The following is a 115,343-nucleotide window of genomic DNA, read 5'->3' on the forward strand; positions in this document are numbered from 1 at the left end:
AAAAAACAATTTATGAATATGTTCATAGAGAATATCAAAATTGATAAAAAAGACGGATTTACAGAAGTATTAGATATAGAATTTTATTAGTGTTTATGTTACATTTACACAAACAAAATGCTCTTGTTGTAAAAAACGCATTTCTTCCATCATGTATTTCGCACAATCTTCTGGACTTCGAATACTATATCTATTTTGATATTCTAAACGTACCATTCTTCTGCCTACTTCAAAGGCTGCCATAAGTTGCGATGCCTTTGAAATCCCAATACCATGTATACTAATTAGCTCTTCTAATGTTGCATCTTTCAACATACGTAAGCCATCAAATTGATGTAAAATTTTATCTGACAACTTTAAAACTGTTTCTTCTTTAGAACCTGTTCTGAGTAATACTGCGAGAAGCTCTCGATTTGATAAACTTCCAGCACCTTCTAACAATAAACGCTCCCGTGGCTGTTCTTCTCTTACAACATCACGAATACCGTTCATCTCTCCACCCCTTTATTTGTTCTCTCAAAGAAAACCCCATGCAATTTTACGCATGGGTTACATCAATATCAAATTGTTTTAATTCCCGAACGAGACGTGCAATTGGTAAGCCAACTACACTATAGTAGTCCCCTTGAATATTTTGAACGAAAATAGATCCTTTACCTTGAATCCCATAACTACCGGCTTTATCAAGAGGTTCTTTCGACGCGACGTATGTATCAATTTCCTCTTCTGTTAACTCCCAAAATGTAACTTCTGTACGTTCATAAAAAGTAACCGTTTTTTCTTTTGCTATAATCGCAACACCTGTATACACTTCATGTGTTTTCCCTGATAGTAATTGTAACATTTCTTTCGCCTCATCCTCATTAGAAGGCTTACCAAGAATACGCGACTCATATGTAACAATTGTATCTGCACCTAACACAATGTGATCACTATTATTTTCTGCCACCGCTGATGCTTTTTGCAAGGCAAGCGACATTACAATATCAGAAGGCGATGAATATGCACCAATTGTTTCCTCTACTTCACTTACAACGATTTCAAATGGCACACTAGCTAACTCAAGCAATTCCTTCCTCCGAGGTGACCCTGAAGCTAAAATTATTTTTCTCATATTTTCTCCTTCCTTTCTCACATGAAGCAGAACAATTTATATTAATCGTATCAAAGGAATAGTTTGCCCACAAATGAAAGAAATATTAATTTCTCTAACTAAAATAACACTTCTTTATTGCATACGATTATATTCCTGTCATAGAGAACGCACTTTGCTCTAAATTCAAAAGAAAAGAAAGAAGTACATGTACTTCTTTCTTACTCATTTTATTATCCTATCATTTCACTTTCTACGAAACAATTTTTTCATACGAGAGTAAACCATCAATAATAACTTGATTTAATTTCGCCAAAGATTCCTTATCCATCTTCCCATCTTTTACTGTTTGTACAGCTACCGACGTATACATATACAGTTTCTTTGCTTCTTCTTGTTTCATACTTTCCCCTTCTTTTTCAACCTTTTTCCATTCTTTTTCAATTGCTTCTATATCTTTTGCGCTGCTTTTTCCACCAACTTGTACGCTAGAAGCATATTTTGCTAAATGAGTGTATAATGGCTGCACTTTTGTTAAAAATGTTCCTACTTCTTTATCATCTTTCAGCAATGCTTTATCTGTTATATCCCAGTTCTTTTTTAAAACGGGGACACCATCATTTTTATACTTAGTCATTAATTGATTTATAGACTGTTCATCGCTAGCAATACCAACAACTATTGCATACTTATCACCGCTTGGTCTCAAAGCACCAATGCCCCCATTGCCTTTCCATTCTTCAAGAGCTGCCTGTCCCTTTTCTTCAGAAGAATAAAGCCCCCCTTGAACAAAAAATAATTTCATCGGATCCAATGACGTTCCTGCCTGTGCTTTTTGTTTTTCTTCTTTCGGTGCTGGTGTTTGTTCTGCCGTTCCACCCACCTTTGATTCTCCATTTCCAGTCGGCCTTGAAGCTGTCACTTCACTTCCTCCTGTCGTTCCTTGTCCAGTAAGTAAATGAAGCATCCCCATTCCAAACGCCGTACCGATAATGATTGCAGTTGCAACGATTACAATTAATGTATTACTCCACTTCTTTCGGTATTTTTCCACAGACATTGATTTCGCTTTTTGAAACGGAACAACATTTTTCGGTCGTTCACTTTCTACTACCATCCATTCAAATTCATCTTTCTTTTTTTCCTCATACTTCGCTTCTGTTCCATTCACTTTCACTGAGATCGTTCGTGATTGCTTGTCCATACACTCACACCTCACCTCTTATCGTTGTCCGCATCATATCATATTCATTTCATAAAAAAACGAGATATTTGTCAGAGGAATTCGCCAAATAACCCTATATATTTATCTTATATGTATGCATTTGACTTCATTTGTAGAACAAAAAAACTAGATAGCAAAGACTATCTAGTTTTTCTCGCGAATATATTTTCGTACTTCAGAAATGAAATAAAGAGAACCTGTTATGATAAAAACATCATTTTCTGCTATCATTTCAACTTTTGTATCAATTGCCTCTTTCCAATTTTCAAAAACTAATTTTGATTCTTTCTGTGAATATGATGCAAGCTTATCAGCAGAAATAGCACGATCAAAGGCGAATGTTGTAAAAATAATTTCATCTGCAATGGTTTCTAATTGGCCTACCATGTTATGTAATTGTTTATCACCAAGGGCAGTAAATAACACTATTACATTTTTATCTTTGTAATGCGCTTCTACTGTTTTCACAAGGCTTTCGATACCTTCTGGATTATGAGCACCATCTATAATAATATCTGGATTACTTTGCAGTTTTTCAAAGCGCCCCACCCAATACGCTTCCTGTAATCCAGTTCTTATTTCTTCTTCCTCAATTAAAAATGATAAGTATGTTTTTACATACATGACTGCCATAAGCGCAAGTGCTGCGTTTCCTACTTGGTGGCTGCCTTTCATTGTGATTCGCACATCTTCAAAAGAGGCGAAAGGACAAGTGAAATCGAACTGTTCTCCATCTTCACTAGACTGTTTATGTAATGCTGTAAAATGGTTGCCCATCTCGTATAAGTTTGCATGATTTTCCTTTGCAACATTTTGAATGACTTGCAAAGCTTCTTCATCTTGTACACCAGTAATTACCGGCACGCCAGACTTAATAATCCCCGCCTTTTCATATGCAATTTCTCCTAGTGTATTTCCTAAAATATGCATATGATCGTGACCGATATTCGTAATAATCGTGAGAACAGGGTGTATAACATTGGTAGAATCAAAACGTCCACCAAGCCCTGTTTCAAATAAAACAACATCACAGAAATTGAATTTGCCGAAATAGCAAATCGCCATAACAGTAATAATTTCAAACTCTGTCGCTTCCCCTAAATCCGTTTCATCTAGTTTTTCCACGACTGGTTTTACCAGCTTTACAAGTTCAGTAATCTCTTCGTCTGCAATTGGTGTTCCATTCACACTAATGCGTTCATTAAATGATTCGATGTAAGGAGAGGTAAACGTTCCTACCTTATATTTCGCGCCTTCTAACATGTAACGCATATATGTTAACGTTGAACCTTTTCCATTTGTACCAGCAAGATGAACACATTTTATATGACGCTCTGGATTTCCAAGTTCTTCTAACATCCATCTCATTCTTTCTAATCCTGGCTTAATTCCAAATTTCAATCGGCTATGGATCCACCCTATCGCTTCTTCGTATGTATGTATCACGTATGTTTTTCCCCTTTCAAAAGACAACTTTCATAGTTCTATTATACGCAAAGAAAAGAGACTCACCAATATAGTGAGTCTCTAAAAACATTTTTACTTTTCAAGATCTGCTAGACGTTGACGAACTGCTTCGCGTTTTTCTAGGTAATCTTGCTCTTTCGCACGCTCTCCTTCAATAACCGCTGCAGGAGCTTTCGCTACGAAACCTTGGTTAGAAAGTTTCTTCTGTACACGTTCTACTTCTTTATCGAACTTCTCAAGTTCTTTCTCAAGACGAGCTCTCTCTTCATCAAGATTGATAAGATCAGCTAACGGTAAGAATAACTCTGCACCTGATACGATTGCAGTCATTGCCTTTTCTGGCGCTTGTAAGTCTGTTTGAATTGTTAATTCGCTTGGGTTACAGAAACGCTCAATGTAAGAGCTATTTTTCGTAAGTTGAGCAAGTACAGCCTCATCTTTTGCTTTAATTTGCATTTGAACTTTTTTGCTCATTGGCGTATTTACTTCTGCACGGATGTTACGAACAGAGCGAATGATATCAACTAGAAGGTGCATTTCTGCCGCAGCCTCCGTATCTTGTAAATCTTCGCGAACTGTTGGCCACGCAGCTACTGTAATAGACTCGCCTTCATGCGGTAAATGTTGCCAAATTTTCTCTGTTACGAATGGCATGAATGGGTGTAATAGACGCATTGTTTGATCTAATACGTAAGCTAAAATAGAACGAGTTGTTTTCTTAGCTGCTTCATCTTCACCGTATAGTGGAAGTTTCGCCATTTCAATATACCAATCACAGAAATCGTCCCAAATGAAGTTGTATAATGAACGACCAGCTTCACCGAACTCATATTTATCCATGTTACGTGTTACGCTTTCGATTGTTTCGTTTAAGCGAGTTAAGATCCACTTATCCGCAACTGATTTTTCACCAGTTAAATCGATTTCTTCATACTTCATATCATCCATGTTCATTAATACGAAACGTGATGCGTTCCAAATTTTATTAATGAAGTTCCAAGTAGATTCTACTTTTTCCATGCTGAAACGTAAATCTTGACCTGGTGCACTTCCTGTTGATAAGAAGAAACGCATTGCATCTGCACCGTACTTCTCGATAACATCCATTGGGTCAATACCGTTACCAAGAGATTTACTCATTTTACGACCTTGCTCGTCACGAACTAAACCGTGAATTAATACATCTTTAAATGGACGCTCGCCTGTAAACTCTAAACCTTGGAAAATCATACGAGATACCCAGAAGAAGATGATATCATAACCCGTTACTAGTGCATCTGTTGAATAGTAACGTTTGAAGTCTGCTGAATCTTCATTTGGCCAACCAAGTGTTGAGAATGGCCATAACGCTGAACTGAACCATGTATCAAGTACATCGTTATCTTGATTCCAGTTTTCAATATCTGCTGGTGCTTCTGTACCTACGTATACTTCACCAGTTTCTTTATGGTACCAAGCTGGAATACGGTGTCCCCACCATAATTGACGAGAAATACACCAGTCATGAATATTTTCCATCCAACGTAAATATGTGTTTTCAAAACGCTCTGGTACGAACGTTACTTTTTCTTCTTCTTTTTGTTGAAGCGCTACTGCTTTTTCAGCAAGTGGAGCCATTTTTACGAACCACTGTGTTGATAAATAAGGCTCAACAACTGCACCGCTACGCTCACTATGACCTACTGAATGCATATGTGGCTCGATTTCTACTAATACGCCAGCTTCTTGTAAGTCTTTTACTAATTCTTTACGGCATTCGAAACGATCCATACCGTTATACTTACCAGCTTTTTCGTTCATTGTTCCATCTTCGTTCATTACTAAAATGCGTGGTAAGTCATGACGGTTACCTACTTCAAAGTCATTCGGGTCATGAGCTGGTGTAATTTTTACAACGCCCGTTCCGAAATCTTTTTCTACGTACTCATCAGCAATAATCGGAATCTCACGGCCTACGATTGGAAGTGTAACTGTTTTTCCGATTAAATGTTTGTAACGATCGTCTTCTGGATGAACTGCTACTGCTGTATCACCAAGCATCGTTTCTGGACGAGTTGTCGCAAGACGAATATGACCAGAACCATCTGTTAACGGATAGTTCATATGGTAGAATGCACCTTGAACTTCTTTATGAATTACTTCAATATCAGAAAGAGCTGTACGTGTAGCTGGATCCCAGTTGATGATATATTCACCACGGTAAATTAAGCCTTTTTCGTATAATTGAACGAATACTTTATTAACCGCATCTGATAAACCTTTGTCTAATGTGAAACGTTCACGAGAATAGTCTAGTCCTAAACCAACTTTCCCCCATTGTTGACGAATGTGAGAAGCGTACTCTTCTTTCCACTCCCAAGCTTTTTCAAGGAATTTTTCACGGCCAAGATCGTAACGTGAAATACCTTCTTCACGAAGTTTTCCTTCTACTTTCGCTTGTGTTGCGATACCAGCATGGTCCATTCCTGGAAGCCATAGTACATCGTATCCTTGCATACGCTTCGTACGAGTTAAAATATCTTGAAGAGTTGTATCCCAAGCGTGACCTAAGTGTAACTTACCAGTTACGTTCGGAGGTGGAATTACAATTGTATACGGTTGTTTCTTCTCGTCTCCTGTTGCTTCAAAATATTTGCCTTCAAGCCACCATTGATAAAGGCCTTCTTCAACGGACATATGATCATATTTAGTTGGTAAATTCTTTTCCGTGTTTGACATTATTTTCCCTCCTTAAAATAAAAAATGTCCCTCATCCAAAAAGGACGAGGGACATCGCGGTACCACCTTTATTTACAAACAAATTCATAATTTGCTTATACTCTTAATTTGATAACGGACAAATCCGTCTTTTCCTAATAAGAACTATTCTGTTCAGAAAAGATGCTCCAGGGCTACCTTCTAACATAACTATCTAGAGAATCTCCCAGCTAATGATTCTCCTCTCTGAAGACGTTTCATGTTATACTCTTCCCCTTCAAGGCATTTATATGATTGTTAATTATTATATACAATAGTGTAAAAAACGAAACCTTATTCGTCAAGATAAATTTAAAACTACAGCTTTTCGTGCCAAAAAGAAGATAAGTAGAATCCTCTACTTATCTTCTTTACCACGCTATTTGTGGGCAGTAAGACCTCCACCTCAAAACTCAGCTGAAGCAAAGAAGTTAGATGGGAGCCCTGCTGCCCGTAAACGCCCAATTGGTGAAGGCTAATCATCAGCGGGGAATGTTTACTTTATCCGTTCCCTTGCTGGGCAGCTTGTAATTGTGACAGGAAATATTCTATATTGCTAACGAGCCAATGCGATTGTTGCAAACTCTTTACTCCGCGCAGTTCATTTTCCTCGTTGCGATTATCTCTTCTTTTCTTATAAGACTGGATTTGCCGAATAAATTGTGATGGATACGTCATATACGCAAACATAAGTAGTTGCTCTTCTTTCGTAAAAGGGAAATTTTTTTGATACATTTGAAACCATTCAAACCGATCACTTCTTGCGATTGGATATGTGTTTAAAGACCGTGAATAAAAACCTACTATATCTTGCACAGGCGTTGCAAACTTCGATTTTTCTAAACTAATAAAATAGCCATTCCGCTCATAGTCAAATAAAAAATGATTCAGTGACACATTACCATGCACAAAAGTAATACGCGTTTTCTCTTTTTCTTTCATCGCATCGTTCCACTCATTTAATTGCTTCGTTGCAAATTCACGCGCTCTCATTACATGATGATAGTACGTACAATATTGCAATTCAAACGGGGACATATACCATTTTGATTCAGATTCTACGAGAAACTCTTCTAACATCTCACCATCATTTTCCCAACGATCGGATATACTTGTATAATGTTTTTCTAAATCTTCTTCCGTATACGTTTCTTCCTTCACAGTTTTTTGATGCAACGTTCCAAGTGTCTGAAACATTTTATGGTATTGATCATTGTCCTCACCGTTTCCTTCTGCACGTTCTAACCAAGGCATTAAATAATAATTATACGTCCCGTCACTTAAAATATAACTTCCATCCGTCGCATGATATATAGGTACATAATTTGAAAAACCTTTCTCCTTCAAATATTGAATATGATGCAGAAAGTTATTCCGCTCTAACTTTCTGCCTTCTATTTTCTTGAGTGCATATGGACCTTGATTCGTATAAATTTTCATTACATTTCCGTGCTCTTCCATATGCTGCGTATCCAATCTATATTGCCTCACGATAGGTTCATAGTGATTTCGCAACTCAATATCCATACGAATAACCCTTTCTATTCAAAACATAGCCTCTAAGAAAGGAAGTGAGTGAAAACACTCACTTCCTTATTTCGCCTTTACCCTTGAAACGGGAATATAAATAATTTGCCCCGTATTTAAAAATATATCTTCTGTTTGATTGACACGGTATAAATTTTGTACAGACGTTTCATAACGGTCTGCAATAGATTCAATTGTATCCCCTTCTTGCACGAAATACATTCTTAACTTTGTAAATTCTTCTTCCGGTTCTTTCGTAAATAGTTTTGTTAAATAAAGCGCATTTTCATCTCGCTGTGAGTACTCTTCTTCTTGTTCTTCCTGCTTTTTCGCTTTTTCTTTCTTGAAATCTTTTCGTCCGAACAGTTCAAATTGCGGCGTTGTTTCTTGCTCCTCTTCACGTTCCACAAATTCATGTTCTTCTATTTTCTCTTCTTCTAATTCCTGCTCTTTTCTTTCCTCTAATTGGAACGGTTCAAACGCGTAATCTTCCCACTCATCTGATTCCTTATATGCTGGTTCTTCTACATGCGGCGCCGGTCTATTTTCATCCTCTTGCGCTGAATCTTCTTCTAACTCAGCATACACCGTTTCTTCCTCTTCAACTTCATCCTCGCTTCTCTCTTCATCACACAAACCGGTAATAGATATATCCGCTAATAATTGTAAGCAACCATTTTCCTTTAATTCATAATCAAATTCCTCGATTGATACATATAGCTCTTCAATTACTTTCACTCGATTTCTCGGAATTGATATTTCAAGTGGAAAGGAATGAACAAGTTCATTAACCCCATCTTCTCTTGTTTCTACATAATCAATTGACTTTGCTGGCGATAGTTCTCTTAATGAATACGCGGAATCATCTTTTCGTGCAACATACTCTCCCGTTAAATCTAATTGTCCTCTCACGATTACTTCATGATCAATCTCTTCTATCTCAACGTCTGGATCTAACGAAATTGACAAAAGTTCTTCGACTTCCTGTCCTTTTTGGAACCACACAGATTCTTTTAATGAAAATCGTAATGAATGATCTGTAGCCACTTCTTTTCCCCCTCCCAAACTATATGTCATTACAGATTTATGTGTGGGAAGCTTACTTTATGAATAAAAAAAATCGCTCCCCTTATGGAGAGCGATTTTCTCTAATACACTACGCTTTTAATTTTGACATTGCAATTTCAGCTGCTGCAATCGTCGCTTCAATATCTGCATCACTATGTGCTGTCGATAAGAATAAACCTTCGAATTGAGATGGTGGTAAGAATACACCTTGTTCTACCATTTCACGATAGTAAGCCGCAAAGAATTCTAAGTTTGAAGATTTTGCTGCATCGTAATTAATAACGGGTTCATCTGTAAAGAAAATACCAATCATAGAGCCTGCACGGTTAATATGATGCGGAATGCCATGTTTTTCAGCTGCTTTACGTAATCCAGCTTCTAACATTTCAGCTTTACGCTCAAATTCTACATATGATTCTGGCGTTAACTGTACTAACGTTTCATAACCTGCCGCCATTGCAAGTGGGTTACCTGATAAAGTACCAGCTTGGTAAATCGGTCCGCTTGGCGCAACTTGGCGCATAATTTCCGCTTTACCACCGTATGCTCCTACCGGTAAACCACCACCGATTACTTTACCTAGGCATGTTAAATCAGGCGTTACGCCATAATAACCTTGGCCACAATTATAAGCTACTCGGAACCCTGTCATTACTTCATCAAAAATAAGCAATGCACCGTTTTCTTCTGTTACTTCACGAAGACCTTCTAAAAATCCAGGCTGCGGAGGAACAACCCCCATATTTCCTGCTACTGGTTCTACAATTACACAAGCAATATCATCACCGAATTGTTCAAACGCGTATTTTACGCTTTCTAAATCGTTATAAGCTACTGTAATCGTATTTTTCGCTACACCTTCTGGTACACCAGGACTATCTGGTAAACCTAAAGTCGCCACACCAGAACCAGCTTTAATTAATAACGAATCACCATGACCGTGGTAACAACCAATAAATTTCAAGATTTTATTACGACCTGTATAACCACGAGCTAAACGTAGTGCACTCATTGTTGCTTCCGTTCCAGAGTTAACCATACGCACAATCTCAATTGATGGCACGCGCTCAATAACAAGTTTTGCTAATTTATTTTCAATTTCTGTTGGTGCACCGAAGCTTGTACCTCTTTCAGCAACAGATTTTAACGCTTCTACAACACGATCATTTGCATGACCATGAATTAAAGGACCCCATGATAATACGTAGTCGATGTATTCATTCCCATCGATATCATATACTTTAGAGCCTTTTCCACGCTCCATAAACAACGGATTCATCCCAACAGACTTAAAGGCACGAACCGGGCTATTTACGCCACCAGGCATTAAGTCTTGCGCCTCTTCAAACGCTGCAATTGACTTATCAAACTTTTTCATTATTTAGCGCCTCCTTCTTGTAACCATCTTGCTGCATCTTTTGCATGATACGTAATAATTAAATCTGCCCCTGCACGTTTCATACTAATTAATTTTTCAAGAACAACTTCTTTTTCATTAATCCAACCATTTTGCGCTGCCGCTTTAATCATCGAATATTCACCACTTACATTATAAGCGACAACTGGTAAATTAAAGTTATTTTTCACATCACGAACGATATCTAAGTAAGAAAGAGCTGGTTTTACGATTAAGAAATCTGCACCTTCCATTACATCTGATTCTGCTTCACGGAATGCTTCCATACGGTTTGCCGGATCCATTTGATATGTTTTACGGTCACCAAATTGCGGTGCACCGTGCGCAGCATCACGGAATGGTCCATAAAATGCTGATGAATATTTCACAGCGTACGACATAACTGGCACGTGTCCAAAACCATTTTCGTCTAATGCATGACGAATTGCTGTTACGAAGCCGTCCATCATGTTTGATGGCGCAATAATATCCGCTCCTGCTTTCGCTTGACTTACAGCTGTTTTCGCAAGAACTGCAAGAGACTCGTCATTTAAAATAATCCCATCTTCAATTACACCGCAATGACCATGGCTTGTAAATTGACATAAACATGTGTCTGCAACTACTACTAGCTCAGGGAAATCACCTTTAATTTGCTGAATAGCACGTTGTACAATTCCATGATCACAATATGCTGATGATCCAACTTCATCCTTTTCAGCAGGTAAACCAAATACAATAACAGAACGAATACCTAAATCAACAACTTCTTGCATTTCAGCTTGCAATAAATCTAAAGACATTTGATATACGCCCGGCATAGAAGGAACTTCATTACGAACATTTTCACCTTCTAATACAAAAATAGGGTAAATAAAATCTTCCGTATGTAAAAACGTTTCACGCACAAGTGCACGCATGCCCCCGCTTTGTCTTAAACGACGATGACGATTAAATTGTAAAGAGTTCATAGATTTCTATCCCCATTCTTTCATTTTATAGATTCACAAACATATTGTAGTAATGCTTCTACAGTGTACTCTTTCGGCACAATAACAGACGGAAAATAAAGACTTGCCTCTTTTTCCGTAATAGGTCCTATACAAGCAATTGTACATTTTTTTGTCCATTCTCTCCAGTTTGTACCCTCAAGTAAACGAACAAAACTAGTAACAGTTGAAGGGCTCGTAAATGTAATAATGTCTACTTTCCCTAACTTCAATGCTGCTATAAGTTCTTGCTTTTTTTCTATATTCACTTTCGTACCGTATACGATTAGCTCATCTAGAGAAATACCAATTTCCCGAAGTGCAACCGGAATTACCTCTCTTGCTAAATTCCCTTTCGGAAATAAAATACGTTCGTTTCCACTTAATTCTTTTAGAAACTCTTCTGCAAATGCTTCTGCAACAAATGAAGTCGGAACAAAATGAACTTGATAGCCCCTTTTTTCTAACTCTAATTTTGTTTTCACACCTACCGCAGCGATTTTAATGGTTAGCGGTAGTTTCTTTTTTAAACTATCTAGAAAAAAAGCTACACCATTTCTGCTCGTAAAAATAACCCAGTCGTATGAATGTAGCTGCTCTTCAATATGTTGAATTTGCCTATGAGACATACCTTCCATACGCAAAAGCGGAATTTCCAATGGAATTCCGCTCTTTTCTTTCACTGCCACACTCATTTGTTTCGCTTGATGCTGGGCACGTGTAATCAATACCGTTTTTCCAGCGAGAGCGTTCATATTTATTGTTGCTCCTTATTTGCAGCAAGAATGAGTTCTTTGGCGCCTTGTTTAATTAAACGGTCCGCGGCCTCTAACCCTACTTCCTCAGGATTAGTACCCACTACTGTCTCTTTTAATAAAACAGAGCCATCCATAGAGCCGACAAGAGCTGTTAATTCGATTGCATCGTTTTCTGTAAGGGTTGCATATCCAGCAATTGGAACTTGGCATCCACCTTCAAGTTTATGAAGAAATACTCGCTCCGCTGCCACTGTTCTTTCTGTTATCGTATCATTAATATGCGCTAACAACTGCAATAAATCCTTATCATCCTCACGACACTCAATCGCTAATGCACCTTGTCCTACAGCAGGTACACATAACGTATCATCTAAATGTTCTGTAATAACATCATTATCCCAGCCCATTCTTTGTAATCCAGCTGTCGCTAAAATAATCGCATCGTAATCTTCTTCTTTTAATTTACGTAAACGTGTATCGATATTCCCGCGAATCCACTTCACTTGTAAATCTGGTCTCGCAGCGAGTAGCTGTGCACTACGTCTTAAACTACTCGTACCTAAAATAGCACCTTCCGCTAACTCTTTAAACGATGCTCCATTTTTTGAGATAAAAGCATCACGAGGGTCAACACGCTTTGGTGTACAGCCAATCATTAAACCTTCTGGAAGTACAGCTGGCATATCTTTCATACTATGTACAGCCATATCGATTTCTTTCGTAAGTAACGCATGCTCAATTTCTTTAACGAACAAGCCTTTTCCGCCTACTTTTGAAAGAGTAACATCTAAAATAACATCACCTTTTGTGACAATTTCTTTCACTTCAAATTCATATGGTAGACCTAGGGCTTTTAACTGATCAATAAACCAGTTTGTTTGCGTTAATGCTAGTTTACTCTTTCGTGATCCTACAATAATTTTGCGCATAATTCTCTCTCCTCATTATAAATACCAAAAGTGGAAATTGGATAAACTGCTTAATAGAAAAATGTTTACTAGCATTACGAGAAACGATCCGATATTCCACTGTACAATTTTCTTACCTTGCAACACATCTGCCGCTCGTAAATATAAACCTGTGCAATACACAAATAGAACGACAAAAGATCCGATTACTTTCGTATCATACCAATGGAAATTATCCAATTTTGTATATCCCCATATACATCCTAATAAAATTGCTAGTAAGAAAAATGGAACAGAAAATAAATTTAATCCGTAAGACATAGATTCTAGCTTCGGTAAATTCCCTAACCTTCTTAATCTCGCATTCCATTTTTTCTTTTTTAATAGGCGATATTGCAATAAATACATAATAGAAAAAATGAACGATACAGTAAACGTTGCGTAAGAAATAATTGCCATACCGACATGCACGTATACAAGTTCTGAAACTAATTGTTCCGCAAGTACTGGCGACATCTTTCCGAGCGGTGTAAAAATAGAAAAAGCGCTTACGCCAAATGCTACAACATTTGTAAAAAAGACTAAAAAGTCAATTCTCATAAATCGATTAATAACTAACGACATCGTAATCAATAACCAAACATAAAAATAAATCCCTGATAATAAAGTTAAAATAGGATTCGTTTCTGAATCTGTAGCTCTAAGCAACATAAAAATAGACTGCAGGACCCATACAATCGCAAGTAACCAAAAAGCAAATCGGTTCGCCTTTCGGTTACTTTGGAAATAATCTATAAAATATAAACTAATGCTACAAGCATATAAAATAATTGCAATATGATAAATAATACTGTTATTTAAAAAACTCATCCGATCATCCTTCCAAATTATAAAGATGGAACGGATGGTGTCCACACTCTTTTATGTTCTACTTCTTCCGCACGACTCTCTACTTCTTCCGTTTCTAAATCAAAAATCTTTGCAAATAACGCTAATTTTTCGCTCGCTCCCTCTTCAGCAGCTATTTCTTTCGCTACTAAAATTGGGTCTTTTAATAATTGATTAATAATACTTTTCGTATGCTTACTAATGACTTTTTTCTCACGATCACTAAGGTTTGGTATTTTTCGCTCTAGGCTTACCATCGTTTCACTTTGGATTGCAAGTGCCTTATCACGAAGAGCTGATATTAATGGAACAACACCAAGTGTACTTAACCACGTTTTAAATAGAACAATTTCCTCTTCAATCATAAATTGAATTTTCTCTGCCTCTTTCAAACGCTCAGCACGGTTTGCCTCCACTACTCCTTGTAAATCATCAATATCATACAAGAAAGAACCTTCTAGCTCATCAATCGCTGGATCAATATCACGCGGCACTGCAATGTCAACCATAAATAATGGACGACCAGAGCGCATTTTCTCCACCTTTGTCATCATCTCTTTCGTAATGACATACTCAGATGCACCAGTTGAACTAATTAAAATATCTGCTTCTAATAATGCACATTGTAATTCGCTTAACGATTTTGCATGTCCCATATATTTCTCAGCCATTACTTCTGCTTTCGAAAGCGTCCTATTCATAACTGTTACTTTACGAGCACCACTTCCATATAAGTTTTGTAGTGCAAGTTCGCCCATTTTACCAGCACCAAGAATAAGCACATGACAATCTGTTAACTCGCCAAATATTTTCTTTCCAAGCTCAACAGCAGCATAACTAACAGACATTGCACTTTCCCCGATTGTTGTTTCTGAGTGGGCACGTTTTGCTAATGTAATGACTTGCTTAAACAATTCATTAAAAATTGTGCCTGTTGCTTTAACTTGTTGCGCTTCTAAAAAGCTATCTTTTATTTGACCTAAAATCTGCGTTTCTCCGACTACCATTGAATCTAAACCGCACGTTACGCGGAATAAATGATCTATTGCGCCATCTTGTTCAAAAATAGTTAAATATGGCGCGACTTCTTCTATTTCAAGCTGAAACCAATCAGCTAAAAATTTCTTAATATAATACCGTCCCGTGTGTAATTGATCGACAACAGCATAAATCTCAGTGCGATTACAAGTTGACACAATGACATTCTCTAACACGCTCTTTTGATTTTGTAATGTAGTCATCGCTCGCTCTAGTTCTGCTGCCTGAAATGTGAGTTTCTCACGAAATTCTACAGGGGCTGTTCGATAATTTACACTAACAACAAGAATATGCACGCAGCATGTCCCCCTTCACCCGTTTTATCACTTTATCTACTATCATAATACAACTTTCCTCTTATGAATCTGACAATCGTGTGAACAACCGATTATTTTTTAATTATTCTCCGTATGTAATAAAGGAGATTCAGTAACACTAATAAAAAAATTTCTACTTTATAATGATTATAAATTAATAACTCTATTTGTACGTTACCAAAAAAAGCCCTCATAATCAAGTGATGGAAACTATTCCATATAAATTATAACATCATCTTCCCTATCTTCTTTCATCATGAAGGAAAATATGTATGATTGTTCCAAAATGTAACAAAGACTTTCTCAATACAATGTATTTGACATTGCACTTCTTTTTCGTTATATTAGTTTTACAAAATTAAATTGTGCGCAACTTAATTAGAAGGGAGTTATTTATGACAGAAGACTCTTTGCATCTAGATAACCAACTTTGTTTTTCTATTTACGCCTGCTCTAGAGAGGTTACTCGTTTTTATCGACCTTATTTAGAAGAAATGGGTATTACGTATCCCCAGTACATTACTTTACTCGTACTATGGGAGCAAGATGGACTAACAGTAAAACAAATTGGAGAACGTCTATTTTTAGACTCTGGTACGTTAACACCTATGTTAAAACGTATGGAATCATTAAAACTTGTAAAACGTGTTCGTTCCAAAGAAGACGAGCGAAAAGTTTGTATTGAATTAACAGAACAAGGCAAAGATTTAAAGGAAAAGGCTTGTTCATTACCGACAACGATGGCTACAAACTTAGGAATTACAGAGCAAGAATATCGCTCTTTATTAATTCAACTAAATAAACTGATTGACACAATGAAAACAATTAATGATGGAAAAGGGGAATAAATATGGATAAATTATATACTGCTTCAGTAACAGCAACAGGTGGAAGAAATGGGAAAGTAGTTTCAGATGATGGCATATTAAATCTTGATGTAAAAATGCCGAAAGCACTAGGTGGTGCAGGCGGAGAAGCAACAAATCCAGAACAACTATTTGCAGCTGGTTATGCAGCTTGTTTCGATAGTGCATTACAACTTGTCATTCGTACAAAACGTGTGAAAGTAGAAAGTACAGAAGTAACTGCTCACGTTTCTATCGGAAAAGATACAGATGGTGGTTTCGGCCTATCTGCTGTACTTGATGTACATGTGGCTGGCGTTTCACATAGCGAAGCACAAGAACTTGTGGAAGCGGCTCACGGTGTATGTCCTTACTCGAAAGCAACACGAGGAAATATTGAAGTTACATTAAACGTACGCTAAAAAATTTAGCAAAACAAAAAACGCGCGACATTCGTCACGCGTTTTTTGTTTTTGTAAATTTATGAATTGCTTTCCACGCTTCTTCTTTTCCAAGTCCTGTTTCAGAAGAGAATAGAACAATTTCATCGCCAATTTCAACAGCAAGCGTTTCTTTTACAACTTTTAAATGCTTTTGCCATTTCCCTTTCGGAATTTTATCGGCTTTCGTCGCAATAATAATTGTTGGGATTTCATAATGCTTTAAGAAATCATACATCATCACGTCATCACTTGTTGGTTGGTGACGTAAATCAACTACTAATACAGCTGCGTCTAATTGTTCACGCGTTGTAAAGTACGTTTCAATCATTTTCCCCCATGCAGCGCGCTCCGATTTAGATACTTTCGCATATCCATAACCTGGAACGTCAACAAAGTGCATCATCTCATTGATTAAGAAAAAGTTCAGCGTTTGCGTTTTTCCTGGTTTAGAAGAAATACGTACTAACTTTTTACGATTTAAAATTTTATTAATAAAGGAAGACTTCCCCACATTTGAACGACCTGCTAATGCAATTTCTGGTAAATCACTGTCTGGATATTGTTCTGGTTTAACAGCACTAATTACAATATCTGCTTTTGTTACTTTCATTGTTTCACTCCTACTAATGCGTGCTCCAATACTTCATCTAAATGAGATGCAAGCACAAACGTAAGGTTTTCTTTTACGCTCTCTGGAATATCATCTAAATCTTTCTCGTTTTCTGCTGGCAAAATAATTTTTGTTAAGCCTGCGCGGTGAGCACTTAATGTTTTTTCTTTTAAACCACCAATTGGTAATACACGACCACGAAGTGTAATTTCACCTGTCATACCCACTTCTTTACTTACAGGAATACCTGTTAGCGCAGAAATAAGTGCCGTTGCCATCGTAATACCTGCTGACGGTCCGTCTTTTGGAACTGCTCCTTCTGGAACGTGAATATGAATATCATTTTTCTCATGGAAATTCGGATCGATCTGAAGCTCTTCTGCACGAGAACGTATATAACTAAACGCAGCTTGTGCTGATTCTTTCATAACATCCCCAAGTTTCCCTGTTAAAATTAGTTTCCCTTTTCCTGGCGCTACAGAAACTTCAATGGCAAGTGTATCGCCGCCTGCTGCTGTGTAAGCTAGACCTGTTGCCATACCAACTTGGTCTGTTTTTTCAGCTTGCCCATAACGGAATATGTGTTTACCAAGTAAATCAACAATCTTTTTCTCTGTCACAACGATACGTTTACGTTCTGCTGTAACGATAATCTTCGCTACTTTACGGCAAACTTTTGCAATTTGGCGCTCTAGCGTACGAACACCAGCCTCACGTGTATAATAACGAATAATCTCAAGCAGCGCTTCATCACGCACTTGTAAATTACCTTTTCGTAAGCCATGTTCTTTTAATTGTTTCGGCAATAAATGCTCACGAGCAATGTGTACTTTTTCAAGTTCTGTATAGCCAGCAATCGAAATGATTTCCATACGGTCAAGTAATGGACCTGGAATACTTGAAAGTGTATTAGCAGTTGCTACAAACATAACTTTTGATAGATCATATGGTTCTTCAATGTAATGATCACTGAAGTTATGGTTTTGTTCTGGATCTAATACTTCAAGTAATGCCGCTGATGGATCTCCACGGAAATCGTTAGACATTTTATCAATCTCATCTAATAAGAAGACTGGATTAACTGTTTTCGCCTTTTTCATACCTTGAATAATGCGTCCTGGCATTGCTCCAACATATGTACGGCGGTGACCACGAATTTCAGATTCATCACGCACACCACCAAGAGATACACGGACGAAGTTACGATTCAATGATGTTGCAATTGAACGCGCTAACGAAGTTTTGCCGACCCCAGGAGGGCCTACTAAACAAAGGATAGGTCCTTTTAATGAATTCGTTAACTTCTGTACAGCTAAATATTCAAGTACACGCTCTTTCACTTTTTCAAGACCGTAATGATCGTTATTTAAAATCTCTTCCGAATGAGCAAGATCAATTATATCTTCTGTTGCCTCTGTCCACGGAAGCGCTAATAACCAATCAATATAATTGCGAATAACACCACTCTCCGCAGAACTTGCTGGTAACTTTTCATAACGATCTAATTCTTTCAGCGCAGCCTTCATTGTTTCTTCCGGCATTCCTGACTGTTCAATTTTCTCACGAAGTTCTTCTACTTCTCCGCCCTTGCCTTCTTTGTCGCCAAGTTCAGTTTGAATCGCCTTCATTTGCTCACGTAAGAAATATTCTTTTTGCGTGCGCTCCATGGAACGTTTCACTTTTTGCCCAATTTTCTTTTCTAGGCTAAGTAACTCTTGTTCATCTTGAATAATTGAAATAAGTGTTTGTAATCGTTCTTTTACAGATACAATCTCTAGAATCTCTTGTTTCTGCTTCGTTTTAATCGGCAAGTGAGAAGCAATTAGATCAGCTAATCTCCCTGGTTCTTCCACATCAGCTACCGTTGCAAATGTTTCATTTGAAACTTTTTTCGAGACTTTAATATATTGTTCGAAATGCTCCAGTAACGTACGCATAAAAGCTTTCTCTTCTAAATCATCTTCTACTTCTTCAGTTACCGTTTTAATAGACACTTGTACTACATTTTCTTCTTCGATAAACTCTATTACTTCTGCTCTATGTAAACCTTCCACAAGGACACGAAGCGTACCGTTCGGCAATTTTAACATTTGCTTCACTTTCGCCACCGTACCTACACTATATATGTCATCTTCTTTCGGATCATCGATATTCATTTCTTTTTGCATTGCTAAAAAGATGATATTTTCATCCATTGCCGCCTGCTCTAGTGCTTGTATCGATTTATCACGTCCTACATCAAGATGCAAAACCATCGTTGGATATACGAGAACGCCTCTTAATGGTAGGAGGGGCACGATTCTTTCGTTCGTATTCATACTAGACATAGCACCTCCATAATAAATTAAACTCCTGTTCAACTATTTTATATTACAATACACCTAGATGCAATTGCTGAGATTCCGCGCAATTGTAAATAGCTTGTTTTTCTACCTCACGAAAAGAAAAAAGACTCCGATTAAGCATACAAACTTAAACGAAGTCTGGCAAATTTTATTATTGTTTATTTTTACATAGATTGTACATCTGTTTCGTCTACGTGAGTATGTACATCTAGCTCTCTATGCATATTTTCTTGCATAAACGTTAACTCAAATACTTCTTTTAACTTACGGACAGGAATAATTTCAATTCCCTTGATCGTATACAAAAATGGTTGCATATTTTCAGCAGGAATAATGACTTTCTTAGCTCCCGCTTTTTTCGCAGCTTTTATTTTTGCGTACACGCCACCAATAGGTTTTACTTCTCCGTGTATACTTATTTCCCCTGTCATCGCTACTTCATTATTTACATACGTGCGGTGCACCGCAGAATATACACCTGTTGCCATAGCGATTCCTGCAGAAGGTCCATCAATTGGGATACCACCTGGAAAATTAATATGTATATCATATCCTTCTGGCAACACATCTAAAGAACGAAGTACTGTTAATACATTATCAACAGAGCCTTTCGCCATACTTTTACGACGAATCGATTTCGTTTGACTACCAATACTTTCTTCTTCCACAATTCCGGTAACATTTACCGATCCTTTATCTTTCGCCTTGATTGCTGTTACTTCAATTTCTAATAACGCACCTGTATTTGGTCCGTATACAGCAAGACCATTTACAAGACCAATCCTTGGAATCGGATAAATGTGCTTTTCATATTTCGGTGTAAGCTGACTTGAGTGAACAACCCACTCTATATCTTCATCCTTAATGAAAGAACGTTCTTCATTTATCGCCATACCAGCAGAGATTTGCACGAGATTAATCGCTTCTCGTCCATTCCTTGCATACATCCCGATCATTTCAATACCATTTTCACCTATTTGCATTTCCACTTTTTCCGCGGCATTTTTCGCTACTTTTTGAATTTCTTCCGTATCTAATTCACGGAAAAATACTTCTAAGCAACGTGACCGAATAGCAGGAGGAATTTCCTCTGGCGAACGTGTCGTTGCTCCAACTAAGCGAAAATCTGCCGGTAAGCCTTTTTGGAAAATATCATGTATATATGTTGGGATCATCGTATTTTCTTCACTATAGTACGCACTTTCTAAAAATACTTTTCGATCTTCTAACACCTTTAACATTTTATTCATTTGAATCGGATGGAGCTCGCCAATCTCATCAATAAACAAAATACCACCATGTGCATCTGTTACAGCACCTTTTTTCGGTTGCGGAATACCTGCTTGCCCCATCGCCCCAGCACCTTGATAAATCGGATCATGCACCGAACCTATTAAAGGGTCTGCGATACCACGTTCATCAAACCGAGCTGTTGTCGCATCAAGTTCAATAAATGTTGCATTCGTACGAAATGGAGATTTAGGATTTCGTTTCGCTTCTTCTAATACAAGACGTGCTGCCGCTGTTTTCCCAACACCTGGCGGGCCATATATGATTACATGTTGCGGATTCGGACCACAAAGAGCCGCTTTTAACGACTTAATTCCGTCCTCTTGCCCTACAATATCTAAAAAGGTTGTAGGACGCACCTTTTCTGCTAGCGGCTCTGTTAAAGAAATCTCACGCATTTTACGAAGCTGTTCTAATTCTTTTTTCGATTCTCGATCAATTGAAACTTTTTGTGTTCGTTGATTTCGAAGTAAATGCCAGAAATACAATCCGACAATTACACCAAAAACAAGTTGAACAACTAAAAATATATTTGTCCAGCTCATTATTTATTTCCTCCCGCAATATTTTATCTCTTAGTATTTCCGCGGAGGAACGTAGCTAAACATAAAGAAAAACAGCAATTATAAAAATTGCTGTTTCCCTTTCGCATTATGCAGATGTTTTTGTATCAAGTACAGTACCGTCTTGTAACACCAATTTTGGCGGCTCATTATCAGCTACTGTTTCTTTTGTAAGAATACACTTCTCGATATCTTTACGAGATGGAAGTTCGAACATTACATCAAGCATTAAGCCTTCAATAATAGAACGAAGTCCACGAGCACCCGTTTTACGTTCAATTGCTTTTTTCGCAATTTCGATTAGTGCACCTTCTTCAAACTCTAACTCAACATCGTCAAGCTCCAATAATTTTTGGAATTGCTTAACAAGTGCATTTTTCGGTTTCGTTAAAATATCAACAAGAGCATCTTCATCAAGTGGCTCTAGGTTCGCAATAACTGGAAGACGACCGATAAACTCTGGAATTAAACCAAATCTTAAAAGATCCTCTGGTAATACGTGAGATAAAACATGCTTCTCATTTACATCAGCATTTTTCTTCTCAGAACCAAATCCAATTACTTTTTCACCAAGGCGACGTTTAATAATCGGCTCAATGCCATCAAACGCTCCACCACAAATGAATAAGATGTTCGTTGTATCAATTTGAATAAACTCTTGGTGCGGATGCTTACGACCACCTTGAGGTGGAACGCTTGCTACAGTACCCTCTAAAATTTTCAGAAGTGCCTGCTGCACACCTTCACCAGATACATCACGTGTAATTGATGGATTTTCGGACTTACGTGCCACTTTATCAATCTCATCAATATAAATGATTCCTTTTTCCGCTTTCTCTACATCATAATCAGCTGCTTGAATTAATTTTAGTAAGATATTTTCTACATCTTCCCCAACATATCCAGCTTCTGTTAAAGATGTTGCGTCCGCGATTGCAAATGGAACATTTAAAATACGCGCTAAAGTTTGTGCCAGTAATGTTTTACCACTACCTGTTGGCCCGATAAGTGCGATATTACTCTTCGCTAATTCTACATCATCAATTTTGCTGTTAGAATTAATGCGTTTGTAATGGTTATATACCGCTACCGCTAGTGCTTTTTTCGCGCTATCTTGCCCGATGACATACTCATCTAAGATTTCACGAATTTCTACCGGTTTCGGTACATCTTTGAATTCTACTTCTTCGTCCTTCGCAAGCTCCTCTTGTACAATTTCAGTACAAAGTTCGATACACTCGTCACAAATGTAAACACCTGGACCTGCCACTAACTTTCGAACTTGCGTTTGTGTTTTACCACAGAAAGAACATTTTAATTGCCCTTTTTCATCATTAAATTTAAACATATTTTCACACCCCTTACAAAGTGCTAACCTCTTGCCTTCGTATGTACACGATAAATGTATCGTATGTAAATACATATTATGTCACTACGTGGCGAGAAATACAAATAATATGACTAGTTATGTACAAATAAAAAATTTTTAAAACTTTTGAAATATGTATATTCGACTTGTAAAGGAACTTTTCCTTCTCCATCGAAAAGTTTTATAAATATATTTCTATATTTATAAAACAAGGCACGATTTTAATCGTGCCTTGTTATTTTATTATGCAGCGTTTTCTACTAAGAAGTCTACAGCTTTACGCACTTTAAGATCTTCAGCTAAAGCGTCTACGCTTCCAAGAGCTTGCTTGATAGCGTCTACTGGCATACCATACATTTCAGCCATTTTTTCAACTTCTGCAGTTACTTCTTCTTCAGTAACTTCGATGTTTTCAGCTTCAATGATAGCTTCAAGAACAAGATTGATTCTTACACGTTTTTGTGCATCTTCTTTCATTTGCTCTTTTAATTTGTCAGCATCAGTACCTGTGAATTGGTAGTAAAGCTCAAGGTTCATACCTTGTTGGCTTAAACGTTGCTCGAATTCACGAACCATACGATCTAACTCAGTGTTGATCATAGCTTCTGGAATTTCGATTTCAGCGTTAGCAGCAGCTAATTCTACTACTTCGTCACGTACTTTGTGCTCAGCTTCGTGCTTTTTGCCTTCTTCTAAGTTTGTGCGAAGTTTTGCTTTTAATTCATCAAGAGTTGCAACCGCTTCGTCTGCTTCTTTAGCGAACTCGTCGTTTAACTCAGGAAGTTCTTTTGTTTTGATTTCGTGAATTGTTACTTTGAATGTTGCTGGTTTGCCAGCTAATTCAGCAGCATGGTACTCTTCTGGGAATGATACTTCAACGTCTTTAGACTCACCAGATTTAAGACCGATTACTTGCTCTTCGAAACCTGGGATGAATGTACCAGAACCGATTGCTAGAGAGTAGTTTTCGCCTTTTCCGCCTTCAAATGCTTCGCCATCAACGAAACCTTCGAAGTCGATTACAGCTGTATCACCGTTTTCAACAGTTCCTTCTTCTTTAACAACTAGTTCAGCTTGACGTTCTTGTAAAGATTTTAATTCGTTCTCTACATCTTCGTCAGTTACAGTTGTTTCAACTTTTTCTACTGCTAAACCTTTGTACTCACCTAATTTAACTTCAGGTTTCACTGTAACTTTTGCAGTGAAGATAAGGTTAGCATTTTTTTCGAACTTCTCGATGTCGATTTCAGGATGATCAACTGGGAAGATACCAGCTTCTTCAATCGCTTCACCGTATGCTTTTGGTAAAATGATATCTAAAGCATCTTGGTATAAAGATTCAATACCAAAGCGTTGTTCGAATAATGGACGAGGCATTTTTCCTTTACGGAAACCTGGTACGTTAATTGTTTTTACTACTTTTTTGAACGCAGCGTCGATAGAGTTGTTTACTTCTTTAGCATCAACTTCGATTGTTAAAACGCCAACGTTACCTTCTAATTTTTCCCATTTTGTAGACATTTATTCTTTCCCTCCAACTATAATAATGTATGCACATACCTCTATAGATTAAGATCTTCATTATCTCTTTTTTGAAATAACAAATACACAAATAATCCTCTAGCAAAAGCTTTCAGATATAATGTTCCAATCTACTAATTGCCCAGAAGACAACTACGGTATATTTTGTTCGAGAATAATATGAAACATATTAAGTAAGAGAATTACACTTCTCTTCTCTTACAAACAGGCAGTTTTCTGCCTTTTGCAACCCTTACATTATAACATAGAATATGCTCGTTTCAAGAACTGAACGATTCTTTTTCATAATTATACGGGCAAATATCCTTCTCTTTCAACACGTAATAACCATTGATAGGCAATATGAAACTCTTCCAATTCGATATTGTATGCTGCCATAAGCTCTTCTTCATCAATAGCCAATCCGAAACGCTTTCTTCCAATTCTCTCTAAAACAGCTGACCAAATCTCTTCTTTATCCATTAATAGAGCGAATGGGAAAATGCTAATTTGCAATTCTTTCCAATATGTAACCATCGCTTCAAATATATCGGGATAATTTTGCTCTAATCGACTTGATAATTTATGTATAATGTTATTGGATTGCTCCTCATTATGACCTGTAAATGCTGGAATTACCTTAATCGTATTCCCAAACTTTTCTACCTCTATTTCCTCTTCTACCTGACTTTCTATCATTTTATACAAAATAGAAGTTTTCAAATAGGGGTGTTGCTCTTCATCTATTAAAAATTTCTTTAAAACAGGTAATGCAAGATCTAAGTCTTTTAATGAAAGTCGCTGAATCGCTCTTAGCTTCTGTCCAAAGTTTTCTCCAAAAATTTCATTAGTAAACTCATTCAACTCAAAATTTGAATCCACTAGCGATGCGTCTCCCTCATTTAGCATACCTTCTGCAAATAAAGCAAGCTGCGCTAATTTTTCCTTTTGATCAGGCATTATATCTTTCGTTTGTAAAACCTTTTCAACAGTTTCAATAACACCTTCATAATCATTTGTTTGAACTAAAATAGTCACGTACGTTTCAAGAATATCACCAAATAAGACAACTCCTGTTTTAAGCAACTGTTCACATTTGTCTTTCGCTTCTTCCATACGTTTTAATTCGAGTAAACAAATAACTGAAGCTAATTCCGTTTGTTCCGTTTCCGCATTATACTGACGTAATATTTCAAAGCAGCGCAATGCATCTTCGAACTTCCGCTCTTTCAACGCTAAAAAACCTTCATCAATATAGCGCTCTGATAGCTGCGGAAACAATACGACCGTATTTTTTTTTTTATCCATACGTCCGCCTCTTTTTCTTGATTTTAATTATGTTCAAAGTAAATATATCAAATGCGTAATGAGAACACAACATCCCCAAATTATTTGTTTGAAATATGAAAATATTTAATTTTTACATTCCAATACGAATAAATCTCTACTAAAAATTAAAATTGTACAAATAAAAATCCCCAGCAACAAACGCAGAGGATTCATCATTAATGGAAAGCTTTTATAATTGTGGGGTATATTACAAGGGTAATAATTTGGAGAACAATAATTGCCATAACAATCATGCTAAAATAGAAGATTGGTTTACTTCGCTTCATTAAAAACATAATAATAAGCATCGTACAAGCAAACAAACTTAAGAAGAACAAACTTGTTGTCGAACTAAGTATACCACTTGGGACAAAGAACAATAACACTACACTACAAGTACCTATAATTCCAAATAACCATTCCATTCATTCACTCATTCCCTTTCCCTCTCATGGCTGTTTTCTCTAAGCAATCAAATGTTTCACAACATCAACTACATACGTTAATTTCTCATACGCTACAAATCCAAAAGCAACCGTTAAGCCCGTTACAACTAATCCTTTCATCATTTCTGCCTCCTCGTTTTATCGTTGTTATCTTCATTATAAAAGATTAGCAATTTGTTACCATCGAACTACCTTACAGTTACCTTACAGAATTGTAAGATTTCAAAAGAGGATAGAAAAACACCTCACATAGCTTGAGGTGCTTTCACGGAATTTCTCTATAATCACTTGCAAAATTAACTTTTTTCTCTTGGTTATTTTTCGGAGAATCCAATCTTAAACTAATAGATTTACTAAATAATTTAGGATCAAAATAATTATTCATTACTTTTCTTAACTTACCTTCAGATATTTTCGTATTACAAGAAAACAAAGGATGAAAATCATGTTAATATATTTTTGTACAATTAAGAATTTAATTTACAAGGGGGATTATATATGTTTAAAAAAATGGCCGCAGATGTATTAGGACTAAGCGATGTAGGTTCTGTTATTACACCTAAAGACTATGATAAGGTCGATGCCGATGATTATGTAATGCATGAAGATGGGGAGAAAATTTACTTTCTAATTAAATCGAAATCAGATGAATATTGCTTCACAAACAAAGGGTTAATTCACTTAGACGGTACAAGCGCAACAAGTAAAAAACGTACACTACGCCGCTTTAGTTATAGTAAATATCAAATTAAAAACGTAGCACTTGAAACTGCAGGAACGATTGATTTAGATGTAGAAATTAAGTTTCAAATGGGCGATGAACATTACTCAATTGATGTTCATAAAAAACATATTGAAGAATTAAAAGATTTATATAAGGCTTTACTTAAAATCGAAGAAATTTCATACGACAACGATATTACATTACAATATGCACATAAAAGTTTAGATATGGCATCTAATGCCTTTAGCCGCATTTCAAACGCACAAGTAAATTTAGCAGAGCAATTTAAAGAGATGAACGAGATCGCCTTTAACTGGCTTGTTGATACGAAGAAACAATATAATGTGAAAGATTATGGTTTTGTATTTGAGAAGTTTATTAATAACTAAACAGAAAACCTTGTTATCAAAAGATAACAAGGTTTTTGTAGCGTACCAGGAGAAATTCGAGCTCCCGCTCCGCCCATTTCCGTACTATTTTATATATTTTGATCGCAGTCTTAATATATCTTCTCCTTCGCGAATGCCTGCCGATCCCTTCCTCACATTTTTTACGATAGTCCAATTCGGGTTAGTTTCATCACCGATGTTCTGTACTGTAAAATTGCCATCACCATATTTTCGGTGACCTTCTGCCAATTTCTCCGTTAAATCATTCTCATTTGATCTCGCCATCTTTGCGCCATCTCCCTTTTTTATACGACCTTCTTAAACCATCTAACCAATCACAGGTCCAGTCAATTGGAGATTCTCATTTTCCGCTTCTATTAATTGTAACACACTGCCGGGGATAAGTTCCGATAACTGCTGCTCAACCGTACTAGAATGGTAAAGAATTTTATAATATTGCAAGTAAACAATTAAGAGAATCTGGATATGGATTTGAGTTCCATCATAAACCTATTAATTCTTTAAATTAAATAAGATGAATAAGGCGCATAAATGGCGCTCTTTTTATTTAAGAAAAAAAGTACATATGCAACTGCTTAATATCAAAGGAAAGCTCGCAAATATTAAGCATGAACTACACTTATAACCCAAACATCAAATTTTAGACAAACAAAAAACCTTGTTATCTTTTGATAACAAGGTTTTTTTAGCGTCCCAGGAGAGATTCGAACTCCCGACCGTACGCTTAGAAGGCGTATGCTCTATCCGGCTGAGCTACTGGGACATGGAGCGGGTGAAGAGAATCGAACTCTCGACCAGAGCTTGGAAGGCTCTTGTTTTACCACTAAACTACACCCGCATATGTTATTTTCTTTTCTTCGTTAGCGCCGTTGCCCTATCGACAATATTTATTATATGTATAACCACACATAAAGTCAACACCTTTTTTAAAAGAGGATAAATTTTCTTATCCTCTTTTAAAAACTGCCTGTTCAACTAGTTGTCCGTCTAACGTTTCAAAACGAACTTCCATTTGATTTTCATCCATTTCTAATAAAGCAAATGTCTTTTCTACACGCTGACGTGGTAATAAAATACTGCCTGGATTAATAAATAAAACGCCCTCGATTAATTCCGCACCTAATACGTGAGAATGTCCGAAGCATGCAACTTGCGCTCCCACTTCTTCAGCATGGTACGCTAGCGTTTGTAATGTCATTTTCACATTATGGCGATGTCCATGCACAACTAAGAAGCGAATTCCATCTACATCAGTTACAATTTCATCTTGAAAGTTAGCATAATCACAGTTTCCTTTTACAACATGGAAACCTTGCAGTTCTTCATGAGCAGATGTTAGCTCTGAATCACCGCAATGAATCATGATATCTACTTTCCCTTCATACTTCTCTTTCAACTGCTGTAATTCCTTCACAGAGCTATGACTATCGCTTACGATTAAAGCTTTCATCATTCTCTCTCCCTTATTCTCCTAAAAACCATTCCGGGATTTTTTCTTCTAACTTACGAAGAGCACGTCCGCGGTGACTAATAGCATTTTTTTCATCTGAACTTAATTCCGCCATTGCTTTTTTGTACTCTTCCACATAAAAGATCGGATCGTATCCAAAGCCATTTTCTCCGCGGCGTTGTTCTAAAATAAATCCTTCACATGTCCCGTTTACAATGACAGGCTTTTTATCACCTTCAGGGAAAGCTACTGCTAATGCACAGTAGAAGCGAGCTTTACGCTTATCAAACGGTATTTCATTTAATTCTTGTAAAACTTTATCAATATTCGCTTGATCATCTTTTGGCTCTCCAGCAAAACGAGCTGAATACACGCCTGGTTTCCCGTTTAACGCATCTACAATAAGACCTGAATCATCCGCAATTACAATTGCATTCAACTGTCTACTCAAACTATCCGCTTTTAAGATCGCATTTTCTTCAAATGTTTCACCAGTTTCTTCGACTTCTTCAATATGAGGAAAATCGTGTAATGATTTCACTTCTAAATCAAATCGCTCAAATAACTCAGCAAATTCACGTACTTTCCCCATATTTTTTGTCGCTACAACAACTTGTTTCATACTTTCCACCTCTACTCTATATGAGATACGATGTCACCTAACGCTTCTTTTTGCATATCAATCAGTTGGAAAATGCCTTGTTCTGCTGCATCAAGTAATTCATTTAACTGCGCTCTACTAAACGTCGCTTCTTCTCCAGTTCCTTGCACTTCAACGAACTGACCTTTTCCAGTCATAATTACATTCATATCAACGTCTGCTTTAGAATCTTCTGCATAGTTTAAATCTAAAACAACACCTTGCTCTTCAACAATTCCTACTGATGTTGCTGCTAAATAATCTTTTACTGGAATTTTAGATACTTTTTCTGCTTGTAATAATTTCTCGAAAGCTAATACCATCGCTACATATGCACCTGTAATAGAAGCTGTTCTCGTTCCACCATCTGCTTGGATGACATCACAGTCAATCCAAACTGTTCTCTCGCCAAGCGCTTCTAAATCAACTACCGCACGTAATGCTCGTCCTATTAAGCGCTGGATTTCCATTGTACGTCCTGTTACTTTCCCTTTGCTTGACTCCCTAATTGTACGTTGTTCTGTCGCACGTGGAATCATCGCATATTCAGCTGTTACCCAGCCCTTTCCTTCTCCACGCATAAATGGCGGGACACGCTCTTCAATTGTCGCTGAGCAAATTACCTTTGTATCCCCAACCTCAATTAACACTGATCCTTCTGGATGTTTTAAATAATTCGTATGAATATGTATATGGCGTAATTCTGTTTTCTCTCTACCATCTACTCGCATAAAAATAACCTCCTCATAACTACTTGTTAGTATAGCCAAATTTAAATGTATGATATGTATACAATAAAAGAAGAGGAACCCAAAAAGCAATTCCTCTTTCTTACTTAAGTATATCAAATTATTGACGATTAAAAACTACCTGTATTCACGTTTTCTGGACGATCTACAGGTTTTATTAACTTTCCGCCCTTTTCATCTATAAGATTTGCTTTTCCATTCACTTCAATAGAAATATTTTTCACACCTTTCTTTTCTGTTAAAGATAAAACTAACGACTTCAATACGTAATTTGAGATCATATTTTTATCTGGGTTTACAAATATATTTTCATTAAAGTTTAATGTAAGATTTCCGTCTTGTAATTTCGGATTCGTAATAAGCTTAACGCCTGGATTAAAATCATTCAGGAGCGATTGATGGATCGGACCTTTTACAAGTTCATCTATAATTGTTGCATAGTCATTTTCTTTACCTTCCGCAACGCGGCGTGTGACTGGTACGTAGTATTGCTGTTTATTATTATTTTGCGCCATAAAATACAGTGTGACTGGTTTTGTATTTGTTACATCTGCTACTTGTTCATCATCGAAGTTAATACCATTTGCACGGCTCACTCCTTCACCAAGCGGTGTACCACCAACCGGCATCTTTGCCAATTTCTCACCATTTATTTGGAACTGCACTTGTTTTATCTCTGTAAATTGCGTCAACGTCCAAGCTATAGATTCAACGATTTGACGCTCTTCTTCTTTCGCATAGTTTTTCATTTCTTTAGAGAAATCAATAACTGCCGTTCCGTCCTTTTTCAAATCTAAGGTCATCGTTGTATTCGCCGGAATGACTGCACGAAACCCATTCGGTAATAAATTCGTTACCGGTCCATCTTTCACAAGGTATTCTAACGTTTGCTTCACAGTCTCATTTGCTTTCGGAGTAGGTATAGCTAACGTTTGTGGTACAACATAACCATTTTTATCAACAAGGTATAGTTCTCTATTTACCATTTGCCCTTGCTTATCTTTTTTAGCTACTTCTTTCTTCCCACCCTCTGTATACGTAACTTGTTTTGGCGGATCAATTTGTTCAGTTGCTTTCTCTTGATTTATAAAGCCACACCCTGTTAGTAAAACAGCACTCACAGTAGCACCAACAACCCATTTAAAAGTGGATTTAGGCATGCCATTCCCCCCTAAAATCTAAGTTTGTACTATTATGTATACGAGCTGTTTCACGTTTTAGAACAAGCTGCGCCTCTTATAAATTGAAACTTTAATCAACAGGGGTCTTACTCCCCAGCAAATAGCAAGATAAAACAAAAACTCCTGATTTCTCAGGAGCTCACTTATATAAATTCTACTATTATTCTTTTTCTAAATGAATATGCTTCACATTTTCAATCGGTTGACCGAACCATTTTGATGCAATTTCTTTAAACAAGCCTATTTTTCCTGTTGTTAAGAAGAGATGATTGCTTTGTTCTTCTCCTTCATTCAACATTTTACTATGATATAAGATTGTACTTACTTCACGTGCTGTTTCATCACCAGAACTAATTAGTTGCACTTTATCTCCCATTACTTTTTTAATAACAGGTCCTAAAATCGGATAATGTGTACACCCCAATATAAGTGTATCAATATCGGTACTTTTCAGTGGTTGCAACGTTTCTCTTACAACTTCATACGCCATTTCACTTTCGAAATTCCCACTCTCTACAAGTTCAACGAAAGGTGGACAAGCTAAACTTTCTACCATAACACGGTTATTAATAGACTTTAACGCCTCTTCGTATGCACCACTTTTCACCGTTCCAATCGTTCCAATAATCCCAACGTGATACGTGTTTGTCACTTTTAAAGCTGTACGTGATCCTGGGTGAATAACTCCTACTACTGGAATTGGTAATTGTTTTTGCATCTCTTCTAATACAACTGCAGTTGCTGTATTACACGCAATAACTAACATTTTAATATTTAAATCTAGTAAATGCTCTGTCATTTCCCACGTAAATTGACGTACTTCTTCTCGAGAACGTGGACCATAAGGACAACGTGCTGTATCTCCTAAATATATGATACGCTCTTTCGGCAACTGACGAATTAATTCCTTCGCTACTGTTAAACCGCCAACTCCTGAATCGATAACACCGATTGCTCTATTCAACTTCATCACCCGTTTTCTCATTCATCATCTTTTATGTTTATCATTATATTTTACACACTTTAAGTTCGCTCACTTCAAATGCTTCTGTATGAAAATTTTCATTTTCCCATGTATAGACTAGGACCTTTTTTATTTTGCTCCTTTTTTTCGTAATTTGCAAGATAGAAAAATAACCGACCTTCTATAAGAAAGTCGGTTTCTTCTATATAAAGTGCATATTCATTGCTCCATCTTTTTTTGAAAAGAAGACATTCCCATTAATAAGAAGAAATGAGCAGCAATTAAAATGACGATCAAAATAAAATTCAATCGATAACTATTTGTAGATTCCATAATTTTGCTCGCTACAGCTGGTCCAAATGCCATACCGAAAAAGTTAATTAAATTATATAAACCAAGACCGACTCCAACTTTAGCTGGATTTAATGTTTTCGGGATAAATGTGTTTAATGATACTTGAATTGCCGAATAACTCATAAATGTTAAAATAACCGCAAATAAAATAAAGAGTAAGTTCCCGTCCGGAATAATCCCTAAAATTAAAAAGCCAATGATCATAACTACAGAAGCTACATACATCATCTTCACATTCCCAAACGAAGGAATAATCTTTCCGGTAATAAAACTAGATACAATACCAAAGAGAGATGCAATAAACAATACAATTCCAATAACGAATGGAGACAATCCATGTCCTCTTCCTAACAGTAATGGTAATAATAATAAACTAGCACATAACGCCACATTAATGATAAATCCGACCGCTATTAAACGAAGTAATGGTTTATTTGTAAATAACTCAATATCAATAAACGGCGACTCTGTTCTCTTCATATGAGCCTTAAATAAAAATAGAAAAACAACAGATAACACAAAAAGCCCACTATTAATATTAACTCCTAATAAAATGGTCGTAATCAATACAAATAATAAAACTGCTCCAATGAAATCAAAGCGAAACACTTCATCTGTATGTCGCGCCTCTTCTGGCATAAATTTTACGAGTAAGAAAATACCAATCATTGAAATAACCATAAATAAAAATAAATACGGCCACCCTAACGTATTTGTAATTGCCCCACCTACTAAAGGTCCAATACCAACCGCTAATGCAATAGAAGAACTAATCATTGCTAACGCACCTGGTTTTTTAGCTGGAGCAACTAATTTCGCCACCGCAATCATACTAAGCGCAATAAACGCTGCTCCCCCGCTCGCCTGCACTAACCTTGCGAAAATGATAATTTCATAAGATTGATTCACAAATCCAACAATAGAACCAGCTACAAATATGATAATAGAAATAATTAATAGTCTTTTTACACTGTAACGATCAGCCAGCTTTCCATATATTATCGAACCAATACCGACAACTAAGGAATACCCTACTACAACCCAGCTTACTTTCGATTGACTAATTGATAAATCATTGGCAATATCCTCTAGCGCTACATTAAATAACACAGCGTTCATCGGTCCTAACAAAACAATAAAACATAATGTAAAAACAAACCATTTCGAATGGTTTCTTATATCTTTCCCCATGTGTAACACTCTCCTGATTGCAATTTTAAAACTGTCAAACTATAGATAAAAAAATGAAGTTATTTAAATGTTGTATCACCACTAAACAACTTCATTAAATGTGTAAAAGTTGCTAATTTATCGCGCGATAAAGTGAAACTTTAATCAGTGAGGTTTGTATTCATCCCCCACTGATTATTAGCCCTCACCAATCGGGCTTTTACGGGCAGCCCACCCCCCACCTAACTTCTTTGCTTCCGCTGAATTTTGAGATGGGGGTCTTACTGCCCGTTAATGCGGGGTAAATTGAATTCGAAACGAAACACGTATGTTGTTCGATATTCATGGAACTATCATAGTTTCAGCATTACAGTTTGTCAACGAAAAAATATACAAAGTAAACTAATTAAGCCTTTTTAGTTTACTTTGTTCAAAAGTTATTATACACTAATTTCGAAGCCGATATAAGGAGGACTGGCATGATTATTCAAATTTACATTTTTTAACTTAATAAAACGAAACGCATACAGAACTTTTATATAGAAGAGACATTATAGGAGGATTATGATGAAGAGAAAAATGTTAGTTGTATTAACAAGCGTAGAAAAATATCCAAATTTAAATAGGGCTACCGGACTTTGGCTTGGTGAAGCTGTACATTTCGTAAAAAAAGTAGAAGAAGCGGGTTACGAAGTTGATTACGTCAGTCCACAAGGCGGTTATACACCAATTGATCCACATAGTTTAGCAATGGCGGAGAGCATCGATTGGGAATGGTATCAAAAGAAAGAGTTTATGAATCGCCGCGGTTCTACAATGAAACCAAGTGAAGTGAATCCAGAAGACTACGCTGTTATTTATTACGCAGGTGGCCACGGGGTTATTTGGGACTTCCCAGAAAATAAAGAACTTCAAAATATTAGCCGCAATATTTATGAAAACGGCGGAATTGTTTCTTCCGTTTGTCATGGAGCTGCTGGTTTATTTCATATTACATTAAGCAATGGGGATCGTTTAATTAGCGGTAAGAAGGTAACAGGCTTTTCAAATGAAGAAGAAAAATTAGCTGAATTAGATCAATTCGTTCCATTTTTAACAGAAGATGAACTCATTAAAAATGGAGGACTTTACGAAAAAGCCGCGCAACCGTGGGAAGCTTATGCTCTAGAAGATAATCGTGTTATCACTGGTCAAAACCCAGCTTCAGGTGGTCCAGTAGCCGAATTAGTATTAAAGCAGTTGCAAAAATAATATGTACTAAAAAAGCAGATTCTCCTCTATTAAGGGAGATCTGCTTTTTTACGAAATCATTTGCAAAATAGCAATAACTTCTTTTTCAATTTCAGAATCATCAATTGCTTCTATATACTCTGGTTTAAAAAGTTGATACTTCTTTAATTGATAAAAATCAAGTATCGCTTTCTTTAACGTAATATCGTACTGAATACAAAAAGAATGATCTATAATACGTCTTAACATCACATCATCTTGTACCATAAATAATTGTGCATTCATTTTATTAAAATAACCTTGTTCCATACCCGCTTCAAAAAACATTTGCAAATTATGATTACGATTTTGTTGGGCAGCGACTAATTGATCCGACAAATGCGGATATGCTTCTTTCAAATCTTGCAAAAAAACATCCGAAATATATGTCACACATTTTAAAGAATGGATAAACGTCTTTTGGAAACGTTCTGTAAATGACATACTTTCATCTTGATTATCCGCATCACCTTCGAGTAGATAGTTCATGAAATCCTCTACTACCGCCTCAATAATTTCATCTTTCGAAGAAAAACGTTTATATAAAGTAGCTTTACTAATATCCATATATTTCGCAATTTCATCTATTTTCAATTGGCTAAAACTTGTCTTTCTAATAATGGGCTTTATTTTATTAATATAAGTATTTGCACATGCGACTTTTCTCATTTAAAAGAGCCTCCCCTTTTGTCCATACAAAATAGTATAGCAAATTCACGAATGATTATAAATGAAGTTATTATACTCATTATGCCTTTTTAGTTTATTACATTTTCATATACTATACATAAAAAACTATAATCAATTATTACCAACTGGACGGTTACAAACCAATTTTGAGGCGGGAATTTTAGAATAAAGTGAAACTTTAATCAGTGGGAGTTTTGTTCATCCCCCACTGATTATTAGCCCTCACCAATCGCGGTCCTACTACCTGGAAAATAGAGGGATAAAAATACCCACTACCTTTGTTAGTAGCGGGTACTTTTTCTATAATTTATTTACAGCCCTTTTTATAGCCTTACCTATTTCCACGCTAGACTGTGGATTTTGTCCTGTAATTAAATGACCATCTACTACTACATGCGGCGTAAAATTGGGGGCTACATAAAACAAAGCTCCTTCTTCTTTCAACTTACTTTCTAGCAAAAACGGAACGCGCTTTTCTAAATGTACAGCTCTTTCTTCATCGTTTGTATAACCTGTTATACGCTTACCCGCAACAAAAAACGAGCCATCCTTATTTTTCACACCGACTAAAGAGCTTACTCCGTGACAAACAGCCGCTACAATCCGGTTATTGTTATACATATTCTCAATCAAATTTGCTACATATGGATTACCTGGAAAATCTACAATCGCCCCGTGCCCACCACCAAATAAAACCGCATCATAATCCGAAAAATGAACATTTGAAATCGGCCTCGTATTTTGCAATAAAGAAGCTACATGCTTGAATTCGCGAGGTATACCATTCGGAATAGACACTCTATCTATAGGTACTCTCCCGCCTTTTATTGACACAATATCAACATCAAACTTAGCCTTTTTTAATACATGATAAGGAGCTGCGAGCTCTTCAAGCCACAAACCAGTCGGGTGTCCATTCATATCATGAGCACTTGTTGAAACTAACAGTATCCTTTTCAACATATCCCCTCCTTATTACCTATTTATGTATGAAACGTTTTTATCATTCATATAGCAAGTGAAGCAAACAAAAAAATAGCCGACTTTTATATAAAAGTCGGCTGCTTTCTTATAATTCGAGCTCTCCCATACGAAGAAGCTCCACAACTGCTTGTGAACGTCCTTTAACCCCTAGCTTTTGCATTGCGTTTGAGATGTGGTTGCGAACTGTCTTTTCACTTATAAAAAGTTCACCTGCAATTTCCTTCGTTGTTTTATCTTGAACCAGCAATTCAAATACTTCTCTCTCTCTCTTTGTGAGTAAAGGTTTAGATTGATACGCTTTTTCCTTCAACTGGTATAACCCTCCTTGCTTAAGCCAGAGCTGTGTATGTGTAAGTTGGGTGTTTATTTAGTCAAGATATTGTATGAACGAAATGTGCAGGTGGTGAATGAAAATGGGCTTTATTTCCTATGTTATTTTAGACTTTTATACAGTGCGTACACTCTTTTTATCCACTTAATTTCCAACGCGCCATATTTGTTCTAGCAATATACTTACAACCGTACCTACAAATAAACCATTACCGAATATATATTGCATAACAGACGGCAAGGATTGGAGTGCTCCAGACGGTAAAAACATAACGCCGCTGCCAAATAATACTGCAACGCCTAAAATCGTCACATTCCTTTCACTCATCGGCACTTGTTTTATATTATTAAATCCAATTCCAATTAACTGTACGAACGAAGCCATTAAAACAGCCGATGCGACAGCTGATGGTAAAGATGCTAAGTAACGAATAATACTTGGAAAAAGAGACATTACGACTAGTAACGCACATGCCATTAAGAACGATCGTATATACTTTTGTTTTGTTAAACGTATAAATCCTGCCGTTGCTGGTAACGGAACGACACCTACAGTTGAAAATACAGAAGAGATGATATGCGAAATCCCTCCAACCCATGTTCCATCTTTCAACTGTTTTTGTTCAATAGTCGCTTTATGAATAGTTGCTTGATTAATTGCTATAATAGCTGCCACCGTATTCGAAACTAAAATACATACCATAACAAAACTTGATACAGCCATACCTGTATTCCATTTTGGAAGTCCCCAAGCAAATATATGTGGAAGTTGCACAAAATGAGTTACTTGAGATGGGATTGTCACTTTTCCTGCAATGAGAAAAATAACCCACCCACTAATTAATCCTATTAAAACTGCATAACTTTTGACAAAGCCTTGTCCAAAATTAGATAGTATAATAACGAACAGAAATATACTAAACGCGATCATTGCTGTAAATCCGTCGATTTGAGAAATAGTAGCTGTAATTCCTAACATTCCTTTTAAAAATACACCACTTAATTGTAAACATAATAAAAGTAAAAACGTCCCTGTCACAAGCGGCGTAAATAAAAATAAAATACGTCCTATAAAACCAGTTACTCCTAATCCTATTAAAATAATACCGGAGATTATCATTCCTAATTCTAAAATTTGCAGTGTACTATGTAATTGATCTTGTCCGGCCGTTGCATAAGCAAGTACGGTAAATACACCAACCCAAGATCCAGCCGGCCCATCCGCAATTGGTAGTCTATGCCCAAGCCATCCTTGTAAAAAAGAAGATATACCAACTACAAAAAACGTACGCTGCATTAAATAAAATATTTCTTCCGTCGTAAGATGAAATAATCCGCCAACGACAATTGGTAGTGCGATTGAATTTGCTAATAAAAATATAAACCATTGTAAAGTTCCCATAATATGATTTTGGTTATGTTGATTGTCCAATTTTTTCATCCCTTCTAGCTTTCCTATAAAAATATATTGTAAGAATAAAAAAGAAGAGTTCTATACTCACCATTAGAACCCTCCTCAAAATATTTAAACGATTCTTCTACACAAGATTATTTAATTCCACCTCATTTAAACTTCCAACAACAATATTTCCTTTATACACGACTAAACGTTTTTCTGTTTGACGCGCTACTGCTTCAGCAGCGCATGTCGCATTCGTCAAAACAAAGCTCGCTTCATCCCCTACATTCGGCCATACTCGCTTCCCTTCCTTATTTAACGTTTCTTTTCCTCCTGTAATAAAGCGGAGTGCTTTTCCTAAAGACCTTTCGTCACTCCACCCAAAACGCTCTGCTAATCGATTCGCCTTTTGAAGCATATCACCTGTTCCAAACGGTGACCAATGATCTGTAATGCTATCATTGCCTAATGAAACCTTAATACCTTTTTTATCTAATAACGGAATTGGGATTACTTGTTTACCAATTGGCACTGTTGAAGTAATATCAATATTTACATTTGCGAGTCTTTCTGCCACTTCTTCAGCCTCTTTATCAGTAACACCACCAAGTCCAAGTGCATGACTAATCGTTACACGGCCTTGCCATCCTGCTTCTTCTGTTAAACTTGCCAATCTCTTCATCGTAAACGTTCCAAGATTATTCGCATCGTGCAAATGAATATCAACATCCGCATTAAATTCGACTGCGATATCCATAATTGTATGTAATGACTTTTCAATGTCATTATCCACTGTAGCTGGATCTACTCCTCCGACTAGATGAGCACCCATACGCATCGCATCTTTCACGAGTTGCACAGAATTACTGCGCAATAATCCATGTTGCGGAAACGCAACAATTCTACTAGATACTCGATTTTTATATGTTTCTAATGCCGCTAACGTCGCCTCCAAATTACCAAGCCCAATAATTGGATCAACATTACAATGCGTTCTAATATTCGTTGCACCATTTTGCAGTAGTAACTCTAGCATATTTTCCGCTCTATTTTGGGCAGTCGCTAATTGCTTTGGTAAAATTTTTTCTTCTTCATTAAAACGTGTAAAAATACTTTCTGCTGGCATACAAGCTTTCCATGGGCCACTATAATATGTTTTATCAATGTGAATGTGCATCTCTTTGAAAGCTGGCAACATTAATAAGTTCTTAGCATCAAAAGTTACTATATCTTCCTCTTGAACAATCCCTTTTATAATTTTTTTAATTCGACCATCTTCAATAAGTAAACTGCATAATTCTGTTTCCGTTTGTGAAATTCTCTCTTCTTCATATGTATATCCTGATTCAAGCATTACGTTAGTCAACCAATATACTGTCATCTCTATTTCCCCACCCTTTATTAAAAATCACCTCATAACTACAAGTTTAATATCCACTGAAAATTAAGACAATTAATACGATCACTTCTCACAAAAAAATGTAATACAACCCCATAGTCTTCTCATAAATTTCCATATAGAATAAAAGTATGCAGTTTGATATAAAAAGGAGTTGATTGGAATATGTCAAAAAAGTTATGTAAATCCGAAACTGATAAAATGCTATTTGGTATATGTGGTGGTTTAGGAGAATATTTTGATATTAGCTCTACTCTTATTCGTATCATTTGGGTTATTGCTGTTTTATGTTTTGGGACAGGATTTTTAGTTTATTTCATTTGTTTATTACTTATGCCACGTTCGTACTAATGGCATCATTTCACATACTTAAGAAGAGCAAATCACCTATAGAATCCTATAGGTGATTTTTTCATGAAGAATATTTCATCGTTAAATGTAATACCGCCACTTCTTCTTCTTCATTTTTATAAATATGCTTCTTATTCGCTTCAAATTGAATGGAATCAAACTCATTTAATTCGTATACATCATTCTCCACTTGAATAGACACTTTCCCTTTCATTACCGTTACAAGCTCAATCGCACCTTCATGATGAGCTTCTGGCTCATATATACTATTTGATCGTAAACAAGCACGGTGCATTTCCATCCCTGTTTCTTTCGTATAACGGAACATCGTTTCTAAATGCCACGCTTGTCCTTCATCTACTGCAAATCCTTCTCCACAGCGTGCAACAGCTACAGGTTCTCCAACAACCATTAATCTGGATAAAGGAATTGATAACCCTTTCGTTATTTTCCAAATGACAGCTAGTGTCGGATTTGTTTCCCCTCTTTCGATCTTTCCTAATGTTAATTTACTAACTCCTGTTTTATGGGCTAATTCTTCTAAACTTAATTTCTGTTCATTTCGAATTTGTCTCAATAACTGTCCAACTTGTTGAATGACTTCTTTCGTTTGCATATCTTCATTTTCTTTCATATATAAAACCACCTCAAAGTATAAAATAGTTTACTTTTAATAATTAAAAGTATATCATACTATACATAATTATTTATTTTCGAAAGGAGTGCTATACTTCATGCGCGCAATTTTATTAGGTCTTTTATCATCGGCCTTTTTTTCTGCAACCTTTATTATTAATAGAGCAATGAATGTATCTGGAACGAGCTGGGCTTGGACAGCTTCCTTCCGTTTTTTATTTGCTCTTCCTATTTTATTCCTTATCGTTTTATTTCGCAAAAACTTTAGGGAATTATGGGAAGAGTTAAAAAAACATCCATTGGCATGGATCGGATGGGGTTCTGTTGCCGGTATTGGTTTTTATTCTTTATTAAGTTTCGCAGCTGTCTTTTCTCCAGCTTGGCTCGTTGCTGGAACTTGGCAAGTTACGATTTTAGCTGGTTTACTACTATCACCACTATTTTTCGTGAAAATAGAAACAAAATCAGGTACGAAACTTGTACGCGGAAAAATTCCACTTCGTAGCTTATATGTTGCATTATTTATTTTACTTGGTGTAATTTGTATGCAAGCAACTGCCGCAGGCCATATTACAATGACTCAGTTCATTTCAGGTTTTTTACCTGTCGTATTAGCCGCTTTCTTATATCCGTTCGGTAACCGAAAAATGATGGAGCTTGTTGGTGGACGCCTTGATACGTTCCAACGTGTATTAGGAATGGCAATTGGAAGTCTTCCTATAACAATCTTGCTTGGTATATACGGATTTTCTACTACTGGCATTCCAACATCCAACCAAATGCTTCAAGGATTTTTGTTAGCGTTATGTTCCGGCGTTATTGCAACGATGACATTTTTCTTTGCTACTGACTTAGCAAAAGATAACCTCGCTCTACTTGGAGCTGTTGAAGCAACACAAGCTGGAACGATGGTCTTTACCGTACTTGGAGAAATCATTTTCTTAAATGGTTCACTCCCTGAAGGACTTTCTCTCATCGGAATGATTATTATCATGTTAGGAATGGTTGCAAATAGTATTTTAAACCGTTCTGTTCCAGTCGTTAAACAGAAAAAATCGGCATAAAAAAAGGGTATGGTTCTATAGAGATGAACCATACTCTTTTTTATTGTCCCCCTATTTCGCCTTATCAGAATAGTATTTCATTGGCTGTTTATACTAAAACTTATGTTATAATACGTTTCATGCGCATTAATAGGAGGTAAATTATGTTAAAAAAAGCAATCGCTGAATTTATTGGTACATTTGTACTTGTATTATTCGGAACTGGAGTAGCTGTCACTGGCGGCGGAATTGAAGGAATTGGAACATTAGGAATCGCTATGGCTTTCGGTCTATCTATTGTAGCTATGGCATATAGCATCGGAACAATTTCTGGATGTCACATTAACCCAGCAGTATCAGTAGCTATGTTCATCAACAAACGAATGAACGCTATGGAACTTTGTTATTATGTATTAGCTCAAATTTTAGGTGGTTTATTAGGAACTGCAACGTTAGTAACAATTTTAAAATCTGCTAAAACACCTTTAGATAATTTAGGACAAAATGGTTTCGGAACTCTTGGTTTATCTGGAGCATTTTTAGTTGAGTTCATTTTAACTTTCGTATTTATTTTAGTTATCGTTGCTGTAACAGGTAAAAAAGGAAGTTCTTCTTTAGCTGGACTAGTAATTGGTTTCACATTAGTTTTAATTCACTTATTAGGAATTCCATTAACTGGAACATCTGTTAACCCAGCTCGTAGTATCGCACCAGCTTTATTTGTTGGTGGAGAAGCACTTTCTCAACTATGGGTATTCATCGTAGCACCAATTCTTGGTGGTATCTTCGCAGCTATCGTAGGTAAATTCATTTTAAATACTGAAAAATAGAATTTTCAATATTTCTGAATAAAAAAATGCGAGCCCTCATTATGAGGAAGCTCGCTTTTTTTATTCTTTCATTTTAGACTTTAAATTTGTAACTAATTGATCTACCGTTACATTTGCAAGTACGTTTTCCATCGCTTCTTGCGCTTGCATTAAAATAATTTCTAATACTGATTGAATATTAGCTCCTACTGGACATTCAATGTTGGGATTTTCATGGAAGGAAAATAGTTGTCCTTCTTCTACAACTTCCACTGCTTTATATACATCAAGTAATGTAATTTCTTCTAAATCTCGAGCAAGTGTCGTACCACCTTTACCAGCTTGTACATCAACAAGCCCTGCTCTCTTCAACATTCCTGTAATGCGACGAATCACAACTGGATTTGTATTCACACTACCGGCAATCCATTCAGAGGTACAGCGAGAGTTTCGATCTATCGCAAGTAATGTCAGCATATGAACACCTACTGTAAAACGACTACTAATCCCCATCTGCACACCCTCCTTTTTATTCATTCTATTAAAAGACGACTCTTATTATTATATACTATTTTTAATTTATACATAAAGAAAAAGCATGATTTCAATAGGAAATCATGCTTTTCTCTCATTATTGACGCTTTATAAATTTCGCTAAATCTTTAAATTTCACTTTATCTGAGTAATTCATTACGCCGTTTACGTAAATGCGGCTTGTAACAGCATTTAATACCGCAATTGTCGCCAATAAGACTGCTAATGTTATCGTAATTTCTAGCATACCTGCTTCACCAGCTACAATACGTGAGAAGGTAACCATCGGTGTAAAAAATGGAACGTAAGAACTTACAACAACGATAGTACTATTCGGATCACTTAATGATTTAATACTAATAAAGAATGCAGCCATAATTAAAATCATTACCGGGAAAGATACAGCTTGTAAATCCTCCGTCTTAGACACGACAGCTCCAGCAGCAGCATACATCATCGCATAAAGTAAATATCCCGTAATGAAATAAACAAGAAACATGCTGATAACCTTTGCATCTAATTTCGTAAAGTCAATTGGAATACCAAATAGTGAGGCACTTTCTAAATCGACCCAGCCTAACAAATATGGAATAAGATAACCACACGCCAATATGACAAGTTGCAATAACGCCGTTGAAACAACCGCTAAAATTTTCGCATACATCATCGTAAGAGGCTTCACTTTCGGAAGCATTACTTCCATTACACGTGACGCCTTTTCAGATGCAATATTCATTGCGATTGTATTTCCGAACGCTACAATAAACATATATAAAGCAAATGTAAAGAAATAGGCAATTCCGAAAGAAGATGTACGATCTTTTATCGCTTCTTGCTTTACTTGAATTTCTGTTTGTAATTGCTGTGCAATTTCTGGTGAAACATTATTTTTGGCAATCGTCACCATCGTATATTGTTGCTTTAAATATCCTGCCATAATTGCAGAAGTTGCTTGGCTTGGAAATCCATTATACATATATGTAATCGATGGAGCCCCACCCTTTTCCGTCACATGGAATAGACCATCTAAATCGCCTTCTTCTACTTGCTTATGCAGTTTATCAAAATCATCCTTTGAACCAATTGTTATTTTTGCTGATGGCAATAGCTTATTTAGCTCATCTTTTTGTACTTTATATGTGGAACTCTCTACTACAACTGCAATTTTATCTTTATCCTTATTTTTATCATCGCCTGAAGTAAAATGATTAAATGCAAAAATCCCAAACACAACTAAAAATAAAATCGCACTCGTAATTAATGATTTCTTAGATAAAAACGCTTCCCTAAAATAAAATGAAAATACGTGAGAAAATTTACGCATCGTTATTTCGCCCTCTCTACAAAGATTTCGTTTAACGTCGGCTCTAACATTTTGAATTGTCGTAAGCTAACACCTTGCTCTTGCAACTGTTGCAAAATCTTGAGAGCTTCCGCATCGTCTTGTACTTTCACATAAAGAAGGCCTTGTTGTTTTTCATACGATACATGTATAGCTTCTAATCCCTTTTCATTCTCTACTGTATCTTCAATCGTTAAATTACGGAAACCGTATTCTTTCTTAATATCACTTAGCTGTCCTTTTACGACTGCTTCACCTTTTTTCAAAATACATACATGTTGGCAAAAAGCCTCTACTTGTTCCATACGATGACTTGATAAAATAATCGTCTTTCCGCTCTGTACTTGTTCTTCAATAATACTAGCTAGCATCCCAGCATTAACTGGATCAAGGCCGCTGAATGGTTCATCTAAAATGAGAAGTTCCGGATTATGAAGAAGAGCAGCAATTAATTGTATTTTTTGCTGATTCCCTTTTGAAAGCTCTCCAGCCGTTTTAAATTTATATTCTGGTATCGCTAAACGCTCTAACCAGTGATCAATAGCGTGATCCACTTCTTTCTTCGACATTCCTTCTAATCTACCAAAATATCGCAGCTGATCTATTACTCTACTTTTTGTATATAAACCTCTTTCTTCTGGTAAATACCCAATTGTTACACCACTATTTCCAAATGCTTTTCCATCCCATGTAATCGAACCTTCATTAGGCGTTAATAATCCGAGAAGCATTTTGATTGTTGTTGTTTTCCCTGCACCATTTCGTCCAAGTAACCCTAGTACTTCACCTTTTGGTAACGAAATTTGCAAACCGTTAACTGCTTTTGATTCCCCAAATTGTTTCGTTAAGTTTTGAATTTGTAAACTCAAGTATAAAGCCTCCCCTTTAGTATCATTCGTACTCTCTTTCAAAGACTATGTTTATTCAAGACAAAATATAGCACCACGCTTCATTCTCTTATATGTAAACATCGTCATGAATCCATCATTTGTTCTATTTAGTTAAAATTGTAAATAAAAAAGTTCTTTTTGTCAATTATAATTGTCATTACGACAATAAAACTTGTCAAAACAACTATTATTATTTTGCTCATCTTTCTAATATAGGACATACTACTATATATACAAAAGACAATATGCAAATGTTCATATAAAAATATTATATTTTAATATATAATATAAAATGATTTTCTAACATCAAGGAGGATACATATGAAGATGAAGAGGGGCATTACCACTTTATTATCTGTAGCGGTTCTATCTACATCACTTGTAGCATGTTCAGGAACACCAGAGAAAACAGTGGCGAAAGAAGAGAAAGTAAAATTAACAGAACAACAATTAATGGCTGATTTATGGTATCAAACAGCCGGTGAAACGAAAGCACTTTACTACCAAGGGTACAACATTGGTCAATTAAAGCTTGATGCAATTCTTGCAAAAGGGACAGAGAAAAAACCTGCTATCGTGCTTGATTTAGACGAAACTGTTTTAGATAACAGTCCTCATCAGGCAATGAGCGTAAAAACAGGCAAAGGCTATCCTTACAAATGGGATGATTGGATTAACAAAGCTGAAGCTGAAGCCCTTCCAGGCGCAATTGATTTCTTAAAATATACAGAGTCTAAAGGTGTAGATATTTACTACATCTCAAATCGTAAAACGAATCAACTAGATGCAACAATTAAAAATCTTGAGCGTGTAGGTGCTCCTCAAGCAACGAAAGAACATATATTACTACAAGATCCGAAAGAAAAAGGAAAAGAAAAACGCCGTGAACTCGTTTCTCAAACCCATGATATTGTCTTATTCTTCGGTGATAACTTATCTGATTTCACAGGTTTTGATGGAAAATCTGTAAAAGATCGTAACCAAACAGTAGCAGATTCAAAAGCACAATTTGGTGAGAAATTCATTATTTTCCCGAATCCAATGTATGGCGATTGGGAAGGCGCTTTATATGATTATGATTTCAAAAAATCAGATGCAGAAAAAGATAAAATCCGTCGCGACAACTTAAAATCATTTGATGTAAAATAAAAGAGGATGGCATTCGCCATCCTCTTTTATTTTACTTTCTCTGTTAAAGGCAAGATAAATACTTCCACACGTCTATTCTTTGCCTTTCCTTCTTGTGTATCGTTTGGAGCAATTGAACGGTATTCTCCGTATCCAATCGCACTAAATTTTTCTGGTTGTAATTCTTTATTTTGCAGTAATACTTGCATAAAATTAACTGCCCGCTGCGTACTTAATTCCCAATTCGACGCAAACTGCGCATTGGCAATAGGGACATTATCCGTATGACCCGATACTGTAATTTCACGAGGTGACGCTGAAACAAGTAAGCTAGACATCTCTTTTGCAATCCCTAAAGATTCTAATTTCACATCTGCTTTCCCCGAATCAAACAGTATATTTTCTAATATTGTCACCATTAATCCCTTTTCAGTTAATTTAGTTTGAAAAGAAGAAGATAATTGTTTTTCATTAATATATTGATCAATCTTTTTTTGTAATGCTTTCAATTCATCCATCTCTTTTTTTTCTTTAGCTCTAGCTTCTTCTTGTTTTTTTGCTTGTTCTGCCTCAAGGCTACTTGCTGATAATTCTTTTTCATCATTTGGCTTTTGATCACTTAAAAATTCTTTGTTACCTGTTCCCCCAGCTAATTCACTTCGAAAAGCAACTGCCATCTGTTTAAACTTCGCAGCATCTATACTACTCATTGCGAATAAAACGATAAACAATGCAAATAACAACGTTAACATATCAGAGTATGGGATTAACCACGTTTCATCGATATGCTCATCATGTTTTTTCTTTTTGCCTCTTCTATTTTTCTTACTCCGCATTTTTTTCTGCTCCTTTTTCTAGCTTTTTACGCTCAGTTGCAGAAAGTGCACCTAAAATGCGGTTCTTCATAATAAACGGATATGTACCTTCTTGTAACATTAATAAACAATCAATGATTAAACGTTTTTTCTCAATTTCAGCTGAAGATTTTTGCTTTAACTTATTTGCAAATGGATGCCATAATACGTAACCTGAAAAAATACCAAAAATCGTTGCAATAAACGCACCAGAAATAGCATGACCTAACTTTTCAATATCAGTTAAGTTACCAAGCGCAGCTACAAGACCGATAACAGCACCTAAAACTCCTAATGTCGGTGCATACGTACCAGCTTGTGAAAAAATAGCAGCTCCCTTTGCATGTCTTTCTTCAATTGCCTCTAATTCAGATTCCAAAATCTGCTCTAAATCTTCTGCGGATACGCCATCAATCACAAATTTCATACCGCGCAAAAGAAATTCATCTTGAATTTTGTCTAATTGTTGCTCTAAAGACAAAATACCGTATTTTCTACTTTCAGATGTCCAATGAACAAATAATTCTAGCAACTGTTCATAACTTAAATCCTTTTTATTTGAACCAAAAAGAACTTTAAATAGTTTTGGAACCCTTTTTAGTTGATTCATCGGAAATGCAATACATACTGCAGCAAATGTACCGATAAAAATAATTAATGCTGCTGCAGGATTTAATAAGGCTGTTATGTCAGCGCCCTTGACGACCATCCCTACTACCACTGCTACAAATCCTAAAATAAGTCCAATAATTGTTGCAAAATCCATTCCCATTCACTCCTAGTCTATACAAGAAGTTCTTTATTCTCGATAATCGCTACATCTTCTTATGTATATATATTACATAAAAAATGCAAATCATGAAAGATAAGAAATGAATTATATAAAAAAATACTACAAATTCACACATTTTCTGACATTTTCTTTGCATTTCTATTACGTTATGACTCTTATATTCCTTTTCCAACAAACTAGATTTATAATAAAAAAACAATACACATTTTATGAAGAAGGGACTGTGATTACAAGGCATCATGAAAAAGATAATAATTATTTCTGCCACTACTATTGTAATCGGGATCACATCTTTCGCTTACTTTGGTTCTAAAACACCACTACATAATGAAGCAAAAGCTGTCGAAAGTCAAAAGCATAATAACCATAAAAAAGAAGAGATTCCTGCTTTTCCAAAAGCTGATCATAATGCAAAGAAAATAGACAATGACTTTTCAGTTGTAACAAATCCAAAATCTAATCTTGTCTTAATTAATAAACATCGAAAACTACCAGATGGATACATTCCTGAAGACTTAACGAGACCAAATGTACCATTTATTAGTCCAAAAGATAAAGAAAAAACATTGCTGCGCAAAGATGCTGCCGAGGCACTTGAAAACATGTTCAAAGCTGCGAAAAAAGAAGGGCTTGATCTTACAGCTGTATCTGGTTATCGTTCATACAAACGCCAAAAATCGTTGCATGATACATACGTTAGACGTCAAGGAAAAGCCGAAGCTAATTCGGTAAGCGCAATTCCTGGTACAAGTGAACACCAAACGGGTTTAGCAATGGATATTAGTTCAAAATCAGCTAAATTTCAATTAGAGCCTATCTTCGGAGAGACAGCAGAAGGAAAATGGGTCGCGGAACATGCTCATGAATTCGGTTTTGTCATTCGTTACTTAGAAGATAAAACAGATACAACAGAATATGCCTATGAACCATGGCACTTACGCTACGTTGGTAATCCATACGCTACATACCTATATAAACATCACTTAACATTAGAAGAAGCGATGGAAGACAAAAAATAAGAGAGCAAATTGCTCTCTTATTTTTCTTTCACTCTATTATTGTAGTAATTTCTTCTTCCATTCTTCAGGCCATGGTTCGCCTCTTCCTGTTTTTTTCGAAGCTTGAACCATCATTCCACGACCTACTAAACAAACCTCTCCTGCTGCATTCTTCACCATATAATGTAAATCTAAAGAAGAATTCCCGACCGATCCTGCCTTTACATACACCTTCAGCTGTTCATCAAAATATATTTGCTTAATAAAATTACATTGTAAATCCGCAACAACGATCATCGTTTCTGATGATGCATGTGTCCACTCTTGCATAAATCCAAGTTCTTTAAACAACGCAATACGAGCTTCTTCAAAATAAGTAAAAGCAACGACATTATTTACATGTCCAAACATATCTACTTCACCAAAACGAACCTTTACAGGGTTGTAAAACGAAAAACCACTTTCCCATTGCTCAAAGTCTTCAATATAAGAAATCCTCTTCATTGTTATCTCTCCTTTTCACCTTGAAATAAACAGAATAAACAGAAAAATGCAGTTATAAATATTGCCTCTTCGATATGAAGAGGCAATATTTATTAATAGTTATTATCGCTACCAAAGAAATCTTTGAACGATTGAATTGTTGTATCACGGTTTAATGCCGCAATTGAAGTTGTTAAAGGAATACCCTTCGGACATGATTGCACACAGTTTTGAGAGTTACCACAGTTTGCTAGTCCTCCATCTCCCATAATTGCACGTAAGCGATCTGCTTTATGCATTTCACCCGTTGGATGTGAGTTGAATAAGCGAGCTTGTGATAACGGTGCTGGTCCAATAAAGTCAGACTTACTGTTTACGTTTGGACATGATTCTAAGCAAACACCACATGTCATACATTTTGAAAGCTCATAAGCCCATTGACGCTTTTTCTCAGGCATTCTTGGTCCTGGACCTAGGTCATACGTACCATCAATTGGAATCCACGCTTTAACGCGTTTTAGAGCATTAAACATGCGACTACGATCAACTTGTAAGTCACGTACAACCGGGAATGTCTTCATCGGTTTTAAGCGAATTGGTTGCTCTAATTGATCAATAAGTGCCGTACATGATTGACGTGGTTTTCCGTTAATCACCATCGAACATGCACCACATACTTCCTCTAAGCAGTTCATATCCCATGCAATCGGAGTTGTTTGGTTCCCTTTTGAATCAACAGGATTACGACGGATTTCCATAAGTGCTGAGATAATATTCATATTCGGACGATATGGAATTTCAAACTCTTGGTCAAACGCTTGCGCATCTGGCCCGTCTTGTCTCGTAATGATGAGGCGGATTGTTTTCTCAGACATGTTGTTTATCCCCCTTCTCTTCACCCTTAGCAGCTACATCGTGTTTTGAAGAATAATCACGTTTACGCGGTTTAATTAACGAAATATCAACGTCCTCGTAATGGAATGCTGGTGCATTTCCTTCTCCCTCAAATTTTGCCATCGTAGTTTTTAAGAAGTTTGCATCATCACGATTTGGGAATTCAGGTTTGTAATGCGCCCCACGGCTCTCATTACGGTTATATGCGCCAATTGTAATAACACGTGCTAACTCAAACATATTTGCAAGTTGGCGTGTAAATGAAGCACCTTGGTTACTCCATCTTGCTGTATCGTTAATGTTAATACGTTTGTAACGAGCCATTAATTCTTCAATTTTCGCATCTGTTTCTAATAATTTTTTATTTTCACGAACTACTGTAACGTTATCTGTCATCCATTCTCCAAGCTCTTTATGAAGAACATACGCATTTTCGTTACCATCCATCGTTAAAATATTGTTAAATTTCTCTGTTTCGATTAATTCATTTTGCTCATATACAGTAGATGAAACAGCATCAGATGATTTAGAAAGACCTTTCATATACTCAATTGCGTTTGGTCCTGCTACCATACCACCATAAATTGCTGATAATAGTGAGTTCGCACCAAGACGGTTACCACCGTGCATAGAATAATCACACTCACCTGCTGCAAATAAACCTGGAATATTTGTCATCTGTTTATAATCAACCCATAGTCCGCCCATTGAATAGTGAACAGCTGGGAAGATTTTCATCGGTAGTTTACGAGGATCATCCCCTGTAAATTTCTCATAGATTTCAATAATTCCACCTAGTTTAATATCTAGTTCTTTTGGATCTTTATGAGAAAGATCTAAGTACACCATGTTTTCACCGTTAATACCTAGTTTTTGCTCTACGCAAACATCAAAGATTTCACGCGTTGCGATGTCACGAGGTACAAGGTTTCCGTAAGCCGGATATTTTTCTTCTAAGAAGTACCATGGTTTACCATCTTTATATGTCCAAACACGTCCACCTTCACCACGTGCAGATTCACTCATAAGACGTAATTTATCGTCTCCAGGAATTGCCGTTGGGTGAATTTGAATGAACTCACCGTTTGCATAATATGCGCCTTGTTGATATACAGCAGAAGCTGCTGTACCTGTATTGATAATGGAGTTTGTTGATTTTCCGAAAATGATACCAGGGCCCCCTGTTGCCATAATCACGGCATCTGCTCCGAAACTTCTAATCTCCATAGTTTGTAAGTCTTGTGCAACGATTCCTCGGCACACACCTTCATCATCAACAACAGCTCGTAAGAAATCCCAACCTTCATATTTCGTTACAAGTCCTGCTACTTCGTGACGACGTACTTGCTCATCTAATGCGTAAAGTAATTGCTGTCCAGTTGTTGCACCAGCAAATGCTGTACGGTGATGTTGCGTTCCACCAAATCGACGGAAATCAAGAAGTCCTTCTTCCGTACGGTTGAACATAACACCCATACGGTCCATTAAATGAATGATACCAGGTGCTGCTTCACACATTGCTTTAACTGGTGGTTGGTTCGCTAAGAAGTCCCCACCATAAATTGTATCGTCAAAGTGGATCCATGGAGAATCCCCTTCACCTTTCGTATTTACGGCACCGTTAATTCCGCCCTGAGCACATACAGAATGTGAACGTTTTACTGGTACTAAAGAAAACAGTTCAACATTTACTCCTGCTTCTGCCGCTTTAATCGTTGCCATTAAGCCAGCCAAGCCACCGCCGACTACTATAAGTTTCCCTTTCATGCTCTCCCACTCCTTACTGGTTTGCTAGCTGTGGATCGATGAACGCTAATAATGCACTCACACCTACATAAGATAAACCTAAGAAAATAGCTAATGTTACATAAGTAGAGATTCTTTGTGAACGTGGAGATACTGTAATTCCCCAGCTGATGCAGAATGTCCATAGTCCATTTGCAAAGTGGAAAATTGTTGAAACAACACCAACTAAGTAGAATGTAAACATAGCTGGATTGTTTAAAATATCTGCCATCATATCATAGTTTACCTCTTTACCTAACATTGCTTGAATACGAGTTTCCCAGACGTGCCAAGAAATGAAGATCAGCGTAACGATACCTGAAATTCTTTGGAAGACGAACATCCAGTTACGGAAATAACCGTAAGAAACCGCATTGTTCTTAGCTGTAAATGCAATATATAAGCCATATATAGCATGGTACAGTATCGGTAAAAAGATGATGAAAATTTCTAGCGCATACCGGAATGGAAGGAGCTCCATAAAGCCTGCAGCTTTGTTAAAAGCCTCTGCTCCTCGTGTTGCAAAGTTGTTTACAATTAAATGTTGCGTCAAAAAGACACCAACCGGGATGACCCCCATTAATGAGTGCCACTTACGAAACGTATACTCGCGGCCTTTCATGTCCCCATTACCCCCCTTGAATGTTTGACTGCTGTTTTCAGATTAGTTTATGACAATAATGTTTTTTCACTATTGGCATAAGAAAAACTGAAAAAATTATTCGAAATATTTCAGCATAATTTGATACCAAGTTCATTTTACTCCTATTTTTGTCGAAGCGTCAAGAAAACGTATACATAATTTGCATATAATTTGCCAATTCTTTTTTTCTTCTTATATATTCAGATTTTCCTAAAGAAAAATCTGTTTTTATAAATGTGAAATGTTATATAATAATCCCTATAGAAAGAGGGGAATATTGTGAGTAAAAATACAATCGATACAACATCTTTAGAAGATGTTTCATTGAACGCCTTCGCTTATGAATTGCTACGTGAAGAATTACTACCTGATTTAATCGGCAACGATTTAGATGGTATTTTATACTGGTCTGGTAGAAACCTTGCAAGAAAATATCCGCTAGAAACAATTGAAGAAATCATTCAGTTCTTTGAAAAGGCTGGCTGGGGCACTTTAAGCATTGTTGAACATAAGCGTCGTGAAATGCAGTTCCAACTTAAAGGCACACTCATCGCAGAACGTCAAAAACAAAAACGACATTCTTCTTATCAACTAGAAGCCGGATTCATCGCTGAACAAATCCAAAAGCAACGGAACGTCGTTGCAGAGTCATACGAAGAAAAGAAAAAACGTTCTGACTCTATTACATTTCTTGTAAAATGGGATATAAAAGATCTCATTGAAGTGTAAGCATTACCTACAGTCAACTAGACATATCAGTTTAGTTGACTTTTTTGTATTTTCATTCAGATGAGTTTATTTTAAATCTTCAGAAATTATACCAAAAAACAGAAGACGTTGTAAACTACAACGTCTTCTTATCTGTTAAATACGTATAAATCGTCTCCGCGACATTTTTCGGCATACCCGCTTCGACAAATTCCTCTATAGAAGCTTCTTTCATCTTCTTTAATGAACCAAAATGTTTTAACAATACCTTTTTCCGTTTATCACCGATTCCTGGAATATCATCCAATGCTGATTGAATGACAGATTTCCCATGTAATTGACGATGGAATGTAATCGCAAATCGATGCACCTCATCTTGAATACGCTGCAATAAATAAAATTCTTGGCTATTTCTCTCAAGCATCACAGGTTCCGGTGGATCCCCAATAATTAAATGGGAGGTTTTATGTTTATCATCTTTTACAAGACCTGCCATCGGAATATATAATCCGAGCTCATTCTCTAAAATATCACTTGCAGCCGCTAGATGGCCTTTTCCTCCATCAATAATAATCAAATCAGGTAAAGGTGAATTTTCTTTAAGTGCCCTTGTATAACGGCGCCTCACAACTTCTCTCATAGACTCATAATCATCTGGCCCTTGAACCGTTTTAATTTTATATTTTCGATACTCTTTCTTCGCCGGTTTCCCATCGATAAAAGCAATCATTGCAGAAACGGGATTTGTTCCTTGAATATTTGAGTTATCAAACGCTTCAATACGATACGGCGTTTCAATCCCAAGCTGCTTCCCTAAATGATCTACCGCTTTAATCGTTCGTTCTTCATCACGTTCAATTAAGTAAAACTTCTCTTCAAGAGCAATCTTCGCATTTTTATTTGCCAATTCTACAAGGTCTTTTTTCTTACCACGTTTCGGCTGCGTCGCTTCCACTTCTAAAAAGCGCTCTACTAATTCCGAGTCTATACTTCCTGGAACGACAATTTCCTTCGGCTTAAAATGACTACTGTTTTCATAAAATTGGCCGATAAACGTTAAAAAACCCTCTTCTGGTTCATCGTAAATTGGAAACATAGAAACATCACGTTCAATTAGCTTTCCTTTTCGAACGAAGAAAACTTGAACACACATCCATCCTTTATCCACTGCATACCCAAACACATCACGATCCACTAAGTCACTCATAATCATCTTTTGTTTTTCCATAATCGCATCAATATGAGCAATTTGATCACGCAACTCTTTTGCACGTTCAAACTCTAGTTTCTCTGAGGCCTCATACATTTTTATTTCTAGTTCTGAACGAACTTCTTTATGTCCACCGTTTAAAAACTTAATAATTTCATCTACAATTTCTTTATTTTGTTCTTCCGTCACTTCTTTCACACAAGGCGCTAAACATTGACCCATATGATAATACAAACAAACTTTATCTGGCATATTCGTGCATTTCCGAAGTGGATACATACGATCTAGCAGTTTTTTCGTTTCATGAGCAGATTGTGCATTTGGATAAGGACCAAAATATTTCCCTTTATCCTTTTTTACGTTTCGAGTAATGAGTAAGCGCGGTTGCTTCTCCGCCGTAATTTTAATAAAAGGATATGTTTTATCATCTTTTAATTGAATATTATATTTCGGATCATATTTTTTAATTAGATTTAACTCTAAAATAAGTGCTTCTAAATTCGAAGAGGTTACAATATATTCAAAATCAACAATTTCTCCTACAAGCCGCAGTGTTTTCCCATCATGTGAACCAGTAAAGTACGAGCGCACACGATTTTTAAGCACTTTTGCCTTTCCGACATATATAACCGTTCCTTGCTTATCTTTCATCAAATAACAACCAGGTTGATCTGGTAAAATAGCCAACTTCTCTTTCAAATGTTCGTGCACTCGTCTCCCTCCATTTCTACATACTTAGCATTTTTATTTTCCCTTGAAAACATACTATGCCCAAACACCCAACATACGTTCTTTTATTGTAACGGAAAGACTGTAAAAAAGAAAATAAAAAAAGCTACCAAATGGTAGCTTTTTTTATTTTAGAAGTGTTTAGAAACTAATTCTACTAACGCTTCTTTCGGTTTGTAACCTAACGCTTGATCAACTACTTTACCGTCTTTTAATACGAAAAGAGCTGGAATGCTCATTACTTCGAATTGACGAGCAGTTTCTTGGTTTTCATCAACGTCTACTTTTACTACTTTTACTTTTTCGCCTAGTTCTGCATCAATTTCCTCTAATACAGGAGCGATCATTTTACAAGGTCCACACCAAGGTGCCCAGAAATCTAATAATACAACACCTTCGCTAGTTTCTGCTGCGAAGCTTTGGTCATTTGCGTTTACAATTGCCATTTTATTTCCTCCTTCAAGTATATTCTACCAAGAGTATATCATTAACTTATATACGTGGCGAATAATATGTATCGTTATGTATTGTAACAAAAAAATGTTCCTTTATACTATATAAAAATACGGATTAAATACTAAAAAGATGAGAGACAGGGGATCTCTCACCTTTTTCTATATATAGGGGTACTTCACTTGGAACTCAAGGGTACTTAAATCATGAATGTACTTTTAACTTTTTAAACTCTTCTGTTAAAAGAGGTACAACTTCGAATAAGTCACCGACAATACCATAGTCAGCTACTTTAAAGATACTTGCTTCTGGATCTTTATTGATCGCAACGATTATTTTTGAGTTTGACATACCTGCTAAATGCTGAATCGCACCAGAAATACCACATGCAATGTATAAGTCTGGCGTAACAACTTTACCAGTTTGACCAATTTGTAATGAGTAATCACAGTATTCAGCGTCACAAGCACCACGAGATGCCCCAACAGCGCCGCCTAGTACGTCTGCTAACTCTTTTAATGGCTTAAAGCCTTCTTCACTCTTCACACCACGTCCGCCAGCGATAATAACTTTTGCTTCAGAAAGATCCACACCTTCTGCTGTTTTACGGACAACATCTTGAATGATTGTACGTAAATCTTTCACATCAACTGTAATAGAAGATACGTCACCGCTGCGAGACTCATCTTTTTCCAGAGTTGCAATGTTATTTGGACGCACTGTCGCAAATAAGATGCCGTCTGTTACAATCTTCTTCTCGAATGCTTTACCAGAGTAAATTGGACGAGTGAAGATAACATTTCCACCTTCAACCTCTAAAGCAGTTACGTCAGAAACTAAACCAGCTTCAAGCTTCGCTGCTAATTTTGGTGATAAATCTTTACCAAGTGCTGTATGTCCAAAAACGATACCTTCTGGATTTTCTTCAGCATGTACAGCTAAAAACGCTTGTGCATAACCATCAGATGTATATGATTTTAATTTATCATTTTCAACTGTCACAACGCGATCTGCACCGTAATGAATCAATTCATTTGCAAAAGAGGCAACGCTGTCTCCAATTAGAAGACCTACTACTTCACCGCCTTCTGCAATTGTTTTTGCTGCTGCTACCGCTTCAAAAGAAACGTTACGTAGCGATCCATCACGAACTTCACCCATTACTAATACTTTACGAGCCATAGATTTTCCCTCCTGCATATATAATTTCGTATTTTATTAGATTACTTTCGCTTCTGTATGGAGCAACGATACAAGTTCTTTTACTTGATCTTGCAGCTCGCCTTGTAACACTTTTCCTGCATCTTTCTTAGGAGGCAAATAGATTTCAATTGTTTTTGTCTTTGCTTCCACATCATCTTCTTCTAAATCTAAATCATCTAATTCTAATTCTTCTAGCGGCTTTTTCTTCGCTTTCATAATACCTGGAAGCGATGGATAACGCGGTTCATTTAAACCTTGCTGTGCTGTTACTAAAACTGGTAATGAAGTTGCAATCACTTCTGTATCACCTTCAACATCACGCTCAATCTTCACATTTGTACCGTCAATTTCAAGTTTTGTAATTGTCGTTACATACGGAATATTTAACGCTTCAGCTACGCGTGGTCCTACTTGTCCAGATGCACCATCAATTGCAACGTTTCCGCCTAAAATTAAATCTGCATCTTTATCTTTTAAATATTCAGCAAGCACTTTTGCTGTCGTGAACTGGTCACCATTTTCTACATCATCTTCAATATTAATTAATACAGCTTTATCACAGCCCATTGCTAATGCAGTACGAAGTTCTTTCTCACTATCTTCGCCACCAACTGTTACAACTGTAACTTCTCCACCTTGTGCGTCTCTTACTTGAATTGCTTCTTCAATTGCATATTCATCGTAAGGGTTGATGATGAATTCCGCTTCGCCATCGTAAATTGCACCGTTTTTAATTACGATTTTTTCTTCTGTATCAAATGTTCGTTTCATGAGTACGTAGATGTTCATTCCATTTACCCCCTTGTTTTTCAGAAAGATTCTATCAATTTTAATTTTCTGTTAATTTATATTAAAAAAATAATTGAACTACCTGCCACTAAATGAAGGTTTACGCTTTTCTAAAAATGCAGCTACACCTTCTCTTCCATCTTCACTCGTAAATACTTCACCAAAAATCTGTGATTCACGTTGTACACCTTCATAGTAATGAGACGATTTTGTCGTTTGCAATAACTCTAGTACAGCACGAGTTGTTGCTGGACTTTTTCCAGCAATTTGTTTTGCAACTTTAAGCGTATCATCTAAAAGAGATTCTTCAGAGAACAATCCGTTAACAAGTCCCCACTTTAATGCTTCTGCACCAGTAATTGGTGTACTTGTTAACATCATTTCACAAGCTTTCGCTTTCCCAACATAACGTGGTAAGCGCTGTGTACCTGCAAAGCCAGGAATTAATCCAAGTGTTAATTCAGGTAAACCAAGTTTTGCACTTTCAGTTGCAAAGCGCATGTGGCAAGACATAGCAAACTCAAGGCCGCCGCCCAGTGCCGCTCCATGAATTGCCGCAATAACTGGTTTTGAACATTTTTCAACACGCTCAAACGTAACTTGTCCAAGCTGTGCTAATTCTGTTGCTTGCTTCGCTTCAGTAACAGATGTAAATTCTTTAATATCTGCTCCCGCTGAGAAGAAACGTCCTTCACCGTGAATAACAACAACACGAATGTTATCATCCTTTTCCACTTGATCAATTAATTCAGTAACGTCATGCATAACTTGTGAAGACATCGCATTCGCTGGTGCGTGATTTAATGTCGCCACCGCGATATGATCTTCAACTCTTACAGATAGGAATTTCAACATGATCCCTCCCATTATTGACGATAACCACAAGCTGCAATAAGTAGCCCGTGTACCGTTTTTGAAAGTGCGACCAGATCATACTTATGATCGCTCATTACCCAATTGGTCACTACTTCATCTACTGTTCCAAAGATCATTTGTCTTGCCACGCGAACATTTAAATCTGCTTGAAATTCACCTTGTTTTATACCAGTCTCTAAAATCTCATCCATAACTTGTAAGTAGCCTTTTAATACTTCATTTATTTTAAGGCGCAAGTCTTGATTGGACTGCCTCAGCTCTAATTGCGTAACGATAGCAAGAGGATCATTTTGCGACAACAGCAAGAAGTGCGTTTCTACCAACATGAATAACTTCGATACAGCGCTTTCAATTCCTGCTGTTTTTTGACGAATTGTTTCGACAAATTCTCCCATCTTCTCTTGGAATAAGGATATTAATATATCTTCTTTATTTTTAAAATATAAATAAATCGTGCCATCAGCTACCCCAGCTTGCTTTGCGATTTTAGAAACTTGCGCTTGGTGGTACCCATTCTCCGCAATCACAATGACTGCCGCATCAATAATTTGATTGTATTTCGGTCTATTTTTCTTCACTTTACTGTCCCCTTCAAGAAGATGACTGAATGAATAGTCATTCATATTCTTATAATACTGACTATTTAGAAAAGTGTCAATCCTATTTTTTCAAAAAGAAAGGGCCTTAGCCCGTTTGCTCATCCTCATTCTTTCTCTTCTCTTCATCTATTAGAACACGGCGTAAAATTTTCCCTACTGTCGTTTTTGGCAATTCATCTCTAAACTCATATACTTTCGGCACTTTATAAGCCGCTAAATATTTACGTGCAAACTGATTTAATTCTTCCTCAGAGCACTCCGTACCTTCTTTTAACACAACAAATGCTTTAACTGTCTCTCCTCGGTACGGATCTGGAACTCCAATTGTCACTACTTCTTGCACTTTTTCATGCTCATATAATACTTCTTCAACTTCACGAGGATACACATTAAATCCACTCGCGACAATCATATCTTTCTTGCGATCTTTTACATAGAAGAATCCATCTTCATCCATGTAGCCAACATCCCCTGTATGGAGCCAGCCATCTTGCAATACAGCCGCTGTTTCCTCTGGCTTATTCCAGTATCCTTTCATAATTTGAGGACCTTTCACTACAATTTCCCCTATTTCTCCTGGCGGTAATGCCTCACCAGTTTCAAGTGACATAATGATTGCTTCTGTATCTGGCCACGGAACTCCAATGCTACCTGGCACCCGCTTTTCCCATAAAAAATTACTATGTGTAACCGGAGAGGATTCTGTTAAACCATATCCCTCTACTAGTTTACCACCTGTAACTGTTTCGAACTTTTCCTGTACTTCTACTGGTAGTGGTGCTGACCCACTAATACAAGCACGAATAGAAGAAATATCGTATTCTTTTAAAAGTGGGCTATTTAAAAGAGCGATATAAATAGTTGGTGCCCCTGGAAATAGTGTCACTTTATGCTTCTTAATCGCTTCAAAAACCATTTTCATATCAAACTTTGGAATAAGGACCATTTTGTATCCTTGCATAACACTCAAATTCATAACAGCCGTCATACCGTACACGTGGAAAAATGGAAGAACCCCAAGAATGACTTCTTCTCCTTCTTTGCAATTATATAACCATTGAACTCCCATTAACGTGTTAGAGACGAGGTTTTTATGCGTTAACATAACGCCTTTCGGAAATCCGGTTGTTCCTCCTGTGTACTGTAAAAGAGCTAGATCATTTTCAGGATCACAAGGCACCTCAACATCCGTATTCACTTCTTTTTCTACTGAATTCCAAAGATGAATCGTTTCACTCTCTGATACTTTCACAACTAAATTTGACTGTTTTTTCTGCACAAATGGATACAATAGATTTTTAGGGAATGGTAAAAAGTCCGCAATACGAGTTACGATAATATGCTCAATTTTTGTAGCAGATTGAACATTCGTTACTCTTGGAAACACTAAATCGAGACAAAGAATTACTTTTGCTCCCGAGTCATGAAGCTGATATTCTAATTCTCTTTCTGTATACAGTGGGTTTGTTTGTACTACGATACCTCCCGCAAGTAATGTGCCGTAATAACCAATTACAGCTTGCGGACAATTCGGCAACATAATAGCAACTCGATCACCCTTTTCCACACCGAGCTTTTGAAGATAATTTGCAAACCTCTTCACCTTATCATGGAAGTCCGAAAACGTAATATCCTTCCCTAAAAAGTGAAGCGCTTTCTTTTCTGGGTAGCGAGATGCCATCTGTTCTACATATCTATGAAGCGGCTGAATATCATAAGAAATCGTACTAGGAATTTCCTCTGGATAACTTTTCAACCATGGTTTTTCCACCTTCATTCCCCCTTCAAATACATAAAAAATAAATGAATGTTCATTCATGATGGTTATTTTCATTATATTATAGTCACCATAACGTTACAATCATAATATTCTGACTTTTACATAACTATGCTTTACTTCATTAACTTCTTATTATATGTAGAAACTCTCTTAATCTTAAAAGAGTAAGAGAGTTATGGCTTAGCTCAATCTTATTATCGTTAACACTGCTCCTGGAGTAGTTGTTGATAATGTTGCGACAGCTAACAAACCAAATAATTGCAAGCTAATAGCATCTCCTGCTGCAAGAGTTGTAATGATTGTTGCGCTAAATGATGTGGTCGCTACAGCAGGAGAATTGATTGTTCCGGCAAGTGGTGCTCCATTGATTGTAATCCGTGAACTAACTAATAATGAAGCCGTTATATTAATCGAATATGAAATATAGTAATTTCCAGCATTTGCAACCGTAAATACTGTATTTCCCCCGGAAACCGTAATACCTGGACCAATATTTTGATTATTCGGAAGCGGGACATTCGTTCCACCTAGAAGTACTGATATCGCTGTTCCTGAGGTATTATTTGCAAATGCATATGTCGCCGTGATACTTGTACCTGTAGCCCCGGTTGAGCCTATTGCTCCTGTTATTCCCGTCGCTCCCGTTGGACCTGTTGAGCCTGTTGCTCCTGTTATTCCTGTCGCTCCCGTTGGACCTGTTGAGCCCGTTGCTCCTGTTATTCCTGTCGCTCCCGTTGGACCTGTTGAACCCGTTGCTCCTGTTATTCCCGTCGCTCCCGTTGGACCTGTTGAGCCTGTTGCTCCTGTTATTCCTGTCGCTCCCGTTGGACCTGTTGAACCCGTTGCTCCTGTTATTCCCGTCGCTCCCGTTGGACCTGTTGAACCCGTTGCTCCTGTTATTCCTGTCGCTCCTGTTGGACCCGTTGCTCCCGTTGGACCTGTGTCGCCTGTCGCTCCTGTTGGGCCTGTTGAACCTGTCGCTCCCGTTGAACCTGTCGCTCCTGTTGAACCCGTTGCTCCTGTTATTCCCGTTGCTCCCGTTGGACCTGTGTCGCCTGTCGCTCCCGTTGGACCTGTGTCGCCTGTCGCTCCCGTTGGACCTGTTGAACCTGTCGCTCCCGTTGGACCTGTGTCGCCTGTCGCTCCCGTTGGACCTGTTGAACCTGTCGGACCAACCTTAGGAACTGTCCCATCGCAACTAAAACAGCATGAATCAACATGTACACCATTTTGATTATTACACCCACAATATCCATTTATGTTATTGCTCCATGAAGACATGTTGATCACTTCCTTTACATTCGATCTTTTTAGCGCAATCACCGAATTAAAAAACACCTATCTAAATAACAAAGAAATACTTTGCCTAGTCGGGGATAAAACACAGATTTCCTCCATACATTCTAGTAATTATTACATGCGATTCTCACTCCTTTTGCTTGTACTTTCGCCCCCTCTCCACAGATTATTAACCATACACATTACACTTTCGTACACAGCCAAGTTCCCATTTAAACTTTTCACATTCGCCAATATTTTTAGTAAAGAGACTTACTCTCCATAAAGTGAAACTTTAATCAGCCCGACTCCCACCTAACTTCTTTGCTCCATCCAAATTTTGAGATGTGAATCTTACAGCCGGACAAATAGCGGGATAAATAACGACTATAATATATAAAAATTCATATAATTTGTTATTTTTCGTCAAAATTTTAAAAATATATTGACACTTAAAATACCCTCATAGTATGATTTGGGTGTTGTAATTGATAACCATTTTCACTTATGGTGCTAGTTATAAAAAACACTTAATTTGGGGGCAAAAGATGAAGAAAATTCTCAGTATTTTCATAGTAGTTCTTCTATTCGCTGTTGGATGCGGACAGCAAAAAGAGGAGAAAAAAGAAACAAAAGCGGACAATAAAAATCAAGCTATAACAATTAAACACGCTGAAGGGGAAACGAAGTTAGATAAACCAGCGAAAAAAGTAGTTGTACTTGAGTGGGTATATTCAGAAGACTTATTAACACTTGGTGTTCAGCCAGTAGGGATGGCAGACATTAAGAATTATAATAAATGGGTAAATACAAAAACAAAACCAAGTAAAGATGTTGTAGATGTAGGGACACGTCAACAACCAAACTTAGAAGAAATTAGCCGTTTAAAACCAGACTTAATTATCACAGCTTCATTCCGTGGTAAAGCAATTAAAAATGAATTAGAGCAAATTGCACCAACAGTTATGTTTGATCCATCAACAAGCAATAACGATCACTTTGCTGAAATGACAGAAACATTTAAACAAATTGCAAAAGCAGTTGGAAAAGAAGAAGAAGGTAAAAAAGTATTAGCTGATATGGATAAAGCATTCGCTGATGCAAAAGCAAAAATTGAGAAAGCAGACTTAAAAGATAAAAACATCGCAATGGCACAAGCATTTACTGCTAAAAACGTACCAACATTCCGTATCTTAACTGACAATTCTTTAGCTTTACAAGTTACAAAAAAATTAGGTTTAACAAATACTTTTGAAGCAGGAAAATCTGAGCCAGATGGTTTTAAACAAACAACTGTAGAATCATTACAAAGTGTACAAGATTCAAACTTCATTTACATTGTAGCGGATGAAGATAACATTTTTGACACGCAACTAAAAGGCAACCCTGCTTGGGAAGAATTAAAGTTCAAAAAAGAAAACAAAATGTATAAATTAAAAGGCGACACTTGGATTTTCGGTGGTCCTGAGTCTGCAACATCTTTAGCAACACAAGTAGCAGATGTAATGACAGCGAAGAAGTGATTACACAATGAATAGCTTACAACGTACACTTCGAGCAAGTCTTGTATTCGGAGGAGGAGCAGCTCTCTTGCTCCTCCTTTTCTTTATTCATATCGGACAAGGTCAAGCAAACATTTCCTATAGTATGATTATTGATGCTCTTATCTCACCGAACCAATCGCTAGAACATCAAACTTTAATCATGCTTCGATTACCTAGAGCCGTAATTGCCATTTTAGCTGGAGGCGCTCTTGCTGCATCAGGGGTTATTTTACAAACGTTAACGAAAAATCCACTTGCTGAATCCAGTACAATGGGTATTCACTCTGGCGCATATTTCTTTCTAGTAGTGGCTACAATTTTCTTACCGAAAGGTTTACAAATTAATTCTCTTCTGTTCACATTTATCGGCGGTGCTATTACTGCTTTATTTGTATACCGTATTTCTGGTGGAAAAAAGGGAACCCCACTCAGAATGGCATTAGCTGGTATGGTCGTTACATTAATGCTCTCTGCCTTTACCGGAACGATGCAGCTTTTCTATGAAAATGAAACAGCTGGTTTATTTTTATGGGGAGCTGGCTCTCTTATTCAAAATAACTGGGATGGCGTTCAATTTGCTTTTCCATTTATCATTATTTCTTTCCTAGTTTTACTATTTATGTCTCGTAAACTCAACATTCTCTTACTTGGTGATGATGTTGCTATTTCTCTTGGTGAAAAAACAGCAGTAACACGTCTTATCGCCTTCATTGCTGCAATCTTTTTAACAGCAGTAATTGTTACTGTTGTTGGACCAATTGGCTTTGTCGGCTTAGTTGCACCTCATTTAATGCGCCTTATCGGATACCGTCAACACTTTACTCTTCTTCTCTCTTCTTTCTTATGGGGGGCAGTATTATTGCTTGGAGCAGATGTTGTCGGTAGATTAATAGATCCAACCGGTGCAGAACTTCCTGTTGGGGCAGTCACAGCAATGATTGGATCTCCTTGGCTTATTTACTTAGTGTATCGAATGATGAAGTCGAAACAATATATGAATGATAACGGTGCGAATGCAGCTGGAGCTAGTTCCCGCTATTACTCTTATAAAAAGGTAATCATTATATCTATCACACTTTGTATTGTGACGATTGCTCTTGGTGTTACAATCGGTAGTAACGCTTATATCGAAAGCATTACTAATGTTATATCAGGTCAATTAACACAATTTGACAAAAATATGATGATGAATCTTCGTTTACCAAGAATGCTCGTTGCTGCTATTGCTGGCGCATGCCTTGCAATAAGTGGGCTTGTTTTCCAAAGTATATTACGAAACCCACTTGCCGATCCTTCTATTATTGGTATTTCATCGGGAGCTGGTGTCGGTGCTTTAACGATTATGTATGTCTTTCCTGCACTTCCTGGTTTCTTCCTACCAATTGGTGCATTTATTGGCGGACTACTTGCAGTTGGAATTGTCCTCTTCTTCTCTTGGAAATCAGGATTTAGTCCAACAGCTCTCGCTTTAATAGGGATTGGTATTTCTGCACTTGGCTCAGCAATTATTCAAATCTTTATCGTTAGAGCCAATTTGAATGTTGCCGCTGCTTTAACATGGTTATCTGGCAGTACGTATGCAAGAGGGTGGAATCACTTAGAAAATATCATTCTATATCCATCTCTAATTCTTGTATTCATTATCTTTTTCTTAATAAAACAACTTGACGTTCTCGTACTGGGAGACGATTTAGCAACTGGACTTGGGCAACCAGTAAATAAAACACGTCTTGCTCTAATTGTGCTAGCGACACTACTTGCATCAGTAAATATCGCTGCTGTCGGTACAATTGCCTTTTTAGGCCTTGTCGCACCTCACTTAGCAAGAATTGTTGTTGGTATGAACCATCAAAGACTATTCGTTTGTTCAGCACTATTTGGAGCAATCCTTCTTTCTGTTGCTGACTTACTTGGACGTACAATCGCATATCCGAAAGAAATTCCTTCTGGCCTTGTCGTTGCTGTACTTGGAGCACCTTATTTCTTATGGTTGATGAGGAAGAGTGGGAAGAAAGTTAATTAAAAAGGAGGCTTCGTTTTAGAAGCCTCCTTTTTATATACTAAATAAAGTGAAACTTTAATTAGTGGGGGGGTTCTTCATCCCCACTGATTATTAACCCAAACCAATTGGGCTTTTATGAGCAGTGGATCTCCCACCTAACTTCTTTGCTCCAGCCGAATCTTGAGGTGGGAATTTTACTGCAGGTGAATAGCGGGATAAATTACTCTGATCTCACTAATTTCACAGATTTAGTCCCTCCCATAAACTCATGATGTACAGTTAATGTGTTCTCCTCAAGTTTCAAATCAACCTTCTGTTTTCTTTCTCCCATTAAAAATACAAGCTCTATGGAAATAATCCCTTGGTCCACACTTAATATTCGAAAGTCTCCTATAGTAGTCCCTTTCCCAAAAATATTATGTTCCATAAATTCTCCGCCTGTTTTCTCACTATTAATAGATTCTATTTCCAACCCAACTGGCCTGTCTGTACTTTCTGATGACATCCAAGACCCCTTTAACTTTCCAATATCAGCCTCTTTTTTCTTTTCATTTTTTAACTCTTCCTCTTTTTTCTTAACTTCTGCTTGTTGAGTTAGTAAGCCATCTATTTGCTTATTCAGCTCTTCGGCCCGTTGATTTTCCGAAATAAATTGTTGATTTTGGCCAGTATCGTTAACAATTTTATTTACTATCCCTTTAGCCTCTTCATACTTTTTATCATTCTTTAACTTCTCTGCCTTTTCCAATTGACCTATATATTGACCTTTTAACTCTTTATGCTCTATGAGCGAATCTTTTTGTTCTTTCGCTTGACTTTGAAGGATTGCGGAACCATCTTTCATCTTTTCTACTTCTTGAAACAAACCTATTGCTTGTTCTATATTTCCACTCGATTTCTCTTTTATCGAACTTATCATCTTAGTAGTTTGGTCTTTTAATACCTTTGCTTCTTTATCATCCTTTTTCTCTTCTAATGCTAGCTCAAATGATGCTACTGCCGTGTCATATTCTTTACTCGCTAACGCCAATTTCCCTTGATCCATTGCTTTTTTATAGGTTTCATTGCTACATCCTACCATTAAAAATAAAATTATGATTCCTAAAATCAATCTTTTCATAATATCCCCCTAAATTAATATAATTCTATATACACTAAATAATATCATAAAATTTATATATAAAATTTTAAATACCATCATTAAAACATAAAGGGAACTTGTCATTTCTTCTCGAACTTAATCTATGAACATAAGTAGAGGGGGATAACAATAATGTACCAAACAATTGACGGCTTCTTGCAATCATGGACATACGAAGCAGAGTCTACTCAGAAAATGCTTGATTCATTAACCGATGCATCTTTATCACAAGAAATTGCACCTGGACATTGGACGTTAGGAAGAGTCGCTTGGCATATCGTGACGGCAATTCCTGTTATACTATCTGGCACAGGGCTAAAGTTTGAAGGAGAAACGAAAGATTATCCTGTTCCAACTTCTGCAAAAACAATTGCAGATGAGTACCGTAAAGTGAATGCGGCTTTTGTTGAAGCACTTCAAAGCGAATGGACTAATAAAGATTTAGCAACTATTAATGACTTCTTTGGTCGCCCTATGCCGAATTCTATATTTTTAATGACACTTATTAATCATCAAAATCATCATCGCGGGCAAATGACGGTTTTAATGCGACAAGCCGGCTTAACAGTTCCTGGCGTATATGGCCCCGCAAAAGAAGAATGGGCTGCGGCTGGAATGGAAGCTCCTAAAATGTAACGACAAAAAAGACAAGGTGTTTACACATCTTGTCTTTTTCTGTAACTTGTTTCATGTGAAACTATTTTTTCTAAATGGTTGTTTTATGGAATATATAGGTTAAAATGAATACATATTACGAAGAGGGGTAACCAAATTGAATACAAAAAATAAAAAAATAGCTATGGGAACTATTTTACTAACTTCTATTATTGGAGTTATTAGTGTATCTCTTTATTTCACCTATTATGGTACCCCTTGGGGAAAACAAACAGCAATTGCGGAATCAAAGAATTATATTACAAAATATTTTAATCTAGATGCAGAGGTCAAAAATACTTCTTACGATGCTAAAATGAATAGCTATGCGATCTCCTTTAAAACAAGTACCGACGGAGAGTTTACTATCGAATATAAAAGTCCAAATAACTTTAACATTTCTCCAGGAGTACAAGATTATTTAAGTAAACACTCTAAATTTACAGAGTAGTAACGAAGCATATATATACAAAAAATGAGTTAGTATAACACCAACTCATTTTACGTATTCTTATCATACTGCTATATCTTCCTTCTCTATATTTTTAATGCCGTAATACGCAATCACAACTCCAATTGCTGCGAGTGCTAGTTGAAGGGGAAGAAAAGTTGCTGTAGAAAACTCTGGGTTGCCATTCATTGCAATTGTGACAACGATAAGAGATGAAACAATTGTAGTTGGCACGGAACGTTTACGCATTCCGAAATATAATGGGATTAAACTCATCCCCGCAGTTGCAATGGCCAAAGGAACTAGTTTTATTCCTTCTTGCATCAATTGATCTACTGTAAATGAATTAGGAAGAATTGAAAAATAGCTATCTATACCAAAGAAAACTCCTACTACTAAAATGTTAGATACAATAACTGTTATAAATGTTACTATTGCTGCAATAGCCAACTTACTAGCCATCATTTTCTTCCGATTAATAGGGTAAGAAAACATAAGTAGTATTGTTTTATTTTTATATTCACCAATTATTAGCCTTGCGATTAATACACTACCAAAAACAATAAACGTTGCTCTTACTATTGTGCTAGCCATTAACAATATCGTCTCTGGATTCCTTATTTCTGCATCACCTTCTACTTGAGCAATGATGCTCACAAAGATCATTAATGCCAGTATAACAATATTTGCAATAATTGCTCTCTTCACGTACCAACCAAGCTTAAACTTTTTCAATTCTAGCTTCATTAAATGTAGCATGATAGTGTCCTCCTTCCTCCTAAGATTTAATCAATATAAATGACTCCTGTTTCACTTAAAATCTTCGCTTCATTTTTTGCATCACCAATCGTTCCTACTTTTATTTTTTCTGTATTTTTATCTTTCTTAAGTCCTTTTAAATCTACTATTACGTCAGCCGAATTACTTTTAGCCATAAGCTTCAATGATGCCGGGACACCTTTATACCGTACGCCAATATCCCCTGATTTTGTTTCTATAAATAATGATTTTCCTTCTGTCATATCTTTCAGCAATACTTCCCCAGATGTTGAAGTGATGTTCATATTTGAGTTACTTACATTTGTTATATAGTTATCACCAGTCGTAGACTTTATATTTAATTCTTGTACTGAACTATCTTTTACAACTAACTCTCCACTTTGCGATATGAATTCACCTTTCTCGGCTGATAGTCCTACAATCATTCCATCCCCAGATTTGCCTGTCGTCATGATACTTTTTACTACTAGATCTCTTATTTTCACATCACCCGATTTATTATTTACTATAATTTTATCTATCTCTTTCTTCGGAATAGCTATACATATACTATTTTTCTTTCTAAACGTAAAACCATTAAAAAATTTGGCTGCCTTTTGTTTTTGCTTAATCACAATTTTATTTTCGTCATTTTCTATTTTGACGGGATCTATCTCTTTATCTACTTGTTCACCTTGAACGGAAATTACTATTTTATTAGCATCTGTACTTTTCAATTCAATATCCCAGTTTTCATTGTCTACTTCTATTTCTTTTATATTATTGATCTCAAAAGACTTTTCTTTCTTAAAATCTTTCCCCTGAAATACTTTAAAACCAAAAACTACACTAGCAATTGTAATGAATAATATTGCAATTACTATTATTTTTTTCACCAGTCATACCCCAGTTCGTTGTTGTTTTAGGCTTGCTTCACGCCACATCGATCTTGTCGATTTTACGAAACGATAGATAACTAATGAAAATTCCTAATAAACAGAGCACGATTGGGATAGCTATAAAATCAAACATACTTACTTGACCGTTTCCAGGACCATAGTTACCACTAATCAGCAAGCCAATTATTACTGCTGAAGTAATCGTTGTCGGTGTCGATTTCTTTCTCATTCCAAAAAATAAAGGAATTAAACTTATACCAGATATCATAAATGCACTTATAATAGTACCTGGAACGATAGCTATTATTTCACCTATCGTAGCAGGTGTTTCAATCAGTCCCATCATTGGACTCACAAAATATACGAGCAAGCTAATAATGAAAGTCGCGATAATCGTGCTCACAAAACAAAAACAGAAAACAATTGTTAATTTCGCACTCATTAGCATTTTCCTTTGTAGCGGATACATAAATGATAGTTGTATCGTTTTGTTCTTATACTCATCAATTACTAAACGTGATAAAATGACTGAACTAAAAATAATGAATGTTATCCTAATAAAAATATTTACTAAAGCCATGTTCTGTGTGAAGTCAAAGAAGAGCACGTCTCCCTCGGCTTTCATTCCCCATGCCATAAGGCTTACTGCAGCGAAAATTGCTATAATACAAATTGCTACACTTTTAAAGTAACTAGATAATTGATGTTTCTTCCATTCGAGCTTCATTAATTTAAACATATAAACCACGCCTCCATTCTTTATATACCTGTCTCTACGCTGCTAACATTCTAATTCCAGCAGTAACGAAGCTTAACATTCCTATCACTAGTACAATGAACAACCATTTCCGCTCTGGTTTTCTATAATATAAAATTCCACTTATTAGCATTACGATAAATCCACTTACCAGGTTCAGCCACAGTCCATTAAGCATGAATACCTTCTCCATCCATTACATTTAAGAAATATTCCTCTAAAGAACTATGTTTCTTATTAATACTTTCAATTTCCACATCGTTCATAATAAGTGCTTTTGAAATGGCTTGCTGTGTCACCGCCACTTCATAAACCCGAATCATGTTTCCACTCATTATTTTGTAGTTTTTTATACCAAGTTTATCTTCTAAAATATAAGCTGCACGCTTCACATCAGGAACAGTAATTTCAATGTACTCTGTTTGTTTTCCGTTAATACTCTTCATTGAAACTTCTTTTATTAGTTTTCCATTTTGAATGACACCAATTGTATCCGCCATTAATTCCATCTCACCTAAAATATGGCTAGAAACTAATAATGTAATGCCATATTCTTTGCAGAGCATTTTAAATAAGTCTCTTAATTCTTTAATACCAATTGGATCTAAACCGTTAATGGGTTCATCTAAAATGAGTAATTCTGGCTTTGTTACGATTGCCCTTGCAATACCGAGTCGTTGTTTCATTCCTAATGAAAAATCTTTTACTTTTTTATTATCTATACCTTGCAGCTTCACTAAATGTAAAGCATGGTCAATTTCATTTCTATCGTAATAGCCCATATATTCACAATGTAATTCTAAGTTTTCTTTCGCCGTTAATTTATCATAAAAGATTGGGTATTCAATAATTGTCCCCATTCTCTTTAATACTTCATAAGATGTATCTGTTAACTTCTCACCGAAAATTTCAATCTCACCGCTCGTCGGTTTTATTAAATTTGTAATCATTTTCATAATCGTTGTTTTACCAGCACCGTTTGGTCCTAAGAAACCGTAAATTTCTCCTTTTTTCACATGCATGTTAACACCGGAAATAACTTCTTTCCCTTTAAACACTTTCGTTAACTGATTTGTTTTTAATATATATGTCATGTTACTTTCCCCTTTCGCAATACTCTATATTTCTATAATAGACAACGGAAATCTCTTTTTTCTTACCCGTTTCTTACAAATTCCTTACGCTGAAAAAAAAGCTTGTAGAATCTACTTCTCTACAAGCTAAAACTGCATCTTTTTTAATGCAACTGTAAAAATTGTTTTTTCATACGGCTTACTAGAAAGATGAATTTTTCCATCCATCGCTTCCACAAGCCTTTTCGTAATCGTTAACCCTAAACCGCTCCCTTGGTACAATCTATTTCTTGAATCTTCAAGTGTGTACATACGCTCGAACACTTTATCAATATGCGATTCATCAATTCCTTTTCCTGTATCCCATACGTCTATATACACATTCGTTTCATCATCTCTTAACGTCATACCAAGTGTCTTTCCATCGTCTCCATATGTAATCGCATTTGATATTAAATTGTTCAATACCCTGCCTAATACTTCTACATTTCCAAGTGCATATATATTTCTTTCCGGTATATCAATATGAACATGAAAACCTTTCGATGTTACTAAATCATAAAAAGATAAAATCTTCTCACGACAAACCTCATTCATATTTACTTTTGTCATCTCGATTGCCTTGTCACCAGATTCTAGTTTTGCTAAATCAAAAAACTTATGAATCAGTTCCATTACTTCTAGTGTTTTCACATGCACCTTTTCAAGTAATATTTGCTGTTCTTCTTTATTCATCGTTTTGTCCTTATTTAACATTTCTGTATATCCAAGAATAACTGTTAGTGGCGTCTTTAAATCATGTGAAATATTTGAAAGCATTTTTCTCATCGAAATTTCTACTTTTGCATGATCTGCATTCGTTTTCTGTTTTGCATCTAATAATTGATTAATTGCCACTAATAATTTTTGCAATTCTAGATCATCTGTCATAACGAGTAACTTCTCGCCCGTTTGTACATTTACAATATTTTCTAACTTTTCATATGTGTATCGTAAATTTTTACTACTATTTTTTCTCATTTTATATTGTATGTAAATGACACATAACAATATAAAAATAATACTTATTAACAAATTGACCATATTACATCACTTCCAACTTATAGCCGATACCCCATAACGTTTTAATATATTCTGGATTAGATGGATCACTTTCGATTTTCTCACGCAACCTTCTCATATGAACATTAATAACGTTATCGTCACCGTAATACTCTTCGTTCCAAATTAGTGTATATATTTGTGCTTTTGTAAATACACGATTTTGATTCTTTACAAACAATTTTAGAATCTCAAATTCTTTTAAAGTAAGTTTGAGAGGCTTCCCGTTTTTTTCTACAGTAAAATTAATTGGATCAATCGTTAAATCACCAATTTGAATCATCTTTTCTGTTGTTTCTGTAGCCGAATATTTCGTAGATCTTCGAATACCTGCCTTTACACGTGCAGCTAATTCAATCATAGAAAATGGCTTACAAATGTAATCATCTGCTCCAAGTCCTAATCCAACAGCTTTATCAACATCTGTATCTTTTGCCGACATCATTAAAATCGGAACAGCACTTTTTTCTCGAATGATTCGTACAACCTCTAAGCCATCTAGCTTCGGCATCATAATGTCGAGGATAATCAAATCAAATGAACCTTTTAAATATGTGTTCACGCCTTCTTCTCCATCAGACGCAATTGTTACTTGAAAGCCCTCTTTTATCAAATACTTTTCCACCATCTCTTGAATTGAGAGATCATCTTCAACTAATAAAATATGATGTGACATATGTCTATCCCCTTTTTACAAACGTTAACAACTCAATTGTATCGTAACTACTACAGACTGGAAACAAATATATGAATTTTCAAACCAACTTCCCTTCCTTCCTTAACAATGATATGATGAAATTCACTATGATTGTTCATAATTAACTTTATATAAAGGAGACTTATCATGTCAGAAAACAAAAAAGTAAGCTTAGCTGATTTAATGCGTGAACAACTTGCTAAGAAAAAGCAAGGAAATGGAAATGGTCAAAATGCAAAAAATCAAAGCCAAGAAACAAAAAAACTACAAAATCAACAAACGAAAAAGACAAACAACCAACGTAGACGTACAGGTGTGTAAATGAACGGACAAAAACGTTCTAATATCGCACCCGGTCTTGAAGTTGATATTGTATTAAAACAAGATCAACGAACAGGTAAATTAACACGTGGCATTGTAAAAGATATTTTAACAAACTCCCCTTCCCATCCGCATGGCATTAAAGTGCGATTGCAGGACGGACAAGTCGGTAGAGTACAAAATATCGTTCAATAAGAAAAGGAGCTCAAGTAAACTCGAGCTCCTTTTCTTTATTAACCTTTAATTTTCTCGATGAAAACTACTTTTAAATAGTCTCCTTCTTTAAATTGATCAATGGTACGGAAATCTTCTGGTAAAGAATGTTCTTCTAATATTTTATATTTGCCATTCATTTCTTTAAAGGCTGTATCGATAAAGCCTTTAAACTTTTTCATATCGAATGCGCTACAATTTGTAGAAGCAACGATAATTCCGTTATTTTCTGTAATGGCAATTGTTTCTTTTAATAAGTTTTTATAATCTTTCGCTGCACTAAATGTATATTTTTTTGATCGGGCGAAGCTTGGAGGATCAAGTACGACCATATCAAATTTCATCTTTTTCTTAGCTGCATATTTGAAGTAAAGAAATACATCTTCTACAATAATATCTTGTGCTTCATAATCAACTTCATTTACACTAAACTGCTCAATCGTTTTACTTAAACTACGATTTGCAAGGTCGACACTCGTCGTTTTACTCGCTCCACCAAGCGCTGCAAATACAGAGAAAGCACCTGTATAAGAGAACATATTTAACACAGTTCTTCCCTTCGCATATTTATCACGAATTTGTTTTCGCACGTTACGTTGATCTAAAAATACGCCAACCATCGCTCCGTCATTTAAATAAACAGCGAAGTTTACACCATTCTCTTTTACGATAAGCGGGAACTCACCGCGCTCTCCTGCTACGAAATCATCGCCTTCAATGTATTTCCCTTTCGTATCAAAACGCTTTTTCTCATAAATACCTTTAAAGTTTGCTACTTTTTGAAGAGCGGCTATAATCTCATCTCTGAAAGTGTAAATCCCTTCACTATACCAACTTACTACGTAGTAGCCATCATAATAATCGATAATTAGTCCTCCAAGACCATCACCTTCACCATTCACCACACGGAATGCTGTCGTATCACTTGATTTGTAAAATTGCTTTCGTTTATGTAAGGCAGATTTGATTTTACTTTCAAAGAAAGATTGATTAATTTGTTCACTCTCTTTTCTCGTTAAAATCCAGCCATATCCTTTATTTTGTTTTCCATAATAACCTTTTCCGACAAAGTTGTTCTTCTCATCTACTACTTTAATGATTGTTCCTTCTTCCTGAACATCATTTAAATTTTGAATCGCATCTTTTAAAATAAGCGGATATCCACTTTTAATTTCTTTTATAAATTTCGGTTTTATTTTTACTGTTACTTCTGATCGCATATAATAACTTCCTTTCCATTTGCATGCTTTCTCTACAGGAAGCATTTAAAAAACGAGACTGAAAAAACAGCCTCGTTTCACTATACCATATTATTGCTTTGCTAGTACAACTAGCTCATTCTCGCACTTAATCGCCACATATTTACTACGTTTTGAAATGAAAATCTCACTGTCCAAAATAATAGAAAAAAACTTATATATTTCACATTTATCATTGACAATGATAATGATTTTCATTATCATTTAATGTATATGAGTTCTTGAAAATATAGCTACATTTATAGGAGGAATAAACATGATTATTGTTACAAATACAGCTAAAATTACAAAGGGAAATGGACATAAATTAATTGAGCGTTTTAATAAAGTAGGTAAAGTTGAAACGATGCCAGGCTTTTTAGGTCTAGAAGTTCTTTTAACGCAAAATACAGTTGATTATGATGAAGTAACAATTAGCACTCGCTGGAATGCAAAAGAAGATTTCCAAGGTTGGACAAAGAGCGCTGCATTTAAAGATGCTCACTCACATCAAGGCGGAATGCCAGAATATATTCTTGATAATAAAATTGCTTACTATGATGTAAAAGTTGTACGTATGCCAATGGCTGCAGCACAGTAAAAACAGTCCTTTTTTAAAGTATAGAATATGAGAAGCGTTATCTATCACTTCTCATATTCTATACTTTTTTCTTTAATTTCTTTTTACTAATTTTGCGTGTACAACTAGCCTTCCAGCCTCTGGATCAAGCGCATAATCACAAGTAGAAAGTGTTACGATTTCATCATTAGCCGTCAATTCCGTATCCGTTTTGTACAGTGATTTTTCTTGAATTTCCTTTAAGAACGATGTATATGCTGCATCATTTTCAAAATCCGTTTCAATGTAATAAAAGTCCGTTGTTGTCGTGTATACTGAAAAAACTTCCACGTCGTATCCTTCAAATAATGTATCGTAATATAATTTACGATGAGACATAAAAAAGTCTTCATCCAACATCTTTTTTAAACTACCAAACATAGAACCGTCTTTCATACGATGGCCATATAAAATCGTATTTCGATTTTGAGATTTCACATCATTACGATGGTCCATAAAAATGCTTCCCGCTCTCATATCTTCACCTTTATAATTACGAAATAAATAGTAATCATTATCTTTTGCTTGAACGATTGGATAATTAATTTGTGTATCATCCATCGTAATCCATCCGACTATCTCTGGATTAATTTTCTGGAGATCCTGAAACTGTTTACGTACCTCTCCATCTTCTGATTTTTCTTCCATTGGACTTCTTTTATAAATATGTTGTGCCTCAGCCATTACTTTACGATTTTCATAATAATCCATGAAAATCCCGCCCAACTCATAAATTGAATAGAAAAAGATTCCTAAAAACACAATTGTAAGTATGCGTTGAAAAAAAGAATTCTTTTTCCGTCCTTTCTTACTATTCAAATTATCACCTCAAAACGGATTATGCTCAGCCTTTAGATTCCCATAGGTACCATGTACAATCCGGTATCTTCATCCTGCTTTACAATGACATCTACACCATATATTGCTTTAACCATTTCTTCTGTTATTACATCATTAGGAATACCTTTCGTAATGATTTCTCCATCTTTCATAACGATAATATGGTCGCTATAACGAATGGCTTGATTAATATCATGTAATACCATTACAATCGTTAGTCCATGCACTTCATTTAACTCTTTCACTAACTCTAATATTTCTAACTGATAGTAAATATCTAAATATGTGGTCGGTTCATCTAAGAAGAGCATTGGTGTATTTTGAGCTAATGTCATCGCGATCCAAACTCGCTGCCTCTCTCCACCAGATAAAGCATAAATTGGCTTATCACGCTTACTTTGTAAATTCGTACATACTAGTGCACGCTCAATCGCTTCTCTATCTTCATCTGTTTGCGGAGAGAATATATTTTTATATGGCATACGCCCGAAGCTTATTAGCTTTTCCACTGTAATATCTGCTGGAGCCTCATTTTGTTGATGGACAACCGCTAGCTTTCTAGCAAACTCTTTCGGTTTATATTCACCAATCGCTTTCCCATCAAGTATTACTTCTCCACTGCTAGGAGCGTGGTTTCTAGACATGACACTAAGTAATGTTGATTTCCCACATCCATTCGGTCCAATGATTGTTGTAATTTTCCCAATTTCTATTTCACTACTAACAGACTTTAAACGATTTGTTACGTTATCGTATGAAAAGGTTACATTTTTAATTTCCATGAACTTTATCACTCTTTCTAAGCAAAAATATTAAGAATGGACCACCAATAACCGCCATAATTGTTGCTGCTGGAATTTCGTTAGGTGGCACAATTAACCTTCCAATTGTATCTGCCGTCAAAATTAATAACGCCCCTGCAAGAGCAGAAAATGGAATTAATACTTTATGGTCTGAACCGACTAATTGTCTTGAAATATGCGGAACTAGTAATCCTACAAAAGCAATAACACCTGCAATCGCTGTTGATACTGCCGCTAAGAGTACTGCAATGGCAGAAATAATAAGACGAACTCTCGTCACGTGCAAGCCTAAGTTTTTCGCAGTCTTATCTTGTAGCGATAATAAGTTACACCAAGCTCCTACGAACAGAGCAAGAATAAGACCAATCGTTCCATAAGTCACCATTATTTCTACATCGCCCCACGTCTTCATTGTTATGTTAGAAGTCGTCGTTTGCTTAATACTCTTAATAAAATACCCACAAATCGTAACGAATGATTCATTTAATCCAGTAAACATTGCATTAATGGCAATACCAATTAAAATAATGCGAAGCGGGCTTAATCCTGATTTCCATGAAAACGAATAAACGAGATAACATGCAAGCGCACCACCTAAAAAGGCGAATACGGGTGTCCAGAAAAAGAATTGCGGGAACAACGTAATAATAACAAGTGTCATAAAACTTGCTCCTGAAGATATACCGATTACTCCAGCATCGGCGAGTGGATTTTTCATAACAGCTTGAAAAAGCACACCTGAAACAGCGAGAGCCGCTCCAGTGAACAACGCAATAATAATACGCGGGAAACGTAAATCTTTAATGACTTCAACATCTTCATTTCCACCTGTAAATATCCCTTGTACAAGTTCAACAATACCTACTTCTAAACTCCCTTTCATCGCTGACAATGATGCCATAACAATAAGCAATGCAGTAACAATGAGGAAACTCCAAGTTTTTTTATTCATTCTACTCTTCCTTTATATTAAAATGCATCACGGATACATCATTTTTTTCAATTCATCTAACGCTTCAATTGCTGCTAAATTGCCTGTCGTTCCAAATAAACGCTCTTCTAAATCGTAAACACGGTTATTTTTAACCGCAGCAAAGTGTTTCCAAATATCATTTGTTTTAAATTCTTTATCAAACATTTTTACAACTTCATCAGGCATACCATGAGCTGCTCGTAAAATAATATCTGGATCAGCTTTCTTTAAATACTCTGTATTAGAAGCTAAATATTCTACTTGTTCACCTTGCACAATATTTTTACCACCTAGTTGTTTCACTAAATCTCCAATATAAGAATGCTCTGTTGCTACTAAATAACTTCCCGGCACACCTAATAAAATAAGCACTGTCGGTTCTTTCTTTCCTTTTACTTCTTTTTGAATGCTAGCAACCTTTTTATCTAATTTAGTTACTACTGCTTCGGCCTGTTTTTCACGCCCATATTTCTTACCTAAATCGCTAATAGAACTTTGCATATTTTTCAAACTCGTTAAATCTAAAAAGTTTGCTTTCATACCCACACCATCAAAAACCGGCTTTAATTCATATTCAAGTGTTGTCACAGATAACACTTCTGAAGGCTTTAATGACTTTACCTTTTCCATATCTGGACTCATTGGATTCCCAACTTCAGGTAAACCTTTATATCGCTTCGGTAAAGTTTTAGAGCTTGTTGGAACGCCAACTAAACCTACTTCTAACGCATCCATAATTTCAGTAACAGCCACTGTTGTTGCAACAACGCGCTCTTTACTTTCACTCTTTACCTGCTTTGCTGATTCTTTTTTTGGTGATGAGCACCCGGCTATACTCATTAACAAAATAATAGCCATTAGTACACTTGCAATTTTCTTCACTCTCAATCACCACTCCTTTCCATACAATATGAAACAAGTCTTGATACACGCGAATATGCATCAAGACTCCAAAAATTACAATCTACCTGCTCTATATTTACGAACTAGTAAAGCAAGTGAACCTAGCAGTAACACCATGTATAAACCAAGTTGTGCTGTATCTGCAGTTTTTGAATTTTTCTCTTTTTTTGAATCTTCTTTTTTCTTCTGACCATCTGCATTTCGGTTAAAATCAGGAGTACCTACTGTTTTTACATTATCTACTTTCGGTGTAGTCACTGGATTTTTCGGTTCCTCTTTAAGAGTTCCTAACGCGCCGATATTATTTGTATCAAATTGAATTTGTACATCGTAGAAATGATGGTAGTTCATCTCATCGATGTCTACCTTTACTTTTGCGTTTAATTTTTTAAATAGATCTTCTACTTCAAACTGTACTACTCGCGTATTTGCATTTTTATCTTCGCTTACTACTTTCGCATCAGCGAATAGTTCCTTGTTTTCCGTTTGGAATTTCGTAATCCACGCACTATTTTTCAGCACCATCTCAATATATTTTTTACCATCTTTTACGATTAATTTCGCTGGATTTACAACATAGTCATGCATCTTTGAAATCTCATCTGTTTTATCTTTTAATACTTTAAATGTAATATCATATTGGCCATCTACTAAATTTTTCGGATCAACTATTACTCTCGGTTTATTATTTTCACCTTGGTTATTGTTTCCACCTTGGTTGTCGTTTCCACCTTGGTTGTTGTTTCCGCCTTGGTTGTCGTTTCCGCCTTGGTTGTTGTTTCCGCCTTGGTTGTCGTTTCCGTCTTGGTTGTTGTTTCCGCCTTGGTTGTTGTTTCCGCCTTGGGTCCCTAAAGCTTTAATACTGTCTTGATCAAATACAAATTGAACATCATAGACATGGTGATAATTCATTGAATCAATATCTACTTTTACTTTTGCATTTAATTTTTTAGACAAATCGTTTACTTCTACTTCTACTACTCTTGTATTTTGTTCTTTATTTTCACTTAACACTTTTGCATTAACGAAAGAACCATTTTTCTCAAATTCAAATTTCGTAATCCATGTACTATTTGTTAATGTAAACGATACGTATTTCTTACCATCTTTTACTTTTAATACACCTGGGCTTTTTGTGTATGTGTTCATCATTGAGATTTCATCTGTTTGATCTTTTAACACTTTAAAGCCAATGCTGTATTCACCATCTTTAAGAGCTTTTGGATCAATTGTTGTGTTATTATCTTGGTTGGTGTTTTCACCTTGGTTATCTAACGGCTTAATGCTACCTTTATCAAATGCAAATTGAATATCGTAAAAATGGTGATAATTCATTGAATCGATATCTACTTTTACTTTTGCATTTAACTTTTTCGATAAATCTGGTACTTCTACTTCCACTACGCGTGTATCAGTTTTTTTATCTTCACTTATTACATTTGCATCAACAAACGAACTATTTTTCTCAAATTCAAATTTTGTAATCCAAGAACTGTTCGTTAACGTAAATGATACATACTTCTTACCATCTTTTACTTTTAGCACACCTGGACTTTTTGTATATGTGTTCATCATTGAAATTTCGTCTGTTTGATCTTTTAATGCCTTAAAATTGATGCTGTATTCACCATCTTTAATTGTTTCAGCATCTGGTTTTTCTACTTCTGGTTTTTCTACTTCTGGTTTTTCTGCTTCTGGTTTTTCTGCTTCCGGTTTTTCTACTTCTGGTTGTTTCTCTTCATTTTTAATTTGTTCAAGTTTATCTTGTTCAAATAAAAGTTGTACATCATGCATTTGCTTATAATTTCTTGATGCCATTTCGATAAATACTTTTGTATTTAGTTTTTTAGATAAATCGTTTACTTCAAACTCTACTACTCTTGTATCTTTTTCCTTATCCTCACTCACTACTTTTGCATCAACAAATGCGCCATCTTTTTCCGTTTGGAAATTTTTAATTAATGAGCTACTTTTTAGTGTTACAATTGCTTTTTTCTTACCGTTTTCTACTTTTAATACTCCTGGATTTACCATGTAACTATTCATCTTAGATTCTTCATCTGTTTGATCTTTTAACACTTTAAATGGAATGCTGTACGCACCATCTGTAATTGTGTTAGAATTTGGTTGTTGATCTGGGTCAGGCTTTTGGTCGGGCTTCTGACCTGGATCGGTAGTTTCATTTGGATCTGGCTTATTAGCTGGGTCCTCTTTTTCATTTGGTTTTTCTACATGAATTGGTGTAATGCTATTTTGATCAAATGCAATACGAACGTCGTACTCATGATGATAATTTAAAAAATCAATATCTACTTTTACTTTTGCATTTAATACCTTCTCTACATCTTCTACATCAAATTCTACTACTCTTGTATCTTTTTCTTTATCTTCACTAATTACATTTGTCGCAACTAGCTTACCTGCTTTTTCTGTTTCAAATTTCGTAATCCATGAACTATTTGTTAATGTAAAGGATACTTTCTTTTTCCCATCCTTCACTTTTAAAGTTCCCGGACTTACTGAATATTGATTCATCATCGATTCTTCATCTGATGTATCTTTTAAAACTTTGAAGCCAATTGAATATTCACCGTCAGCCAACTTGGTAGCTGCTTGAACTGCAAGTGGTTGTAATGTTGATACGAATGTAAATATCATTAAAAACATAGCAACAATAATTTTTGTATACCTGTTCAATGGAACGACTCTCCCTTTTGAAAATTATTTAATACTGTTCCCATCAAATACAAAGCGAATATCATACGAAGCATTATAATTAATAATTGGAATATTAATTTTCACCTTGCCATTTAGTTTTTTTGACAAGTCAGCAACTTCAAATTCTACAACTCTAGTATTATCTTTTTTGTTTTCACTTAACACGGTTGTTTCTACAAATTGACCATCTTTTTCTACTTGGAAACTTTTAATAGAAGCACTATCTTTCACTTTAAATGAAACATATTGTTTTCCATTTTTAACTGTTAATGTTGCTGGGCTTTCAAAATAACTATTCATTCTAGACGATTCATCTTTATCGCCTTTCCATACAGTAAAAGCAATATTATATTTTCCATCAGCTAGTTTTGTAGCAGCCTTTGCATCTTGTAAACCTAGTGTTGCGATAAATGTAAATAAAACAGCAAATACGGCAATAATCATTTTAAATTGTTTAAACATATATTCATCACCCTTCAAAAGATTTATTTACTCAATTTCACTTTACGAATTAAGAAAGCACCTGAAATAAGAATTAACGCTGCAAACAATCCAATACGTGCTTCATCGCCTGTTTTTGGGTTATCTGTTTTTTCAGCTTTTCCATTTTCATTTTTTGTTTCTTTATTCACTTCTTTAGCTGTTTCCTTACTCTCTACTTTTGTTTTCTCTTCTTTTACTTGTGTATCTGTTTTCGCTTGATCATTATTTTTTGTTGTAGCAGCTACGCCATTATCGCCACCTACAGCTTTTACATTTGCATCAAAAGCAAAACGAATTGTGTAGTGGTGGTCATAGTTTGCACTTGGTACAACAACATGAATTTTTACAGCTGCCGGTTTGGATAAATCATCTACTTTAAACTCTACTGTTCTTTTATCTGCCGATTCATCTTTACTAACAACTTTCGCATCAACAAAATTCCCGTTCTCTGGTGCTTTAAATTCTGTAATCCAAGCACTATGATTCATCGGAACTTGTACTCTCATCTCACCGTTTTTCACTATTAATTTTGCCGGCTTTTCAAAATAGTCATTTGCCATTGAAGCTGAATCATTTTCCGCTTTTTGAATTACGTAATTAATATCGTAAGTACCATCAGCTAGTTTTGCTGAAGCATTCCCGTATGGCATTACAAGAAAAGCTAGCATACATACGAACGTTATAATAAAAGCGGGTAATACAGAAACCTTTTTCATTTTTCTTGTTTCCTCCTTGGTTATCTTTCATTTCACTTTTTCCGAAAATGATAATTATTCTCAATTCGCAAGAAAAAAATAATCTCTTCTACCTATTATTTAATTAGCATTATTTTATGTAACATAAGCGTTATTGATTATCATTCTCATTGGATATTAAAAATAATATCTCACCCTATTCCTTATACGAAGGCATAGAAACTGAGAAAAAATTATAAAACGTATTTATTGATTATCATTCTCAATGTAAGTCAAAAAAAATAAACTTTCTCTTCTCCTCTTCTTTCACCTCTTCCCATAACAACACTATAGTTATAGAAACCCCGTTTCCCTCACTTCCCTTCCAATATTTCCACAACTAAGTCAATCTTAGCCTACTCATAAATTTTTTGTCAACTATATTACGTATAAAATTTTTAATATCTAAATTTCTCTATATGCGGCTTTTTTTACAAAAAAAGAGACTTTCTATTATAGAAAGCCTCTTTTCTCTATTTTTCTACAGCAATTTCCTGCTTTTGAAACTTAGAAACTATATAACCAAATCCTATACCGATTATGCCTGGAACTAACCAACCAATTCCTACACTATATAATGGAATCTTATCTAAAATAGGTGCTAGCGCTGCAATTTGAAGGTTTGCATTGTGTAACCCATCAAAGAAACTTATTGCAAATGCTCCTACAATCCCGCCCACATACATCGCTAATGGAAGACGAACGTAGTTTTCAACAAGTGATAATACGATAAGTACGATTCCAATTGGATAAATTGCGATTAAGATTGGTAATGCTAATGCATTTAACTGAGTTAACCCAAGGTTTGCTACCATAAATGCTAATACACAGAAAATGAAAACGACTTTTTGATAAGAAAGCTTTGGTAATAAAGAAGAGAAGTAATCACCACAAGCTGCAACAATACCTACAGAAGTTGTTAAACATGCTGCTGTAATTGCGATCCCTAGTAATAAAGTTCCGTAGCTACCAAATAAATGATTCACGACATTTGTTAAAATAATTCCTCCGTTTGCGCCCATTCCAAGTGACACACTAGAAGCTCCAAGATAAGCAAGTGCTAAATAGACAAGTAGTAGACCAAGCGCTGCAATAAATCCTGCAAAGATTGTTACTTTTGCAATACTGTTTTTATTTGTAATGCCTTTTTCTTTTAACGCATGAATTACAACATTTCCGAATACCAGTGCTGCAAGTCCATCTAAAGTTAAATATCCATCAATAAATCCTTTGAAGAGAGGAGCACTATACGCTTCTGTCGGTGCACCAAATTCTCCAATTGGTGTAATAAGTGCTTTACCTACGATAATTGCAATAACAGCTAATAATATTGGAGTTAGCACTTTACCAATACGACCCACTAATTTCGAAGGATTTAAAGCTAAATAGAAAGTGACTGCAAAGAAAATAAGTGTAAAGATAACAAGTGGATATGACTGACCAGCTATCTCACTTGGTAAAAACGGTGCAACACTCATCTCATAAGCTACTGTTCCTGTACGCGGCACACTTACGAATACGCCTAAACATAAATAAATTGCAGTGATAAAAACAAGTGCGAATATAGGATGTACACGTCCTGCTAGCTCATTAATATCTCCCTTTAAAGCTATAACAATTACTCCTAATAAAGGTAGTCCAACGCCTGTTACGATAAAACCAAACAACGCGATCCATACGTCCGTTCCAGCACCTTGCCCTAACGCTGGTGGAAAAATCATATTACCTGCACCAAAAAACAGTGCAAATAACATTAAACTTATTGCAAACATCTCTGAAAACTTTAAAGATGATTTCATTTCTACTAACCTCCTAAAATAATAAATTAACAAAATATTCTGAACTAAAATCCGTCACATATCCTCTTTCAAGCATACTTCCCCGTAAAAGAACGCAAAAAACACCCGTCCCTAACAAAGGGACGAGTGTTGAAATCGTGGTTCCACCCTTATTCTAATAAAATGAATTTATAACGAAATAAGCTCATTTTATAGCTCGTGTAAATTGATAACGGTTTTATCCGCCAAGAATTACAATGCATCATGTATGCAGTTCACTCTTGAAGTTTAGAGGTGGTAAGCTTGTCTTTTCGTATTAGGAAGCTCACAGCCTAAGGCTTCCCTCTCTGAGAATCGTAAAATACAACTCATGTCCTCATCATTACTTTTATAAAATATCTTGTCGAAACTTGTTGTTTTTTATTATATGGGCTATTTTTTAAAAAATCAATAGTTTTATTTTTTCTGACAAAAAAAATATAGGGAGAAAATTTCCCCTCCCTATAACTGCCCTATTAAAATTTCTAACTCTTCAGCTGTAACGCTCCGCCACTTTCCAACTTCAAGCTCATTTAGCTCTATATTCATAATGCGTACTCGCTTTAGCTTTATTACAGTAAATCCGAAAGCACGACTCATTCTACGAATTTGCCTGTTCATTCCTTGCGTTAAAACGATACGAAATGTTGATTGATCGACTCTTGTCACTTTGCACGGCTTCGTCATTCCATCTTTAATCTTTACACCGCGGGACATCTCATCAATAAACCAGTCCGTAAAAGGTTTATCGACTGTGACAACATATTCTTTCTCGTGCTCATGATCACCGTGTAAAATTTGATTCGCAATGCCGCCGTCATTCGTTAATAAGATAAGTCCTTCCGATGCTTTATCTAATCGCCCAACTGGAAAGATTCGCTCTGGGTAATTGATATAATCAATAATATTATCTTCAATATGATCGGCTGCTGTACAAGTAATTCCGACTGGTTTATGGAATGCGATATACACCTTTTCTTTCTCTTCTTTCGCAATAACCTGTCCATCAATCGTTACAACATCACCATCGCTCACAAGTGCACCGTGCGTACATATTTCACCATTAATAGCCACGCGTCCAGCTTTAATAAGGCGGTCTGTTTCACGTCTTGAGCATGATTTTGCTTCGCTTATGTATTGGTTGATTTTCATGTTCTATTCCTTTTCACATATATTAAAAGCGTCAATCTATGGCAATATCATTCTGCCACGATTGACGCTTTTTCACTTCGCAAAAACAACTAAATAAATAACCCCAATCACCAAAAATATTCCACAACAAGCTAACAATACTTTTGCAAGTTTGTCCATAAACATATAATGGTTTCCCCTTTGTTTCGTTGTTTTCTATTTTAATTCGACAACTGTTACGCCTAGGCCTCCCTCGCCCATGTCACCGTAACGGAAGGTTTTTACACCGCGATGCTTCTTCAAGTAATCTTGTACACCTTGGCGAAGTGCTCCTGTCCCTTTACCGTGAATGATTGATACGCGAGGATAGCTTGCAAGCTGGGCATCGTCTAAGTATTTCTCAACGCGCGCCATTGCATTTTCAAATCGTTCACCACGAAGGTCAAGTTCTAATGAAACATGATAGTCTCTACCTTTTACCGTTGCAACTGCTTTTTTCTCTGTTTGCTTCGGTGTGTTAATGTATTCCATATTAGATTCTTTCACTTTCATCTTCAGAATACCGATTTGTACGCTCCACTCTGTATCGCTCACTTTTTCAAGTAGTTGACCTTTTTGACCGAACGTTAATACTTTCACTTCATCACCTGCACGTAACTGTTGTTTCGGTGCAGTGTTTTTCACATTTACTTTTTGTTTCTTAACAAGCTCTGGCGCTGCGCCTTCTAGACGACTCTTCGCTTCAATTAGCTCGTGGTCTTTCACATTTGCAAGCTGTGCTTTACGCAATTGACGAAGTTCTTGAATAATACCTTCTGCTTCTTTCTTCGCAGCTTCGACTTTTTCTTCCCCTTCTTTTTGCGCTTTTAATAATCGTTCGTCGCGATCTTCGTTAAATTCAATGATTTGACGTTGTAATTCACGATGCAGTTTTTCAGATTGTTTGCGAAGCGCTTCTGCTTCGTTCCAGTCACGCTCTGCGTTCTTCTGGCTTTCTTCTAACTTCGCAATCATATTTTCAATTTTATTCGTATCTGTACTAATGTGATTGCGTGCTTGCTCAATAACGCGATCAGATAATCCAAGACGTTTCGAAATTTCAAAGGCATTACTACGGCCTGGTACACCGATTAATAATTTATAAGTTGGACTTAATGTATTTACATCAAACTCAACACTCGCATTAATAACTTGCTCACGGTTATATCCGTATGCTTTTAATTCTGGATAATGCGTCGTTGCAACAACGCGAGCACCGCGATTACATACTTCATCTAAAATTGAAATGGCAAGTGCAGCCCCTTCTTGCGGGTCTGTTCCAGCACCTAATTCATCGAATAAAACTAAGCTTTCAAAATCAGCTTTTTCTAAAATATCAACGATGTTCACCATATGTGAGGAGAACGTACTTAAACTCTGTTCAATCGATTGCTCATCACCGATATCAGCAAAGATATTTTTGAATACACAAATCTCTGACTCATCCATTACTGGAATGTGAAGGCCAGATTGCGCCATTAACACACAAATACCAACTGTTTTCAGCGTAACTGTTTTACCACCTGTATTCGGTCCTGTAATAACAATTGTCGTGAAATCTTTACCTAACATAATGTTATTTGGCACGATTATTTCTGGATCGATAAGCGGATGGCGTGCTTGTCTTAAGTCCATGTAACGCTCGTTATTTACAATCGGCTTTGTCGCTTTAATTCGCTTCGCATAAAAAGCTTTCGCAAAGATGAAATCAAGATTTGCAACTACTTCTACGTTTGATAAAACGATATCCGCTTCTACTGCCACTTCTTCTGTTAACATTAATAAGATGCGTTCGATTTCTTGTTTTTCTTTCACACGTGCTTCTTGCAGTGCATTATTTAATTCTACAATGACTTGTGGCTCAATAAATAACGTTTGTCCAGAAGCCGATTGATCGTGAACAATACCGCCATATACGCCGCGATATTCTTGCTTTACTGGGATTACGTAACGTTCGTTACGAATCGTTACAATCGAATCAGACAGCATCTTTTGCGCGTTTGAAGAGCGCGTCATATTTTCTAACTTTTCACGAATACGGCTTTCCGCAGTACGAATTTGAGTACGAATACCACGCAGTTTATCACTTGCGCTATCGACTACTTCCCCGCCGTCACCGATGCAATTTGTAATTTTCTTTTCTAAATCATATAAAGATACAATTTGAGCGACGTGAGTTTCTAAAATCGGAAGCTCGACACCGTTATCAGCCATATCTTCAATGAAACGTTTCATATTACGACTACCATACATCGTATTCGCAATATCAAGTAATTCATTTGGACTTAACATACTCCCAATTTTTGCACGCTTCACATTGGAGCGAATATCCGTAATACCACCTAAAGGTGCACTACCTTTTAAACGAATAACTTTCGCTGCTTCATCCGTTGTATCTTGCATTTCTACAATTTCTTCAAAATCAGTGCTCGGCACTAAATGCTTCACTTTGTCACGACCAAGTGAAGATGCTGTATGTTCAAGTAATTGTTCTTTTACTTTATTGTATTCTAATACACGCAACGTTCTTTCTAACATGTTGCAGGTCCCCCTTGTATTACTTATTACGTTTAATATAGTCTAATAAACGTTCAATATCCCACGTGTTAATCACGTTATCTTTTTGAATCCAACCTTTACGTGCTGCTGCTACACCTGTTTCCATATCTTCTAACATTTCAAGCGTATGAGCATCCGTATTAATCGCTACTTTCACACCAGCATCTTGTGCTTGTTTTAATAATTTCGCGCTTAAATCTAGACGGTTCGGATTCGCATTTAATTCTAAAACTGTATTTGTCTCTTTTGCTAGTTCAATTAATAAATCTGTATCTACATCATAACCCTCACGACGCCCGAGAAGACGTCCTGTAGGATGGGCAATCATTGTGACATGTTTATTCTCAAGTGCAGTACGCAGACGCTTCATAATCGTTTCACGGTCTTGTGAGAAGCTAGAGTGAATCGCTCCAATGACATAATCTAATTCTGCTAATACTTCATCATCAAAATCAAGCGAGGCATCTGGTAAAATGTCCATTTCAATTCCGCGTAAAATTGTAATGTCTGGATACTTTTCATTCATACGTTCAATTTCTTTCGCTTGCTCACGAAGACGTTCTTTCGTTAAACCGTTCGCCACTTTCAAGTATTGCGAGTGATCAGTAATCGCCATAAACTTATATCCACGAGCACGGCACGCTTGTACCATTTCTTCAATAGAAAAAGCACCGTCACTCCAAGTTGTATGCATATGTAAATCACCTTGTATATCGGAAAACTGAATTAAGTTCGGATACTCTTTAATTAATTCAATTTCTTTTCCATCTTCACGCACTTCTGGCGGAATAAATGGCAGACCGAAATGAGCAAAGAATTCTTCTTCCGTCTCGAATGTTTTCACTTCACCTGTTTCTAAGTTCTCTACACCGTACTCACTAATTTTCTGGCCTTTATCTTTTGCGATTTGACGCATTTTTACATTATGGTCTTTTGATCCTGTGAAATGGTGAAGAGTTGTAATAAACTCTTCTGGTTTTACTAAACGGAAATCAATTGAAATATCATATTCATATTGAAGACGAACAGAAACTTTCGTATCTCCACTTGCTATTACTTCAATCATATTATCAAATTGTAGTAAATGCTCACGTACCGCTGCTGGTTCTGTCGTTGCAATGATAAAATCTAAATCTTTCACTGTTTCACGAACACGGCGCAAACTACCAGCGCGAGAGAAACGAATTACTTCAGCAATATTCGACAATTTCTCCTCTATTTCCCCGGCAATAGGCAATACCATCGCAATTGGTAAACGCTCTGGACGAGAGCCTACTTGATCGATTGCTTCTAATATTTTCTCTTCTGTCTTCTTACCGAAACCTGCTAAAGCTTGTACTTTATTTTCCTCACAAACAGCTTTTAGCGATTCCATATCAACAACACCAAGTTCTTTATATAACTTAGCTACCTTCTTACCACCAAGTCCTGGTAGTTTTAATAACGGCAATAAGCTACTTGGTACTTCTTTTTCAAGTTCTTGTAATACTTCAGATGTTCCCGATTCTATATATTCTTGAATAACGGCTGCTGTTCCTTTTCCGATGCCTGGAATCTTTGTGAAATCTTCAATTTCAGAAAGACTACGATCATCACTTTCTAACGCTGCTGCCGCTTTACGAAATGCAGATATTTTAAATGGATTCGCGCCCTTTAATTCCATAAAAAGCCCGATTGTCTCTAATAATTTGATCACTTGTTTTTTATTTACTTTCATCATTGTCCCGCCTTTCTTTCATAGAAAAAAACTTCTCTTTCCGAAAAAAGAGAAGTTATACTCTGCTACCTGTCTGCCATAGTTCCTTCACCTTTTCAGAGAGAATCGGTGTATCGTCTACAATTATTTTGCTAATTGATGATTGTTGTAATGGTGTTTGTAATTGTTCAATCGGAAGAATGTTCCCAATGATAATTAAGACAAACAAAATAATATATACTTCTAAAAATCCGAGGATTGCCCCCGCAAACGCATTTACTTGCTTTAAAACCGGTATTTCTGCAAACATATTTAACAAATTACCAAGTAATGAAAGTGCAATTTTAGTGATAATAAACAATATGATAAACGCAAGCGCTTGATAAAATACTGTCTCAATATTATTTGCATCAATCCATTCTGGAACAGATACGTTTTTATCAAATGGATACGGAATAAATTTCGCAAGTGCTGGCGCTAAATCTTTACAGTACCAGTATGCAACAAGGTATGCGATAATAAAGCTTGTTAACTTTACAAGTTGCAGAATAAACCCTCTGCGTAAGCCGAGGAAAAATCCCATAACAAGCAGTAAAATGATAATAATATCAATCATGTTATTCCATTCCTTTTTTTGTCATACTTTCTTTCAATTTCTCATGTTCTTCTTTTAATTTTATGTAATCGTGTATGACGTTTACCGCCGTCAATACCGCTAGTCTACTCGTGTCAAGCGAAGGATTCTTGGCATTGAGTTCGCGCATTTTATCATCCACAATCGCTGCTACCATGCGGATATGACTTGTACTTTCATCGCCAACAACTGAATATTGCTGACCATAGATTTCTACATTAATTCGACTTTTCTTTCCCTTTTGTTGTGACAACTCACCGGCCTCCAATCACGTACAGAATCCTAAAGTTTATCATACCATGAACCTTCATAATATGGAAACAGAAAGAACAATCCGATATGATAAAAATAACAATATAAAAAAAGGGGCGACCATTATGTCAAATTCTATCGTAATTCAAACAAATTCTACAGTAATTGAAGACATGAAACAACAATATAAACATTCGCTTAGCCCGAAAACTCCGCAAGGCGGGATCTTCATGGCAAAGGTGCCATCTTGCACAATTACAGCGTATAAATCCGGAAAAGTAATGTTCCAAGGTGGACGTGCTGAAGCAGAAGCTGCCCGTTGGCAAACTGTCTCCCAAACTCCAAAAACAGCTGTAACAAAATCTGTCGATTCACACCGTTATGCACCGCCTGCTTCCATCGGTACAATGTCTATCGTAGGGTCAGATGAAGTGGGTACTGGTGATTTTTTCGGACCGATGACAGTCGTTGCTGTATATGTGGATGCGAAGCAAATTCCACTACTAAAAGAACTTGGTGTAAAAGACTCTAAAAACTTAAATGACGACCAAATTACTGCCATTGCGAAACAACTTCTTCACGTTGTTCCTTACAGCTCTCTTGTCCTTCATAACGAAAAATATAACGAGCTATTTGATAAAGGAAACAACCAAGGTAAGCTAAAAGCCTTGCTACATAATAAAGCTATTACAAACTTATTAGCTAAAATGGCACCTACAAAACCTGAAGGCGTCTTAATCGACCAATTCACACAACCTGATACATACTACAAATATTTAGCAAAACAAAAACAGGTACAGCGTGAAAATGTTTATTTCGCAACGAAAGGCGAAAGCGTCCATTTAGCTGTAGCCGCTGCCTCCATTTTAGCTCGTTACTCATTCGTAAAACAATTTGATGAACTAAGTAAAAAAGCTGGTATGCCGCTGCCAAAAGGTGCCGGTAAACAAGTTGATATCGCCGCTGCTAAATTAATTCAAAAGCTTGGTAAAGAACGATTACCTGAGTTTGTGAAACTGCATTTCGCTAATACAGAGAAGGCATTTCGCTTATTAAAATAGTATCGACAAAAACAGGAGCCTACAAACTCCTGTTTTTGTTTCATCCTACTATTGTCCTTATAGTTTTGTTATAATTATAATATACAGATTATTCTAACATAGGAGGAGATCTACATTGCTACTTCTACAAATGATTCTAAATATTTTACTAGGTGATCCACATGAAAGACAGTTCGAAATTAGAGAAAACATTCAGCTACTAAGTGAACAACGAGCGTTCAACGATTTAATAGAGCGTTATGGTCGATCTTTCTTATTAAACTTTCGGATTCGAAGATTTATCGGGAAACACGATGCCCGTTTGTTAATACATAATCCAGCAAAACTACAACACTTCTGTGAGGAACTTGAATGTATGATTAGAAAAAGAAGGTATTTCATATGAATGCTGTAAAAGTTAAAAAGATATTATATGTTTTCGTACACATCGTAGGCCCACTTTCTTACTTCACTATTTCTACCATTTAGGGAGCTTTTTTCACTACTAAATCCACATTCGAAAATATATATGATAATCTTGGCGTGATGGCCATCTATTACGTGTTCATGAGTTTACTGTGGTTTTTCTATTTAGGTCGATTAGCCAAAGACATAAATAAGATTACAAAAGAAATTAACGATAATAGGATGTAACACATAACAAAGGAGAGCCCTTAAGACTCTCCTTTGTTATGTTAACTTCGTTTCTGCTTCTTATTTGATGAAGATACTTTATGAGAACCTGTTTCATGTGTCGTCGTTCCTTGTCCTTCAACTTCTGGAGAACCTAGGCCCGATCTTGAATGATCTTTTTTCACTTTTTTACTCATTTACATTCACCCCTTCGCGTTACTTTTTGCTACGGGGTCATAAACTATGCAAACAAAAAAGCGAGAGGAAATCCTCTCGCTTTTTTCATATTTTAGAACTCAGAAGAACCTGGAGTTCTTGGGAATGGAATTACGTCACGGATGTTAGCCATACCAGTGATGTACATTAGGAAGCGCTCGAAACCTAGACCGAATCCAGCGTGTTTTGTACCGCCGTATTTTCTAAGTTCTAAGTACCACCAGTAGTCCTCTTCGTTCATACCTAATTCTTTAATTCTGTCTACTAAAACGTCCATTCTTTCTTCACGTTGGCTTCCGCCGATTAATTCGCCGATGCCAGGAACTAGAAGGTCAGTAGCAGCTACTGTTTTACCGTCTTCATTTAAACGCATGTAGAATGCTTTAATGTCTTTCGGATAGTCAGTTACGAATACAGGGCGTTTGAAGATTTCTTCTGATAAGTATCTTTCGTGCTCTGTTTGTAAGTCAATTCCCCATTCTACTGGGTATTTGAAATCAGCACCTGATTCTTGAAGCACTTTAATTGCTTCTGTATAAGTGATGCGACCGAAGTCAGAGTTAATTACGTTGTTCATGCGCTCAAGAACTGTTTTATCAACGAAGCTGTTGAAGAATTCCATTTCTTCTGGTGCATGCTCTAATACGTATTTCATTGCATATTTCAGCATATCTTCTGTAAGATTCATTACGTCCCCTAGTTCAGCGAATGCAATCTCAGGCTCAACCATCCAGAACTCAGCAGCGTGGCGAGTTGTGTTTGAGTTTTCCGCACGGAATGTAGGTCCGAATGTATATACATCACGGAATGCTAATGCATAAGCTTCAGCGTTCAGCTGTCCACTTACTGTTAAGTTTGTTTCTTTACCGAAGAAGTCTTTTGACTCATCAACTTTTCCGTCTTCACCTTTTGGTAGGTTATTTAAATCTTGCGTTGTTACGCGGAACATTTCGCCAGCACCTTCTGTATCACTACCAGTGATGATAGGTGTATGAACATGTACGAATCCACGCTCTTGGAAGAATTGGTGAATCGCAAATGCTGCGATAGAACGTACGCGGAACGTTGCAGAGAATGCATTTGTTCTTGGACGTAAGTGAGCGATTGTACGTAAGTATTCAAATGTATGACGTTTCTTTTGAAGTGGGTAATCAGAATCTGATAAGCCCTCGATATCAATTTTTTCTGCTTTAATTTCAAATGGTTGCTTCGCTCCAGGCGTTGCGATTACTTTACCTTCTACTTTAACTGAAGAGCTAAGTGGAAGTTTTGCAATTTCTTTGAAGTTCTCTAATTCTGTATCGAAAACGATTTGAACGCTTTTGAAGAAGCTACCGTCGTTTAATTCGATGAAACCAAATGCTTTTGAATCACGTAAGTTACGAATCCACCCTGATACTTGTACTGTTTGATCTGCATACTTTTCTGTATCTCTATACAGACTTTTTACTAATGTGTTTTCCATAGTGAAATTCTCCTTTGCTCATATATTTAAATACAAAAAAACCTTTCATCCATAAAGGGACGAAAGGTTAAACTTCGCGGTACCACCCAATTTGTCATAAAGACCAACTTTAACTCGTATGTAATACATACTTCCCGGTTTATAACAGGCCGGATTCCCGTCTAAGTCTACTCTTGAATACAAGATTCAATTTCGGTTAGCAACTCCAAGGTGTTCTTCACATATACCGCCTCATCAGGCTCTCACCGTCCCTGACTCGCTTTGGATTATAGTATATACTACTTTTCCTTATCATCGTCTTTCATTTTGTTAAACTAAAATTAATGTACTACATTCGAGAGAAAGATGCAAGGTGTCGGAAAATATATGAGCGATTTTTGTAATATATCGACTTACCGATAGTATCCGACAACTAACCCAATAAAAAAATTGCCGGAATGAATCCGGCAATTTTCTAATTACTTACGTAACTCCGCACCGAATTTCTCTTCTACCGTTGTTAGTACACGGTTATGTGCTTCTGTTACTTCTTCGTCTGTTAATGTACGTTCTGCATCGAAGTAAGTCATAGAGAATGCAAGTGATTTCTTGCCTTCTTCCATTTTTTCACCTTCGTATAAGTCAAATAGTGTTACGTCTTTCAGAAGTTCTCCGCCAGCTTCAGCAATGACTTGCTTCATTTCACCAGCTTTTGTTTCTTTTGTTACTACAACAGCCATGTCACGTGTCATAGATGGGAAACGTGGAATTGCTGAGTAGTAAGTTTCTTCAGCGTCTGCACCGAATACTTTTACAAGAGATAATTCAAATACGAATGTATTTTTCACATCTAATTGTTTTTCTGCTTCTGGGTGCAATTGACCGATGAAACCAATTACTTCGCCATCTAATACGATATCAGCTGTACGGCCTGGGTGCATACCTTCACGTTTTGCTGGTGCATATGTGATTTGGTTTGCAACGCCAAGTACGTCGAATAGTCCTTCTAGTACACCTTTCACAACGAAGAAATCTACTACTTTCTTCTCACCTTGCCATGCATGGTGAAGAGCAAGACCTGTCATAACACCTGCAAGATGTTGTTCTTCTTTCGGAAGTTCTCCTTCTTCTGTCGGTAAGAAGATAGAACCTACTTCGTATAAAGCAACGCTGTCGTTTTTACGAGCGACATTGTATGAAACTGCTTCTAGTAATTGCGGTACTAAGCTTAAACGAAGTTGGCTACGTTCTTCACTCATTGGAAGCGCAAGACCTACAGGCGCCTTTTCGTTTGGCTCAACCATATATTGTTTCGCTTTGTCAGCGCTTGTTAATGAATACGTGATTGCTTCATATAAACCAGCACCCTCTAAGAAGCGGCGTACTTTACGACGTTTCGTTTGTGCTGATGTTAATTTACCACGAGTCATCGTTCCAGAAGGTAATGTAACTGGAATGTGGTCATAACCGTATAGACGGCCCACTTCTTCTACTAAGTCTTCTGAAATTGTAATATCAGGACGACGTGCTGGTACATTTACATGGAATGTTCCTTCTACTTCTGTGAATGGGAATTTCAAGTTTGTGAACATTGTACCCATTTCACTCGCAGAAATATTTGTACCTAATACACGGTTTACTTTTTCAGCAGTAACAGATACTGTACGCTCTTGTACTTGTAAGTTGTCAGCTTCTACTACACCTTCAAGTGCTTCACCGCCAGCATATTTCGCCATTAAAGCAGCTGCGTGTTGAATTGCTTCAAATGTACGTGTTGGGTCGATTCCTTTTTCGAAACGTGCACTTGATTCACTACGAAGACCTAAGTCTTTTGATGTACGACGTACTGTTTGACCTGCAAAGTATGCAGACTCAATTAGAACGTTTACTGTCTCATTTGTAACTTCAGAATCCGCCCCGCCCATTACACCAGCAACAGCTAAAGCTTTCGTGCCGTTTGTAATTACAAGGTGGTGGCTTTGTAATGTACGCTCTTGATCATCTAACGTTTCAATTTTTTCGCCTTCTTTTGCAAGACGAACAACGATTTCTTTTGAACCTAATCTATCGTAATCGAATGCATGTAAAGGTTGACCGTATTCCATTAAAATGTAGTTTGTAATATCAACTACGTTGCTAATTGGACGAATGCCAGCTGCCATAAGACGAGTTTGCATCCACATTGGTGATGGACCAATCTTTACGTTTTTAACCATTTTTGCAATGTATAATGGGTTTTCTTCTTTCGCTTCTACACTTACAGAAATATAATCAGAAGTTTTTTCTGCTGTTTCTTGTAAGTCGATAGCTGGAAGTTTTACTTCGCGGCCATAAATAGCAGCTACTTCATATGCAACACCTAACATGTTTAAGCAATCTGCACGGTTTGGTGTTAAGCCAAGCTCAAGTACTTCATCGTGTAAGTTTAAAATTTCAAGTGCATCTGCACCAACTTCAGCGTCACTTGGGAAGATAAAGATACCATCTGCGTATTCTTTTGAAACTAACTTTCCATCAATACCAAGCTCTTGAAGAGCACAAACCATACCGTGAGAAGCTTCACCGCGTAGTTTTGCTTTTTTGATTTTGAAGTTACCAGGAAGTACAGCTCCAACTTTTGCAACTGGTACTTTTAAACCTTTTGCAATGTTAGCAGCTCCACAAATAATTTGAACTGGCTCTTCTTCACCGATATCGATTAAGCATTTGCTTAATTTATCAGCTTCTGGGTGTTTTTCACATTCTAATACGTGACCAACTACAACACCTTTTACACCTTTATTTAATACTTCAACGCCTTCTACTTCAATACCACTTTTCGTGATTTTGTCTGCTAGTTCTTGTGCTGTTACATCTTTAATATCTACATACTCTTGTAACCAACGATATGATACGAACATACTTATCCTCTCCTTCCCTTACGCTCGTTTGAATTGTTGTAAGAAACGTACATCATTTGTATAGAAATGACGAATGTCATCTACTCCGTATTTCAACATTGCGATACGCTCTGCGCCCATACCGAATGCGAAACCTTGATATTCTTTTGAATCATAACCAGCCATTTCAAGTACGTTCGGGTGAACCATACCTGCGCCTAGAATTTCAATCCAGCCAGTTCCTTTACAAGTGCCGCAACCTTTGCCATGACACATCATACAAGAAATATCCATCTCTACAGATGGCTCTGTGAATGGGAAGAAACTTGGACGAAGACGGATTTCACGATCTTCACCGAACATCTTTTTCACGAATACTTGCAGTGTACCTTTTAAGTCACTCATACGAATGTTTTTATCAATTACAAGACCTTCAATTTGCATGAACTGATGTGAATGCGTCGCATCATCGTCATCACGGCGATACACTTTACCAGGACAAATAATTTTGATTGGGCCTTTTTCTTTATTATTTTCCATCGTACGTGCTTGCACAGAAGATGTATGTGTACGTAGTAACGTTTCTTCTGTAATGTAGAATGTATCTTGCATATCACGCGCTGGGTGATCTTTCGGTAAGTTTAGTGCTTCGAAGTTGTAGTAGTCTTTTTCTACTTCTGTTCCTTCAGCTACTTCATAACCCATACCGATGAATACATCTTCAATTTGTTCAACAACAGCTGTTAACGGATGGTGGCAACCTGTTTCAACAGGACGACCTGGCAATGTAACATCAATTGTTTCAGTAGCTAGTTTCGCTTCGATTACTGCTTTTTCTAAGTTACTAATTTTGTCTTCTAGACGCGTTTGAATCGCTTCACGTACTTCATTTACTAATGCTCCCATACGTGGACGCTCTTCTGCTGATAATTTTCCCATGCCGCGTAATACTTCTGTAATTGGGCCTTTTTTTCCTAAATACGCTACGCGTACATCGTTTAAGCCCTTTAGCTCTTTCGCTTCTTCAATAAGCTCTAACGCTTTTTGCTTTAGCTCTTTTAAACGTGCTTCCATTTTGGAACCCTCCTAATTTTAAAAATAAAAAAACCTCGCTCCCAAAAAGGGACGAGGTAAATTCGCGGTACCACCCTAAATTGACAGAACAAGTCTGCCCACTCATTAGTTATAACGATCAATTCTGACCGGAACGCCTTTACATATACATGGTCCTGGCGTCAACTCCAGAGGTGAATTCACTTCCGTCTACCATAAGAATGCTTTCAGTCTACGGCACTCTCTCCCTATATGGCGATTTTGTAAGTTACTCTTCTCTATCAACGTTTTTCGTTATTTAACTTTATAATATAATGTACTTCAACTTATTATAAGAAGTTTTTTATTTGTTCGCAACCGGGCTTTGCAAATAATACGTTAAAATCCCTGCTGCAACCGCAACATTTAATGATTCTGCCCCGCCGTAAATCGGAATATACAAGTTTTGATCCGTTTTTGCAAGAATTTCTTGGCGTACGCCATTTCCTTCATTTCCTACAATTAATGCAAAACTGCCAGCCGGCGTTACTTCACCATACGGAACTCCATTTTCAAGAGCTGTTCCATATACAGGAACGTTATTTTCTTTTAACTTGTCTACCCATTCTTCTAAGTTCCCTTTTACAATTGGTAAGTGGAAAATAGAGCCTTGTGTAGAGCGGAGTACTTTACTATTGTAAACATCAACACAACCTTCTCCAAGCACAACAGCGTGAATACCAGCTGCATCAGCTGTACGAATAATTGTTCCTAAATTCCCTGGGTCTTGCAGGCCATCTAATAAAAGGAATTTCCCATCAGTAAGCGCTACTTCTTTCTCATGCTTCTCACAAACAGCAAATACACCTTGCGTCGTTTCTGTTTCACGAAGTATTTTTACAATCGCCTCAGGTACGATGTACATTTCCACATCATTAACTGTCCAATCTTTCGGAAGGTCTGTCTGATCTGAAACGATAAGTTCTGTTACAATTCCTGTCTTCAAAGCTTCCTCGACTAAGTGGAATCCTTCTACAAAAAATAAACCTTTTTTATCGCGTTCTTTTTTCGTTTGCAGCTTTTTCCACTGCTTTACACGCGGATTTTGTACTGAATCAATGTTTTTCATAATATGTATTTCCCTCTCTTCTTGTCTTATCATTATAGCCTATTTTTCATACATATTTACATAAAAAAGAACAAAAACTAACGTCAGTTTCAATTCTGAAGAAGAGGTGAAAGCAATGAGTTTTAATTTACGCGGTGCCGTATTAGCGAATGTATCTGGAAATTCACAAGATCAATTACAAGAAACAATCGTCGATGCAATTCAAAGCGGCGAAGAAAAAATGCTTCCAGGTCTTGGCGTTTTATTTGAAGTCATTTGGAAAAACGCTGATGAAAATGAAAAGCACGAAATGTTAGAAACACTAGAGCAAGGATTAAAAAAATAAGCAATTTGAAAATCACCTTTGCATAAGCTAAGGTGATTTTTTTGCAGAAAATTTTTTTCTTCTCCTAAACATTTCTACTTTACTAACGAACTATGATGGAGTACAATGTTCAAAATACATTTAAACCGATCGATTTTTCTTCATATACACCATAAGATAAAAGGAGTGAATGTTTTATGCACCGTATTACGCTTGAACAAATTTTTAAACACCACATTACACAAAAATACGTAAACCGTTCTGGAATGGTCCACGCGATCGCTGTCGCTTACCATGCGTTTCACCTAGCCAAAAAGCATCACGCCTCAGTCGATGCTGCCACAAAAGCTGGCTTCCTTCATGATATCGGACATCATACGTGGTACACAGGCGGCGAATGGGATTATGACTTATATAAAAAGAATGATATCCATGCAATTAAAGGCGCTGAAAGAGCACATAAATTACTTATTAGATTAGGAGAACATCCAAAACTAGCAAAAGAAATTTCTATTGCAATTCTTCTTCATACAGATTCTTTCTTAGTGGAACAAGAAATTGAAAGAACATCTCTTCAAAATATTATTAAATGGGCAGACGAAGCAGATGAAGAACCGGGCGGAGCGCATCATTATCGAACAATTTCTTATGAAAAAGCACTTAAAGCAATTCAGCAATTAGATCGATTGGTAGAGCGTGAATTGCAAATAGAGCAAGCAAAATTGAATAACAAGACAGAACATAGTTATCAATGAGAAAGAGGCATCACTACAGGGTGATACCTCTTTTATTATTTTATGGAAAATACACCTTTATATGTAATATTTAAATATTACGCCTGAAAACAAAATACCTTATAATTAAATATACAAATATAAAGAGGTGATTCTACATATGCAACCCGCTACACAACTTTCTAATGAACAGAAATACTCTATGTCATGGGGACAATTTATTAGCTCCGTTGTATTCGCTTTTTTCGGAACCGGACTTATTACTGTGTTCCTCGCAATGCCCTTAACAATTTATACAGCCGGTCTTACAGATAAAAAACAAATTGCCCTGTATGAATCTATCGTAAATACTGCAAGTATTGTATTACAGCTAGCCGTGTTGTTATTCTTCATTTTTAAATTCGAACCCGCAAAAAAATTACTACTACAATCATTTAACTTTAAAGCACTGAGAGAATGGCGTACATACGTATACTTACTTCTTTTCTTCGCTATAAACATTTTACTCAATTACATCTTGTTAAATTATGTGTTCCAAGACGCAACAAAGCAGCAATCTTCCGCACTAAACTTAGATGTCTTTAAGCAGTATCAAATATTATTACTTCTGGGCTTTGCAATACTCACACCAATTTTTGAAGAGCTTATTTTCCGTGGCTTTATACTTCGCTTTTTCTCAGAACGCTTTCCATTTTGGATTGCAGCGATTATAACAAGCTTCTTCTTCGGTATCGCTCATACATACTCACTTGGCGTAATGGTCATTACTTTCTTCATGGGATTATTAATGGCTATTTTATGTAAAAAAACAAAATCCATTATTCCAGCTATGTTATTTCATATTATGAATAATTTGTTGGCATTCTTGAGTTAAAAAGAGGTATCATCGCGATACCTCTCTTTACTCTTTTATCATAACTTCAAACTCTTCTGCGGTTAGCGTTTTTGATAATCCGTATCGTTATTACCCATTTCCTTCAATTTATATATACTCATTAATAATATCCAAAATAAACCTCATGTAGTAAAATATAACTTAATTCATATAAAGGAGTTTACATATGTTCAGTGTTATTTGGATGCTTTTCACGCCACTTCTCTTACTATGCGGGATTGCTGGTGGTATTTTTTTAATAGTAACAGGAATTAAATATCGGAAATTACTCGTTGGTTTAATGGGGCTACTTAGCCTATCCTTTGTCACACTACCTTTTGTTTTTTTAAGTATAGGAATTAATATGGATACAATCTTCCCCATTCCAACTGCTCTTTACTGGACCCTATTTTCTTTAACTGGATTATTAGCTGGATTAAGTGGATTACAAGCAAAGATTAAAAGTATCCGTAATATGGGATTCATTATTTTTATCGCTGGTATATTAGGAGTTATCTTCTGGTTACTCATGACTGTGGGTGATTCATACTATATATAATATTTTTTGAAACTCACAAATCGGAGGTAACACAGAAGTGTTCGGAATATTAACTTGGATGATTTTAGCTCTTACTTTAATGTTATGCGCATTTATCGTTGGTATTTTTTTAATTATTTATGGTATTAAATGTCATAAATCACTTACTATTATAGCTGGTTTAATTAGCATATTACTTATCGTTGTTCCTATCGTTTGTATAGGTTCTGGAATAGATTTAGAGAGGATGGTTCCAATTTCGGGAACTTTATATTGGTGCTTCTTCTCTTTAGCTGGACTATTAGCTATTATAAGCGGCAGGCAAATATCGAGTATTTGTTCTATGGGGATAATTTTGTTTCTAGCAGGGCTGTGCTCCGTAACTGGTTATCATTTTTTATATCTCACTCTTTAAAAAGACAAAAAAGCAGGGAAATTAATTCCCTGCTTTTCTATTTGGTTTATTGCCTGATGGTAAGAAGAACGATAACACCCAAGCGATACCTGCTAGTATCGTTGCGATTAAGAAGGCATCGTTAATACCGTTAATTGCAGATAGCTTTGAAATTTGTCCATATAATAGTTGTGTGCTCATCGCGTCTCCTGCTTGAGCTGATCCAGCTAAGGCCGCTAAGCTTTGACCCATGCCGTGTACTTTATCAACTAAAATTGGGTTTGATGTTGTTAACATGTTGCCGTAATCAGCTACGTGAGCAGTCGTTTGTTGCGTCATAAGTGTAATTAAAATCGCTGTTCCGATTGAACCCGCTACTTGTCTTGACGTATTTTGCGTTGCTGTACCGTGAGAAATTAATTTCATCGGTAGCGCGTTCATACCAGCTGTCATAATTGGCATCATAATGAATGACATACCAATTGAACGTATAATATAATCCGTCATAATAACGCTATACGGTGTATCCATCGATAATTTTGTAAATTCATATGTCGCATACGTCGTAATTGCCAATCCAATTATCGCTAATGGACGAATGCCATATTTATCGAACAATTTACCCGCTACTGGTCCCATGATCCCCATAATTAATGATCCTGGAAGAAGTAGTAAACCAGATTCAATTGGCGTAAAGCCACGAATGTTTTGCAGATATACTGGAAGCAATAACATACCTCCGAATAATGCCATCGTAACGATTGCGTTAATTACTAAAGTAAAAGTAAATACTGGATATTTAAATACTTGTAAATCAAGCATTTTATTGTCCGTTGTTAACTCTCTCCAAATAAATAACGCTAAACCAATTACACCGATAATAAGTGAAATAACAACTTCTGCACTAGTCCAACTATTATTTCCAGCTTCACTAAATCCGTACAATAAGCTTCCTAGTCCAATACTTGAACTAACCACACCGAATATATCTAATTTCGTTTTAGACACTGGCTGAGCTAGTGTAAAGAATTTTAAAGATAGGAACGTAATAATTAAACCGATAATAAACATCGCATAGAACATTAAGTTCCAGCTATAGTTTTCAATCACCCAACCTGTTACAGTTGGTCCGATAGCTGGTGCTAAAATCATTGCTACACCTAGTAATCCCATCGCCGCTCCGCGTTTATGAGGCGGGAATAACGTCATGAAGATATTCATACCAACCGGCATTAAAATACCCGCACCAACAGCTTGAATTACGCGACCTGTCATCATCATTGTAAAGTTTCCTGAAGTAGCACAAATGATAGATCCTACCGTGAAGAATAACATTGCTGCTACGAATAATTTACGATACGTAAATCGTGAAACTAAAAAGGCACTAATCGGTACTAAAATACCATTTACAAGCATGAAGCCTGTAATTAACCATTGTGCTGTTGAAGTTGATACATTAAATTCATTCATTAACGGAGGTAATGCAACATTAATGATTGTTTGGTTTAAAATAGAAACGAACATGCCTAGAATTAATACAGCTACAACTGCTTTTACGTTCACATTCTCTACAGGCATAGACATTTGTTTTTTCGGCACTTGTTTTACTTCTTCTTGCTTTCCTGTTTCTAACTCAACTACATTAGAAATTTCCGATTCTTGCTTTCGTTCAATTTCTTTCTCTTCTGTTTCAACTTTACTTACTTCTATTTTACTTACGGCTGGGACTTGTTCTTCTCCCATTTTCGTTTTTTTCTTTCGTAAAAGACGATTTACAAGGAAGAAGACGATTATACAAAATAGTGCATATCCTGCAATTACAATTGAGGACATCTCATCTCCCCCTTACTTATGAATACGAACTGTCACATTCATGCCAGGAACAATATTTACTGATTTGCTATGATCTAAAGAAATTTTAACTGGTACTACTTGTGTTACTTTCGTATAGTTCGCTGTTGCGTTGCTTGATGGCAACATAGAGAATGTATTCGCTGTTGTTAAGCCAACTTGTTCTACTTTTCCTGTTAACGTTGTATCTGGGTATGCATCTACATACACATCTACATCTTGACCTTTTTGAACATCATCAACATCTGTTTCTTCAATGTTTGCTGTTACCCATAAATTGTTCATATCAAATGCATAAGCAATCGGGCTACCTGCTCCAACGAAAGCATTTGTTGTCGCGTTTGATTGTACAACTGTTGCATTTTGCGGAATTGTTACATCTACTGTTTGTTCTCCATTAGCTGCCGCTACAGTAACAGTACCTAATTTATCGTTCTCATTATAATTTTTTCCTACTTCAGCTTTCCAGTCAGTTAGTTTACCTGCTACTGGTGAAGCAACCGGAATTACCTTTCCATCAATCTTTGCATTGTCTGTTTTTAAGTAATTTTCCGTTTGATTGTAATAGTAATAACCGCCAATACCGCCGCCAACTAGTACAATTAATGTGATAATGTTGATAATTACCATTCTTCGAAACTGATTCATTGCATTCCTCTCCTTATATCGCATATAATTTTTTTCTAAACCATTTATGTCCTTATTGTTTAGATTGTTTAATTGTTAATTATATTAACCTTTTAACAAAAAAATCACACCATCTGCAGCGTAAATCGAAACTTCTCTACCTGCGAGCGGTGCTGATTTCTGAAGGACTATCGTTTATAATTATAAATAATTATTTTGAATCTACAACCGACAATTTACGTATGAAATGTTGCTTAAACAACAATATAATACCAATATGTTGTTTAAGTATAGAAAATTAAACGAGGAGAAGGAAAATGTCTATTAAAAATACAAATGATCCACGTGTAAAGCGAACGAGACAACTCATTCAGGATGCTTTTGTCGCTTTAGTAGGCGAAAAAGGCTTTGAAAATGTAACTGTGCAACATATCGCAGAACGCGCTCCTGTAAATCGCGCTACATTTTATAGCCATTACCATGATAAATATGACCTATTAGACAAAAGCATTGAAGAAATGTTAGAGAAGCTAGCAGAAGTAATTAAACCGAAAAATAGAAATAAAGAAGATTTTCAACTTACATTTGATTCACCTCATCCTACATTTTTGGCTTTATTCGAACATATCGCAGAAAATGTAAACTTTTATAACGTTATGCTTGGGGATAAAGCTGCCGGAAACTACTCTTATAAAATGATGAAAACAATACAAGTGCATTTAACATTAAGCTTGTCTATTTCACAACCAGATGATGAAGATCTTATGGTTCCTCGTGATATTTTGATTAGTTATGTGACAGGGGCTCACATCGGAATGATTATGTCATGGTTAAAAAAAGGAATGATATATACCCCACATTTTATGGCGATGCAATTAACTCGTTTAATTATTTTAGGTGCTCATACTGCAGCGGGATTAGAACGGCCTTTTTAAAACATAAAAAAGCGAAGGAGAAGCTCCTTCGCTTTTTCTATTAATTAAATGTAATGTTATGTACAGCCTCTTTATCAAGACGTTTAATAACTTCTACAATTAACTTCACTGCATTTTCATAATCATCACGATGTAACATTGCCGCATGAGAATGGATATAGCGCGTTGCAATTGTAATTGCCATAGAAGGAATACCATTTACAGCAATGTGAATCGCACCCGCATCCGTTCCTCCGCCTGCTACTGAATCATATTGATACGGGATTTGTAATTCATCAGCAACATCAACTACGAAATCACGTAAACCTGTATGTCCAATAACAGAAGCATCATATAAAATGATTTGTGGTCCATCGCCCATTTTACTTTGTGCTTCTTTTGACGTTACACCCGGTGTATCTCCAGCGATACCAACATCTACTGCGAACGCGATATCTGGTTTAATATAATTCGCAGATGTTTTTGCGCCACGAAGACCAACTTCTTCTTGTACAGTTCCAACGCCATATACAACGTTTGGATGCTTTTCATCTTTTAATTGTTTTAATACGTCAATTGCAATTGCACAACCGATTCGGTTATCCCATGCTTTTGCAAGTAACATTTTTTCATTCTTCATCACTTGGAATTCAAAGTAAGGTACAACTTGATCTCCTGGTCGTACGCCCCACTCCATCGCTTCTTCTTGGCTAGAAGCACCGATATCGATGAACATGTCTTTAATTTCAACTGGCTTTTTACGAGCTTCTGGAGGTAAAATGTGCGGTGGTTTTGAACCAATTACACCTGTTACATCTCCTTTACGCGTTACAATCGTCACGCGTTGCGCAAGCATAACTTGTGACCACCAGCCACCAACCGTTTGGAAGCGAAGGAAACCTTTGTCATCGATTTGTGTAATCATAAATCCAACTTCATCTAAATGACCTGCAACCATAATTTTCGGGCCGTTTTCTTCCCCTACTTTTTTCGCAACTAAACTCCCTAAATTATCAGTAGAAAGTTCGTCCGCAAACGGCTCGATATATTTCTTCATTACTTCACGTGGTTCACGCTCGTTACCAGCAATACCACGTGCATCTGTTAATTCTTTTAGCATTGTCAATGTCGCGTCTAATTTTGTCATTGCCAACACCCTCCTTTTTCTTCAGTCAATTCATTATACAATAATTAAATTGAAATATTCAAAAATTAAATTAGTATCCTTGTGTTTGACGCTGATGATTTACTTCATTTTTATCTAAATATGCTTTTTCAATCTCTTCTTGTTCAAATTCAAGTGCTTGTCCAAGTCGAAGATAGCTCGTAAATAATTCAATATAGTTTGTAATAGATGGTTGATCTGTAAAACGAATTACTTTCGCATATGTGTCTAAGAAAATTTCCACTTGTGTTTTATTCGTCTGTGCACATTTATAGAATAGGAAGTTTTTATCAATACCTAAATCAATTCCGATTGATAAAATAAAATGCAAACCATCTACGTATTCTTCTAATATTACTTCACGTTCTGATGCTGGTTTGTTGCTCCAATATTTAAAACAACGTGTTTCATTTGCAAGTTCTCCAATTTCTACAAGAAGAGCTAACATTTTTTCTTTTAATAATTTTTTCGGTTGTAAGTCATGTTCTTTTGCAATACGGTCATCTAATTCTTTTTGTAATTTAAATAGTTGTAGTAAGTCCATTCTATTGTCCTCCTCCAACATCGCATTTTACGCAACAATGTTGTTTCATCTCAAAGTTCATTATTATGTTTCAGTTCTTATGAATAAGTCAGCTATCTAACTCTTTATAAAATAGCTTGTCCTTAATTTACAAATACGTTTCAGTCATCGCTCTTAAATTGTTCATCTGATGAAAGTTCCATATCATCTTTCCATTATAGCAGTGTCGTTTCAGCTAGGAAAGATACTCTTCTTTCCAAACGGGCAGAATTGAAAAAAGCCAGGAGTATTCTCCTGACTTCATATGTATATTCTTCTATACTGCTATAACTTTTATATTGATTTTGTCATATTGATAACAACATAGCCGTTAATCTTTAGAATTTCTTTCACTTCTAACTTCTATTTGAATACAAATAAAAAAACCTTAGAAGAAAATTCTTCTAAGGTTTCAACTAATTAATTAGTTAATGTTGTTTTTTGCAACTGTTGCTAATTCAGCGAAAGCTTTTTCGTCATGAACAGCTAAGTCAGCAAGCATCTTGCGGTTAACTTCGATGCCAGCATTTTTAAGACCGTGCATTAAGCGGCTGTAAGAAAGACCATTCATACGAGCTGCTGCGTTGATACGTGTAATCCATAATTTACGGAAGTCACGTTTCTTTTGACGGCGGTCACGGAATGCATACATTAGAGATTTCATAACCTGTTGGTTAGCAACCTTGAATAATGTATTTTTTGAACCGTAGTAACCTTTTGCTAATTTAATTACTTTTTTACGACGTTGACGAGTAACTGTACCACCTTTTACTCTTGGCATAATATTACCTCCTAATTGTTCTATATATCAGCCGAACTTATTTTAAGTTGTCAAGCATTTGACGAATGCGTTTGAAGTCACCAGCGCTTACTACACCAGCTTTACGTAGTTTACGTTTAGCTTTTGTAGATTTGTTAGCGAATAAATGGCTTGTGTAAGCGTGAGAACGTTTCAGTTTACCTGATCCAGTCTTTTTGAAACGCTTTGCAGCGCCGCGATGAGTTTTTTGTTTAGGCATAGGTATTTCCTCCTCTATCTATTACTTATCGTTTTTCGGTGCTAAAACTAAGAACATACTGCGTCCTTCCATTTTAGGCTTAGATTCAACTGTACTAACTTCAGCACAAGCTTCTGAGAAGCGATCTAAAACACGTTGACCGATTTCTTTATGAGTAATGGCACGTCCTTTAAAGCGAATTGACGCTTTAACCTTGTCGCCTTTCTCTAAAAACTTGATAGCATTACGAAGTTTTGTGTTAAAGTCGTGTTCATCAATTGTTGGACTTAAACGAACTTCTTTCATGCTAATTACTTTTTGATTTTTGCGCTGCTCTTTTTCTTTCTTCTGTTGCTCAAAGCGGAATTTACCGTAGTCCATAATGCGGCATACTGGCGGTTTCGCATTTGGAGCAACTAATACTAAATCAAGATTAAGATTTGCAGCTAAGTCTAAAGCGTCATTACGAGACTTGATTCCAAGTTGATCGCCATTTGCGCCAACTAAACGTACTTCACGTGCACGAATTTGCTCGTTAATCATCATATCCTTGCTAATAGTAAGCCACCTCCAAGGTTTTCTCAGAACATATTTTGTAGTCATAGAACCCGAACAAAAAAAGTGCGGGCATACGACACCCACACTTGTAAAATCTTAAGTAAGAAATACATTTACCTGTTAACTGCGAATGCGTCCATCAGGTGAGAAGCGGGTGCTTCTACTTGTTCCACAAAACAATATTCTATTATCCTTGATGAGTTTATCATAGGACATGACGTCTGTCAAGAAGACGCGATGTGTTTTACTAACAACAAGAAATATTGTAACAAACAACTAACATACTTGCAATACTTTTTTATGATAAGTGTTACATGGTTATTTTTTCTAATTTTTCTCAAGTATATTACATAAAAAAGCCGCGGTATACCGCGGCTTTTTCTTATCGTTTTCCTTCTACTTTAATCATGTCAACAAAAGCATCTAATGCGATTGTTTCTGATTTTTGTTCACCATATTTACGTACGTTTACGCCGTTTTCAGTTACTTCATTGTCACCTACTACAAGCATGTACGGAATTTTTTGCATTTGTGCTTCGCGGATTTTGTAACCGATTTTCTCTTCACGAGTGTCTAATTCAACACGGATACCAGCACGACGCAATTCGTCTTGTACTTTCTTCGCATAGTCTAAATGTACTTGCGGAGAAACTGGAATTACTTGTACTTGAACTGGAGCTAACCATGTTGGGAATGCACCTTTGTATTCTTCAATTAAGAAGGCTACAAAACGTTCCATAGTTGATACAACACCACGGTGAATTACAACTGGACGATGTTGTTTACCGTCTTCACCAACGTATGATAATTCAAAGCGTTCTGGAAGCAAGAAGTCTAATTGTACAGTTGAAAGTGTTTCGTCTTTTCCAAGAGCAGTACGAACTTGAACGTCAAGTTTTGGACCGTAGAATGCCGCTTCACCTTCAGCTTCATAGTAATCAAGACCCATTTCATCCATAGCTTCTTTTAACATACCTTGTGCTTTTTCCCACATCTCATCATCCGCATAATACTTTTTAGTATCTGCTGGGTCGCGGTAAGATAGACGGAATGAGTAGTTCTCTAAACCGAAATCTTTATACACTTCTAGAGTTAAGTTTACAACACGTTTTAACTCTTCTTTAATTTGATCTGGACGAACGAAAATATGCGCATCGTTTAAAGTCATTCCGCGTACACGTTGTAATCCAGATAACGCACCTGACATTTCATAACGGTGCATTGTTCCAAGTTCCGCAATACGGATTGGTAATTCACGGTAGCTGTGAATATCATTTTTATAAACCATCATATGATGAGGACAGTTCATTGGACGAAGAACTAATTCTTCGTTATCCATTTCCATTGATGGGAACATGCCATCACGGTAGTGGTTCCAGTGACCAGAAGTTTCATAAAGCTCTCTGCTTCCTAGTACTGGAGTATATACGTGATCATAGCCTAAGCTTGCTTCTTTATCAACGATATAACGCTCGATAATACGACGAATTGTTGCACCCTTTGGTAACCAAAGTGGTAAACCTTGTCCTACTTTTTGGCTATTAGTAAATAGTTTTAATTCTTTACCTAATTTACGGTGATCGCGCTCTTTCGCTTCTTCAAGCATACGTAAGTGCTCATCTAATTCCGCTTTCTTAACGAATGCAGTACCGTAAATACGTTGTAGCATTTTATTATTGCTATCGCCGCGCCAGTAAGCACCTGCAACGCTTAATAATTTAAACACTTTAATTTTCCCTGTAGATGGAAGGTGAATACCACGACAAAGGTCGAAGAATTCGCCTTGCTCATAGATTGAAATAACTGCATCTTCTGGAAGATCGTTAATTAAATCTAATTTCAACTCATCGCCGATTTCTTCAAAGCGACGAATTGCTTCTGCACGTGGTACTTCATGACGAACGATTTCTAAGTTCTCGTTCACGATTTTTTGCATTTCTTTTTCGATTTTCTTGAAGTCTTCAACTGTAATTGCTTCTTCCATATCAATATCGTAGTAGAAGCCATTTTCAATTACTGGACCAATGCCGAGCTCAACCTTAACATCTTTATATAAACGTTTTAACGCTTGTGCTAAAAGGTGGGCTGTTGAATGGCGTAAAATATATAGGCCATCTTCAGAATCTAATGTAATGATAGAAACTGCACCATCTTCTTCGATTGGTGTAACAAGATCGATCATCTCATCGTTTAATTTTCCAGCTACAGCTTTTTTCTTTAAGCCTGGGCTAATAGAAGCTGCGATTTCTTCAGTTGTTACGCCTTTTGGAAACTCCTTCACAGCTCCATCAGGGAAAGTAATTTTAACTACATCTGCCATCACTGGTCACTCCTCTTTTTCTCAAAATAAAAAACACTCATCCCGTAAAAAGGGACGAGTGTTGAATTCGTGGTTCCACCCTTGTTCCAATTAACATAATTGTTAATTGCTCAAGTTCAACATAACGGTGTTGTCCGTTAGCAATTACTAGAAAAAACGTTCACTGCTAAAGTTTAGAGGTGGTAAGTAATAATCCCGTACTAGGAAGCTCACACCCTAAGGCTTCCCTCTCTGAAAATCGTAGAAAACTACTCATGTCCTCATCATGACATTTCAATATATTTCATTTATGTAGGTAATTATATGCTCAAAAACTTAGAAAATCAAGGGCGTTACCTTTATTTTTTAAATTTTTCACATTGCGCTCAAAATCATGTAATCCATGTAATTGGACCCGTTCTTGGAACACATTTCGCAAAGTAATTATCATATTATGGTCTTGTTCTTTCGTATATAAATAAATCTTTTTGGGCGAAATAGAAAGAAGCGGCGCAATTACTTTCGTATCAATATATACATCATTTTGCTTTAATAATTCCTCATCTATATATTGGACCAACTTCTCCTGTTTTAAACGTCTACCTTTATCATCATAAAAGATAAAGCTTTCATCAAAAATAAGATGCATGCAAGACAAACGTGATTTACGGCTACTTACTTGTTGCCGAAGCGTCTCAATGAACATTTGGTATTCTTGCTCCATCTTATATTCATCAATTGCCACTTCCGCAAGTTTAGCCACCATTTCCCTATATGTACGAAGACGAAAACGGATATATGATGAAAACGAGAATGAGAGCGGATCACAAAGCCAATTATTTAAAGAAGACTTAATATATGACTCAAATGCGTTACGCGTTAAATCCTGAGCTACACCTTTTCTTCTTCCCTTTAAAATCTCATGTGCCATGTGCAATATTTGATGACACTCTTCTTGTTCTTCATAAAAAAACTTTTCTTTTAAAATCGTATAAATCCACTCATTTTGTTTCACATTCACAATGAAATACACCATTACTGGCAATAAGATTTTTTCAATATAATTCGATTCACGTACTGGTATGTGAATCACCACTTTTTGTTCCTGTAAATACACACTCGTTTCCTTATATAACACTTCCGCTCTTTTCAGCAATTGTCTATATACGTGCATAGCATCATTTTTTTCTTCGAAGCAAATTTCAATCACTTTTGTCCCCCCTTTTATCCCCGCTCTAAAGGACTGTATCTATACGTTACAAATCCTATAAGAGTCCGTCCCGCGTGAATTTCACTCTTAGTAGAATCACATTTCCTATCGTTAGAAAATCCACTCAATATGGCTTGCTAATTTTATATATATTAAGGGAGGGAGAAAAAAATGATACAAGCTACTATGAATTTTTATTGTATACTTTACTTATCAATAAAAGGGGGTATCTGAATGTTTGAATATAAATTCGTAAAAGTCGAATTACATTGGGGGTTCACTCGCTCAAAACCAGCTGAAGACTACCAAGAAATTATTCAAGAACATGCTAGAGATGGCTGGAGGTTCGTACAGATTGTTGCCCCTACGTTTGGCAGTTCTGGACAACCTGAATATTTCGACCTCATATTTGAAAAGAAAATATCACTATAATACAAAAGAGCAAGCTTCTCAGCTTGCTCTTTTACTTATGACGACGGTTTTTCCCACCAATCGGAATTGGTTTCGCTAAATATTTAATTCGTTCCATAATACGTGCTGCCTTCATTTCTTCAGCCTCGCCACGCTGCGTATACGTTAAATGGTGTTCCAGTTGTTTAAAATCAAAATTAGACGTAAAGAACGTCGGTAAGTTTTCTAACATACGGAATTGTAAGATTGCACCGAGTACATCGTCACGGACAAAGCTTGACATCGCTTCTGCCCCGATATCATCTAACATTAAAACTTGTACGCGTTTAACCGCATCAATCTTCTCACCAATCGAATTATCTTGAATTGAACTTTTAATTTCACGTAAAAATTCCGGGAAGTATACGAGCATCGAACTTATTTTCTTTCGAGCAAGCTCGTTCGCTATTGCTCCTAACAAATACGTTTTTCCTACACCAAATTTACCGTACAAATATAAACCTTGTGCTTTTTTACCTGGTTCATATGTACTTAAAAATTCATTCGCTGCACCAATCGCATCGATACGTGCATTTAAATCAGAAGGATCTAAGTTTTCCATAGTTGCCTGTAAAATATCCGTTGGCATATATACACTTTGAACAAGTTTTTCATATTTCTTTCTCTCGTCATGCGCTACTTTTCTAACGCAGCGATCGTATTGAATATCAATCATCTTCCCTTGAATAACAAGCTTTGGCTCGTACCCTTGTAGCATATTTTTACATGAGCCTAAATCCGGACAATCCACGCAACCTACACTTTGTCCAATATATTCATATAACTTCACAAGACTGCGCTCAATCATAGAAGTCGTTACTTCACCCTTATGTTCATCTATAAATTCTTTCACACGCGGATGCGCCATTACTTCTGCCTTTAATACTTCATATCTATTTTTAAAGTTTTCATTTTCCATTAATTTTGCAAATGAATTTTGAATATGCTCCATTTTCTCACCTCAAAGAGCGTTCATTCTCTTCTATTAATCACGCTTATATTTTTTTAACACTTCTTCTAGTCGTTTTCGTTCATCTTCTAGCGTACTTGCATCTTTTTCTACACTTACATCTTTCTTCACTGTTTCTTTCTCTTGTTCTTTCGGCTCTTCTTCCTTAAGCCAATCTGGCACCATTTCTTTCCGCACCGTTTTCTTCGCCGTACGGCCTTTTTTCTTCGTCTCAGCCCACTCTTGATATTGACGGTTCTCTTCTTTCGCTAACGCCATCGCGTCCGCTACTGTACCGACCTTTTTACGTGCCCAATGCCCAGCAATCTTCTCGACATACGTTTTCGCAAGTTTCATATCTGAGCGTAGCATAACGTAATAAATAAGTACATTCACAACTCCTGGTGTCAATTTTTGATTAATCATGACATCTTCAACGATTTGCAAGTCCGCTTTCGTTGCCTCTGCACCACCAGAAATCTCTTTCAATAGTTGTTTTGGTGAGATTTCCTCTAGCTGCTTTATTAGCATCTCCTCTTGCGATGAAGGCTCTTTCTCTTTCATCGTACGTGCAGCATGAGGCTGTACTCTTTCACTTAATACCGGTAATGCTTGACCATTTTCAAATTGATACCAATCGCGCGCTCCTTTTCTAAGCCTTTCCATATCAATTGTTTGCATCTCTGTCACTGCACCAAGAACGATATTTTGCATCGATAACACATCTACACCATACACGTAAGCAAGTGTTATAACGCAGTCTCTCACTTGATCTGTAATCGCCTTTTTAGGAACAAGAG

General features: G+C 36.4%; 113 protein-coding genes, 2 tRNA genes, 3 pseudogenes and 6 other annotated features (1 of these 124 running past the window's edge). Of the genes and pseudogenes, 28 read left to right on the forward strand and 90 right to left on the reverse strand.

Annotation, left to right across the window (positions count from 1 at the left end):
- Window positions 1-105 precede the first annotated feature (105 nt).
- The 13 genes and pseudogenes from ACTFP3_RS15710 to hemA form a co-directional block, all read right to left on the reverse strand.
- Window positions 106-492, reverse strand: a pseudogene (locus ACTFP3_RS15710) (UPF0758 domain-containing protein); the annotation flags it as partial.
- Window positions 493-538: 46 nt separating this feature from the next.
- A complete protein-coding gene (locus tag ACTFP3_RS15715) occupies window positions 539-1,114 on the reverse strand; it encodes a Maf family protein (RefSeq protein ID WP_001226291.1) in 576 nt (191 codons plus the stop codon).
- A 232-nt stretch (window positions 1,115-1,346) separates the two neighbouring features.
- Window positions 1,347-2,297, reverse strand: a complete 951-nt coding sequence (locus tag ACTFP3_RS15720; protein ID WP_440010803.1) for a stage II sporulation protein B — start codon at window positions 2,295-2,297, stop codon at window positions 1,347-1,349.
- Between the two features lie 165 nt (window positions 2,298-2,462).
- Complete coding sequence (locus ACTFP3_RS15725; RefSeq protein WP_139849804.1) at window positions 2,463-3,764, reverse strand: bifunctional folylpolyglutamate synthase/dihydrofolate synthase; 1,302 nt, start codon at window positions 3,762-3,764, stop codon at window positions 2,463-2,465.
- A 93-nt stretch (window positions 3,765-3,857) separates the two neighbouring features.
- On the reverse strand, window positions 3,858-6,503 hold the full coding sequence (locus ACTFP3_RS15730; protein WP_000072250.1) for a valine--tRNA ligase: 2,646 nt from the start codon (window positions 6,501-6,503) through the stop codon (window positions 3,858-3,860).
- Between the two features lie 37 nt (window positions 6,504-6,540).
- Window positions 6,541-6,772 (reverse strand) — a binding site (T-box leader).
- Window positions 6,773-7,022: 250 nt separating this feature from the next.
- On the reverse strand, window positions 7,023-8,048 hold the full coding sequence (gene ysxE / locus ACTFP3_RS15735; protein ID WP_000350658.1) for a spore coat protein YsxE: 1,026 nt from the start codon (window positions 8,046-8,048) through the stop codon (window positions 7,023-7,025).
- A gap of 66 nt (window positions 8,049-8,114) precedes the next feature.
- Window positions 8,115-9,125 (reverse strand): stage VI sporulation protein D, encoded by a 1,011-nt coding sequence (spoVID, locus tag ACTFP3_RS15740; protein WP_440010805.1) that lies wholly within the window; start codon window positions 9,123-9,125, stop codon window positions 8,115-8,117.
- Between the two features lie 79 nt (window positions 9,126-9,204).
- Window positions 9,205-10,494 carry a glutamate-1-semialdehyde 2,1-aminomutase gene (gene hemL, locus ACTFP3_RS15745; RefSeq protein ID WP_000712937.1) on the reverse strand — a complete coding sequence of 430 codons (1,290 nt, stop codon included), beginning with the start codon at window positions 10,492-10,494 and terminating at the stop codon, window positions 9,205-9,207.
- Window positions 10,494-11,483, reverse strand: coding sequence for a porphobilinogen synthase (gene hemB, locus ACTFP3_RS15750; protein ID WP_001087065.1), 990 nt, complete (start codon window positions 11,481-11,483; stop codon window positions 10,494-10,496). The genes hemL and hemB overlap by 1 nt, the downstream gene beginning before the upstream one ends.
- Window positions 11,484-11,503: 20 nt before the next feature.
- Window positions 11,504-12,256, reverse strand: coding sequence for a uroporphyrinogen-III synthase (gene hemD, locus ACTFP3_RS15755; protein WP_149149933.1), 753 nt, complete (start codon window positions 12,254-12,256; stop codon window positions 11,504-11,506).
- Window positions 12,257-12,258: 2 nt separating this feature from the next.
- Complete coding sequence (hemC, locus tag ACTFP3_RS15760; protein WP_001226407.1) at window positions 12,259-13,188, reverse strand: hydroxymethylbilane synthase; 930 nt, start codon at window positions 13,186-13,188, stop codon at window positions 12,259-12,261.
- 15 nt (window positions 13,189-13,203) lie between these two features.
- Entirely contained in the window at window positions 13,204-14,037 is an 834-nt protein-coding gene (locus ACTFP3_RS15765) for a cytochrome c biogenesis protein (protein WP_000008991.1), read from the reverse strand.
- Window positions 14,038-14,054: 17 nt separating this feature from the next.
- Window positions 14,055-15,389 carry a glutamyl-tRNA reductase gene (gene hemA, locus ACTFP3_RS15770; protein ID WP_000547868.1) on the reverse strand — a complete coding sequence of 445 codons (1,335 nt, stop codon included), beginning with the start codon at window positions 15,387-15,389 and terminating at the stop codon, window positions 14,055-14,057.
- 416 nt (window positions 15,390-15,805) lie between these two features.
- On the opposite strand from hemA, the gene ACTFP3_RS15775 reads away from it, so the two are divergent.
- Complete coding sequence (locus ACTFP3_RS15775; RefSeq protein WP_000133922.1) at window positions 15,806-16,258, forward strand: MarR family winged helix-turn-helix transcriptional regulator; 453 nt, start codon at window positions 15,806-15,808, stop codon at window positions 16,256-16,258.
- Window positions 16,259-16,260: 2 nt separating this feature from the next.
- Window positions 16,261-16,677: an organic hydroperoxide resistance protein gene (locus ACTFP3_RS15780; protein WP_000359781.1), complete on the forward strand. Its 417-nt coding sequence runs from the start codon at window positions 16,261-16,263 to the stop codon at window positions 16,675-16,677.
- Between the two features lie 34 nt (window positions 16,678-16,711).
- Here ACTFP3_RS15780 and ysxC read toward each other — a convergent pair whose 3' ends face one another.
- From ysxC to ACTFP3_RS15815, 7 genes are all read right to left on the reverse strand, one after another.
- Window positions 16,712-17,308 carry a ribosome biogenesis GTP-binding protein YsxC gene (gene ysxC / locus ACTFP3_RS15785; RefSeq protein WP_000869116.1) on the reverse strand — a complete coding sequence of 199 codons (597 nt, stop codon included), beginning with the start codon at window positions 17,306-17,308 and terminating at the stop codon, window positions 16,712-16,714.
- Window positions 17,305-19,635, reverse strand: coding sequence for an endopeptidase La (lon, locus tag ACTFP3_RS15790; protein WP_000097285.1), 2,331 nt, complete (start codon window positions 19,633-19,635; stop codon window positions 17,305-17,307). The genes ysxC and lon overlap by 4 nt, the downstream gene beginning before the upstream one ends.
- Window positions 19,636-19,817: 182 nt before the next feature.
- Window positions 19,818-21,488, reverse strand: coding sequence for an ATP-dependent protease LonB (lonB, locus tag ACTFP3_RS15795; RefSeq protein WP_440010808.1), 1,671 nt, complete (start codon window positions 21,486-21,488; stop codon window positions 19,818-19,820).
- A gap of 106 nt (window positions 21,489-21,594) precedes the next feature.
- Window positions 21,595-22,854, reverse strand: a complete 1,260-nt coding sequence (gene clpX / locus ACTFP3_RS15800) for an ATP-dependent protease ATP-binding subunit ClpX (RefSeq protein WP_000472289.1) — start codon at window positions 22,852-22,854, stop codon at window positions 21,595-21,597.
- A 264-nt stretch (window positions 22,855-23,118) separates the two neighbouring features.
- Window positions 23,119-24,396 (reverse strand): trigger factor, encoded by a 1,278-nt coding sequence (gene tig / locus ACTFP3_RS15805; RefSeq protein WP_000105215.1) that lies wholly within the window; start codon window positions 24,394-24,396, stop codon window positions 23,119-23,121.
- 309 nt (window positions 24,397-24,705) lie between these two features.
- Window positions 24,706-25,704, reverse strand: coding sequence for a hypothetical protein (locus ACTFP3_RS15810; RefSeq protein ID WP_440010810.1), 999 nt, complete (start codon window positions 25,702-25,704; stop codon window positions 24,706-24,708).
- 197 nt (window positions 25,705-25,901) lie between these two features.
- Window positions 25,902-26,150, reverse strand: a complete 249-nt coding sequence (locus tag ACTFP3_RS15815) for a hypothetical protein (protein WP_001983650.1) — start codon at window positions 26,148-26,150, stop codon at window positions 25,902-25,904.
- Between the two features lie 519 nt (window positions 26,151-26,669).
- Here ACTFP3_RS15815 and ACTFP3_RS15820 point away from each other — a divergent pair.
- The gene (locus ACTFP3_RS15820) at window positions 26,670-27,284 is read left to right on the forward strand and encodes a PH domain-containing protein (protein WP_000473869.1); all 615 of its coding nucleotides are present in this window, start codon (window positions 26,670-26,672) and stop codon (window positions 27,282-27,284) included.
- A gap of 84 nt (window positions 27,285-27,368) precedes the next feature.
- Here ACTFP3_RS15820 and ACTFP3_RS15825 read toward each other — a convergent pair whose 3' ends face one another.
- The gene (locus ACTFP3_RS15825) at window positions 27,369-27,569 is read right to left on the reverse strand and encodes a hypothetical protein (protein WP_000124459.1); all 201 of its coding nucleotides are present in this window, start codon (window positions 27,567-27,569) and stop codon (window positions 27,369-27,371) included.
- A gap of 152 nt (window positions 27,570-27,721) precedes the next feature.
- On the opposite strand from ACTFP3_RS15825, the pseudogene ACTFP3_RS15830 reads away from it, so the two are divergent.
- Window positions 27,722-27,814 (forward strand): annotated as a pseudogene (locus ACTFP3_RS15830) (DUF6572 domain-containing protein); the annotation flags it as partial.
- Between the two features lie 180 nt (window positions 27,815-27,994).
- Here ACTFP3_RS15830 and ACTFP3_RS15835 read toward each other — a convergent pair.
- From ACTFP3_RS15835 to ACTFP3_RS15870, 8 genes are all read right to left on the reverse strand, one after another.
- A tRNA-Arg gene (locus tag ACTFP3_RS15835) sits at window positions 27,995-28,068 on the reverse strand.
- A gap of 1 nt (window position 28,069) precedes the next feature.
- Window positions 28,070-28,143, reverse strand: a tRNA-Gly gene (locus ACTFP3_RS15840).
- A gap of 108 nt (window positions 28,144-28,251) precedes the next feature.
- Window positions 28,252-28,755 carry a metallophosphoesterase gene (locus ACTFP3_RS15845; RefSeq protein WP_000645511.1) on the reverse strand — a complete coding sequence of 168 codons (504 nt, stop codon included), beginning with the start codon at window positions 28,753-28,755 and terminating at the stop codon, window positions 28,252-28,254.
- Between the two features lie 13 nt (window positions 28,756-28,768).
- Window positions 28,769-29,377, reverse strand: a complete 609-nt coding sequence (locus ACTFP3_RS15850) for an XTP/dITP diphosphatase (RefSeq protein ID WP_000815939.1) — start codon at window positions 29,375-29,377, stop codon at window positions 28,769-28,771.
- 11 nt (window positions 29,378-29,388) lie between these two features.
- On the reverse strand, window positions 29,389-30,126 hold the full coding sequence (gene rph, locus ACTFP3_RS15855; RefSeq protein ID WP_001261765.1) for a ribonuclease PH: 738 nt from the start codon (window positions 30,124-30,126) through the stop codon (window positions 29,389-29,391).
- A gap of 128 nt (window positions 30,127-30,254) precedes the next feature.
- Window positions 30,255-31,304, reverse strand: coding sequence for a spore germination protein GerM (gene gerM, locus ACTFP3_RS15860; RefSeq protein ID WP_001126748.1), 1,050 nt, complete (start codon window positions 31,302-31,304; stop codon window positions 30,255-30,257).
- A gap of 181 nt (window positions 31,305-31,485) precedes the next feature.
- Window positions 31,486-32,295 carry a glutamate racemase gene (gene racE / locus ACTFP3_RS15865; protein WP_089607652.1) on the reverse strand — a complete coding sequence of 270 codons (810 nt, stop codon included), beginning with the start codon at window positions 32,293-32,295 and terminating at the stop codon, window positions 31,486-31,488.
- A 213-nt stretch (window positions 32,296-32,508) separates the two neighbouring features.
- Entirely contained in the window at window positions 32,509-33,834 is a 1,326-nt protein-coding gene (locus ACTFP3_RS15870) for an MFS transporter (RefSeq protein ID WP_006921220.1), read from the reverse strand.
- A gap of 546 nt (window positions 33,835-34,380) precedes the next feature.
- On the opposite strand from ACTFP3_RS15870, the gene ACTFP3_RS15875 reads away from it, so the two are divergent.
- Window positions 34,381-35,064 (forward strand): type 1 glutamine amidotransferase domain-containing protein, encoded by a 684-nt coding sequence (locus ACTFP3_RS15875; protein ID WP_440010813.1) that lies wholly within the window; start codon window positions 34,381-34,383, stop codon window positions 35,062-35,064.
- Window positions 35,065-35,112: 48 nt separating this feature from the next.
- On the opposite strand, the gene ACTFP3_RS15880 is transcribed toward ACTFP3_RS15875, so the two are convergent.
- From ACTFP3_RS15880 to ACTFP3_RS15900, 5 genes are all read right to left on the reverse strand, one after another.
- A complete protein-coding gene (locus ACTFP3_RS15880; protein WP_001233006.1) occupies window positions 35,113-35,751 on the reverse strand; it encodes a TetR/AcrR family transcriptional regulator in 639 nt (212 codons plus the stop codon).
- A gap of 321 nt (window positions 35,752-36,072) precedes the next feature.
- Window positions 36,073-36,735 (reverse strand): type 1 glutamine amidotransferase domain-containing protein, encoded by a 663-nt coding sequence (locus ACTFP3_RS15885; protein ID WP_000919610.1) that lies wholly within the window; start codon window positions 36,733-36,735, stop codon window positions 36,073-36,075.
- A 106-nt stretch (window positions 36,736-36,841) separates the two neighbouring features.
- Window positions 36,842-37,066, reverse strand: coding sequence for a spore germination transcription factor GerE (gene gerE, locus ACTFP3_RS15890; protein WP_000659484.1), 225 nt, complete (start codon window positions 37,064-37,066; stop codon window positions 36,842-36,844).
- Window positions 37,067-37,231: 165 nt separating this feature from the next.
- On the reverse strand, window positions 37,232-38,527 hold the full coding sequence (locus ACTFP3_RS15895; protein ID WP_440010815.1) for a purine/pyrimidine permease: 1,296 nt from the start codon (window positions 38,525-38,527) through the stop codon (window positions 37,232-37,234).
- Window positions 38,528-38,624: 97 nt separating this feature from the next.
- Entirely contained in the window at window positions 38,625-39,866 is a 1,242-nt protein-coding gene (locus ACTFP3_RS15900; protein WP_440010817.1) for an amidohydrolase family protein, read from the reverse strand.
- Window positions 39,867-40,049: 183 nt separating this feature from the next.
- On the opposite strand from ACTFP3_RS15900, the gene ACTFP3_RS15905 reads away from it, so the two are divergent.
- Entirely contained in the window at window positions 40,050-40,235 is a 186-nt protein-coding gene (locus ACTFP3_RS15905) for a PspC domain-containing protein (RefSeq protein WP_000038411.1), read from the forward strand.
- Window positions 40,236-40,296: 61 nt separating this feature from the next.
- On the opposite strand, the gene ACTFP3_RS15910 is transcribed toward ACTFP3_RS15905, so the two are convergent.
- Entirely contained in the window at window positions 40,297-40,869 is a 573-nt protein-coding gene (locus tag ACTFP3_RS15910; RefSeq protein WP_000661924.1) for a helix-turn-helix domain-containing protein, read from the reverse strand.
- A 100-nt stretch (window positions 40,870-40,969) separates the two neighbouring features.
- Between ACTFP3_RS15910 and ACTFP3_RS15915 the strand changes: the two genes are divergently transcribed.
- Entirely contained in the window at window positions 40,970-41,935 is a 966-nt protein-coding gene (locus tag ACTFP3_RS15915) for a DMT family transporter (RefSeq protein ID WP_001201624.1), read from the forward strand.
- Window positions 41,936-42,078: 143 nt separating this feature from the next.
- Complete coding sequence (locus ACTFP3_RS15920) at window positions 42,079-42,744, forward strand: aquaporin (RefSeq protein ID WP_000913213.1); 666 nt, start codon at window positions 42,079-42,081, stop codon at window positions 42,742-42,744.
- Window positions 42,745-42,804: 60 nt separating this feature from the next.
- Here ACTFP3_RS15920 and ACTFP3_RS15925 read toward each other — a convergent pair whose 3' ends face one another.
- From ACTFP3_RS15925 to ACTFP3_RS15935, 3 genes are all read right to left on the reverse strand, one after another.
- The gene (locus ACTFP3_RS15925; RefSeq protein ID WP_000512998.1) at window positions 42,805-43,236 is read right to left on the reverse strand and encodes an Rrf2 family transcriptional regulator; all 432 of its coding nucleotides are present in this window, start codon (window positions 43,234-43,236) and stop codon (window positions 42,805-42,807) included.
- A gap of 118 nt (window positions 43,237-43,354) precedes the next feature.
- Complete coding sequence (locus ACTFP3_RS15930; protein ID WP_001224980.1) at window positions 43,355-44,581, reverse strand: ABC transporter permease; 1,227 nt, start codon at window positions 44,579-44,581, stop codon at window positions 43,355-43,357.
- Window positions 44,582-44,583: 2 nt separating this feature from the next.
- On the reverse strand, window positions 44,584-45,468 hold the full coding sequence (locus ACTFP3_RS15935) for an ABC transporter ATP-binding protein (RefSeq protein ID WP_000058117.1): 885 nt from the start codon (window positions 45,466-45,468) through the stop codon (window positions 44,584-44,586).
- Between the two features lie 342 nt (window positions 45,469-45,810).
- Here ACTFP3_RS15935 and ACTFP3_RS15940 point away from each other — a divergent pair, with 342 nt between their 5' ends.
- Window positions 45,811-46,638, forward strand: a complete 828-nt coding sequence (locus ACTFP3_RS15940) for a 5'-nucleotidase, lipoprotein e(P4) family (protein WP_000782767.1) — start codon at window positions 45,811-45,813, stop codon at window positions 46,636-46,638.
- A gap of 26 nt (window positions 46,639-46,664) precedes the next feature.
- Here the strand turns inward: ACTFP3_RS15940 and motB are convergent, their stop codons facing one another.
- Both motB and motA read right to left on the reverse strand, forming a co-directional pair.
- Entirely contained in the window at window positions 46,665-47,453 is a 789-nt protein-coding gene (gene motB / locus ACTFP3_RS15945) for a flagellar motor protein MotB (RefSeq protein WP_001256734.1), read from the reverse strand.
- A complete protein-coding gene (gene motA / locus ACTFP3_RS15950; protein WP_000344853.1) occupies window positions 47,443-48,237 on the reverse strand; it encodes a flagellar motor stator protein MotA in 795 nt (264 codons plus the stop codon). Before motA ends, motB begins: the two co-directional genes overlap by 11 nt.
- Window positions 48,238-48,503: 266 nt before the next feature.
- Here motA and ACTFP3_RS15955 point away from each other — a divergent pair, with 266 nt between their 5' ends.
- Window positions 48,504-49,283 carry a M15 family metallopeptidase gene (locus ACTFP3_RS15955; protein ID WP_000720201.1) on the forward strand — a complete coding sequence of 260 codons (780 nt, stop codon included), beginning with the start codon at window positions 48,504-48,506 and terminating at the stop codon, window positions 49,281-49,283.
- Window positions 49,284-49,319: 36 nt separating this feature from the next.
- Here the strand turns inward: ACTFP3_RS15955 and ACTFP3_RS15960 are convergent, their stop codons facing one another.
- From ACTFP3_RS15960 to sdhC, 4 genes are all read right to left on the reverse strand, one after another.
- Complete coding sequence (locus ACTFP3_RS15960; protein ID WP_000822734.1) at window positions 49,320-49,766, reverse strand: acyl-CoA thioesterase; 447 nt, start codon at window positions 49,764-49,766, stop codon at window positions 49,320-49,322.
- A gap of 92 nt (window positions 49,767-49,858) precedes the next feature.
- Entirely contained in the window at window positions 49,859-50,620 is a 762-nt protein-coding gene (sdhB, locus tag ACTFP3_RS15965) for a succinate dehydrogenase iron-sulfur subunit (protein ID WP_001291827.1), read from the reverse strand.
- On the reverse strand, window positions 50,613-52,406 hold the full coding sequence (gene sdhA, locus ACTFP3_RS15970) for a succinate dehydrogenase flavoprotein subunit (RefSeq protein WP_000676750.1): 1,794 nt from the start codon (window positions 52,404-52,406) through the stop codon (window positions 50,613-50,615). The genes sdhB and sdhA overlap by 8 nt, the downstream gene beginning before the upstream one ends.
- A 13-nt stretch (window positions 52,407-52,419) precedes the next feature.
- Window positions 52,420-53,046 carry a succinate dehydrogenase cytochrome B558 gene (gene sdhC / locus ACTFP3_RS15975; protein ID WP_000678355.1) on the reverse strand — a complete coding sequence of 209 codons (627 nt, stop codon included), beginning with the start codon at window positions 53,044-53,046 and terminating at the stop codon, window positions 52,420-52,422.
- A 300-nt stretch (window positions 53,047-53,346) separates the two neighbouring features.
- On the opposite strand from sdhC, the gene ACTFP3_RS15980 reads away from it, so the two are divergent.
- Window positions 53,347-53,796 carry a YslB family protein gene (locus tag ACTFP3_RS15980; RefSeq protein ID WP_000042221.1) on the forward strand — a complete coding sequence of 150 codons (450 nt, stop codon included), beginning with the start codon at window positions 53,347-53,349 and terminating at the stop codon, window positions 53,794-53,796.
- A 115-nt stretch (window positions 53,797-53,911) separates the two neighbouring features.
- Here the strand turns inward: ACTFP3_RS15980 and uvrC are convergent, their stop codons facing one another.
- The 8 genes from uvrC to ACTFP3_RS16020 all read right to left on the reverse strand — a co-directional run bounded on the left by uvrC (window position 53,912) and on the right by ACTFP3_RS16020 (window position 62,695).
- Complete coding sequence (gene uvrC / locus ACTFP3_RS15985) at window positions 53,912-55,696, reverse strand: excinuclease ABC subunit C (RefSeq protein WP_000544296.1); 1,785 nt, start codon at window positions 55,694-55,696, stop codon at window positions 53,912-53,914.
- A 149-nt stretch (window positions 55,697-55,845) separates the two neighbouring features.
- Window positions 55,846-56,160: a thioredoxin gene (gene trxA / locus ACTFP3_RS15990; protein WP_001018943.1), complete on the reverse strand. Its 315-nt coding sequence runs from the start codon at window positions 56,158-56,160 to the stop codon at window positions 55,846-55,848.
- Window positions 56,161-56,371: 211 nt separating this feature from the next.
- Entirely contained in the window at window positions 56,372-57,349 is a 978-nt protein-coding gene (etfA, locus tag ACTFP3_RS15995; RefSeq protein WP_000101945.1) for an electron transfer flavoprotein subunit alpha, read from the reverse strand.
- 36 nt (window positions 57,350-57,385) lie between these two features.
- Window positions 57,386-58,159: an electron transfer flavoprotein subunit beta gene (gene etfB, locus ACTFP3_RS16000; RefSeq protein WP_001029028.1), complete on the reverse strand. Its 774-nt coding sequence runs from the start codon at window positions 58,157-58,159 to the stop codon at window positions 57,386-57,388.
- Between the two features lie 78 nt (window positions 58,160-58,237).
- Window positions 58,238-59,014 (reverse strand): enoyl-CoA hydratase, encoded by a 777-nt coding sequence (locus tag ACTFP3_RS16005; RefSeq protein WP_000911292.1) that lies wholly within the window; start codon window positions 59,012-59,014, stop codon window positions 58,238-58,240.
- Window positions 59,015-59,025: 11 nt separating this feature from the next.
- The gene (locus ACTFP3_RS16010; protein ID WP_000742223.1) at window positions 59,026-59,613 is read right to left on the reverse strand and encodes a TetR/AcrR family transcriptional regulator; all 588 of its coding nucleotides are present in this window, start codon (window positions 59,611-59,613) and stop codon (window positions 59,026-59,028) included.
- Window positions 59,614-59,719: 106 nt separating this feature from the next.
- On the reverse strand, window positions 59,720-61,405 hold the full coding sequence (locus tag ACTFP3_RS16015) for a long-chain-fatty-acid--CoA ligase (protein ID WP_000414743.1): 1,686 nt from the start codon (window positions 61,403-61,405) through the stop codon (window positions 59,720-59,722).
- A 189-nt stretch (window positions 61,406-61,594) separates the two neighbouring features.
- Window positions 61,595-62,695 carry a BclA C-terminal domain-containing protein gene (locus ACTFP3_RS16020; RefSeq protein WP_440010821.1) on the reverse strand — a complete coding sequence of 367 codons (1,101 nt, stop codon included), beginning with the start codon at window positions 62,693-62,695 and terminating at the stop codon, window positions 61,595-61,597.
- A 545-nt stretch (window positions 62,696-63,240) separates the two neighbouring features.
- Here ACTFP3_RS16020 and ACTFP3_RS16025 point away from each other — a divergent pair.
- Together ACTFP3_RS16025 and fhuB are read left to right on the forward strand one after the other, a co-directional pair.
- Window positions 63,241-64,215, forward strand: coding sequence for an ABC transporter substrate-binding protein (locus ACTFP3_RS16025; protein ID WP_025709894.1), 975 nt, complete (start codon window positions 63,241-63,243; stop codon window positions 64,213-64,215).
- A 7-nt stretch (window positions 64,216-64,222) separates the two neighbouring features.
- Entirely contained in the window at window positions 64,223-66,259 is a 2,037-nt protein-coding gene (gene fhuB / locus ACTFP3_RS16030; RefSeq protein WP_326036836.1) for a Fe(3+)-hydroxamate ABC transporter permease FhuB, read from the forward strand.
- Between the two features lie 199 nt (window positions 66,260-66,458).
- Here fhuB and ACTFP3_RS16035 read toward each other — a convergent pair whose 3' ends face one another.
- Window positions 66,459-67,358, reverse strand: a complete 900-nt coding sequence (locus ACTFP3_RS16035) for a hypothetical protein (protein ID WP_025709896.1) — start codon at window positions 67,356-67,358, stop codon at window positions 66,459-66,461.
- 153 nt (window positions 67,359-67,511) lie between these two features.
- Here ACTFP3_RS16035 and ACTFP3_RS16040 point away from each other — a divergent pair, with 153 nt between their 5' ends.
- A complete protein-coding gene (locus ACTFP3_RS16040) occupies window positions 67,512-68,015 on the forward strand; it encodes a DinB family protein (RefSeq protein ID WP_000284954.1) in 504 nt (167 codons plus the stop codon).
- Between the two features lie 136 nt (window positions 68,016-68,151).
- A complete protein-coding gene (locus ACTFP3_RS16045) occupies window positions 68,152-68,484 on the forward strand; it encodes a YfjL-like protein (protein WP_326036835.1) in 333 nt (110 codons plus the stop codon).
- A 63-nt stretch (window positions 68,485-68,547) separates the two neighbouring features.
- Here the strand turns inward: ACTFP3_RS16045 and ACTFP3_RS16050 are convergent, their stop codons facing one another.
- From ACTFP3_RS16050 to ACTFP3_RS16080, 7 genes are all read right to left on the reverse strand, one after another.
- On the reverse strand, window positions 68,548-69,243 hold the full coding sequence (locus tag ACTFP3_RS16050) for an ABC transporter permease (RefSeq protein WP_006917761.1): 696 nt from the start codon (window positions 69,241-69,243) through the stop codon (window positions 68,548-68,550).
- A 26-nt stretch (window positions 69,244-69,269) separates the two neighbouring features.
- Window positions 69,270-70,139, reverse strand: coding sequence for a DUF4097 family beta strand repeat-containing protein (locus ACTFP3_RS16055; RefSeq protein WP_326036834.1), 870 nt, complete (start codon window positions 70,137-70,139; stop codon window positions 69,270-69,272).
- A gap of 37 nt (window positions 70,140-70,176) precedes the next feature.
- Window positions 70,177-70,881, reverse strand: coding sequence for an ABC transporter permease (locus ACTFP3_RS16060; RefSeq protein WP_000475549.1), 705 nt, complete (start codon window positions 70,879-70,881; stop codon window positions 70,177-70,179).
- A 34-nt stretch (window positions 70,882-70,915) separates the two neighbouring features.
- Window positions 70,916-71,077, reverse strand: coding sequence for a hypothetical protein (locus tag ACTFP3_RS16065; protein WP_000931813.1), 162 nt, complete (start codon window positions 71,075-71,077; stop codon window positions 70,916-70,918).
- A complete protein-coding gene (locus ACTFP3_RS16070) occupies window positions 71,070-71,993 on the reverse strand; it encodes an ABC transporter ATP-binding protein (RefSeq protein ID WP_000221071.1) in 924 nt (307 codons plus the stop codon). Before ACTFP3_RS16070 ends, ACTFP3_RS16065 begins: the two co-directional genes overlap by 8 nt.
- A 126-nt stretch (window positions 71,994-72,119) precedes the next feature.
- Entirely contained in the window at window positions 72,120-73,055 is a 936-nt protein-coding gene (locus ACTFP3_RS16075; protein WP_016125943.1) for a HAMP domain-containing histidine kinase, read from the reverse strand.
- 1 nt (window position 73,056) lies between these two features.
- Window positions 73,057-73,749 carry a response regulator transcription factor gene (locus ACTFP3_RS16080; RefSeq protein WP_000018056.1) on the reverse strand — a complete coding sequence of 231 codons (693 nt, stop codon included), beginning with the start codon at window positions 73,747-73,749 and terminating at the stop codon, window positions 73,057-73,059.
- Between the two features lie 168 nt (window positions 73,750-73,917).
- On the opposite strand from ACTFP3_RS16080, the gene ACTFP3_RS16085 reads away from it, so the two are divergent.
- Window positions 73,918-74,091 (forward strand): hypothetical protein, encoded by a 174-nt coding sequence (locus tag ACTFP3_RS16085; protein ID WP_001293578.1) that lies wholly within the window; start codon window positions 73,918-73,920, stop codon window positions 74,089-74,091.
- The gene (locus ACTFP3_RS16090) at window positions 74,092-74,286 is read left to right on the forward strand and encodes a YwbE family protein (RefSeq protein ID WP_001014310.1); all 195 of its coding nucleotides are present in this window, start codon (window positions 74,092-74,094) and stop codon (window positions 74,284-74,286) included.
- A gap of 38 nt (window positions 74,287-74,324) precedes the next feature.
- Here ACTFP3_RS16090 and ACTFP3_RS16095 read toward each other — a convergent pair whose 3' ends face one another.
- The gene (locus ACTFP3_RS16095; protein WP_006916399.1) at window positions 74,325-75,524 is read right to left on the reverse strand and encodes a class I SAM-dependent rRNA methyltransferase; all 1,200 of its coding nucleotides are present in this window, start codon (window positions 75,522-75,524) and stop codon (window positions 74,325-74,327) included.
- Window positions 75,525-75,819: 295 nt separating this feature from the next.
- Here ACTFP3_RS16095 and isdG point away from each other — a divergent pair, with 295 nt between their 5' ends.
- Window positions 75,820-76,143 carry a heme oxygenase gene (isdG, locus tag ACTFP3_RS16100; protein ID WP_000587818.1) on the forward strand — a complete coding sequence of 108 codons (324 nt, stop codon included), beginning with the start codon at window positions 75,820-75,822 and terminating at the stop codon, window positions 76,141-76,143.
- Window positions 76,144-76,215: 72 nt separating this feature from the next.
- On the opposite strand, the gene srtB is transcribed toward isdG, so the two are convergent.
- The 13 genes from srtB to zapA all read right to left on the reverse strand — a co-directional run bounded on the left by srtB (window position 76,216) and on the right by zapA (window position 91,744).
- The gene (gene srtB, locus ACTFP3_RS16105; protein WP_001086120.1) at window positions 76,216-76,980 is read right to left on the reverse strand and encodes a class B sortase; all 765 of its coding nucleotides are present in this window, start codon (window positions 76,978-76,980) and stop codon (window positions 76,216-76,218) included.
- 32 nt (window positions 76,981-77,012) lie between these two features.
- The gene (locus ACTFP3_RS16110) at window positions 77,013-77,783 is read right to left on the reverse strand and encodes an ABC transporter ATP-binding protein (protein ID WP_000403758.1); all 771 of its coding nucleotides are present in this window, start codon (window positions 77,781-77,783) and stop codon (window positions 77,013-77,015) included.
- Window positions 77,773-78,756: a FecCD family ABC transporter permease gene (locus tag ACTFP3_RS16115; RefSeq protein ID WP_086411783.1), complete on the reverse strand. Its 984-nt coding sequence runs from the start codon at window positions 78,754-78,756 to the stop codon at window positions 77,773-77,775. Before ACTFP3_RS16115 ends, ACTFP3_RS16110 begins: the two co-directional genes overlap by 11 nt.
- A gap of 27 nt (window positions 78,757-78,783) precedes the next feature.
- Window positions 78,784-79,665: a heme ABC transporter substrate-binding protein IsdE gene (isdE, locus tag ACTFP3_RS16120; RefSeq protein WP_440010826.1), complete on the reverse strand. Its 882-nt coding sequence runs from the start codon at window positions 79,663-79,665 to the stop codon at window positions 78,784-78,786.
- A 69-nt stretch (window positions 79,666-79,734) separates the two neighbouring features.
- Window positions 79,735-82,377 carry an NEAT domain-containing protein gene (locus ACTFP3_RS16125; protein ID WP_440010827.1) on the reverse strand — a complete coding sequence of 881 codons (2,643 nt, stop codon included), beginning with the start codon at window positions 82,375-82,377 and terminating at the stop codon, window positions 79,735-79,737.
- Between the two features lie 24 nt (window positions 82,378-82,401).
- On the reverse strand, window positions 82,402-82,860 hold the full coding sequence (locus tag ACTFP3_RS16130) for an NEAT domain-containing protein (RefSeq protein WP_000476164.1): 459 nt from the start codon (window positions 82,858-82,860) through the stop codon (window positions 82,402-82,404).
- A 23-nt stretch (window positions 82,861-82,883) separates the two neighbouring features.
- Window positions 82,884-83,597: a heme uptake protein IsdC gene (isdC, locus tag ACTFP3_RS16135; protein WP_000757953.1), complete on the reverse strand. Its 714-nt coding sequence runs from the start codon at window positions 83,595-83,597 to the stop codon at window positions 82,884-82,886.
- A gap of 491 nt (window positions 83,598-84,088) precedes the next feature.
- Complete coding sequence (brnQ6, locus tag ACTFP3_RS16140) at window positions 84,089-85,414, reverse strand: branched-chain amino acid transport system II carrier protein BrnQ6 (RefSeq protein WP_000842650.1); 1,326 nt, start codon at window positions 85,412-85,414, stop codon at window positions 84,089-84,091.
- A 115-nt stretch (window positions 85,415-85,529) separates the two neighbouring features.
- Window positions 85,530-85,785 (reverse strand) — a binding site (T-box leader).
- 109 nt (window positions 85,786-85,894) lie between these two features.
- Entirely contained in the window at window positions 85,895-86,584 is a 690-nt protein-coding gene (locus ACTFP3_RS16145; protein WP_000700738.1) for a 23S rRNA pseudouridine(2604) synthase RluF, read from the reverse strand.
- A gap of 195 nt (window positions 86,585-86,779) precedes the next feature.
- Complete coding sequence (locus tag ACTFP3_RS16150) at window positions 86,780-89,140, reverse strand: endonuclease MutS2 (protein WP_000893715.1); 2,361 nt, start codon at window positions 89,138-89,140, stop codon at window positions 86,780-86,782.
- Between the two features lie 19 nt (window positions 89,141-89,159).
- Window positions 89,160-90,878 (reverse strand): DNA polymerase/3'-5' exonuclease PolX, encoded by a 1,719-nt coding sequence (gene polX, locus ACTFP3_RS16155; RefSeq protein WP_440010829.1) that lies wholly within the window; start codon window positions 90,876-90,878, stop codon window positions 89,160-89,162.
- Between the two features lie 55 nt (window positions 90,879-90,933).
- On the reverse strand, window positions 90,934-91,473 hold the full coding sequence (locus ACTFP3_RS16160) for a CvpA family protein (protein ID WP_000565408.1): 540 nt from the start codon (window positions 91,471-91,473) through the stop codon (window positions 90,934-90,936).
- A gap of 1 nt (window position 91,474) precedes the next feature.
- Window positions 91,475-91,744 carry a cell division protein ZapA gene (gene zapA / locus ACTFP3_RS16165; RefSeq protein ID WP_000082701.1) on the reverse strand — a complete coding sequence of 90 codons (270 nt, stop codon included), beginning with the start codon at window positions 91,742-91,744 and terminating at the stop codon, window positions 91,475-91,477.
- Between the two features lie 124 nt (window positions 91,745-91,868).
- Between zapA and rnhC the strand changes: the two genes are divergently transcribed.
- The 3 genes and pseudogenes from rnhC (at window position 91,869) to ACTFP3_RS16180 (ending at window position 93,437) form a co-directional block, all read left to right on the forward strand.
- Entirely contained in the window at window positions 91,869-92,804 is a 936-nt protein-coding gene (gene rnhC, locus ACTFP3_RS16170) for a ribonuclease HIII (RefSeq protein WP_440010831.1), read from the forward strand.
- Window positions 92,805-92,919: 115 nt separating this feature from the next.
- The gene (locus tag ACTFP3_RS16175) at window positions 92,920-93,189 is read left to right on the forward strand and encodes a hypothetical protein (protein WP_086386097.1); all 270 of its coding nucleotides are present in this window, start codon (window positions 92,920-92,922) and stop codon (window positions 93,187-93,189) included.
- Window positions 93,186-93,437: pseudogene (locus ACTFP3_RS16180) on the forward strand (hypothetical protein). Before ACTFP3_RS16175 ends, ACTFP3_RS16180 begins: the two are co-directional and overlap by 4 nt.
- Window positions 93,438-93,478: 41 nt before the next feature.
- Here the strand turns inward: ACTFP3_RS16180 and ACTFP3_RS16185 are convergent.
- The 5 genes from ACTFP3_RS16185 to ACTFP3_RS16205 form a co-directional block, all read right to left on the reverse strand.
- Window positions 93,479-93,613, reverse strand: a complete 135-nt coding sequence (locus ACTFP3_RS16185; protein WP_000039590.1) for a YuzL family protein — start codon at window positions 93,611-93,613, stop codon at window positions 93,479-93,481.
- A gap of 92 nt (window positions 93,614-93,705) precedes the next feature.
- Entirely contained in the window at window positions 93,706-95,097 is a 1,392-nt protein-coding gene (asnS, locus tag ACTFP3_RS16190) for an asparagine--tRNA ligase (protein WP_000432177.1), read from the reverse strand.
- Window positions 95,098-95,149: 52 nt separating this feature from the next.
- Window positions 95,150-95,401 (reverse strand) — a binding site (T-box leader).
- Window positions 95,402-95,555: 154 nt separating this feature from the next.
- Window positions 95,556-97,976, reverse strand: a complete 2,421-nt coding sequence (gene pheT, locus ACTFP3_RS16195) for a phenylalanine--tRNA ligase subunit beta (RefSeq protein WP_426937634.1) — start codon at window positions 97,974-97,976, stop codon at window positions 95,556-95,558.
- 18 nt (window positions 97,977-97,994) lie between these two features.
- Window positions 97,995-99,029, reverse strand: coding sequence for a phenylalanine--tRNA ligase subunit alpha (gene pheS / locus ACTFP3_RS16200; protein ID WP_000388222.1), 1,035 nt, complete (start codon window positions 99,027-99,029; stop codon window positions 97,995-97,997).
- Between the two features lie 44 nt (window positions 99,030-99,073).
- Window positions 99,074-99,302, reverse strand: a binding site (T-box leader).
- Window positions 99,303-99,351: 49 nt separating this feature from the next.
- Window positions 99,352-100,149 (reverse strand): TrmH family RNA methyltransferase, encoded by a 798-nt coding sequence (locus ACTFP3_RS16205; protein ID WP_002026395.1) that lies wholly within the window; start codon window positions 100,147-100,149, stop codon window positions 99,352-99,354.
- Between the two features lie 82 nt (window positions 100,150-100,231).
- Between ACTFP3_RS16205 and sspI the strand changes: the two genes are divergently transcribed.
- The 5 genes from sspI to ACTFP3_RS16230 all read left to right on the forward strand — a co-directional run bounded on the left by sspI (window position 100,232) and on the right by ACTFP3_RS16230 (window position 102,981).
- On the forward strand, window positions 100,232-100,441 hold the full coding sequence (gene sspI, locus ACTFP3_RS16210) for a small acid-soluble spore protein SspI (RefSeq protein WP_000009509.1): 210 nt from the start codon (window positions 100,232-100,234) through the stop codon (window positions 100,439-100,441).
- 176 nt (window positions 100,442-100,617) lie between these two features.
- Window positions 100,618-101,175 carry an HD domain-containing protein gene (locus ACTFP3_RS16215; RefSeq protein ID WP_000554786.1) on the forward strand — a complete coding sequence of 186 codons (558 nt, stop codon included), beginning with the start codon at window positions 100,618-100,620 and terminating at the stop codon, window positions 101,173-101,175.
- A 139-nt stretch (window positions 101,176-101,314) separates the two neighbouring features.
- Window positions 101,315-102,028 (forward strand): CPBP family intramembrane glutamic endopeptidase, encoded by a 714-nt coding sequence (locus tag ACTFP3_RS16220; protein ID WP_326036125.1) that lies wholly within the window; start codon window positions 101,315-101,317, stop codon window positions 102,026-102,028.
- A 187-nt stretch (window positions 102,029-102,215) separates the two neighbouring features.
- The gene (locus ACTFP3_RS16225; RefSeq protein ID WP_070179522.1) at window positions 102,216-102,587 is read left to right on the forward strand and encodes a DNA-binding protein; all 372 of its coding nucleotides are present in this window, start codon (window positions 102,216-102,218) and stop codon (window positions 102,585-102,587) included.
- Between the two features lie 37 nt (window positions 102,588-102,624).
- Window positions 102,625-102,981 (forward strand): ammonia permease, encoded by a 357-nt coding sequence (locus ACTFP3_RS16230; protein ID WP_163092977.1) that lies wholly within the window; start codon window positions 102,625-102,627, stop codon window positions 102,979-102,981.
- A 21-nt stretch (window positions 102,982-103,002) separates the two neighbouring features.
- On the opposite strand, the gene ACTFP3_RS16235 is transcribed toward ACTFP3_RS16230, so the two are convergent.
- Entirely contained in the window at window positions 103,003-104,793 is a 1,791-nt protein-coding gene (locus ACTFP3_RS16235; RefSeq protein ID WP_149215068.1) for a DHA2 family efflux MFS transporter permease subunit, read from the reverse strand.
- A 12-nt stretch (window positions 104,794-104,805) separates the two neighbouring features.
- Window positions 104,806-105,459: an HlyD family secretion protein gene (locus ACTFP3_RS16240; protein WP_001071419.1), complete on the reverse strand. Its 654-nt coding sequence runs from the start codon at window positions 105,457-105,459 to the stop codon at window positions 104,806-104,808.
- 296 nt (window positions 105,460-105,755) lie between these two features.
- Between ACTFP3_RS16240 and ACTFP3_RS16245 the strand changes: the two genes are divergently transcribed.
- Window positions 105,756-106,373 (forward strand): TetR/AcrR family transcriptional regulator, encoded by a 618-nt coding sequence (locus ACTFP3_RS16245; RefSeq protein WP_000023660.1) that lies wholly within the window; start codon window positions 105,756-105,758, stop codon window positions 106,371-106,373.
- 40 nt (window positions 106,374-106,413) lie between these two features.
- On the opposite strand, the gene ACTFP3_RS16250 is transcribed toward ACTFP3_RS16245, so the two are convergent.
- The 7 genes from ACTFP3_RS16250 to ytxC form a co-directional block, all read right to left on the reverse strand.
- Entirely contained in the window at window positions 106,414-107,499 is a 1,086-nt protein-coding gene (locus tag ACTFP3_RS16250; RefSeq protein WP_000163555.1) for a M42 family metallopeptidase, read from the reverse strand.
- A gap of 70 nt (window positions 107,500-107,569) precedes the next feature.
- Window positions 107,570-108,061 carry a dUTP diphosphatase gene (locus ACTFP3_RS16255; protein WP_000365050.1) on the reverse strand — a complete coding sequence of 164 codons (492 nt, stop codon included), beginning with the start codon at window positions 108,059-108,061 and terminating at the stop codon, window positions 107,570-107,572.
- Between the two features lie 442 nt (window positions 108,062-108,503).
- On the reverse strand, window positions 108,504-108,860 hold the full coding sequence (gene rplT / locus ACTFP3_RS16260) for a 50S ribosomal protein L20 (protein ID WP_001138362.1): 357 nt from the start codon (window positions 108,858-108,860) through the stop codon (window positions 108,504-108,506).
- 37 nt (window positions 108,861-108,897) lie between these two features.
- Entirely contained in the window at window positions 108,898-109,098 is a 201-nt protein-coding gene (rpmI, locus tag ACTFP3_RS16265) for a 50S ribosomal protein L35 (RefSeq protein ID WP_001125945.1), read from the reverse strand.
- Window positions 109,099-109,119: 21 nt separating this feature from the next.
- Complete coding sequence (gene infC / locus ACTFP3_RS16270) at window positions 109,120-109,623, reverse strand: translation initiation factor IF-3 (RefSeq protein WP_000973215.1); 504 nt, start codon at window positions 109,621-109,623, stop codon at window positions 109,120-109,122.
- Window positions 109,624-109,686: 63 nt separating this feature from the next.
- Window positions 109,687-109,807 (reverse strand) — a sequence feature (ribosomal protein L20 leader region).
- Between the two features lie 210 nt (window positions 109,808-110,017).
- On the reverse strand, window positions 110,018-111,955 hold the full coding sequence (gene thrS / locus ACTFP3_RS16275) for a threonine--tRNA ligase (RefSeq protein WP_088363270.1): 1,938 nt from the start codon (window positions 111,953-111,955) through the stop codon (window positions 110,018-110,020).
- A gap of 47 nt (window positions 111,956-112,002) precedes the next feature.
- Window positions 112,003-112,231 (reverse strand) — a binding site (T-box leader).
- A 31-nt stretch (window positions 112,232-112,262) separates the two neighbouring features.
- On the reverse strand, window positions 112,263-113,144 hold the full coding sequence (ytxC, locus tag ACTFP3_RS16280; protein ID WP_000569628.1) for a putative sporulation protein YtxC: 882 nt from the start codon (window positions 113,142-113,144) through the stop codon (window positions 112,263-112,265).
- Between the two features lie 234 nt (window positions 113,145-113,378).
- On the opposite strand from ytxC, the gene ACTFP3_RS16285 reads away from it, so the two are divergent.
- A complete protein-coding gene (locus tag ACTFP3_RS16285; protein ID WP_000464456.1) occupies window positions 113,379-113,576 on the forward strand; it encodes a DUF4177 domain-containing protein in 198 nt (65 codons plus the stop codon).
- Window positions 113,577-113,607: 31 nt separating this feature from the next.
- Here ACTFP3_RS16285 and dnaI read toward each other — a convergent pair whose 3' ends face one another.
- Together dnaI and ACTFP3_RS16295 are read right to left on the reverse strand one after the other, a co-directional pair.
- A complete protein-coding gene (gene dnaI, locus ACTFP3_RS16290; RefSeq protein ID WP_000400104.1) occupies window positions 113,608-114,546 on the reverse strand; it encodes a primosomal protein DnaI in 939 nt (312 codons plus the stop codon).
- 33 nt (window positions 114,547-114,579) lie between these two features.
- Window positions 114,580-115,343: the 3' portion of a replication initiation and membrane attachment family protein gene (locus ACTFP3_RS16295; RefSeq protein WP_000415049.1), read on the reverse strand. It continues 646 nt past the right edge of the window; only the last 764 of its 1,410 coding nucleotides appear in the window; its start codon lies off the right edge, out of view; it ends in the stop codon at window positions 114,580-114,582.

The sequence above is a fragment of the Bacillus cereus group sp. MYBK5-2 genome, from assembly GCF_051915685.1.
GTDB classification, from domain to species: Bacteria; Bacillota; Bacilli; order Bacillales; family Bacillaceae_G; genus Bacillus_A; species Bacillus_A cereus.

Coding starts and splice junctions, on each gene's coding strand:
- ACTFP3_RS15715 (WP_001226291.1), bottom strand. CDS start 1,114: ATGAGAAAAATAATTTTAGCTTCAGGGTCACCTCGGAGGAAGGAATTG.
- ACTFP3_RS15720 (WP_440010803.1), bottom strand. CDS start 2,297: ATGGACAAGCAATCACGAACGATCTCAGTGAAAGTGAATGGAACAGAA.
- ACTFP3_RS15730 (WP_000072250.1), bottom strand. CDS start 6,503: ATGTCAAACACGGAAAAGAATTTACCAACTAAATATGATCATATGTCC.
- ysxE (WP_000350658.1), bottom strand. CDS start 8,048: ATGGATATTGAGTTGCGAAATCACTATGAACCTATCGTGAGGCAATAT.
- spoVID (WP_440010805.1), bottom strand. CDS start 9,125: ATGACATATAGTTTGGGAGGGGGAAAAGAAGTGGCTACAGATCATTCA.
- hemL (WP_000712937.1), bottom strand. CDS start 10,494: ATGAAAAAGTTTGATAAGTCAATTGCAGCGTTTGAAGAGGCGCAAGAC.
- hemB (WP_001087065.1), bottom strand. CDS start 11,483: ATGAACTCTTTACAATTTAATCGTCATCGTCGTTTAAGACAAAGCGGG.
- hemD (WP_149149933.1), bottom strand. CDS start 12,256: ATGAACGCTCTCGCTGGAAAAACGGTATTGATTACACGTGCCCAGCAT.
- hemC (WP_001226407.1), bottom strand. CDS start 13,188: ATGCGCAAAATTATTGTAGGATCACGAAAGAGTAAACTAGCATTAACG.
- ACTFP3_RS15765 (WP_000008991.1), bottom strand. CDS start 14,037: ATGAGTTTTTTAAATAACAGTATTATTTATCATATTGCAATTATTTTA.
- ACTFP3_RS15775 (WP_000133922.1), top strand. CDS start 15,806: ATGACAGAAGACTCTTTGCATCTAGATAACCAACTTTGTTTTTCTATT.
- ACTFP3_RS15780 (WP_000359781.1), top strand. CDS start 16,261: ATGGATAAATTATATACTGCTTCAGTAACAGCAACAGGTGGAAGAAAT.
- ysxC (WP_000869116.1), bottom strand. CDS start 17,308: ATGAAAGTAACAAAAGCAGATATTGTAATTAGTGCTGTTAAACCAGAA.
- lon (WP_000097285.1), bottom strand. CDS start 19,635: ATGTCTAGTATGAATACGAACGAAAGAATCGTGCCCCTCCTACCATTA.
- lonB (WP_440010808.1), bottom strand. CDS start 21,488: ATGAGCTGGACAAATATATTTTTAGTTGTTCAACTTGTTTTTGGTGTA.
- clpX (WP_000472289.1), bottom strand. CDS start 22,854: ATGTTTAAATTTAATGATGAAAAAGGGCAATTAAAATGTTCTTTCTGT.
- tig (WP_000105215.1), bottom strand. CDS start 24,396: ATGTCTACAAAATGGGAAAAATTAGAAGGTAACGTTGGCGTTTTAACA.
- ACTFP3_RS15810 (WP_440010810.1), bottom strand. CDS start 25,704: ATGGATAAAAAAAAAAATACGGTCGTATTGTTTCCGCAGCTATCAGAG.
- ACTFP3_RS15815 (WP_001983650.1), bottom strand. CDS start 26,150: ATGGAATGGTTATTTGGAATTATAGGTACTTGTAGTGTAGTGTTATTG.
- ACTFP3_RS15820 (WP_000473869.1), top strand. CDS start 26,670: ATGTTTAAAAAAATGGCCGCAGATGTATTAGGACTAAGCGATGTAGGT.
- ACTFP3_RS15825 (WP_000124459.1), bottom strand. CDS start 27,569: ATGGCGAGATCAAATGAGAATGATTTAACGGAGAAATTGGCAGAAGGT.
- ACTFP3_RS15845 (WP_000645511.1), bottom strand. CDS start 28,755: ATGAAAGCTTTAATCGTAAGCGATAGTCATAGCTCTGTGAAGGAATTA.
- ACTFP3_RS15850 (WP_000815939.1), bottom strand. CDS start 29,377: ATGAAACAAGTTGTTGTAGCGACAAAAAATATGGGGAAAGTACGTGAA.
- rph (WP_001261765.1), bottom strand. CDS start 30,126: ATGCGAGTAGATGGTAGAGAGAAAACAGAATTACGCCATATACATATT.
- gerM (WP_001126748.1), bottom strand. CDS start 31,304: ATGCCTAAATCCACTTTTAAATGGGTTGTTGGTGCTACTGTGAGTGCT.
- racE (WP_089607652.1), bottom strand. CDS start 32,295: ATGAAGTTGAATAGAGCAATCGGTGTTATCGATTCAGGAGTTGGCGGT.
- ACTFP3_RS15870 (WP_006921220.1), bottom strand. CDS start 33,834: ATGGGGAAAGATATAAGAAACCATTCGAAATGGTTTGTTTTTACATTA.
- ACTFP3_RS15875 (WP_440010813.1), top strand. CDS start 34,381: ATGAAGAGAAAAATGTTAGTTGTATTAACAAGCGTAGAAAAATATCCA.
- ACTFP3_RS15880 (WP_001233006.1), bottom strand. CDS start 35,751: ATGAGAAAAGTCGCATGTGCAAATACTTATATTAATAAAATAAAGCCC.
- ACTFP3_RS15885 (WP_000919610.1), bottom strand. CDS start 36,735: ATGTTGAAAAGGATACTGTTAGTTTCAACAAGTGCTCATGATATGAAT.
- ACTFP3_RS15895 (WP_440010815.1), bottom strand. CDS start 38,527: ATGAAAAAATTGGACAATCAACATAACCAAAATCATATTATGGGAACT.
- ACTFP3_RS15900 (WP_440010817.1), bottom strand. CDS start 39,866: ATGACAGTATATTGGTTGACTAACGTAATGCTTGAATCAGGATATACA.
- ACTFP3_RS15905 (WP_000038411.1), top strand. CDS start 40,050: ATGTCAAAAAAGTTATGTAAATCCGAAACTGATAAAATGCTATTTGGT.
- ACTFP3_RS15910 (WP_000661924.1), bottom strand. CDS start 40,869: ATGAAAGAAAATGAAGATATGCAAACGAAAGAAGTCATTCAACAAGTT.
- ACTFP3_RS15915 (WP_001201624.1), top strand. CDS start 40,970: ATGCGCGCAATTTTATTAGGTCTTTTATCATCGGCCTTTTTTTCTGCA.
- ACTFP3_RS15920 (WP_000913213.1), top strand. CDS start 42,079: ATGTTAAAAAAAGCAATCGCTGAATTTATTGGTACATTTGTACTTGTA.
- ACTFP3_RS15925 (WP_000512998.1), bottom strand. CDS start 43,236: ATGGGGATTAGTAGTCGTTTTACAGTAGGTGTTCATATGCTGACATTA.
- ACTFP3_RS15930 (WP_001224980.1), bottom strand. CDS start 44,581: ATGCGTAAATTTTCTCACGTATTTTCATTTTATTTTAGGGAAGCGTTT.
- ACTFP3_RS15940 (WP_000782767.1), top strand. CDS start 45,811: ATGAAGATGAAGAGGGGCATTACCACTTTATTATCTGTAGCGGTTCTA.
- motB (WP_001256734.1), bottom strand. CDS start 47,453: ATGCGGAGTAAGAAAAATAGAAGAGGCAAAAAGAAAAAACATGATGAG.
- motA (WP_000344853.1), bottom strand. CDS start 48,237: ATGGATTTTGCAACAATTATTGGACTTATTTTAGGATTTGTAGCAGTG.
- ACTFP3_RS15955 (WP_000720201.1), top strand. CDS start 48,504: ATGAAAAAGATAATAATTATTTCTGCCACTACTATTGTAATCGGGATC.
- ACTFP3_RS15960 (WP_000822734.1), bottom strand. CDS start 49,766: ATGAAGAGGATTTCTTATATTGAAGACTTTGAGCAATGGGAAAGTGGT.
- sdhB (WP_001291827.1), bottom strand. CDS start 50,620: ATGTCTGAGAAAACAATCCGCCTCATCATTACGAGACAAGACGGGCCA.
- sdhA (WP_000676750.1), bottom strand. CDS start 52,406: ATGAAAGGGAAACTTATAGTAGTCGGCGGTGGCTTGGCTGGCTTAATG.
- sdhC (WP_000678355.1), bottom strand. CDS start 53,046: ATGAAAGGCCGCGAGTATACGTTTCGTAAGTGGCACTCATTAATGGGG.
- trxA (WP_001018943.1), bottom strand. CDS start 56,160: ATGGCAATTGTAAACGCAAATGACCAAAGCTTCGCAGCAGAAACTAGC.
- etfA (WP_000101945.1), bottom strand. CDS start 57,349: ATGGCTCGTAAAGTATTAGTAATGGGTGAAGTTCGTGATGGATCGCTA.
- etfB (WP_001029028.1), bottom strand. CDS start 58,159: ATGAACATCTACGTACTCATGAAACGAACATTTGATACAGAAGAAAAA.
- ACTFP3_RS16005 (WP_000911292.1), bottom strand. CDS start 59,014: ATGTTGAAATTCCTATCTGTAAGAGTTGAAGATCATATCGCGGTGGCG.
- ACTFP3_RS16020 (WP_440010821.1), bottom strand. CDS start 62,695: ATGTCTTCATGGAGCAATAACATAAATGGATATTGTGGGTGTAATAAT.
- ACTFP3_RS16025 (WP_025709894.1), top strand. CDS start 63,241: ATGAAGAAAATTCTCAGTATTTTCATAGTAGTTCTTCTATTCGCTGTT.
- fhuB (WP_326036836.1), top strand. CDS start 64,223: ATGAATAGCTTACAACGTACACTTCGAGCAAGTCTTGTATTCGGAGGA.
- ACTFP3_RS16035 (WP_025709896.1), bottom strand. CDS start 67,358: ATGAAAAGATTGATTTTAGGAATCATAATTTTATTTTTAATGGTAGGA.
- ACTFP3_RS16040 (WP_000284954.1), top strand. CDS start 67,512: ATGTACCAAACAATTGACGGCTTCTTGCAATCATGGACATACGAAGCA.
- ACTFP3_RS16050 (WP_006917761.1), bottom strand. CDS start 69,243: ATGCTACATTTAATGAAGCTAGAATTGAAAAAGTTTAAGCTTGGTTGG.
- ACTFP3_RS16060 (WP_000475549.1), bottom strand. CDS start 70,881: ATGTTTAAATTAATGAAGCTCGAATGGAAGAAACATCAATTATCTAGT.
- ACTFP3_RS16065 (WP_000931813.1), bottom strand. CDS start 71,077: ATGCTTAATGGACTGTGGCTGAACCTGGTAAGTGGATTTATCGTAATG.
- ACTFP3_RS16070 (WP_000221071.1), bottom strand. CDS start 71,993: ATGACATATATATTAAAAACAAATCAGTTAACGAAAGTGTTTAAAGGG.
- ACTFP3_RS16075 (WP_016125943.1), bottom strand. CDS start 73,055: ATGGTCAATTTGTTAATAAGTATTATTTTTATATTGTTATGTGTCATT.
- ACTFP3_RS16080 (WP_000018056.1), bottom strand. CDS start 73,749: ATGTCACATCATATTTTATTAGTTGAAGATGATCTCTCAATTCAAGAG.
- ACTFP3_RS16085 (WP_001293578.1), top strand. CDS start 73,918: ATGTCAGAAAACAAAAAAGTAAGCTTAGCTGATTTAATGCGTGAACAA.
- ACTFP3_RS16090 (WP_001014310.1), top strand. CDS start 74,092: ATGAACGGACAAAAACGTTCTAATATCGCACCCGGTCTTGAAGTTGAT.
- ACTFP3_RS16095 (WP_006916399.1), bottom strand. CDS start 75,524: ATGCGATCAGAAGTAACAGTAAAAATAAAACCGAAATTTATAAAAGAA.
- isdG (WP_000587818.1), top strand. CDS start 75,820: ATGATTATTGTTACAAATACAGCTAAAATTACAAAGGGAAATGGACAT.
- ACTFP3_RS16110 (WP_000403758.1), bottom strand. CDS start 77,783: ATGGAAATTAAAAATGTAACCTTTTCATACGATAACGTAACAAATCGT.
- ACTFP3_RS16115 (WP_086411783.1), bottom strand. CDS start 78,756: ATGAATAAAAAAACTTGGAGTTTCCTCATTGTTACTGCATTGCTTATT.
- ACTFP3_RS16130 (WP_000476164.1), bottom strand. CDS start 82,860: ATGTTTAAACAATTTAAAATGATTATTGCCGTATTTGCTGTTTTATTT.
- isdC (WP_000757953.1), bottom strand. CDS start 83,597: ATGAAAAAGGTTTCTGTATTACCCGCTTTTATTATAACGTTCGTATGT.
- brnQ6 (WP_000842650.1), bottom strand. CDS start 85,414: ATGAAATCATCTTTAAAGTTTTCAGAGATGTTTGCAATAAGTTTAATG.
- ACTFP3_RS16145 (WP_000700738.1), bottom strand. CDS start 86,584: ATGAAAATCAACCAATACATAAGCGAAGCAAAATCATGCTCAAGACGT.
- ACTFP3_RS16150 (WP_000893715.1), bottom strand. CDS start 89,140: ATGTTAGAAAGAACGTTGCGTGTATTAGAATACAATAAAGTAAAAGAA.
- polX (WP_440010829.1), bottom strand. CDS start 90,878: ATGAAAGTAAATAAAAAACAAGTGATCAAATTATTAGAGACAATCGGG.
- ACTFP3_RS16160 (WP_000565408.1), bottom strand. CDS start 91,473: ATGATTGATATTATTATCATTTTACTGCTTGTTATGGGATTTTTCCTC.
- rnhC (WP_440010831.1), top strand. CDS start 91,869: ATGTCAAATTCTATCGTAATTCAAACAAATTCTACAGTAATTGAAGAC.
- ACTFP3_RS16185 (WP_000039590.1), bottom strand. CDS start 93,613: ATGAGTAAAAAAGTGAAAAAAGATCATTCAAGATCGGGCCTAGGTTCT.
- asnS (WP_000432177.1), bottom strand. CDS start 95,097: ATGGAAAACACATTAGTAAAAAGTCTGTATAGAGATACAGAAAAGTAT.
- pheT (WP_426937634.1), bottom strand. CDS start 97,976: ATGTTCGTATCATATCGTTGGTTACAAGAGTATGTAGATATTAAAGAT.
- pheS (WP_000388222.1), bottom strand. CDS start 99,029: ATGGAAGCACGTTTAAAAGAGCTAAAGCAAAAAGCGTTAGAGCTTATT.
- ACTFP3_RS16205 (WP_002026395.1), bottom strand. CDS start 100,149: ATGATAAGACAAGAAGAGAGGGAAATACATATTATGAAAAACATTGAT.
- sspI (WP_000009509.1), top strand. CDS start 100,232: ATGAGTTTTAATTTACGCGGTGCCGTATTAGCGAATGTATCTGGAAAT.
- ACTFP3_RS16215 (WP_000554786.1), top strand. CDS start 100,618: ATGCACCGTATTACGCTTGAACAAATTTTTAAACACCACATTACACAA.
- ACTFP3_RS16220 (WP_326036125.1), top strand. CDS start 101,315: ATGCAACCCGCTACACAACTTTCTAATGAACAGAAATACTCTATGTCA.
- ACTFP3_RS16225 (WP_070179522.1), top strand. CDS start 102,216: ATGTTCAGTGTTATTTGGATGCTTTTCACGCCACTTCTCTTACTATGC.
- ACTFP3_RS16235 (WP_149215068.1), bottom strand. CDS start 104,793: ATGTCCTCAATTGTAATTGCAGGATATGCACTATTTTGTATAATCGTC.
- ACTFP3_RS16240 (WP_001071419.1), bottom strand. CDS start 105,459: ATGAATCAGTTTCGAAGAATGGTAATTATCAACATTATCACATTAATT.
- ACTFP3_RS16245 (WP_000023660.1), top strand. CDS start 105,756: ATGTCTATTAAAAATACAAATGATCCACGTGTAAAGCGAACGAGACAA.
- ACTFP3_RS16250 (WP_000163555.1), bottom strand. CDS start 107,499: ATGACAAAATTAGACGCGACATTGACAATGCTAAAAGAATTAACAGAT.
- ACTFP3_RS16255 (WP_000365050.1), bottom strand. CDS start 108,061: ATGGACTTACTACAACTATTTAAATTACAAAAAGAATTAGATGACCGT.
- rplT (WP_001138362.1), bottom strand. CDS start 108,860: ATGCCAAGAGTAAAAGGTGGTACAGTTACTCGTCAACGTCGTAAAAAA.
- rpmI (WP_001125945.1), bottom strand. CDS start 109,098: ATGCCTAAACAAAAAACTCATCGCGGCGCTGCAAAGCGTTTCAAAAAG.
- infC (WP_000973215.1), bottom strand. CDS start 109,623: ATGATGATTAACGAGCAAATTCGTGCACGTGAAGTACGTTTAGTTGGC.
- thrS (WP_088363270.1), bottom strand. CDS start 111,955: ATGGCAGATGTAGTTAAAATTACTTTCCCTGATGGAGCTGTGAAGGAG.
- ACTFP3_RS16285 (WP_000464456.1), top strand. CDS start 113,379: ATGTTTGAATATAAATTCGTAAAAGTCGAATTACATTGGGGGTTCACT.
- dnaI (WP_000400104.1), bottom strand. CDS start 114,546: ATGGAGCATATTCAAAATTCATTTGCAAAATTAATGGAAAATGAAAAC.